Origin of the sequence: Nocardia sp. GP40 (assembly GCF_050434125.1) — a bacterium.
GTDB lineage: Bacteria > Actinomycetota > Actinomycetes > Mycobacteriales > Mycobacteriaceae > Nocardia > Nocardia albiluteola.
The window spans coordinates 1-115,343 of the sequence record NZ_JBNPVW010000008.1 but is presented as its reverse complement, the minus strand read 5'-3'; the positions used below and the strand labels follow the sequence as shown (position 1 = coordinate 115,343).

The 115,343-nt window shown below is 67.8% G+C and carries 98 protein-coding genes, 1 tRNA gene and 9 pseudogenes (1 of these 108 running past the window's edge); 51 read left to right on the top strand and 57 right to left on the bottom strand.

The features are described 5' to 3' along the window. The 7 genes from gcl to ABH933_RS24420 all read right to left on the bottom strand — a co-directional run. Nucleotides 1-943 carry the 5' portion of a glyoxylate carboligase gene (gene gcl, locus ABH933_RS24450; protein WP_429421208.1) on the bottom strand. Its footprint begins 848 nt before the window's first position, so the window shows 943 of its 1,791 coding nt (coding positions 1-943); its start codon is at nt 941-943; the stop codon falls past the left edge of the window. 144 nt (nt 944-1,087) lie between these two features. Beyond that, complete coding sequence (locus tag ABH933_RS24445) at nt 1,088-1,474, bottom strand: allophanate hydrolase-related protein (RefSeq protein WP_429421210.1); 387 nt, start codon at nt 1,472-1,474, stop codon at nt 1,088-1,090. Nucleotides 1,475-1,505: 31 nt separating this feature from the next. Beyond that, a complete protein-coding gene (gene alc, locus ABH933_RS24440) occupies nt 1,506-2,513 on the bottom strand; it encodes an allantoicase (RefSeq protein ID WP_429421212.1) in 1,008 nt (335 codons plus the stop codon). 68 nt (nt 2,514-2,581) lie between these two features. Continuing rightward, nucleotides 2,582-3,916: an allantoinase AllB gene (gene allB, locus ABH933_RS24435; RefSeq protein WP_429421214.1), complete on the bottom strand. Its 1,335-nt coding sequence runs from the start codon at nt 3,914-3,916 to the stop codon at nt 2,582-2,584. A 301-nt stretch (nt 3,917-4,217) separates the two neighbouring features. Further along, on the bottom strand, nt 4,218-5,369 hold the full coding sequence (locus ABH933_RS24430; RefSeq protein ID WP_429421216.1) for a glycerate kinase: 1,152 nt from the start codon (nt 5,367-5,369) through the stop codon (nt 4,218-4,220). A gap of 4 nt (nt 5,370-5,373) precedes the next feature. Beyond that, nucleotides 5,374-6,282, bottom strand: coding sequence for an NAD(P)-dependent oxidoreductase (locus ABH933_RS24425; RefSeq protein ID WP_429421395.1), 909 nt, complete (start codon nt 6,280-6,282; stop codon nt 5,374-5,376). 11 nt (nt 6,283-6,293) lie between these two features. Next, nucleotides 6,294-7,106 (bottom strand): hydroxypyruvate isomerase family protein, encoded by an 813-nt coding sequence (locus ABH933_RS24420; RefSeq protein WP_429421218.1) that lies wholly within the window; start codon nt 7,104-7,106, stop codon nt 6,294-6,296. A gap of 321 nt (nt 7,107-7,427) precedes the next feature. On the opposite strand from ABH933_RS24420, the gene uraD reads away from it, so the two are divergent. From uraD to ABH933_RS24400, 4 genes are all read left to right on the top strand, one after another. Next, entirely contained in the window at nt 7,428-7,925 is a 498-nt protein-coding gene (gene uraD / locus ABH933_RS24415) for a 2-oxo-4-hydroxy-4-carboxy-5-ureidoimidazoline decarboxylase (RefSeq protein ID WP_429421220.1), read from the top strand. Continuing rightward, nucleotides 7,922-8,257, top strand: coding sequence for a hydroxyisourate hydrolase (gene uraH, locus ABH933_RS24410; RefSeq protein WP_429421222.1), 336 nt, complete (start codon nt 7,922-7,924; stop codon nt 8,255-8,257). Before uraD ends, uraH begins: the two co-directional genes overlap by 4 nt. A gap of 6 nt (nt 8,258-8,263) precedes the next feature. Beyond that, complete coding sequence (gene pucL, locus ABH933_RS24405) at nt 8,264-9,187, top strand: factor-independent urate hydroxylase (protein WP_215917550.1); 924 nt, start codon at nt 8,264-8,266, stop codon at nt 9,185-9,187. 100 nt (nt 9,188-9,287) lie between these two features. Next, nucleotides 9,288-10,055: an IclR family transcriptional regulator gene (locus tag ABH933_RS24400; RefSeq protein WP_215917551.1), complete on the top strand. Its 768-nt coding sequence runs from the start codon at nt 9,288-9,290 to the stop codon at nt 10,053-10,055. 3 nt (nt 10,056-10,058) lie between these two features. Here ABH933_RS24400 and ABH933_RS24395 read toward each other — a convergent pair whose 3' ends face one another. Beyond that, nucleotides 10,059-10,721 carry a Uma2 family endonuclease gene (locus ABH933_RS24395; protein ID WP_429421225.1) on the bottom strand — a complete coding sequence of 221 codons (663 nt, stop codon included), beginning with the start codon at nt 10,719-10,721 and terminating at the stop codon, nt 10,059-10,061. A gap of 57 nt (nt 10,722-10,778) precedes the next feature. Further along, the gene (locus tag ABH933_RS24390) at nt 10,779-11,858 is read right to left on the bottom strand and encodes a LacI family DNA-binding transcriptional regulator (RefSeq protein WP_429421227.1); all 1,080 of its coding nucleotides are present in this window, start codon (nt 11,856-11,858) and stop codon (nt 10,779-10,781) included. A 164-nt stretch (nt 11,859-12,022) separates the two neighbouring features. Between ABH933_RS24390 and ABH933_RS24385 the strand changes: the two genes are divergently transcribed. From ABH933_RS24385 to ABH933_RS24370, 4 genes are read left to right on the top strand one after another with little or no spacing between them, the layout of a single operon-like run. Next, the gene (locus ABH933_RS24385) at nt 12,023-13,042 is read left to right on the top strand and encodes a sugar ABC transporter substrate-binding protein (protein ID WP_429421229.1); all 1,020 of its coding nucleotides are present in this window, start codon (nt 12,023-12,025) and stop codon (nt 13,040-13,042) included. A 39-nt stretch (nt 13,043-13,081) separates the two neighbouring features. Beyond that, complete coding sequence (locus ABH933_RS24380; protein ID WP_429421231.1) at nt 13,082-14,083, top strand: ABC transporter permease; 1,002 nt, start codon at nt 13,082-13,084, stop codon at nt 14,081-14,083. Next, on the top strand, nt 14,080-14,883 hold the full coding sequence (locus ABH933_RS24375) for an ATP-binding cassette domain-containing protein (protein WP_429421233.1): 804 nt from the start codon (nt 14,080-14,082) through the stop codon (nt 14,881-14,883). Before ABH933_RS24380 ends, ABH933_RS24375 begins: the two co-directional genes overlap by 4 nt. After that, nucleotides 14,870-15,841, top strand: coding sequence for a carbohydrate kinase family protein (locus ABH933_RS24370; protein WP_429421235.1), 972 nt, complete (start codon nt 14,870-14,872; stop codon nt 15,839-15,841). The genes ABH933_RS24375 and ABH933_RS24370 overlap by 14 nt, the downstream gene beginning before the upstream one ends. A gap of 143 nt (nt 15,842-15,984) precedes the next feature. Here ABH933_RS24370 and ABH933_RS24365 read toward each other — a convergent pair whose 3' ends face one another. Then, entirely contained in the window at nt 15,985-16,590 is a 606-nt protein-coding gene (locus tag ABH933_RS24365; protein WP_429421237.1) for a TetR/AcrR family transcriptional regulator, read from the bottom strand. Nucleotides 16,591-16,638: 48 nt separating this feature from the next. Here ABH933_RS24365 and ABH933_RS24360 point away from each other — a divergent pair, with 48 nt between their 5' ends. Next, nucleotides 16,639-17,595, top strand: coding sequence for an NADP-dependent oxidoreductase (locus tag ABH933_RS24360; RefSeq protein ID WP_429421239.1), 957 nt, complete (start codon nt 16,639-16,641; stop codon nt 17,593-17,595). A gap of 396 nt (nt 17,596-17,991) precedes the next feature. Here ABH933_RS24360 and ABH933_RS24355 read toward each other — a convergent pair whose 3' ends face one another. Continuing rightward, nucleotides 17,992-18,696, bottom strand: a complete 705-nt coding sequence (locus ABH933_RS24355) for a hypothetical protein (protein WP_429421241.1) — start codon at nt 18,694-18,696, stop codon at nt 17,992-17,994. A 252-nt stretch (nt 18,697-18,948) separates the two neighbouring features. On the opposite strand from ABH933_RS24355, the gene ABH933_RS24350 reads away from it, so the two are divergent. After that, a complete protein-coding gene (locus ABH933_RS24350) occupies nt 18,949-19,653 on the top strand; it encodes a response regulator transcription factor (RefSeq protein WP_215917887.1) in 705 nt (234 codons plus the stop codon). Nucleotides 19,654-19,852: 199 nt separating this feature from the next. Continuing rightward, complete coding sequence (locus ABH933_RS24345; RefSeq protein WP_429421397.1) at nt 19,853-21,322, top strand: sensor histidine kinase; 1,470 nt, start codon at nt 19,853-19,855, stop codon at nt 21,320-21,322. Between the two features lie 287 nt (nt 21,323-21,609). Here ABH933_RS24345 and ABH933_RS24340 read toward each other — a convergent pair whose 3' ends face one another. Continuing rightward, nucleotides 21,610-21,879 carry a DUF1778 domain-containing protein gene (locus tag ABH933_RS24340; RefSeq protein ID WP_429421243.1) on the bottom strand — a complete coding sequence of 90 codons (270 nt, stop codon included), beginning with the start codon at nt 21,877-21,879 and terminating at the stop codon, nt 21,610-21,612. A gap of 217 nt (nt 21,880-22,096) precedes the next feature. Further along, nucleotides 22,097-24,127, bottom strand: a complete 2,031-nt coding sequence (locus tag ABH933_RS24335) for an ArnT family glycosyltransferase (RefSeq protein WP_429421245.1) — start codon at nt 24,125-24,127, stop codon at nt 22,097-22,099. Nucleotides 24,128-24,346: 219 nt separating this feature from the next. Between ABH933_RS24335 and ABH933_RS24330 the strand changes: the two genes are divergently transcribed. Then, nucleotides 24,347-24,419: transfer RNA gene (locus ABH933_RS24330), tRNA-Gly, on the top strand. A gap of 54 nt (nt 24,420-24,473) precedes the next feature. Here ABH933_RS24330 and ABH933_RS24325 read toward each other — a convergent pair. The 4 genes from ABH933_RS24325 to ABH933_RS24310 all read right to left on the bottom strand — a co-directional run bounded on the left by ABH933_RS24325 (nt 24,474) and on the right by ABH933_RS24310 (nt 29,823). Then, entirely contained in the window at nt 24,474-26,372 is a 1,899-nt protein-coding gene (locus ABH933_RS24325; RefSeq protein WP_429421247.1) for a glycosyltransferase family 39 protein, read from the bottom strand. A gap of 204 nt (nt 26,373-26,576) precedes the next feature. Further along, a complete protein-coding gene (locus tag ABH933_RS24320; RefSeq protein ID WP_429421249.1) occupies nt 26,577-27,791 on the bottom strand; it encodes a DUF445 domain-containing protein in 1,215 nt (404 codons plus the stop codon). Nucleotides 27,792-27,889: 98 nt separating this feature from the next. Further along, the gene (locus ABH933_RS24315; RefSeq protein WP_429421251.1) at nt 27,890-28,324 is read right to left on the bottom strand and encodes a nuclear transport factor 2 family protein; all 435 of its coding nucleotides are present in this window, start codon (nt 28,322-28,324) and stop codon (nt 27,890-27,892) included. Nucleotides 28,325-28,425: 101 nt separating this feature from the next. Next, nucleotides 28,426-29,823: an amidase gene (locus ABH933_RS24310; protein ID WP_429421253.1), complete on the bottom strand. Its 1,398-nt coding sequence runs from the start codon at nt 29,821-29,823 to the stop codon at nt 28,426-28,428. A gap of 81 nt (nt 29,824-29,904) precedes the next feature. Here ABH933_RS24310 and ABH933_RS24305 point away from each other — a divergent pair, with 81 nt between their 5' ends. Next, nucleotides 29,905-30,528: a TetR/AcrR family transcriptional regulator gene (locus ABH933_RS24305; RefSeq protein WP_429421255.1), complete on the top strand. Its 624-nt coding sequence runs from the start codon at nt 29,905-29,907 to the stop codon at nt 30,526-30,528. A 42-nt stretch (nt 30,529-30,570) separates the two neighbouring features. Here the strand turns inward: ABH933_RS24305 and ABH933_RS24300 are convergent, their stop codons facing one another. From ABH933_RS24300 to ABH933_RS24270, 7 genes are all read right to left on the bottom strand, one after another. Continuing rightward, nucleotides 30,571-32,040 (bottom strand): NAD-dependent succinate-semialdehyde dehydrogenase, encoded by a 1,470-nt coding sequence (locus ABH933_RS24300; protein ID WP_429421257.1) that lies wholly within the window; start codon nt 32,038-32,040, stop codon nt 30,571-30,573. A 332-nt stretch (nt 32,041-32,372) separates the two neighbouring features. Beyond that, nucleotides 32,373-33,560, bottom strand: coding sequence for an iron-containing alcohol dehydrogenase family protein (locus ABH933_RS24295; protein WP_429421258.1), 1,188 nt, complete (start codon nt 33,558-33,560; stop codon nt 32,373-32,375). Beyond that, nucleotides 33,557-34,480, bottom strand: coding sequence for an NAD(P)-dependent oxidoreductase (locus tag ABH933_RS24290; RefSeq protein ID WP_429421260.1), 924 nt, complete (start codon nt 34,478-34,480; stop codon nt 33,557-33,559). Before ABH933_RS24290 ends, ABH933_RS24295 begins: the two co-directional genes overlap by 4 nt. Nucleotides 34,481-34,485: 5 nt before the next feature. Further along, nucleotides 34,486-35,973, bottom strand: coding sequence for an aldehyde dehydrogenase (locus ABH933_RS24285; protein WP_429421262.1), 1,488 nt, complete (start codon nt 35,971-35,973; stop codon nt 34,486-34,488). Next, the gene (locus ABH933_RS24280; RefSeq protein ID WP_429421263.1) at nt 35,961-37,067 is read right to left on the bottom strand and encodes a mandelate racemase/muconate lactonizing enzyme family protein; all 1,107 of its coding nucleotides are present in this window, start codon (nt 37,065-37,067) and stop codon (nt 35,961-35,963) included. The genes ABH933_RS24285 and ABH933_RS24280 overlap by 13 nt, the downstream gene beginning before the upstream one ends. Next, nucleotides 37,064-37,621, bottom strand: coding sequence for a formaldehyde-activating enzyme (fae, locus tag ABH933_RS24275; protein ID WP_429421265.1), 558 nt, complete (start codon nt 37,619-37,621; stop codon nt 37,064-37,066). The genes ABH933_RS24280 and fae overlap by 4 nt, the downstream gene beginning before the upstream one ends. Nucleotides 37,622-37,675: 54 nt before the next feature. Then, nucleotides 37,676-39,082: an MFS transporter gene (locus ABH933_RS24270; protein ID WP_429421267.1), complete on the bottom strand. Its 1,407-nt coding sequence runs from the start codon at nt 39,080-39,082 to the stop codon at nt 37,676-37,678. A gap of 235 nt (nt 39,083-39,317) precedes the next feature. Between ABH933_RS24270 and ABH933_RS24265 the strand changes: the two genes are divergently transcribed. Then, nucleotides 39,318-40,151 carry an IclR family transcriptional regulator gene (locus tag ABH933_RS24265; protein ID WP_429421269.1) on the top strand — a complete coding sequence of 278 codons (834 nt, stop codon included), beginning with the start codon at nt 39,318-39,320 and terminating at the stop codon, nt 40,149-40,151. Between the two features lie 27 nt (nt 40,152-40,178). Here ABH933_RS24265 and ABH933_RS24260 read toward each other — a convergent pair whose 3' ends face one another. The 4 genes from ABH933_RS24260 to ABH933_RS24245 form a co-directional block, all read right to left on the bottom strand. Further along, on the bottom strand, nt 40,179-40,613 hold the full coding sequence (locus ABH933_RS24260; protein ID WP_429421271.1) for a DUF6924 domain-containing protein: 435 nt from the start codon (nt 40,611-40,613) through the stop codon (nt 40,179-40,181). A gap of 581 nt (nt 40,614-41,194) precedes the next feature. Further along, nucleotides 41,195-41,584 carry an antibiotic biosynthesis monooxygenase family protein gene (locus tag ABH933_RS24255; RefSeq protein WP_429421273.1) on the bottom strand — a complete coding sequence of 130 codons (390 nt, stop codon included), beginning with the start codon at nt 41,582-41,584 and terminating at the stop codon, nt 41,195-41,197. Nucleotides 41,585-41,651: 67 nt separating this feature from the next. Then, nucleotides 41,652-42,044 carry a pyridoxamine 5'-phosphate oxidase family protein gene (locus ABH933_RS24250; protein WP_429421275.1) on the bottom strand — a complete coding sequence of 131 codons (393 nt, stop codon included), beginning with the start codon at nt 42,042-42,044 and terminating at the stop codon, nt 41,652-41,654. Nucleotides 42,045-42,118: 74 nt separating this feature from the next. Then, the gene (locus ABH933_RS24245; protein ID WP_429421277.1) at nt 42,119-42,811 is read right to left on the bottom strand and encodes an NAD(P)-dependent oxidoreductase; all 693 of its coding nucleotides are present in this window, start codon (nt 42,809-42,811) and stop codon (nt 42,119-42,121) included. Nucleotides 42,812-42,882: 71 nt separating this feature from the next. Between ABH933_RS24245 and ABH933_RS24240 the strand changes: the two genes are divergently transcribed. After that, nucleotides 42,883-43,488 (top strand): TetR/AcrR family transcriptional regulator, encoded by a 606-nt coding sequence (locus tag ABH933_RS24240; protein ID WP_215917580.1) that lies wholly within the window; start codon nt 42,883-42,885, stop codon nt 43,486-43,488. A 199-nt stretch (nt 43,489-43,687) separates the two neighbouring features. Here the strand turns inward: ABH933_RS24240 and ABH933_RS24235 are convergent, their stop codons facing one another. Continuing rightward, nucleotides 43,688-44,932, bottom strand: coding sequence for a hypothetical protein (locus tag ABH933_RS24235; RefSeq protein WP_429421279.1), 1,245 nt, complete (start codon nt 44,930-44,932; stop codon nt 43,688-43,690). 481 nt (nt 44,933-45,413) lie between these two features. On the opposite strand from ABH933_RS24235, the gene ABH933_RS24230 reads away from it, so the two are divergent. From ABH933_RS24230 to ABH933_RS24215, 4 genes are all read left to right on the top strand, one after another. Then, nucleotides 45,414-46,247: a MerR family transcriptional regulator gene (locus tag ABH933_RS24230; protein ID WP_429421281.1), complete on the top strand. Its 834-nt coding sequence runs from the start codon at nt 45,414-45,416 to the stop codon at nt 46,245-46,247. Between the two features lie 269 nt (nt 46,248-46,516). Beyond that, complete coding sequence (locus ABH933_RS24225; RefSeq protein WP_429421283.1) at nt 46,517-47,140, top strand: GyrI-like domain-containing protein; 624 nt, start codon at nt 46,517-46,519, stop codon at nt 47,138-47,140. Nucleotides 47,141-47,361: 221 nt separating this feature from the next. Then, on the top strand, nt 47,362-48,141 hold the full coding sequence (locus ABH933_RS24220) for a DNA alkylation repair protein (RefSeq protein ID WP_429421285.1): 780 nt from the start codon (nt 47,362-47,364) through the stop codon (nt 48,139-48,141). 11 nt (nt 48,142-48,152) lie between these two features. Further along, nucleotides 48,153-48,866 (top strand): hypothetical protein, encoded by a 714-nt coding sequence (locus ABH933_RS24215; protein ID WP_429421287.1) that lies wholly within the window; start codon nt 48,153-48,155, stop codon nt 48,864-48,866. Between the two features lie 166 nt (nt 48,867-49,032). Here the strand turns inward: ABH933_RS24215 and ABH933_RS24210 are convergent, their stop codons facing one another. Then, entirely contained in the window at nt 49,033-49,692 is a 660-nt protein-coding gene (locus ABH933_RS24210) for a TetR/AcrR family transcriptional regulator (RefSeq protein WP_429421289.1), read from the bottom strand. Nucleotides 49,693-49,784: 92 nt separating this feature from the next. On the opposite strand from ABH933_RS24210, the gene ABH933_RS24205 reads away from it, so the two are divergent. Further along, nucleotides 49,785-51,242 (top strand): DHA2 family efflux MFS transporter permease subunit, encoded by a 1,458-nt coding sequence (locus ABH933_RS24205; protein WP_429421291.1) that lies wholly within the window; start codon nt 49,785-49,787, stop codon nt 51,240-51,242. Between the two features lie 223 nt (nt 51,243-51,465). Beyond that, nucleotides 51,466-51,810, top strand: a pseudogene (locus tag ABH933_RS24200) (alpha/beta fold hydrolase); the annotation flags it as partial. 223 nt (nt 51,811-52,033) lie between these two features. Here ABH933_RS24200 and ABH933_RS24195 read toward each other — a convergent pair. Further along, nucleotides 52,034-53,194, bottom strand: a complete 1,161-nt coding sequence (locus tag ABH933_RS24195; protein WP_429421293.1) for a serine hydrolase domain-containing protein — start codon at nt 53,192-53,194, stop codon at nt 52,034-52,036. A 90-nt stretch (nt 53,195-53,284) separates the two neighbouring features. Continuing rightward, nucleotides 53,285-53,392 (bottom strand): annotated as a pseudogene (locus ABH933_RS24190) (MerR family DNA-binding transcriptional regulator); the annotation flags it as partial. Nucleotides 53,393-53,818: 426 nt separating this feature from the next. Between ABH933_RS24190 and ABH933_RS24185 the strand changes: the two are divergent. Together ABH933_RS24185 and ABH933_RS24180 are read left to right on the top strand one after the other, a co-directional pair. After that, nucleotides 53,819-55,984, top strand: a pseudogene (locus tag ABH933_RS24185) (acyltransferase family protein). 247 nt (nt 55,985-56,231) lie between these two features. Beyond that, complete coding sequence (locus tag ABH933_RS24180; RefSeq protein ID WP_429421295.1) at nt 56,232-57,590, top strand: 2OG-Fe(II) oxygenase; 1,359 nt, start codon at nt 56,232-56,234, stop codon at nt 57,588-57,590. 63 nt (nt 57,591-57,653) lie between these two features. Here ABH933_RS24180 and ABH933_RS24175 read toward each other — a convergent pair whose 3' ends face one another. From ABH933_RS24175 to ABH933_RS24150, 6 genes are all read right to left on the bottom strand, one after another. After that, entirely contained in the window at nt 57,654-60,104 is a 2,451-nt protein-coding gene (locus ABH933_RS24175; RefSeq protein WP_429421297.1) for an MFS transporter, read from the bottom strand. Nucleotides 60,105-60,254: 150 nt separating this feature from the next. Further along, nucleotides 60,255-60,644, bottom strand: a complete 390-nt coding sequence (gene rbsD / locus ABH933_RS24170) for a D-ribose pyranase (protein WP_215917584.1) — start codon at nt 60,642-60,644, stop codon at nt 60,255-60,257. A gap of 75 nt (nt 60,645-60,719) precedes the next feature. Beyond that, nucleotides 60,720-61,667, bottom strand: coding sequence for a ribokinase (locus tag ABH933_RS24165; protein ID WP_429421299.1), 948 nt, complete (start codon nt 61,665-61,667; stop codon nt 60,720-60,722). A gap of 106 nt (nt 61,668-61,773) precedes the next feature. Next, nucleotides 61,774-62,538 (bottom strand): ATP-binding cassette domain-containing protein, encoded by a 765-nt coding sequence (locus ABH933_RS24160; protein ID WP_429421301.1) that lies wholly within the window; start codon nt 62,536-62,538, stop codon nt 61,774-61,776. Between the two features lie 9 nt (nt 62,539-62,547). Further along, nucleotides 62,548-63,552 (bottom strand): ABC transporter permease, encoded by a 1,005-nt coding sequence (locus tag ABH933_RS24155; RefSeq protein WP_429421303.1) that lies wholly within the window; start codon nt 63,550-63,552, stop codon nt 62,548-62,550. Next, nucleotides 63,549-64,541 carry a sugar ABC transporter substrate-binding protein gene (locus ABH933_RS24150; RefSeq protein ID WP_429421305.1) on the bottom strand — a complete coding sequence of 331 codons (993 nt, stop codon included), beginning with the start codon at nt 64,539-64,541 and terminating at the stop codon, nt 63,549-63,551. Before ABH933_RS24150 ends, ABH933_RS24155 begins: the two co-directional genes overlap by 4 nt. A 171-nt stretch (nt 64,542-64,712) precedes the next feature. Here ABH933_RS24150 and ABH933_RS24145 point away from each other — a divergent pair, with 171 nt between their 5' ends. Beyond that, nucleotides 64,713-65,717, top strand: a complete 1,005-nt coding sequence (locus tag ABH933_RS24145; protein WP_429421307.1) for a LacI family DNA-binding transcriptional regulator — start codon at nt 64,713-64,715, stop codon at nt 65,715-65,717. A gap of 9 nt (nt 65,718-65,726) precedes the next feature. On the opposite strand, the gene ABH933_RS24140 is transcribed toward ABH933_RS24145, so the two are convergent. Next, complete coding sequence (locus ABH933_RS24140) at nt 65,727-66,566, bottom strand: alpha/beta fold hydrolase (protein WP_215917589.1); 840 nt, start codon at nt 66,564-66,566, stop codon at nt 65,727-65,729. A gap of 58 nt (nt 66,567-66,624) precedes the next feature. Between ABH933_RS24140 and ABH933_RS24135 the strand changes: the two genes are divergently transcribed. After that, nucleotides 66,625-67,173, top strand: a complete 549-nt coding sequence (locus ABH933_RS24135; RefSeq protein ID WP_429421309.1) for a helix-turn-helix domain-containing protein — start codon at nt 66,625-66,627, stop codon at nt 67,171-67,173. A gap of 9 nt (nt 67,174-67,182) precedes the next feature. Here ABH933_RS24135 and ABH933_RS24130 read toward each other — a convergent pair whose 3' ends face one another. Then, a complete protein-coding gene (locus ABH933_RS24130) occupies nt 67,183-68,049 on the bottom strand; it encodes an alpha/beta fold hydrolase (protein WP_429421399.1) in 867 nt (288 codons plus the stop codon). A gap of 52 nt (nt 68,050-68,101) precedes the next feature. Between ABH933_RS24130 and ABH933_RS24125 the strand changes: the two genes are divergently transcribed. The 3 genes from ABH933_RS24125 to ABH933_RS24115 all read left to right on the top strand — a co-directional run bounded on the left by ABH933_RS24125 (nt 68,102) and on the right by ABH933_RS24115 (nt 69,431). After that, nucleotides 68,102-68,701, top strand: coding sequence for a TetR/AcrR family transcriptional regulator (locus ABH933_RS24125; RefSeq protein WP_429421311.1), 600 nt, complete (start codon nt 68,102-68,104; stop codon nt 68,699-68,701). A gap of 141 nt (nt 68,702-68,842) precedes the next feature. Next, nucleotides 68,843-69,205: a hypothetical protein gene (locus ABH933_RS24120; RefSeq protein ID WP_429421313.1), complete on the top strand. Its 363-nt coding sequence runs from the start codon at nt 68,843-68,845 to the stop codon at nt 69,203-69,205. Nucleotides 69,206-69,272: 67 nt separating this feature from the next. Then, the gene (locus ABH933_RS24115; protein WP_429421314.1) at nt 69,273-69,431 is read left to right on the top strand and encodes a hypothetical protein; all 159 of its coding nucleotides are present in this window, start codon (nt 69,273-69,275) and stop codon (nt 69,429-69,431) included. A 53-nt stretch (nt 69,432-69,484) separates the two neighbouring features. Here the strand turns inward: ABH933_RS24115 and ABH933_RS24110 are convergent, their stop codons facing one another. After that, nucleotides 69,485-70,162: a class I SAM-dependent methyltransferase gene (locus tag ABH933_RS24110; RefSeq protein WP_429421316.1), complete on the bottom strand. Its 678-nt coding sequence runs from the start codon at nt 70,160-70,162 to the stop codon at nt 69,485-69,487. A gap of 74 nt (nt 70,163-70,236) precedes the next feature. Here ABH933_RS24110 and ABH933_RS24105 point away from each other — a divergent pair, with 74 nt between their 5' ends. Next, complete coding sequence (locus ABH933_RS24105) at nt 70,237-71,091, top strand: helix-turn-helix transcriptional regulator (RefSeq protein ID WP_429421318.1); 855 nt, start codon at nt 70,237-70,239, stop codon at nt 71,089-71,091. A gap of 27 nt (nt 71,092-71,118) precedes the next feature. Here the strand turns inward: ABH933_RS24105 and ABH933_RS24100 are convergent, their stop codons facing one another. After that, nucleotides 71,119-72,351, bottom strand: coding sequence for an FAD-dependent oxidoreductase (locus ABH933_RS24100; protein ID WP_429421320.1), 1,233 nt, complete (start codon nt 72,349-72,351; stop codon nt 71,119-71,121). Between the two features lie 162 nt (nt 72,352-72,513). Between ABH933_RS24100 and ABH933_RS24095 the strand changes: the two genes are divergently transcribed. The 4 genes from ABH933_RS24095 (at nt 72,514) to ABH933_RS24080 (ending at nt 77,023) form a co-directional block, all read left to right on the top strand. Next, nucleotides 72,514-73,248 carry a response regulator transcription factor gene (locus tag ABH933_RS24095; RefSeq protein WP_429421322.1) on the top strand — a complete coding sequence of 245 codons (735 nt, stop codon included), beginning with the start codon at nt 72,514-72,516 and terminating at the stop codon, nt 73,246-73,248. Then, a complete protein-coding gene (locus ABH933_RS24090; protein ID WP_429421324.1) occupies nt 73,249-74,649 on the top strand; it encodes a sensor histidine kinase in 1,401 nt (466 codons plus the stop codon). Nucleotides 74,650-74,926: 277 nt separating this feature from the next. Next, nucleotides 74,927-75,793 carry a DUF3159 domain-containing protein gene (locus tag ABH933_RS24085; protein WP_429421326.1) on the top strand — a complete coding sequence of 289 codons (867 nt, stop codon included), beginning with the start codon at nt 74,927-74,929 and terminating at the stop codon, nt 75,791-75,793. A gap of 27 nt (nt 75,794-75,820) precedes the next feature. Beyond that, nucleotides 75,821-77,023, top strand: a complete 1,203-nt coding sequence (locus ABH933_RS24080) for a cytochrome P450 (RefSeq protein WP_429421328.1) — start codon at nt 75,821-75,823, stop codon at nt 77,021-77,023. Between the two features lie 176 nt (nt 77,024-77,199). Here the strand turns inward: ABH933_RS24080 and ABH933_RS24075 are convergent, their stop codons facing one another. Then, nucleotides 77,200-77,886 carry a TetR/AcrR family transcriptional regulator gene (locus tag ABH933_RS24075; protein WP_429421401.1) on the bottom strand — a complete coding sequence of 229 codons (687 nt, stop codon included), beginning with the start codon at nt 77,884-77,886 and terminating at the stop codon, nt 77,200-77,202. 160 nt (nt 77,887-78,046) lie between these two features. Between ABH933_RS24075 and ABH933_RS24070 the strand changes: the two genes are divergently transcribed. Continuing rightward, complete coding sequence (locus tag ABH933_RS24070) at nt 78,047-78,991, top strand: oxygenase MpaB family protein (RefSeq protein WP_429421330.1); 945 nt, start codon at nt 78,047-78,049, stop codon at nt 78,989-78,991. 192 nt (nt 78,992-79,183) lie between these two features. Continuing rightward, a pseudogene (locus ABH933_RS24065) lies at nt 79,184-79,333 on the top strand (Gfo/Idh/MocA family protein); the annotation flags it as partial. An 11-nt stretch (nt 79,334-79,344) separates the two neighbouring features. Here the strand turns inward: ABH933_RS24065 and ABH933_RS24060 are convergent. Next, nucleotides 79,345-79,476: pseudogene (locus ABH933_RS24060) on the bottom strand (Gfo/Idh/MocA family protein); the annotation flags it as partial. 100 nt (nt 79,477-79,576) lie between these two features. On the opposite strand from ABH933_RS24060, the gene ABH933_RS24055 reads away from it, so the two are divergent. Next, nucleotides 79,577-80,551, top strand: a complete 975-nt coding sequence (locus ABH933_RS24055; RefSeq protein WP_429421332.1) for a pirin family protein — start codon at nt 79,577-79,579, stop codon at nt 80,549-80,551. Between the two features lie 166 nt (nt 80,552-80,717). Here ABH933_RS24055 and ABH933_RS24050 read toward each other — a convergent pair. Further along, a pseudogene (locus tag ABH933_RS24050) lies at nt 80,718-81,629 on the bottom strand (NAD(P)-dependent oxidoreductase); the annotation flags it as partial. A 121-nt stretch (nt 81,630-81,750) separates the two neighbouring features. Between ABH933_RS24050 and ABH933_RS24045 the strand changes: the two are divergent. Continuing rightward, a complete protein-coding gene (locus ABH933_RS24045; protein WP_429421334.1) occupies nt 81,751-82,128 on the top strand; it encodes a winged helix-turn-helix transcriptional regulator in 378 nt (125 codons plus the stop codon). Between the two features lie 16 nt (nt 82,129-82,144). On the opposite strand, the gene ABH933_RS24040 is transcribed toward ABH933_RS24045, so the two are convergent. Both ABH933_RS24040 and ABH933_RS24035 read right to left on the bottom strand, forming a co-directional pair. After that, the gene (locus ABH933_RS24040; protein WP_429421336.1) at nt 82,145-82,993 is read right to left on the bottom strand and encodes a hypothetical protein; all 849 of its coding nucleotides are present in this window, start codon (nt 82,991-82,993) and stop codon (nt 82,145-82,147) included. A 2-nt stretch (nt 82,994-82,995) separates the two neighbouring features. Further along, nucleotides 82,996-83,634, bottom strand: a complete 639-nt coding sequence (locus ABH933_RS24035) for a lipoprotein LpqH (RefSeq protein WP_429421338.1) — start codon at nt 83,632-83,634, stop codon at nt 82,996-82,998. 159 nt (nt 83,635-83,793) lie between these two features. On the opposite strand from ABH933_RS24035, the gene ABH933_RS24030 reads away from it, so the two are divergent. From ABH933_RS24030 to ABH933_RS24015, 4 genes are all read left to right on the top strand, one after another. Continuing rightward, complete coding sequence (locus ABH933_RS24030) at nt 83,794-85,104, top strand: hypothetical protein (RefSeq protein WP_429421403.1); 1,311 nt, start codon at nt 83,794-83,796, stop codon at nt 85,102-85,104. Then, nucleotides 85,101-86,312, top strand: coding sequence for a hypothetical protein (locus ABH933_RS24025; protein ID WP_429421340.1), 1,212 nt, complete (start codon nt 85,101-85,103; stop codon nt 86,310-86,312). Before ABH933_RS24030 ends, ABH933_RS24025 begins: the two co-directional genes overlap by 4 nt. A gap of 125 nt (nt 86,313-86,437) precedes the next feature. After that, complete coding sequence (locus ABH933_RS24020) at nt 86,438-88,102, top strand: tetratricopeptide repeat protein (protein ID WP_429421342.1); 1,665 nt, start codon at nt 86,438-86,440, stop codon at nt 88,100-88,102. Nucleotides 88,103-88,564: 462 nt separating this feature from the next. Next, nucleotides 88,565-89,791: a CHAT domain-containing protein gene (locus ABH933_RS24015; RefSeq protein WP_429421405.1), complete on the top strand. Its 1,227-nt coding sequence runs from the start codon at nt 88,565-88,567 to the stop codon at nt 89,789-89,791. 225 nt (nt 89,792-90,016) lie between these two features. On the opposite strand, the gene ABH933_RS24010 is transcribed toward ABH933_RS24015, so the two are convergent. After that, nucleotides 90,017-91,399, bottom strand: a complete 1,383-nt coding sequence (locus ABH933_RS24010) for a hypothetical protein (protein WP_429421344.1) — start codon at nt 91,397-91,399, stop codon at nt 90,017-90,019. A 325-nt stretch (nt 91,400-91,724) separates the two neighbouring features. Here ABH933_RS24010 and ABH933_RS24005 point away from each other — a divergent pair, with 325 nt between their 5' ends. After that, on the top strand, nt 91,725-93,692 hold the full coding sequence (locus ABH933_RS24005) for a carbamoyltransferase C-terminal domain-containing protein (RefSeq protein ID WP_429421346.1): 1,968 nt from the start codon (nt 91,725-91,727) through the stop codon (nt 93,690-93,692). A gap of 219 nt (nt 93,693-93,911) precedes the next feature. Then, on the top strand, nt 93,912-95,210 hold the full coding sequence (locus tag ABH933_RS24000) for an MFS transporter (RefSeq protein ID WP_429421348.1): 1,299 nt from the start codon (nt 93,912-93,914) through the stop codon (nt 95,208-95,210). Nucleotides 95,211-95,221: 11 nt separating this feature from the next. Here the strand turns inward: ABH933_RS24000 and ABH933_RS23995 are convergent, their stop codons facing one another. The 3 genes and pseudogenes from ABH933_RS23995 to ABH933_RS23985 all read right to left on the bottom strand — a co-directional run bounded on the left by ABH933_RS23995 (nt 95,222) and on the right by ABH933_RS23985 (nt 97,331). Further along, nucleotides 95,222-95,764, bottom strand: a complete 543-nt coding sequence (locus tag ABH933_RS23995) for a maleate cis-trans isomerase family protein (RefSeq protein WP_429421350.1) — start codon at nt 95,762-95,764, stop codon at nt 95,222-95,224. A 21-nt stretch (nt 95,765-95,785) separates the two neighbouring features. Then, a pseudogene (locus ABH933_RS23990) lies at nt 95,786-96,781 on the bottom strand (IS1634 family transposase); the annotation flags it as partial. Between the two features lie 103 nt (nt 96,782-96,884). Continuing rightward, nucleotides 96,885-97,331 (bottom strand): GNAT family N-acetyltransferase, encoded by a 447-nt coding sequence (locus tag ABH933_RS23985; protein WP_429421352.1) that lies wholly within the window; start codon nt 97,329-97,331, stop codon nt 96,885-96,887. Between the two features lie 651 nt (nt 97,332-97,982). On the opposite strand from ABH933_RS23985, the gene ABH933_RS23980 reads away from it, so the two are divergent. From ABH933_RS23980 to ABH933_RS23970, 3 genes are all read left to right on the top strand, one after another. Next, complete coding sequence (locus ABH933_RS23980) at nt 97,983-98,132, top strand: hypothetical protein (RefSeq protein ID WP_429421354.1); 150 nt, start codon at nt 97,983-97,985, stop codon at nt 98,130-98,132. Nucleotides 98,133-98,268: 136 nt separating this feature from the next. Beyond that, on the top strand, nt 98,269-99,477 hold the full coding sequence (locus tag ABH933_RS23975; protein WP_429421356.1) for an FxsB family cyclophane-forming radical SAM/SPASM peptide maturase: 1,209 nt from the start codon (nt 98,269-98,271) through the stop codon (nt 99,475-99,477). A 41-nt stretch (nt 99,478-99,518) separates the two neighbouring features. Next, nucleotides 99,519-101,300 (top strand): HEXXH motif domain-containing protein, encoded by a 1,782-nt coding sequence (locus tag ABH933_RS23970; RefSeq protein ID WP_429421358.1) that lies wholly within the window; start codon nt 99,519-99,521, stop codon nt 101,298-101,300. A gap of 68 nt (nt 101,301-101,368) precedes the next feature. Here the strand turns inward: ABH933_RS23970 and ABH933_RS23965 are convergent, their stop codons facing one another. Genes ABH933_RS23965 through ABH933_RS23945 form a run of 5 tightly spaced genes read right to left on the bottom strand, consistent with a single transcriptional unit; the run spans nt 101,369 to nt 106,343 of the window. Then, nucleotides 101,369-102,091, bottom strand: coding sequence for a maleate cis-trans isomerase family protein (locus tag ABH933_RS23965; protein ID WP_429421360.1), 723 nt, complete (start codon nt 102,089-102,091; stop codon nt 101,369-101,371). 5 nt (nt 102,092-102,096) lie between these two features. Beyond that, entirely contained in the window at nt 102,097-103,515 is a 1,419-nt protein-coding gene (locus ABH933_RS23960) for an amidohydrolase family protein (protein WP_429421362.1), read from the bottom strand. Continuing rightward, the gene (locus ABH933_RS23955; RefSeq protein ID WP_429421364.1) at nt 103,512-104,273 is read right to left on the bottom strand and encodes an aspartate/glutamate racemase family protein; all 762 of its coding nucleotides are present in this window, start codon (nt 104,271-104,273) and stop codon (nt 103,512-103,514) included. The genes ABH933_RS23960 and ABH933_RS23955 overlap by 4 nt, the downstream gene beginning before the upstream one ends. Before the next feature lie 11 nt (nt 104,274-104,284). Next, nucleotides 104,285-104,932, bottom strand: a complete 648-nt coding sequence (locus ABH933_RS23950) for a GntR family transcriptional regulator (RefSeq protein WP_429421366.1) — start codon at nt 104,930-104,932, stop codon at nt 104,285-104,287. 55 nt (nt 104,933-104,987) lie between these two features. Continuing rightward, the gene (locus ABH933_RS23945) at nt 104,988-106,343 is read right to left on the bottom strand and encodes an MFS transporter (protein WP_429421368.1); all 1,356 of its coding nucleotides are present in this window, start codon (nt 106,341-106,343) and stop codon (nt 104,988-104,990) included. A gap of 349 nt (nt 106,344-106,692) precedes the next feature. Between ABH933_RS23945 and ABH933_RS23940 the strand changes: the two are divergent. The 4 genes and pseudogenes from ABH933_RS23940 to ABH933_RS23925 all read left to right on the top strand — a co-directional run. Then, nucleotides 106,693-106,938: pseudogene (locus ABH933_RS23940) on the top strand (phosphate transport system regulatory protein PhoU); the annotation flags it as partial. 30 nt (nt 106,939-106,968) lie between these two features. Further along, nucleotides 106,969-109,326: a protein kinase domain-containing protein gene (locus tag ABH933_RS23935; protein ID WP_429421406.1), complete on the top strand. Its 2,358-nt coding sequence runs from the start codon at nt 106,969-106,971 to the stop codon at nt 109,324-109,326. A 340-nt stretch (nt 109,327-109,666) separates the two neighbouring features. Next, nucleotides 109,667-112,138 carry an FHA domain-containing protein gene (locus tag ABH933_RS23930; protein WP_429421370.1) on the top strand — a complete coding sequence of 824 codons (2,472 nt, stop codon included), beginning with the start codon at nt 109,667-109,669 and terminating at the stop codon, nt 112,136-112,138. A gap of 437 nt (nt 112,139-112,575) precedes the next feature. Continuing rightward, entirely contained in the window at nt 112,576-112,767 is a 192-nt protein-coding gene (locus ABH933_RS23925) for a DUF5994 family protein (RefSeq protein WP_429421372.1), read from the top strand. A gap of 30 nt (nt 112,768-112,797) precedes the next feature. Here the strand turns inward: ABH933_RS23925 and ABH933_RS23920 are convergent, their stop codons facing one another. Next, the gene (locus ABH933_RS23920) at nt 112,798-113,949 is read right to left on the bottom strand and encodes a N(5)-(carboxyethyl)ornithine synthase (RefSeq protein WP_429421374.1); all 1,152 of its coding nucleotides are present in this window, start codon (nt 113,947-113,949) and stop codon (nt 112,798-112,800) included. A 219-nt stretch (nt 113,950-114,168) separates the two neighbouring features. On the opposite strand from ABH933_RS23920, the pseudogene ABH933_RS23915 reads away from it, so the two are divergent. Continuing rightward, nucleotides 114,169-115,257, top strand: a pseudogene (locus ABH933_RS23915) (IS1380 family transposase); the annotation flags it as partial. Nucleotides 115,258-115,343: the final 86 nt, after the last annotated feature.

Sequence of the window (115,343 nt, the reverse complement as noted above, 5' to 3'; positions counted from 1 at the left end):
CGGGCGCGAACACCCGGCCGATCTGCGTGGGCTCGATGTCCACGTGCACGAAAGTGCGTCCCCGGGTGTAGGTTTCCAGGTTTCCGGTGTGGCGGTTGGCCCACCGGTTGCCGATGCCCATGACGAAATCCGAGGCCAGCAGCGTGGCGTTGCCGTAGCGGGTGGAGGTCTGCAGGCCGACCATGCCCGCGGACAGCTCGTGGTCGTCGGGCAGGATGCCCCAGCCCATCAGGGTCGGGACTACCGGCACGTTCAGCAGCTCGGCCAGCTCGACCATCAGGTCCTCGGCGCCGGCATTGATGATGCCGCCGCCCGCGATGAACAGCGGCCGCTGCGAGGCGATCAGCATGTCCAGGGCCTTCGCGGCCTGCGCGCGCGTCGCGGCGGGCTTGTAGACCGGCAGCGGCGCATAGGTTTCCGGATCGAACTCGATCTCGGCGACCTGCACGTCGACCGGTAGGTCGATCAGCACAGGGCCCGGCCGGCCCGAGCGCATCAGGTGGAACGCCTGCTGGAACACCCCGGGCACCTGGGCCGGTTCCAGCACGGTCACAGCCATTTTCGTGACGGGCGCGGCGATGGCGGCGATGTCGACCGCCTGGAAGTCCTCCTTGTGCAGGCGGGCGCGCGGCGCCTGCCCGGTGATGCACAGGATCGGAATCGAGTCCGCGATGGCCGAATACAGGCCGGTGATCATGTCGGTGCCGGCCGGGCCGGAGGTGCCGATGCACACGCCGATGTTGCCGTGTGCGGCCCGGGTGTAGCCCTCGGCCATGTGTGAGGCGCCCTCCATGTGGCGGGCCAGCACGTGCTTGATGCCACCGTGCGCGCGCAGCGCCGAGTAGAAGGGGTTGATCGCGGCACCGGGCAGGCCGAAAGCCTGTGTGGCGCCTTCCAGTTCCAGGATTTTGACGGCCGCGTCGACGGCCCGCATGCGTGGCATGTCGTGTACTCCCATGTGTGCGTTTGGCGTCTCGTTCCGTTGATCGGGCCGCGCGGGGAGCCGTCATCCCCGCGTGGCCCGGTCCGCGGTGCGAGACCGGATGTATTTACTTGTGCCCTCGGCTATTCGGCCGGGGCGGCGCGATCAGTCGGCGACCGGGATGCCGCGGTAGGCGCGCCAGTCGCCGATATCGGAGATATCGGTCAGCTCGGGCGAATCGGCCAGGTTCGGCCGCAGCACGGTGGCAAGGCAGGCCGTGCCGTCCTCGAGTTCGATCAGGCCGAGCTCGAGCTCGGGCGGTTCGTTCGGGATCAGGTTGTCCCGCAACACTTCCATCGGTACGTCGTATACCTCGCCGAGGACCGAGCGACCCTCGTCGGGCGTGGCGAGCATCGCCGGGAAGCGGTCTCCGACCGAGTAGTAGCGGTACTTCGCGGCGCTGCGCGCGGCGCGCAGCAGCGGGGCGCCATCGAGCTGGCCGTTGAGGCGCCCGCCGCGCATGCCGTCGCCGTTGAGGAACATCAGAACCATCGGGTCTCCTTCGTGATCAATGGCCGTGGGGTCAGTGGTCCGGGGTGGTGGCGGTGAAGCGGCTCTCGAGCTGCTCACGCCCCGCGGGGGTGATGCGGCCGAACAGGCGCAGCCGGGCGACGCCACCGTCGGGAAGGACGTTGAGGCGCACGTGATTCACCGGCCGATCGCCAGTGAGGCGGAAGCGGTGGGTGGCATCGGGCTGCAGCGCCGTCGGCTCGAGTAGAGAGACCAGCTCGCCGTCCGCGGTGTACCCGTCCAGGGAGATGCGCGCGGGGGAGTTGCCCTTGTAGTGCGTGGTGTCGAGCTCGAGCACCGCGGGCACGGCCTCGGCGGCCAGGGCCACGGTGGCCCAGTCGTTGCCGTCGTCGCGCCGGCGCCGGGTCTCCCAGCCGTCGGCCATGAACCGCGAAATACCGGGCTGCAGCATGTTGTTCGGCGGGGAGAAGAAGCCGTCGCTGCAGGCCACCGCGCGGCCGCCGTTGCGCAGCGCCGCGAGGTCGAAGGGGATGTCGTCGATCCACTGCGGATCCGGGACCGCGGTACCGTGCACCCGGACCCGAGCGATGCCGCCGTCGGGATGCATGTTCACCCGCACGTGGGTGATGCGCCGATCGTTGCTGACCTCGAACAGGTTCCGGCTGTCGCCCTCGACCGGGGAGACCGGCACGAGGGTATGCCAGTCGGCGGCCAGCAGTTCGTCCACCGAGGGATGCCCGGGCACCGAGGCGCCTTCGATGGAGACGTGCGGCGGGAAGTTGCCGATGAAAAACGCGGTGTCCACGACGATTTCGGACACCACCCCCGCCACGCCGAGCCGGATCAGCGCCCAGTCGGGTCCCGGGCTGCCGTCGCGGCGGCGCCGGGTCTCCCAGCCGTCGTACACCTGGCCCTTGTTGTTGAAGGTATGGGTCTGGTAGACCGGCGCCGCATCCTTGATGAGATTCTCACGCTCGGCGAAGAATTCGTCGTTTGCCGCGACCACGCTGCCGCCGACCTGGCGTGAGGCCAGGTCCGGAAGTTGGAACAAATCGCTCATGCCTCCGCTTCGCTCCGGCATGAGCGAAGCACGCTGTGTCGATGATTCGCTCGCAAGCTCGCTCATGACTACCCTTCTTTCCGCAGCAGGCGCCCACGGGGCTGGTCGCCGGTGATCAGATCGCCGCGCAGCCAGGTGGATCGCACCACGCCGTGCAGCGTGCGGCCGTCGTAGGCGGAGATCGGGTTGCGGTGCTGCAACGCGGTCGCGTCGACGACGAACTCCTCGTGCGGGGCGAACACGCAGAAATCCGCGTCCGCGCCGATTGCTATGCGGCCCTTGTGTTCCAGGCCGACCAGATCCGCGGGCCCGGTGGCCATCCAGCGCACCAGATCGGGCAGCCCGACCCAGTCCGGGGAGGCGGTCCAGATCGCCGACAGCCCCACCTGCAATCCCGCGATGCCGCCCCATGCCTTGCCGAAATCGCCGCCGCCCGCGCGCTTTAGCTCCACCGTGCTGGGCGAGTGGTCGCTGACGATGCAGTCGATGACGCTGTCGCGCAGTCCGTTCCACAGCCCAAGCTGGTTGACCCGGTTGCGGATCGGCGGGCAGCACTTGAATTCGGTGGCGCCGTCCGGGATCTCCTCGGCGCTGATGGTCAGGTAGTGCGGACAGGTCTCCGCCGTGATTCGCACACCACGGGTGCGCGCGGCCGCGATCATCGGCACCGCGCAGGCGGCGGCCAGGTGCAGCACGTGCACGCGTGCGCCGTACCGCTCGGCGAGGTCGATCAGTGCGGCGATGGCGCGGGTCTCGGCCTCGACCGGGCGCGAGGCGAGGAAATCGGCGTAGATGGGTCCGTGCGGGGCCGGTGCGGCGTCGATGACGGCGGGGTCCTCCGCATGCACGATCAGCAGCGAATCCAGCTCGGCCACCGCGCGCACCGCGGCCTCGAGCTGGGCGGCGTCCAGGTGACAGAACTCCTCGACGCCCGAGGGCAGCAGGAATGCCTTGAAGCCGAACACCCCCGCGCGCGCCAGCTCGGCCATGTCGCCGAGGTTGTCGCCGACCGCGCCGCCCCAGAAGCCGACGTCGATGCTGCACTGCCCGGCCGCCACGTCTTGCTTCTCGCGCAGCGCGGCGATATCGACCGTCGCCGGAATGCTGTTGAGCGGCATATCGATGAGCGTGGTGATGCCGCCGGCCGCCGCGGCGCGGGTCGCGGTCGCGAAGCCCTCCCACTCGGTGCGGCCGGGCTCGTTGACGTGGACGTGGCTGTCCACCAGGCCCGGCAGCAGCGCTGAATCGTCCGGCACGTCGATGATCTCGCCCGCTGCGTGCGGCGCGTCGTAGGGGGTGATCTCGGCGATTCGCCCGTCGCGGACGACCACCGATGCCGCGACCTCGCCGGTGGGCGTGATCACCCGGCGGGCGCGGAATACCTTGTCGCTGTTGGTATTCACGAAAACTCCTGTACTGCGTGGATAGTGCCGCATCGTTCCTGCGGAAGCCGGGACCCGTAGACGGCGGGATAGGGTTCCGACCTCCGCGGGAACGACGCGACCGGCGTGGGTGCGCCGTAGTGCGGGCGGAAGTCGGAAGCCCTTTGACGGCTAGGTATTTCCGGCTTCCGCGCGCACGGCGGAGCGTGTCCGGCGCCTGGGTGGAGGTCGGAATCCGCGACCGCGAAGCGGGATTCCGGCCTCCACCCAGGCGACGGGTGGTCCGTCGTCCCGGCACGAGCGGCCGGGACGACGGCAGGGTCTAGGACGTGCGGCCGGCAGCCGGTTCGGTCAGCTGCTCCCGCGCGATCAGTTCCCCTTGGCGCTGCAGCAGTTCCGCGGCCTCGTCCTGGCACCGCTGCAGGTCCGGCTCGAGCGCGGTGAGCGGATAGGACGCGGCGAAACCCGCGCCCCGCAGCTGTGCCTCGTCGAGCAGCTGCCGTCCGGCGACGGCAATGGTGCGCACCCCGGCCTTGGCGGCGCGGGCCGCGACGCCCGCGGGCGCCTTGCCGTGCAGGGTCTGCTCGTCGAGCGAACCCTCCCCGGTCACCACCAGATCCGCGTCCCTGACCACCCGATCGAATCCGACCAGGTCGAGCAGCACGTCGATGCCGCCCGAGCGCCGGGCGCCGAGCACCGCGAGGGCGGCGAAACCGATGCCGCCCGCCGCACCGGCGCCCGGCCGGTCGGCCACGTCGAATCCGGTGCGCTGGGCCACGAGCCGGGACCAGTGCGTCAGCCCCGCCTCCAGCACGGCCAGCTCACCGGCGCCCGCGCCCTTCTGCGGCCCGAAAATCGCGGCCGCGCCGTGCGTTCCGAGCAGGGGGTTGTCGACATCGCTGGCCAGCACCAGATCCACCTCGTGGATGCGGGGATCGAGCTGGTGCAGGTCGAGATACGCGATATCGGCCAGACCGCCGCCGCCCGGGCCCACCGGACGGGCATCCGCATCGAGCAACGATGCGCCCAGCCCGGCGAGCATGCCGGCGCCGCCGTCGGTGCAGGCACTGCCGCCCACACCGAGAACCACCGTGCGGCAGCCGGTGTCGAGCGCGGCGAGCAGCAGCTCGCCGACGCCGCGGCTGGTCGCGGTCAGCGGGGCGAGCACGCCGTGTGGTAGCCGAGACAGCCCGCAGGCCGCCGCGGCCTCGACGACGGCGGTCGTGCCGTTGTGCGCGAACGCCGCTCGCACCGGCTCCCCGGTCGGGCCGCCGACTTCGACCGTGGTGCAGTCGAATCCGGCGGCGGCCGCCGCGTCCACCGTCCCCTCCCCGCCGTCGGCCACCGGGACCCAGCGGATGTCGGCGTCGGGGCGAACCCGCCGGATACCGGCGGCCACCGCCTCGGCGACCTCCCCGGCGGTGAGCGAGCCCTTGAACTTGTCCGGGGCCAGTACGATTCGCGGCGAGTTCATCAGGCTACTTCTCGCCGCGCCCGTTGAGGTTCTCGATGACCTTCAGCAGCGCCGAGTGATCCAGCGAGCCATAGCCCTGGGCGCGGCCCGCGGCGATCAGCGATGCGGTCAGCGCGGCGGTCGGCAGCGACACGTCGGCCTGCTTGGCGGCGTCGGTGATGATGCCCATGTCCTTGTGGTGCAGGTCGATCCGGAAGCCGGGGGCGAACTCGCGGGCCACCATCGACGTGCGCTTGCGCTCGAGGATGGTGCTGCCCGCCAGACCGCCGGCCAGCACGTCCAGGCCCTTGCCCGCGTCCACACCCAGCGCCTCCATCAGCACGATGGCCTCGGCGACCAGGGCGTAGGTGCCGCCGACCACGAGCTGGTTGGCCGCCTTGACGATCTGTCCGGCGCCGTGCGCGCCGACGTGGATGTAGGTCTTGCCGACCGCCTCGAAAACCGTTGTCGCGGCGGCGAAGTCGTCCGCGTCGCCGCCGACCATGATGGACAGCACGCCCTCCTCGGCGCCGCCCTGGCCACCGGATACCGGCGCGTCGAGCACCCGGAATCCGGCCTTGGCGCCGGCCTCGGCCACCGCGATCGAGCTCTCGGGCCGGATCGTCGAGAAGTCGATCAGCAGCGCACCCTTGGGCGCGTGGGCGAACACGCCGCCCTCACCGAGCACCACGTCCTCGACCTGAGGATGGTTGGGCAGCATGGTGATAACGATCTCGGCGTCCTTGACCGCGGCCTCGATGCTGTCCACCGCGCGGCCGCCGTCGCCCTCGAGCCGCGCGTACGCGTCGGTGTTGAGGGTGTAGCCGACCACCTCGTGCCCGGCCTTGGCCAGGTTGGAGGCCATGGGCGAGCCCATGATGCCGAGGCCGATGAATCCGATTCTGGTCATGTTGTTTCTCCGTATGTCTTTCAGCGATGTATTTTTCAGCGGGCTGCGGGCAGCCAGGCGAAGCTGTCGGCGGTGGCGCCGCTGGGGGCGTACTCCGCGGCGACGTAGCCGCGGTAGCCGGCGGCGCCGATCTTGTTGATGTAGCCGAATATGTCGAGCTCACCGGTGCCGGGCTCGTGCCGCCCGGGCGCATCGGCGAACTGGACGTGGGCGATCCGGTCGGCGTGCGCCTCGATGACCTTGTCCAGATCGTCGCCGTTCACGGTGAGGTGGTAGATGTCGGCCAGCAGGCCGATGTTCGTCGCGCCCTGCGCCTCGCGAACCCGATCCAGCACGCCGACAACGTCTTCGGCGGTCTTGAGCGGATAGGTGGCGATGCCGCTGACGGGCTCGAGCAGCACGGTGCCGCCGATCTCGCCGATCGAGCGCGCGGCCAGCGCCAGGTTGCGGATGGCCACCTCGTCCTGCGCGCCGGGCTCCTGGCCCTCGAGGCGGAGGCCGTAGAGGGCGTTGAAGGCCTTGCAGCCCAGGCGACGCCCGATCGCCACGGCCACCGCGACGCTGTCGGCGAACTCCTGCTCGCGTCCCGGCCACGACACCAGCCCGCGCTCTCCGGCGGGCATGTCACCGGCGAAGAGGTTCAGGCCGATCAGCTGCACGTCGGCCTGCTCGATGGCGGTGACGAAGGCCTCGACCTCGTCGTCGGCGGGGGTGGCGTTGGCGCCGAAGGGCCACCAGAACTCCACCGCGTCGAATCCGGCGGCCTTGGCCGCGGCGGGGCGCTCCAGCAGGGGCAGCTCGGTGAACAGGATGGACAGGTTCACCGCATACGGGAGGGGTTGTGTCATGCCGTCTCTTCTTCTCTCTCGGGATGCAGCGTCCGTGCAGACTTCACTTCCGGGAAGGTGGATCGCCTCGTTGCGATCTTGATTCCACAATATGGAATGTTTCTTCCGTTATACGACGGTAGCTCCCCTGGGGCGTGGCGGTCAACACCTTTCGCGGATCCGGGCGAACCTTTGCGAATCTGTTGACAGCGCGTTGCGGCCCCTCCTACATTCGTTTCAGCGGAATTTAATTTCCGCATCGTAGAAGTTGATGCGGTAGTCTCGAACTACAAGATTTCCGGCCGCAGGACCGGCGGATCGATCGGAATGCGGAGGTACCCGGTGACTCAAAATCTTACGATCGCGCAGCTCAACGCGCTGCCCGGCGAGGATTGGCGTGTCAGCCTGACCGGCGTGGTAGGCGTCGAGGAGTGGGTCCGCGCGGTCGACTCGGCCCGGCCGTACGCCGATCGCGACACACTGCTGGAGCTGGCGGAGGGACAGGTGCTCGCGCTGTCGCCCGAGCAGGTGCGCGCCGCACTGGCCGACCATCCGCGCATCGGCGCCTCCACCGCGCCCGGCTCTCAGGCCGCGCGCGAACAGTCCGGAGTCGATCCGGCCGATGCCGAGCTCGCCACCGCGCTGCGCGCGGGGAACCTCGCCTACGAGGACAAGTTCGGCCTCATCTACCTGGTGTGCGCCTCGGGCCGCACCGGTCACGAGATGCTCGCCGACCTCACGGCGCGACTGGACAACGATCCGGCCGCCGAAATCCTGGTCACCCGAGGAGAACTCGCTGCGATCGCGCGAAAGCGGCTGGAACGGATGGTTACTCAATGACCCGTAGTGCAATCACTACCCACGTGCTCGACACCGCCGGAGGCCATCCCGCACAGGGGGTTCCGGTGCGGCTCGAGGCCCGCACTCAGGACGGCTGGCGGGAGCTGGCCTCCGGCCGCACCGACGACGACGGTCGCTGCACCGATCTGGGCCCCGAGCGGGTCGAGGCCGGCGTCTACCGGCTGACCTTCGACACCGCCGCCTACTACGGCGACCGTCCCACGTTCTTCCCCGAGGTGACCGTGACCTTCACGGTCTCCGATCCGCAGCAGCACCATCACGTGCCGCTGCTGTTGTCCCCGTTCGCCCTATCTACCTATCGAGGGAGCTGACCAGCCATGGCCATCCAGCTCGGACCCAACCAGTACGGCAAGGCCGAAAACCGTCTCGTGCGCGTCTACCGCGATACGGACCGCCACCAGATCCGCGACCTGAACGTCTCCTCCGCGCTGCGCGGGCGCTTCGCCGAGGCGCACATCGCGGGTGACCAGGGCGATGTGCTGCCGACCGACACCCAGAAGAACACCGTCTTCGCCTTCGCCAAGGAGAAGGGCGTCGAGGCGATCGAGGACTTCGCGCTCACCCTCGGCGACCACTTCATCGCCCGCTGCCCCGGCGCGGACGGCGCCCGCATCGAGATCGACGAGTACTCCTGGGACCGCATCGCCGTCGATGGTCTGCCGCACGATCATTCGTTCGTGCGCAGCGGCGGCGGCGTACGCACCACGGTGGTCAATATCGACGGCGTCGGCCCGGACCGGCGCGCGCACGTGGTGTCCGGCATCAAGGATCTGGTGCTGCTCAAGACGACCGGCTCGGAATTCCACGGCTTCTTCAAGGACAAGTACACCACCCTGGAGCCGACCAACGACCGGATCATGGCGACCTCGCTGGTGGCCCGCTGGCGCTACAACCCCACGGGCGCGGCCGGGGAGGGAACGGTCAACTGGGACAAGACCTTCGACTCGATTCGCTCGATCCTGTTGCGGCAGTTCGCCGTCGTGCATTCCTACGCCCTGCAGCAGACTCTCTACAGCATGGGCCGCGCGGTACTCGAGCAGCACCGCGACGTCGCCGAGATCCGCTTCTCCGCGCCGAACAAGCACCACTTCCTCTACGACCTGGACCGCTTCGGCCTGGACAACCCGGGCGAGGTGTTCATCGCAGCCGATCGCCCGTACGGCCTGATCGAGGCGGCCGTCGAGCGCGACGACGCCCCCGAGGCCGGCCGCGCATGGCACGGTATCCCTGGATTCTGTTGATTCGAGCGGGGGTGCGCAGCGAATTCCGGCATCCGGACTTCCGTATGCTGGAATTCGCTGCAAAGATGGTGGAAACACCGATCCAGGAGGGAACAACGCCGTGACCGACACTCAGACGCGGGCCAGTGGCGGGGTGCAGTCCGTCGACCGGGCCTTCGAACTGCTGGAGCTGGTGGCCGACGCGGGCGGGGAGGCGACGCTCTCGCAGCTCGCCGAGGCGTCCGGGCTGCCGCAGCCGACCATTCACCGCCTGCTGCGCACGCTCATCGCGGGCGGCTATATCCGGCAGCAGCCCTCGCGGCGATACTCCCTGGGGCCCAGGCTGATTCGGCTCGGCGAGACGGCCGGGAAGGTGCTGGGCTCCTCGGCGCGCCCGCATCTTACCCGGCTGCGCGACCTCACGGGGGAAACCTCGAATATGGCCGTGCTGGACGGGGATCAGGTCGTCTACGTCGCGCAGGTGCCCTCCCCGCATGCCATGCGGATGTTCACGGAGGTCGGTCAGCGGGTGGACCTGCACTGCACCGCCGTCGGCAAGGCGGTGCTGGCGACGCTGCCGCCCGCGGAGACCGACCGGATTCTGTCGCGAATCACGATGAGCCCCCGCACCATTCACACCATCACCGATCCCGCGGTGATCCGCGAGGAGATCGATCGGGTCCGCCTGCAGGGCTTCGCCGTCGACGACGGCGAGCAGGAGATCGGTGTGCGCTGCTTCGCGGTCGGCATCCCCGACGCTCCCACCCGCGCGGCCCTGTCCATTTCCGGGCCGCAGGCCCGGGTGGCGGGTCTGGACATGGACAACATCATCCCGCTGCTGCAGGAGGCCGCCGCCAGCCTCGGCCGGGAGCTGTCCGCCGCGAGCTGAGCGTCAGTACTCGAGTTCGGACCAGGGAATTCGAATGGGGAACGGAAAGTTGGTGGTAATGCCGTCGGTGTCCTCGGACTTCCATTCACCAGCCATGACGTAATAGGTGGGGTGCAGCGGAGATACACCGGGTGGCAACTGTCCGTGGTGTGTTTCGAGCGCGTAGGCGCGAACAACGACGATCCGGCGGGGGTTTCGACCGAGCAATACCTCCCAGTACCAGGGAATTCCGGCCGCAGCGTACCGCGCCTTCTTCGCCTCGATGTCCCGCTCGGTGTTGGATGCCGACAACACCTCACCCGCTAGATACAGGTCCGAAGCGCGGATATCCGCAAACTCGTCCTCATAGCAACGGGATATCAGGAAATCCGGGGTCGAGAAGTCCGACTTTCCGTTCGTACCGAAGAAGACATTCGTCTCGGTGAGTACCCGCCAGCGCTGCTCCGGCCGCACCGACATGTCTTCACGCGCACATCTACGGAGCGTGTTCCGAAACTCGATCGAATATTCCTGATGTGGGGCTGGTGGGCGTCGCATCCACACGACACGCCCCTTCCATAGCTCGATCTCCCCGGCGATCTCGTCGGGTAGTTGCTCGAGTTCTTCCCAGGTCATGTGCTCCGGCAGGTCCGGGGACGCGATGTACGGGATGCCCACGTTGACCATACTATCCGCAGGTCGGGCCGCCGCGGCCGATCGTTCCGGGTTCGATCGAGCGCCGTTCTAGGCTTCCGGCTGTGCGCCGGACGGGGGGATTTCTCCCGATCCGCGGACCAGCAGTCGAGTTGGTACCACGCGGCGGCGAGGTAGGGATTGGTCGCCGTCCAGGCGGGCGAACAGCAGCTCGGCGGCGGTGCGCCCGATGACGGCCGGGTCCTGGGTGACGGCCGTGAGGGCCGGGGTCAGCAGTTCGGCCAGGGGCAGGTCGTCGAAGCCGACCAGCGCGATATCCCGGTGCAGGCCACGCTTCTGGAGTGCGCGCAGTACACCGACGGTGACCAGGTTCTGGGCGCTGAAGAGCGCGGTGGGACGGTCGGGACGGGACAGCAGCGCGTCGACGGCGGCCTCGGCCGCGTCGGGATTGTGCAGATCGGCACAGATCAGGGTGGGGTCCAAGGCGGTTCCCGTGCAGGCCAGTCCCTCGACGTAACCCGCGTAGCGTTGCGCGGCGGTCCAAATCGTATGCAGGTCACCGAGATAGGCGATGCGGCGGTGGCCCTGGGCGGCCAGATGCTCGATCGCGCGGCGGGCTCCGGCTCGGTTGTCGACCGTGACGCTGTCGATTTCGGCGGCCGCGGGCAGGCGGTCGACGAAAACGACAGGGGTGCCGCGCCTTTGCTCGTGGATCAGCATCCCGTGGTCGGTGCCGACCGGCATCACGATCAGCCCATCGACGCGGCGGGACAGCAGCGCGTCCAGGACCTCGCGCTGGCGGCCCGGATTCTCGTCGCTCGAGACCGCGAACACCAAAGTCCCACGGCCGTGGGCGAAGTCCTCGACCGCGCGGTGCAGCGCGGAGGCGAACGGGTTCGCGACATCCATGAGCACCAGGCCGATCGCGGCGGTCTTCTGGCCGTGCCCGCGCAGCGTGCTCGCCGCGAGATTGTGCCGGTAGTCGAGCATGGCCGCGGCATCGGTCACGCGCGCGGCCAGTTCGGGGGATACGCCGGGCTCGCCGCGCACCACCCGCGACACCGTCTTGATGCTCACGCCCGCCAGCGCGGCGACCTCGCGCATGGTTGCGCCCCGGCGGGGGGTGCTGCGCCGGGGCGCCTCCGAGGCGGGGGTCCGAGGGTCTGACAACGCTGACATCTCCTTCTTTCTAGCACTGTGACACGTCCTGCGCGTCGTGCCGTCCCCCGACGTACTGCCGAGAAATTTGTGAGTACTTGGCTCTGGACGTGAGCCGCGTCACGATCTATGGTCACTGACAACGTTGTCTTTCGCAGTACACATGGAGCACATAGATGTCCTCTCGTGCCATTCGTATCGCCGCCGCCTGCTTCGCCCTCACCACCGTCGCCCTCACCGCCACCGCGTGCGGCAAGGGTTCCGGCAGCGGGCAGATCGAGGTCGGGTTGATCACCAAGACCGACACCAACCCGTACTTCGTCAAGATGAAGGAGGGCGCGCAGAAGGCCGCCGACGCCGCCGGGGTCAAGCTGGTCACCGCCGCGGGCAAATTCGACGGCGACAATGCCAGCCAGGTGACCGCGATCGAGAACATGGTGGCCGAGGGCGTCAAGGGCATCATGATCACCGCCAGCGATACCAAGGCGATCGTTCCGGCCATCGCCAAGGCCCGCGCCAAGGGCGTGGAGGTGTTCGCGCTGGACACGCCCACCGAGCCGCAGTCCGCGGTCGATGCGCTGTTCGCGACCAACAACTTCACCGCCGGCCAGCTGATCGGCAAGTACGCCAAGGCCGTCGAGGGTGACAAGCCGGTGAAGATCGCGATGATCGACCTGAATCCGGGCGTCAGCGTCGGCACGTTGCGGCACAACGGATTCCTGTCCGGCTACGGTGCCGCGCAGGCCACCCAGGACATGACCCAGGACGTCACCGCCCCGAATGTGGTGTGCGCGCAGCCCGCCCAGGGCGATCAGGCCAAGGCGCAGTCGGCGATGGAGACCTGCCTGCAGAAGGATCCGGGCATCAACGTGGTCTACACCATCAACGAGCCCTCCGCGCTGGGCGCGTACACCGCGCTGAAGACCGCCGGCAAGGAGAACGACGCGCTGATCGTGTCCGTCGACGGCGGCTGCACCGGCGTACAGGGCGTGAAGGACGGCAAGATCGCCGCCACCTCGCAGCAGTACCCGCTGAAGATGGCGCAGGAGGGCGTGCAGGCCATCGTCGACTACGCCAAGAACGGGAAGAAGACCACCGGCTTCACCGACACCGGCGTCAACCTGATCACCGCGAAACCTCAAGCGGGCGTTGACTCCAAGGACGTGCAGTACGGCCTGGACAACTGCTGGGGCTGATCCCGGCCGCCCCGATCGCTCACCGAACCAAGGACTCGCATGACAGCAAGCACCACCTCGCAGGCGCCGCCCAGATCGCTCTCCGCACTCGTGAGCCGGGTGCTGAACATCCCGAACTTCGGCCCGGTCGCGGCGATCCTCGTCGCGGTGATCGTCTTCGCCTCCGAGTCGGACCGGTTCCTCACCGGCGGCAATTTCTCGCTGATCGTGCAGCAGGTGATGGAGGTCGGCACGCTGGCGATCGGCCAGACACTGGTCATCCTCACCGCCGGCATCGATCTGTCCAACGGCGCGGTGATGGCGCTGGGCAATATCGCGATCACGAAACTCGCTGTGGACTCGGGACTTCCGCCGCTGCTGGCGATCGTGCTGGGCCTGGCGCTGACCGCGGCGTTCGGGCTGGTGAACGGGTCGCTGGTGAGCATGGTCAAACTGCCGCCGTTCATCGTCACGCTCGGCACCTACGGCGTGGCCTTCGCGCTGACCCATATCTATTCGGGGGAGCAGACGATCTCGGGCCTGCCCTCGATGCTCACCTTCTTCGACAAGACCTTTCCGCTGGGCAGCACCGACATCACCTACGGATCGGTGGCGATGCTGGTGCTGTTCGCGGCGGCCTGGTACGTGCTGCGGCAGACCTCGGCGGGACGGCACATCTACGCGGTGGGCAACAATCCCGAGGCCGCCCGGTTGAGCGGAATCGACACGCGCCGAGTACTTCTCGGCGTCTACACCGCCGCCGGGCTGATCTACGGGCTGGCCGCGCTGCTGTTGATCGCACGCACCGGGGTCGGCGATCCGAACGCGGGGCAGACCGACAACCTCGACTCGATCACCGCGGTGGTCCTGGGCGGCACCAGCCTGTTCGGCGGCCGCGGCAGCGTGATCGGGACCCTGCTGGGCGCGCTGATCGTCGGTATCATCCGAAACGGCCTGCAGCTCATGGGTGTTTCCTCGATCTACCAGACCCTGATCACCGGCATCCTGGTGATCGCCGCGGTGACGGTGGATCAGTTCAACCGCAGGAGGCAGCAGCGGTGAGCGAGCAGACGGACTCGAAACAGCCTGTACTGCAGGCGAAGGGCCTGGTCAAACGCTACGGTCACGTCACCGCGCTGGACGGCGCCGACTTCGACCTGTATCCGAACGAGATCCTTGCGGTGATCGGCGACAACGGCGCCGGGAAATCCAGTCTCATCAAGGCGCTCTCGGGGGCGGTGGTGCCGGACGAGGGCGAGATCCTGATCGATGGGAAGCCGGTTCGGTTTCGCAGCCCGATCGACGCGCGCCGCGCGGGCATCGAGACGGTGTACCAGGATCTGGCCGTCGCCCCCGCGCTCGATATCGCCGACAATCTGTTCCTGGGCAGGGAATTACGCCGTCGCGGGGTGCTGGGATCGGTGTTCCGGATGCTCGACAAGGAGCGGATGGTCCGGGAATCCCAGGAGCACATGGCGAATCTGAAGATCGGCATCCGCTCGATGAAGCAGCCGGTGGAGACGCTCTCGGGCGGGCAGCGCCAGGGTGTGGCGGTGGCGCGCAGCGCGGCCTTCGCCCAGCACGTGGTGATCATGGACGAACCGACCGCGGCGCTGGGGGTCAAGGAGACCGGCATGGTGCTGGATCTGATCCGCCAGGTCCGCGATCGCGGGTTGGCGGTCATCGTGATCAGCCACAACATGCCCAATGTCTTCGAGATCGCCGACCGCGTGCACATCCAGCGGCTCGGACGGCGGGTGGCGGTGATCGAACCGCACGAGTTCTCCATGTCCGATGCGGTCGCGATCATGACCGGGGCCATGGCGGGCGAGGAGGTGGACAACCATCGTGTCCGGGACTGAGCGGGGCACGGGGGTGATCGCCGTCGCGGGTGAGGCTTTGGTGGACATGGTGCCCACCGGTGCGCCGGGGGAGTTCGCGGCGATGCCGGGCGGCAGCCCCACCAATGTGGCCGTCGGCCTGGTCCGGCTCGACGTTCCGGTCCGGATGCTCGCCCGGATCGGCACCGGCACGCTCGGGGACAGGGTCCGGAACTTCCTGCGCGACAACGCCATCGGCCTCGATCATACGATCCAGGGCAGCGAGCCGACCTCGCTGGCACTGCTGGATCTGGACGCCGACGGCGTGGCCCGCTACGACTTCCGCATCGACGGCACCGCGGACTGGCAGTGGACCGACGCCGAACTCGGGCCCGCCCTGGACGGTGACGTGGCGGCCCTGCACACCGGCTCGCTGGCGATGACGCAGCGGCCCGGCGCGGATGCGCTGCTGCGCCTGGTCGAGCGCGCGCGGGCGACGGCGACCATCTCCTATGACCCGAATATGCGCCCGCAGTTGATGATTCACGATGACGCCCGGGCGCGCGTGGAGACGATGCTGGGCCTGGCCGACGTCCTGAAGGTCAGCGCTGAGGATCTGGCCTGGCTGTATCCGGACCGAGCGCCCGAAGACGTGCTGACCGACTGGGCCTGCCGGGGCCCAGCGCTGGTCGTGGTCACGCTTGGCGGCGAGGGCGCCTTGGCCGCCACCGCCGAGGATCCCAGGCCGATCCGTCGTCTGGGCGTACCGATCGAGCTGGTGGACACCGTCGGCGCGGGCGACGCCTTCGCTGGCGGCCTGCTCGCGGGTCTGCACCGCCGGGACCTGCTCGGCGCGCATCGGCGAAAGGCGTTGCGCGCGTTGGAGAGCGCGGAGCTGATTGCGATCGTGGATAAGGCGATGCTGGTGGCTGCGCTGACCTGCGGGCGGCGCGGAGCCGATCCGCCGACCACGCGGGAAGTGCGCGCCGCACAGTTGTGAGCGAGCCCAGGGGGCGCCGACCCCGGCTCGGTCCTGATCATGAGGGGCTGTGCGGCTTCCGTGACCCGCGCGGCTCCAGCACGCCGCGGCACGGCGATTCGCCGGGGCGGCCGCCGCGATTCGCGCCGGTCCGGAACGGCCGATTACGTACCGGGACCTGGTGATTCGCCGGAGGCGATCGCACTCGGTGCGCCGTCGGCCGCGACGGCGACGAGATCCGCGGCGCTGGCCCAGAGCACCTCGGCGTAGTCGGCATTCTCGGCGGCCATGCACCTTTCGGCGGTCAGCCGCATCACGGCCATCCCGAGATCGGTGGCCAGCCGCGCGGTCTCGCGGTCGTGCCCGTGGCGGAGCAGTGCGGCCGTGAGGGCCTCGGACAGCGAGACGAGCTTGATCAACTCTCGTTCTCGCAGTGGCGGATTCGCCGCGATGATCGCCGCGCGACGCTCCAGGTGCTCGCGCGGACGGAACACCGCCGTCGCGGTGGTGCACGCGGTCAGCAGCGTGCGCAGCGCACCCGTGCCCGCGGGGACGGCCTCGATGGCGGCGACGAGGTGCTCCTCCAGTTCCCGGCCGCCGCCGAACAGCACCTCTCGCTTGTCGGAGAACCATCGGTAGAACGACCGCTCGGTGAGGTTCGCGCGCCGCGCGATCTGCGCGACCGTCGTGCGGTCGTAGCCCTGCTCCTCGAACAGGTCCAGGGCCGCCTCCGCGAGCCGATCAGGGGTATTGCCTTCCCACCGTGCCATGCCGCGATTCTAGCGACAGCAGATGCTGTCGTCACTCTGGTAGCGTTGGTGACGACAGATGTTGTCGTCACTCAGGAGACGCTGATGCACACCCTTCGCTTTCACACCTACGGAGACGCGGCCGACGTGCTGCGGATCGACGACGCCCCGGCCCCGCACCCCGCCCCGGGCCAGATCCGCATCGCGGTGCAGGCCTGTGGGCTGAACCCGGCCGACTGGGCGCTGTGCGGTGGGCTGTACCCCGGCGACCTGCCGCGCGGGATCGGGCTGGAGGTGTCCGGGACCGTCGACGCCATCGGTGACGACGTGACCGGCGTCGACATCGGCGATCCGGTGTTCGGTCTCGCCCCCTTCACCGGTCCGACCGCGGGCGCGTCCGAGCACGCACTGCTCGACCTGTGGTTTACGCGCCCGTCCGGGCTCGAGGCGGTGGCCGCCGCCGCGCTGCCGATGGCCGTCGGAACGGCGTACGTGGCCGTGGATGTGCTCGGCGTCGGTTCCGGCACCATCGTGCTCGTGCACGGCGCGGGCACCACCACCGGGTACGCCGCGGTGCAGATCGCCCTCGGGCGCGGTGCCCACGTGATCGCCACGGCGGGCGAGACGTACGCCGATGCCCTGCGCGCCGCCGGCGCCGAGGTCACGAGCTACGGGGAGGGCATGGCGGAACGGGTGACGGCGCTGGCGGGTGGGCCGGTCGAACTCGCCCTCGACACCGCGCCGTTCAGCAACGCGCTGACCGAACTCGTGCGCACGGTCAAGGAACCCGAACACGTGCTGACGCTCGGAATCGACCCGGTGGCAAAGGAACTCGGCGTGCGCTCCGCGTTGGACACCGGCGCGATGCCGCGTTATGACGTGCTGGGCGAATTCGCACAGCTCGCCGCCGAAGGTCGGCTCTCCGTTCCGGTGGCCCGCACATTTCCGCTGGAGGACTGGCGTACCGCCCTCGAGCTCAGCAGGTCGCAGCGGGCGCACGGCAAGCTGGTGCTCCAGATCGGGTAGTGCCGCAACGGTATTCGGCTAGCCCGGTCACTCCTGCGTGCCTTCGGCCCGGATGGGCGGTGCGAACCTGCCCGCGTCCCGGCTCGACCCGGTCGGGATACCCGGTGTAGCGGCGATGATCGGGTCCGGTCAGGCCGGGATGCTTGGTGTAGCGGTGACGGTCGGCTCGGCCCGGTCGGGATGTATACCCAGCGCGGTCGGGATGCATAGCGAGGCAGCGACGATCGGGACCGGCTCAGGGGTGCGAGGTGCTTCGGTAGCCATCGGGACAGATCCGGTCAGGATGCGCTGTGTGACAGCAACTATCAGCCCGCCCCAACCGACAGCGCTACGGTGGCCACAGTGCGTTCCGGTGCGGACGCTCGGGATGACGGAGGCGCCGACCGGCCGGGCGTCTCAGTTGGGCGCGCCGACGGAGTCGGCGGCCGGGTTGCCCGCGCCCGGACCGAATTGGCCGGGGCCGCTGGACATCTGGTTCGGGGCTGCTGCGCCGTTCAGCGCTCCCGGGCCGTTCGTCCCGTCCATCCGGTTCCACCGCCCGCCGCCGGGCCGGGCCGTGGTCCCCTCGGTCACGACGGTGGCGGTGGACGTCCCGTTCGCGTCGGTGGCCCGGATACTCACCGTGTCACCGACTTTCACGCCCGAGGTCTCGCGGGTGTTCGATCCGATGGTGTACGTGTGGGTGTAGTTGTCGGCGCTCTTGGCGGTGATCGAATCGGCCGAGACGGCGGAGACGGTGCCGGTTTGGGTCAGCTCGGTCGTGTAGCCGCCGTTGCCGTCGGAGACGACGAACTGGCCGTGCAGCGCCCCGCTCATCGGGCCGGAGAAGCTGCCCCCGGCGTTGTTCGAGCCGCCGGGTCCGTTCATGCCAGGTCCGTTCATGCTCATGCCCGGGCCGCCAGGGCCGCGATGGTCGCCGGTGGAACTGCCGGAGGCGGCATAGATCACGCCGCCGCCCACCGCGGCGATCGCCGCGGCAACGCCCACGCTCGCGAGGGTCTTGCGCGTCGTCCACCGAGATGGCGTGGTCTGCGGTGCGCCCCAGGCGGGCCGGCTCGCCGCGGGCTCGTCGGGGCGGGCGGGCTCGAGGGGATTGGTCATGGTCGAAAGCTCCTGTGCGGTGCGGACCCGGCGGACCGGGTGGTTTCCGCTCCACCGTGGGTGGCGAATGTAGGTGCGCGCTGTGTGCGGGCCCAGCGCGCGATATGTGCGCCGTTCACGGTCGGTGTCCGGCGGCCGGTGAGGTTCACAGTTCGCGCACAGCCAAGGCAAAGCTCGCTCCGAGCGCGACCGCCGATCATGGTTGATGTGACAGCGACGACCAGTGCCAATGCCCCGATCGATCGACCCGTGATGCGCCGCGCCGACGGCACCCCGGTCACGGTGCTGGTCGTGGACGACGAGCCGATGCTCGCCGAGATGCTCTCGATGGCCTTGCGCTTCGAGGGCTGGGAGGTGCTCACGGCTGGTGACGGCCGCACCGCGATGGCCCGCGCCCGCGAGACCCGCCCCGATGTGGTGGTGCTCGATGTGATGCTGCCGGATATGACCGGGCTGCAGGTCCTGGGCCGGCTGCGCGAACAGATCCCGCACCTGCCGGTGCTGCTGCTGACCGCCAAGGATTCGGTCGAGGACCGCATCGCGGGGCTGACCGCGGGCGGCGACGATTATGTCACCAAGCCGTTCAGCATCGAGGAGGTCGTGCTGCGGCTGCGGGCGCTGTTGCGGCGCACCGGAATCACCATGCGCGACAGCGGGGCCCAGATAGTCGTGGGAGATCTCGTGCTGGACGAGGACAGCCACGAGGTCACCCGGGCCGGCGAGCCGATCACGTTGACCTCCACCGAATTCGAGCTGCTGCGGTTCTTCATGCGCAACCCGAAGCGGGTGCTGAGCAAGGCACAGATCCTCGATCGCGTCTGGAGTTACGACTTCGGCGGCACCTCCAACATCGTCGAACTGTATGTCTCCTATCTGCGCAAGAAGATCGACAGCGGGCGCGATCCGATGATTCACACGCTTCGGGGGGCCGGGTATGTCCTCAAACCTGCTACCTGAACCGCCGGTGCCGGGGTCCGCGGCGTATCCGCTGCGGCCCGTGCGCGTGCCCGGATCGCCGACCGAAAGGGCGGAATCCGTTGTGCGCCAGGGGGAAACTGCTCGTGCCCGGAGGATGTCCCGTCGCGCGGGCGCGCGAGGCGAGGAATCCACCGCTCACCGCTCCCGGCGGTGGTCTCCGCGGCGCTGGTCGCTGCGGATGCGGCTGCTGGTGGGCCAGGTGCTGCTGCTGGTGACGGTGGTGGTCGGCATCGGCGCCGCGACCGAGCTTGCGCTGCACCAGTTTCTGGTACATCAGCTCGATACCCAGCTCGTCGACATGGAGAAGCGAGCGGTCATCGAATCCGGCGGCGGACCGATCGTCGGGCCCGTGCCCACCGGCCGCATCGGCCATCCGCCGCCTCCGCCCGATTCCGACGGGTCCGAACCGGGCCCGAACTTCCTCGATCATCCCGGCAATCAGCCCAATGCCGTCGGCGCCCTGCTCGAGCACGGAAGTGTCACGGCCGCAGGGAGAATCGGCACCGACGGTGGCGTGGTCGCGCTGTCGGGCACGGCTCGCACGCAGGTGGCCGCCGTCGCGGCCGACGCGAAGCCCGTCACGATCGATCTTGACGGCGCGGGCAGCTATCGCGTCATGGCGGCGACGACCTGGAAGGGCGGCACGGTGGTCGCGGGCCTGCCGCTGGCATCGGTGAACGCGACGATCGTGTGGGCGCTGGTGGTGTCGATCGTCGTCACGCTCGTCGCGCTGGTCGTCGCCGTCACCGTGGGGGTCTGGGTGATCCGCCGTGCCCTGGCGCCGTTGGACCGCGTCGCCGCGACCGCGGCCCGGGTCGCCGATCTGCCGCTGGACCGCGGGGAAGTCGAACTGCCCGTGCGGGTTCCGGCCGACGACGCCGATCCGGGGACCGAGGTCGGCAAGCTCGGCGCGGCGGTCAACCGAATGCTCGACCACATCGCCGGCGCGCTCTCGGCCCGGCACGCCAGTGAGGTTCGCGTGCGCCAGTTCGTCGCCGACGCGAGCCACGAGCTGCGCACGCCCCTGGCCGCGATCCGCGGCTATACCGAACTGGCCCAGCGCAATCGGGACGAGGTGTCCCCGTCCGTGGCCGACGCGATGAGCCGGGTGGATGCCGCGGCACATCGCATGTCCGGGCTCGTGGAGGATCTGCTGCTGCTGGCCCGGCTGGACTCGGGCCGCCCGCTCGAGCGTCGGCCCGTCGACCTGACCCCGCTCACCGTGGACGCCGTGAGCGACGCCCACATCGCGGGCTCGGATCATCGCTGGGACCTGAAACTGCCCGACCGGCCGGTGGTGATCGACGGTGATGCCGCGCGCCTGCACCAGGTGCTGGCGAATCTGCTGACCAATGCCCGCGTGCACACCCCGCCCGGCACCACCGTCACCGCCGCGCTCGGCGTCGACGCCTCGGGCTCAGCGGTGTGGACGGTCCGCGACGACGGCCCCGGCATCCTCGCCGACCTGCAGCCGGAGATCTTCCAGCGCTTCGCCCGCGGCGACTCCTCCCGCTCGCGCCACGCGGGCAGCACCGGCCTGGGCCTGGCCATCGTCGCGGCAGTCGTCAAGGCCCACGGCGGCGATATCGCCGTGGACAGCGTCCCCGGCCGCACGGAGTTCACCGTCCGCCTTCCGATCGCCGACTGAAGTCCGCCCGACCGCCGTCTACATGGTGATTTCCGCGCCAAATGATTTCCGCGCCAAATGAAGCGACGAGGGTCAGCCCGTCGCTTCACCGGTCAGCCGATGCCGAACGCTGCAAGAGCGGTCGACATCTTCATGACAAGGCGACCTGGCGTGTTGCCGACAGGGGTGAAGTTGTATCCCTTTGTCTGCAGCGAGGGCTTTGGTCTGCAGCTACTTGTTCAGAACTTCCTCGCCGCAGTCGAACTGGGACACATCGTGTTCGTCTGTGAGGCCGACCGAGATCGGAGTCACTTGCGTACGAACCTCCGGCCTCGAGCCACGGCCTTGGCGAGCTCGGGGGCGTCGTCGGCAATGTCCAGAGATCGGATCATGGCGTCGAACTGCTCGGCCGGCATCAGTGCGCGACTGGATAGGGCCAGCGCCTGATCAGCACGCTGTATAGCTGCGTTGCGAACGAACTCCGTCAGCGTTTCGCCGACGGCTCCCGCCGCTGCTGCAATCTGTTTGCGACCCTCTTCTGTCAATCGCATTTCGAATCGTTCTGTCTTGCTGCTCATCGCAGTGACCTCGCATAGGTTCTGACGACCGCCCAGTGAGCTGGGGTGAAGCTGACGAGTCTCGGCGTCGTGTGTGGTGTGATCCACACCGTAACCCAGGTATCTGGTAGCGGTTCCCCGTCTTCGCGCAGCGGACTCTGCCGGACTGAACTACGTTGCACGCAACGACGGTTCTGTGTCCGGATGGGGGACACAGAACCGTCGTCGCGTGGTGCGATCAGGAAATCGGCTTGGTCAGGTCGTAGACCGTGGTGCCGCCGGCGGTGGTCGCGGTGTAGTGCTGTTCCACCCAGGTGGTGATCTGCGATCCCACGCCCGAATCGCCGCCGCCCGGGCCGTGACCGCCACCGGCGATGAAGTAGTGGATATCGCCGTCGGCCACGTACTGCTCGAACTGGGCGAGGGTCGGGGACGGGTCGCTGCCGGTGAAACCGCCGATCGCCATGACCGATGCGCCGGTGGACAATTCGAGGCTGCCCGCCGATTGGGAACCGATCGCCGCCGCGGCCCAGCGGTAGTGGGAGCTGGACTTCACGAGTTGCTGCAGGGCGGTGTTGTTGTCCGAGCCGCCGCCGAAGCCGCCCTGCTCACCGGGTGCCGCGCCGTTACCCGACGTGCCCGCGGTCGTCGTGCCCGAGGCCGCAGGCCCGGAGGCCGTCGAACCGCTTGTGCCGGAACCGTTGTGCCGAGCCCAGGTACCGCTGCCGAATCCTCCGGGCCCGCCGAATCCGTGTCCGGAGTTCGGGCCCGAGGTCGGGATCGATCCAGTGTGCACGGTGGCCACGGTGTCGATGGTGTACGCGGTGGAGCCCGCCAGTCCGAACAGCAGGCCCGCCGCGGCGACGATCACCGTGAGCCGGCCCAGCTGATGCGCGCCGACGATGAGGACGGCCGCGACCACGATCGAGCCGATGAGCGCGATCCAGCGCAGCGCCGGATACCACTCGGGCGTGCGATCCAGCAGCACGAAGTTCCAGACTCCAGTGGCGGCCAGCATCGCGCCGAGCACGCCGCGCGCCGCGAGATGGCTCCTGCCACGCCACAATTCGGTGACCGCGATGCCCACGAGCGCCGCGACGGCCGGCGCCAGCGCGATCATGTAGTACGGGTGGATGGTGCCCTGCATGAAGCTGAACACGATGCCGGTGACCAGAAGCCAACCGCCCCACAGGATCAGCCCCGCCCGGGTGTGTCCCGTGCGCGGCGTGCGGCGCGTGAACCACAGGCCCGCAAGTAATCCGATCAGCGCCGCGGGCAGTAGCCAGGAGATCTCGGTGCCGAACGACGCGCCGAACAGGCGGGTGATGCCGGTGCTGCCGCCGAATGCGGTGTTGCCGCCGCCCATTCCGCCGCCACCGCCGTTGCCTTCGCCGCCGAACACCCGGCCCAGGCCGTTGTATCCCAGGGCCAGCTCCAGCAGGCTGTTGTTCGTCGAGCCGCCGATGTAGGGCCGGGATGCGCTGGGCCACAGGGCAACCAGGGCCACGAACCAGCCGCCGGACACCACCATCGCGACGCACGCGCCCAGCAGTTTCACGATCCGGTGCCGTAGCGCGATCGGCGCGGCGATCAGGAAGACCACCCCGAGCGCCGGCAGCACCAGGAAGGCCTGCAGCAGCTTGGCCAGGAACCCGAAGCCCACCGCGACGCCGGTCAGGGCCAGCCAGCGCCCGCTGCCGTTCTCGGTCGCGCGCACCGTGCAGTAGGCGGCCACCACCAGCAGCAGCACCAACAACGCGTCCGGGTTGTTGAACCGGAACATCAGCGCGGCAACCGGGGTGAGCGCCAGCGCCGCACCGGCCAGCAGACCGGCGGCCGGACCGCTCCAGCGCCGCACCGCCGCGTACACCAGCGCCACCGAGGCCACGCCCATCAGGGCCTCGGGCAGCAGCATCGAGAACGAACCGAAGCCCAGCAACCGGCCCGACAGCGCCATCACCCACATCGCCGCGGGCGGCTTGTCGACGGTGATCGAATTGCCCGGGTCGAGCGAGCCGAACAGCAGCGCCTTCCAGCTCTTCGTCCCGGACTGCACCGCCGCGGCGTAGAAGTCGTTGGCCCACCCGTTGCGGGTCAGACCCCACAGGTAGAGGAAAGCGGCGGTGACCAGCAGCGCCCACAGGGCCGGGCGGGCCCAGCGCGGCTGGTCGGGCGGTCCGCACACCCAGCGGCGCCACGACGGGCGCCGCGGCGGGTCGATGTGCTCGACGGGTACGCCCCTGCGTACGGGCGCGTCGGTGATCGTCATGGTGGTCCTCTCGTTGTCATGACGAGCATTGGCCGCCACCATGGGCTGAGCATTGGTCCATCCTGTGCGGCCCCTGTGAGGACGGAGATCACATTTTCCCGTGTGGAAGGACGGTGTGCGTGGAGCGGCGGCCGGGCGCGCCATCCCCCGTCAACCTGGCGATTCGATATTTTCCCGTCCGGTGGGCTATCGTTTCTTCTCGTCGCGGGAACGCGATGTGCGGATGTAGCGCAGCTGGTAGCGCATCACCTTGCCAAGGTGAGGGTCGCGGGTTCGAATCCCGTCATCCGCTCACTCACACGAAACCCCCGCCCAGATTTTGGGCGGGGGTTTCGTCGTTTCAGGATCAGGCGGCAGGGGCGGTCAGATCGTAGACCGTGGTGCCGTCGATCGTCTCCGGGGTGAAATGCGCCTTGACCCAGGCGGTGATCTCATCGGACGCCTGACTGCCGCCGGCCGCGGCGCCGCCGCGCATGCCGCCCATCACCGTGGCCTCGATGTAGTAGTGGATCTTGTGTTGCGCCACAGAGGTTTCGAACTGCTGCAGCGTGGGAGCCGGGTCGGTGCCGTTGTAGCCGCCGATGGCCATGACCGGATCGCCGGTGGCCAACTGGTATCCGGCCGCATTGTCGGAGCCTGTGGTGGCGGCCACCCAGGTGTAGTCGCTCGCGTTCTTCTGCAGCGCCGCAACGACGTTCGTGCCGGGGGTGGAGCTGCCGAACATGCCTCCCGGGCCGCCGTGCCCGCCGGGCCGGCCCGCACCGTCCGGACCTGCCGACGGCATCGCGCCGCTGTGCGTGGTCCCCACGGTCGCAATCGAATACGCGGCGGGCGCGGCCAATCCGGTGGCAACCGCCAGCAGCAGCGCGACTGTCGCCATCGCCTTCGGCAGCCGATCGGCCACGAGCAACAGGACGCATCCGAGCACGGCGGACACGGCGATTACCGGCGCCAGCCACGGCAGCCAGTCGGAGGTGCGGCGCAGCAGTACCCAGGCCAGCCCAACGGTCACGGCCAGCGACCCCGCCAACACGATCCGGGAGCGAATATCGCTGCGGGACCGCCACATCAGCGCACCTCCGATCCCCGTCGAGCCGGCGATCGCGGGCGCCAGCGCCACCGTGTAGTAGGGATGCAGAATTCCGTTCGCGAAGCTGAACACGGCGCCGGTGACCAGCAGCCAGCCCAGCCACACCAGCAGCGCGGCCCGGGTCCGGTCCGTGCGCGGTGCCCGCCTGGTCACCCATAGCCCGGCCGCGCCCAGGAGCAGTGCCGCCGGTAGCAGCCACGCGATCTGGCCGCCCATCTGATCGCTGAACAGCCGGTTCCAGCCGACATCGAAGTTCGTATTGCCCAGGCCGCCGGTCTCATTGCCGGTCAGCCGGCCGACGCCGTTGTAGCCCAGCGCCAGTTCGAGCACGCTGTTGTGCTGCGAGCCGCCGATATAGGGCCGCGAACCCGCGGGCCACAGCGCGACCAGCGCCAGATACCAGCCCGCCGACACCGCCATCGCCACCGCCGCGGCCATCGTCTGCAGCAGCCGCTGCCGCCAGGGCCGCTGTGCCGCAACCAGATACACCACGACCAGGGCGGGCAGCACGAGGAACGCCTGCATCATCTTGGCCAGGAACCCCAGCCCGACGAAGGCGCCTGCGAGCGGCAACCACCATGCGGCAGAACTCTTTTCGACCGCGCGCAGCATGCAATACGCCGCGACGGTGAGCAGCAGCACCAGCAGCGCATCCGGATTGTCGTAGCGGAACATCAACGCCCCCACCGGAGTCAGCGCCAGCGCCGCCCCGGCCGCAATCCCCGCCCAGTGCCCGGCTGTGCTCATTATCCGCTCGCTGCGCTCGCTCACCCGCCGCACCGAGGCATACAGCACCGCGACCGCCGCCACCCCCTCCAGCGCCTGCGGAACGAGCAGACTCCATGCATTGAACCCGAACAGCCGCGCCGAGATGTCCATCACCCACAGCGCCCCCGGAGTTTTGTCCACGGTGATCGCGTTGGCCGCATCACTGGATCCGAACAGCATCGCCTTCCAGCTCGCCGACCCGGCCTGCACGGCTGCGGCATAGAACTGATTGGCCCACCCGCCGGCCCCTGGATCCCAGAGATACAACACCGCCGTCGCCGCCAACAGCGCCGCCAGCGTCGCCCGCCGCACCCACCGCGGATGCCCCGCCGAGGGCTCCGCAGGCTCCCGCACGTCCACCACAGGTTCCAGCAATGTCGAGGTCACACCCCCAGCCTGCGGACCTTCCGTGGTTCCCAGCTATGCCTCCCCTGTGCACTGCCTGTGAGCCCCAGCGTAAGTCTGTCGCCATCTCCGGTGGTTCGATGCGATCAAAGGTTCGGAACACTCGAGAGGGGAACGCGTGTCGGAGCTGGCAGTGCCAGCCGACTATTGGTGGCATTCCGTCGTGACCGGATGCTCCCGCGCTGGTCAGCTCAGCAGCAGGTGGACCTGTAGTTCGCCGACCAGGAAGCCCAGGATGCCGCCGATGGCCACCAGCTTCCACTCGTCCTGTTTGAAGGCCGGGCGCAGCAGGCCCTCGTACTCGTTGTCGGTCATCAGGCGGGTCTTCTCCACGACCAGGTTGCGCAGATCGAGGGTGCGCTTGGCGTGCTCCTCGAATCCGGCTGCGGCGCTGCGGATGTAGGCGATCATCTCCGGCGCCATGTCGCGTTTGAGGGCGGTGATGCTATCGCCGGCGACCAGGGTCACCAGCGGTCGCGCGGGTGCGGACTGGGCATCGATGAATTCGCCGATCCTCCGGGAGAGGATGGAGGTGAGGCGGTCCGCGCGATGGCCGTTCAGGACGGCCTCGAGCATCTTTGCCGGGGTGAGGATTTCGGTGGCGATCAGGTCGGCGTAGTCGTTGCAGACCTGTTCGCGGCGCCGGTGGAACAGGCCCTGCCACGGCACGATGCCCAGCAGTCGGCGCCGGTCGACCGGACGGAAGATCATCTGCAGCGCCAGCCAGTCCGTGGACAGGCCGGTGAGGCCGCCGAACAGCGGCATCAGCATGGGGGAGTGGGTGAATGCCCAGGTGAACATCTGCACGAAGCCCAGCACCGTGCCGAACAGCAGCCCCGAGCGCACGATGAAGCGCAGCTCGTGATGCCCCACGTGGCGCACCATCTTCACCAGCAGCGCCTTGTCGTTGACCAGGGTGCCGATGGCGATGGACCGCAGATCCATCACCTGGTCGAGGTTCAGGCGCAGGTCGGTGACGATGTCCTCGATCAGCTCGGGCACGTCCCGCTGCACGCGGGCGATCATGGCCGTGCGCGCGACCTGCGGCATGGTCACCCAGATCCGCGGTTCGTAGCGCATCATCAGCTGATCCACCATGCGCGCGATGGCGTCGTCCAGCGGTTCGCGCAGGGTGGTGGTGAGTTCGGCGACGTCGACGCGGCCTAGCACTTCCTTCGGGTCGATCAGCCGGGAGAACATCAGGTCGACCGCGATCGTCGCCATCCGGGGCGCCGCCTTCGGGATCACTCCCTGCCAGCCGAACCAGGGCCGGATGCCCACGAACTCGAGCGGGCGGCACAGCATCTCGACCGCAACCAGCTTGGTGGTCCAGCCGATGAGCGCCGCCACGACCGGTATGGAGCAGTAGAGCATCCAGTGCTGGAGGAAATCGGCGATCACGTGGCCGATCCGAGCCGGAAGAAGCTAGCGAAACCCACCGCGGAACTGTAACGGGTCGTGGATCTGGTCCGGCGCTGGGCCAGCGGTATCCGCGCCGCTCAGGCGGACGGTGCCACGAACATGTACCCCTTCTCCTCGACCCGCCGATGGATTCGCCACTGCCCCTCGACGCGCACGAACGTGTCCAGGTACCACAGCCCGCACAGCATCAGGCTCTGCTTGCCCTGCGCGTCCGCGACGAGCATCGGGTTGTGGCACATGGTGCGCGCGGTGGCGGTGTCGCCGTCGACGGCGATCGAGGAATTGCTGATCAGGTGTTGGAACGCCAGGAAATTCGGCAGCATGTCTGCCAGGAACTTCTTGGTGGTCGGCAGATCGCCCGCGGACCCGCCCATCGCGGTGTAGTCGATGTACGCATCGGCGGTGAACACCTCGTCCAGTAGATCCCACTGCCGGGTGTCCACCGCATGCGAATATCGCACCATCAGATCCTGGATCTCCATCCGGTCCGATATCTCCTGTAGCGACAACATGCTGACCTCCGGTGATGCGATGCGATGCGGAGTCCATGCCACCAGGAATCTCGTCCGCGCGGCAGCGGATTGGGCGAAATCGCGCGCCCGGGTACGCCGCGTCAGTCCTGGATTCGGGGGAACGGATGTTCCGCCTCGAGCAGGTATGCCAGCTCGATCAGGGTGCGTTCGTCGCCGTGCGCCGCGGACATGTGCACGCCGATCGGCAGACCCGCCTCGGTCCGGCCCATCGGCAGCGAGATCGCCGGGGTGCCCGCGATGTTGTTCAGGGGCGTGTAGCCGACGTAGTGCGTGAGGCGCTCGATCAATTCGGGGAACGGGACCGTCGGCGCGAGATGGCCCAGCGGCGGAGTCGTATGCGAAAGTACCGGCGAGACAACGACTTCGTGCCGCGCGAACATCCGCGCGTACGCGGCCGGAACTCGGCGCAGGCGCAGCAGCGCCCCCGGGGTGCGGTGCGGCGCCTGCCGGTGATGGGCCCGCAGGCCGCGCGACAGGCCGTCGGCGCGGGCGGCCTCGAACGACCGATCCAGGATCAGCTTCCCGGTGCTGATCGCGAGATCGGCCAGCAGCGCCCAGTATTGGACGAAGTCGGCCGCGAACTGCTCGGTGACCGGCAGCGCGATCGGCTCGACGATGTGACCGGCCTTTTCCAGCAGGGCCGCGGTGTGTTCGACGGCCGCCCGCGTCGGCGCGTCCACCTCGCCGCCGGTCACGCTGCGCAGCACGAGCCCCACGCGCAGCCGCCGCCGCGCCGGGCCGTGTACCTGTCCGATCGGTGGCAGCGCGGGGTTGCGCCAGTGATCCTCGGCCGCGGCGACGAATGCCGCGGTATCGCGGACGGTGCGGGTGAGCACGCCCTCCGAAATCATGTGCAGCGGAAGGTGTTTGACCTGCTCCCCGTCGATGTGGCGGCCGCGGCTGGGCTTGAGCCCGACGAGTCCGCCGCACGCCGCGGGGATGCGGATGGAACCGCCGCCGTCGTTCGCGTGCGCGATCGGCACCACACCCGAGGCGACGAGCGCGGCCGATCCGCCCGACGACGCGCCGATCGAATGATCGAGATTCCACGGGTTGCGGGCCGGCGATGCGGTCATGTACTCGGTGCTGGCGTTGAACCCGAATTCCGGCAGCCGCGACTTGCCGATCAGCGTCAGGCCGGTGCCGCGCAGGTGTTCGGTGTACGCGCCGTCCTTCGCGGCCGGGCGGGCGCGGAACGCCTCGCTGCCGTGGCCGGTCGGCAGGCCCGCGACGTCGGTGTTGTCCTTGACGAACGTCGGCACGCCGTCGAGAGCGGCGCCGGGGTGGGTGCTGTACCGGGGAGCGTCATAGATCGGGCTGATGACCGCGTTGAGCTGGGGATCGACCAGGCGGGCCCGCTCGATGGCCGCGGCGGCGAGCTCCTGGCGGCTCACCTTTCCGGCGCGGATCAATTCGGCGAGGGCTACCGCGTCGTGTTCGCCGAGGGCGTCGTCGCGAAAGGCGTGGATGGACGTCATAACGGCCAACCCTAGAAGAACTTACAGACTTTGCCCAGGGGAAAACTGTAAGAAATTACAGAGATGTTCTAGGGTGGGGATGTGACTGTGCGCCGCCATCGTCCCAGCGCCCAGGCGCGGCGTGAGGCGTTGCTCGAGGCCGTCGTCGAGGTGGTCGCGGCCGCCGGTGTGGCCGGGGTGACCCACCGCGCGGTGACCGAACGGGCCGGGCTGCCGCTGACCACCGTCGGGTACTTCTTCGACTCGATCAATGCGCTGATCGAGGAGGCGCTGCGCGTCTACACCGACGCCGACGCGCAGGCTCAGGTGCGGCTTGCCGAATCGCTCGCCGAGGTACACAGCACGCCCGACGAGGTCCTCGAGGCGCTGGCCTTCACCGCCGCGCCGCGCGATCCGGAAACGCTCGCGCTGTTCGAGGCGTATCTGCACGCCGCGCGGCATCCGGAATACCGAGATTCCGTCTCGCACGCGCTGACCGCCGCCCGGACGGTGGCCGTGGCCGGCGTGCGGGCAGCCGGCGGGCCGGATCCGGAGGGCGCCGCCGCGGCGTTCACCGCCCTGGCACACGGGATGGCATTGCACGAACTGGCCGTGCCGGGCGCGATTCCACCCGAGACGGCGCAGGCGGCGTTCCGGGCGCTGTTCCTCGGCTTCCTCGTCGATAACGGCCACGGCGAGCTGGCCATGGAACTGCGGCGGCGGTAGCGGCCCACACGCCCTCACCCGCGTGGGCCGCACGCTCCCGGCCTACAACTGGACGGCGAGATACTTCGTCTCGAGGTATTCCTCGATGCCGGTGGCACCGCCCTCACGCCCCAGGCCCGAGGCCTTGACCCCGCCGAACGGGCCGCCCGGATCCGACACCAGGCCGCGGTTCACTCCGACCATGCCGGACTCCAGGCCTTCGGCGAACCGCAGCGCGCGCGAGATGTCCCGCGTGTACACGTATCCGGCGAGGCCGTACTCGGTGGCGTTGGCGCGCTCGAGCGCCTGCGCCTCGGTGTCGAAGGTGGTGATCGCCGCGACCGGGCCGAAAATCTCCTCGCGCCCGATTCGCGCCGTCTCCGGCACATCGGTCAGCACGGTCGGCGCATAGAAGTAGCCCGCGCCGCTGGATGCCTTGCCGCCAACGCGAATTCGCGCGCCGTGGGCGACGGCATCGTCCACCAGTTCGGTCACCTTGTCCAGCTGCCTGGCATCGATGAGCGGCCCGACGGTGCTGGCCGGGTCGAAGGCGTCGCCGATGACCAGCTTCTCGAAACGCCGCACCAGCCGCTGCGTGAACTCCTCCGCGACGGCGCTGTGAACGAGGAATCGGTTTGCCGCGACACAGGATTCGCCCGCATTGCGCATCTTCGCCAGCATCGCGCCCTCGACCGCGGCATCCAGGTCCGCGTCGTCGAACACAATGAACGGCCCGTTACCGCCCAGCTCCATCGAGGTGCGCAGCACCCGATCCGCGGCCTGGTGCAACAGGATCGAGCCGACCCCGGTGGATCCGGTGAACGACACCTTGCGCAGCCGCGGATCGTCCATCAGCGCCTTGGACTGCGCCGCGGCGTCCAGCGTCGGCAGGTAATTCACCACGCCCGCGGGCATATTCAGCTCATCGAAGATCCGCATCAGCAGCGCCAGCGTCAGCGGCGTCTGCGGGGCGGGCTTGATCAGGCAGGTGCAGCCCGCCGCGAGCGCCGCGCCGATCTTGCGGGTCGCCATGGCCAGCGGGAAATTCCACGGGGTGATCAGCAGCGAGGGCCCGACCGGCTGCTTGGCCGTGACGATGCGATAGCCGCCGTTCGGCGCCGGGGCATACGACCCGGTCAGATGAGCGGCCTGCTCGGAGAACCAGCGCAGGAACTCCGCGCCGTAGGCCACCTCGCCGCGCGCCTCGGCCAGCGGCTTGCCCATCTCGAGGCTGATCAGCGCCGCGAAATCCTCGGTGCGCTCGATGATCCGATCGAACACCCTGCGCAGCAGCTCGGCGCGATACCGCGGTGTTGTTGCACCCCAGTCCTTCTGGGCGGCTTCGGCGGCGGTCAGCGCGTCCTGCGCATCGGCCACGCTCGCGTCGGCGACCTCGGTCAGCACCGTGCCGTCGGCGGGATTGTGCACGGGATAGTGTGCGCCCGTTGCAGATTCGCGCCAGCGGCCATTGATGTAGAGCCCGCGCGGCAGCTCCGCGACCAGGGCCAGGGCGGACTCACGGTCGTGAGCCATCACAGTTCTCCTTCTTTCGTCGGCTATCCAGCCGGGCGTTCGCACCCGGTGATCCGACACGGCCCGCGGGCGGTGTCGTCGTCGAGCGGTCCGGATCGTCGGTCCGCACATGCTGCTCGACTCTCAGCTTTCGTTGGCGCGCGGAACGATCGGATGACATGGTCCGGATCACGGCGTGAGATGTGGAACTCGTGGGTGATATCGCGGCCCGGGTTGGATGCGCTTTTGGCTCATGGGCTTTCGCCGGTCGCGGGAGCACATCGGATCGGACATCGGCCACACGGATGCCCTGATGGCAACAACATCGAGGCTTCCCGCGGTGCGGCTGTCGGTCATTGGTCCTTACCGGGGCTCCGGATGCTGGCCCGCAACAGCGCCGCCAATTGCTCGGCGCTGGGCCGCAGCGGGGTGTTGTTGGTGACCGCGTCCGCGAGGGTCTTGGTGACCAGGGTGTCGACGAGCTCCTCGCCCACGCCCAGCTCACCCAGGTTTGTGGGCAGGCCGACCGTGGCCGCGATCTCCTCGATCCGCTGCGCCGCGCGCGCACCGTCGCCGTCCAGATCCAGCACCCGGACCAGATCGGCGTACTTCGCCTGTGCCGCACCGGCTCCGAAGGCCAGCGCCGGGCCCGCGATCGAGGCCAGCGCGACGCCGTGCGGGGTGCCGGTGGTGGCGGTGATCGAATGCCCGATGCCGTGGACCAGGCCCAGTCCGCTCAGCGACAGCGCGCGCCCGGCCAGGTGCGAGCCGATCAGCATGCGGCTGCGGGCCTCGATATCGGAGCCGTCGGCCACCGCGTCGGCCAGGGCCGCGACGGTCAGCCGCAGCGATTCGGTGGCGTAGGCGCGTGAGAGCGAGGTAGCGCCCTGGGAAAGCAGCGATTCCGCGCCGTGGATGATCGCGTCGAAACCCGCCGCCGCGGTGACCTTCGCGGGCAGCCCGACCGTCAGCTCGGCGTCCAGGATCACCAGTTCGGGGGTCGTCGCGGCGGTGCCGATGTACACCTTGCGATGGTCGGCGCTCTCTATGACGCCGAAACCGTTGGTCTCCGCGCCGGTTCCGGCCGTGGTCGGGATGGCCGCCAGCGGTACCGTCGGGGCGTCGAATTCCTCGGAGCCGTCCAGCGATTCGGCCGACAGCGATGTGTGGGTCAGCAGCGCAACGGCTTTCGCCGCGTCCAGCGCCGAGCCGCCGCCGATCGCGACGACGAAATCGGCGCGGGCATCCCGCGCGACCGCGGTGGCCACGTCCAGCGAGGCGGTCGACGGGTTCGCGGGGATCTCGCTGTGGATCGTCACCGCCGGCCCCGCGGCGGTGATCGTCGCGGCGACGTCGTCCACCATGCCGGTCTTGCGCAGGCCCGGATCGGTGACGATCAGCACCCGCCGCGCGCCCCGCTCGTGCAGTAGCCCGCCCAGCCGCGCGACCGACCCGGCCCCGGCGATCACCTGGGTTCGGGTGGTGATGTCCCAGTTCTCGGCGTGCACCGAATGTGCGTAGCCGCAATGATGTTCGGTCATGCCGCCGCCTCCTGCGCCTCGGCCGGACGTAGCAGCAGCCCGGCGTAGTCCTCGGCCAGCCGCACCGGGATCATCTCTCCGGAGTCGGGGCCGTATTTCGCCAGCGCGGTGCGATATATCTGCTCGACGTGCGCCGATATCGGCGTCGGCACACCGACATCGCGGCCGAGGTCGATGGACAGGCCGAGATCCTTGCACGCCAGCTTCATCGCGAAGGACTCGTCGTAGTCGTCCGCGAAGATCGAGGGCAGATCGTTGGCCAGGAACGAACTCGCGGCAGGGCTGGCCAGCAGCGAGCGGTGCAGCACCTCGAGGTCGACCCCGGCCTTCACCCCGACGGTCAGCACCTCGGCCGCGGCGACCAGATGCGAGAACCACAGCTGGTTGATCATCAGCTTGACGGTGTATCCCGCGCCGAGCCCGCCGACGTGCAGCACCCGCTCGGGATCGCCCATCACCTCGAACAGCGGCCGCACCCGCTCGAGCACCGCGGTCTCGCCACCGACGAAGATCTGCAACATGCCCGAGGCGGCGCCCTTGGCCATCCCCGACACCGGCGCGTCGAGCCGGGACACCCCGCGCTCGGCCAGCAGGTCGTCCACTACGCGGGCGGCGGCCGGCGTGGAGGTGGACATGTCCACCCACACCGAGCCGGGGCGCAGCAGCGGACCCATTTCCCGGATCACGGCCTCGACCTGCGGCGGTCCGGGCAGCATGGTGATCACGACATCGCAGGCGGCGGCCAGCTCGGCGATCGAGTCGGCGCGCTCGGCACCGAGATCGACCAGGCGCTGCACGGCTTCGGGGTTGAGGTCGTGCACGAGCAGGCGATGCCCGGCGCGCACGAGGTTCGCGGACATGTGCCCGCCCATGTGGCCGAGGCCGATGAACCCGATGAGCGGGGTCGAATTCAGTGTCATCTCAGTTATTCCCAATTGATCCAGGTAGTCTTCAGTGCGGTGTAGGCGTCGAGGGCGTGCAGGGATTTGTCCCGCCCGAGTCCGGTCTCCTTGAAGCCGCCGAACGGGGTGATCACGCTCGATTCGTCGAAGGTGTTGACCCACACCGTCCCCGCGCGCAGCTGGCGCGAAACCCGGTGGGCGGCAGACAGATCGGTGGTCCATACCGAGGCGGCCAAGCCGTAGCGGGTGTCGTTGGCCAACGCCACGCCCTGCTCCTCGGTGGTGAAGGTGGTCACGGTCAGCACGGGCCCGAAGATCTCCTCCTGTGCGAGCACGGAATCGTTGTCCACCTCGGCGAAGATCGTCGGTTGCACGTAGTAGCCGCCGGATTCGGTGCGCACGCGGTTGCCACCGGTCACCAGGCGGGCGGTGCGGCGGCCCTGTTCCAGATAGCCGGTCACGCTGGCGAGCTGCTGCTCGTCGGCGATCGCACCGAACTGGGTGTTCTCGTCGAGCGGATCTCCCGGGACGAACGTCCTGGCCGCGAATTCGGTGATGCGCGTGACCAATTCGTCCGCGAGGGATTCGTGCACGATCAGGCGGGAACCGGCGTTGCAGGTCTGCCCGACGTTGTAATAGATGCCCCAGGCCACGGTTTCGGCGATGCGCTGAAGATCTCCGGCGCTGTCCAGCACCAGCTGCGGCGACTTGCCGCCCGCCTCGATGGCCACCTGCTTGCCGTTGGATTCCGCCGCGTACTGCTGGAAAAGCCGCCCCACCCGGGTGGACCCGGTGAAGGCGATCTTGTCCACGTCCAGGTGACGGCCCAGGGCCTGCCCGGCGGTCTCACCGAATCCGGTGACCACGTTCAGCACGCCGTCGGGGAGCCCGGCGCGCTGCGCGGCCTCGGCCAGTACCAGCGCCGAATGCGGGGACTGCTCGGCCGGTTTGAGCACGAAGGTGTTGCCCGCCGCCAGTGCGGGACCGATCTTCCAGGACGCGATCATCGACGGGTAGTTCCACGGCACGACCGCGCCGACCACGCCGAGCGGCTCGCGGGTGATGAGCGCCAGGCGCTTGGCGGGGGCCGGGGCGATCTCGTCGTAGGTCTTGTCGATGGCCTCGGCATACCAGCGGATCGTGTTCGCGGTGCCGGGTGCGTCGACGGCGAGGGTGTTGGCGATCGGCTTGCCGACATCCAGGGTCTCGGCCAGGGCGAGGCGCTCGGCGGCGCGCTCGATCTCCTCGGCGAACCGCAGCAGGTGCGCCTTGCGCACGGCCGGATCCAGCCCGGACCAGCGGCCGTCCTCGAACGCCTGGCGCGCGGCGAGCACCGCGGCGTCGATATCGGCGGCCTGCCCGGAGGCGACCACGCCCTGCAGGCGCCCGTCGATAGGGGAGTACTTCTCGAAGGTGCCGCCGTCGGCGGCATCGACGAACTTCCCGTCGATGAAGAGTTGATTCGGCAGGTCGGCGCGCTCGGCCCGCTCGTGCCAGTTCACAGTGCCCATCGGCGGCACGCCTCCTCGTCGAGTTCGAATCCGATCCCGGGTGCGTCGGGAACATGCAGGTAGCCCTCAGTATCGACCTCTACCGGGCGGGTCAGCATGAAGTCCCGGCGCTCGGGCGTCCAGCCCGGTGGATCGTAGGGGAATTCGAAGTACGGCCCCCCGCCGATTCCGGCGCTGACGTGCAGATTGGCCAGCACGCCGATGCCGTTGGTCCAGGAGTGCGGTGTGAAGCGGCGGTTCTTGGCGATGGCCAGCTCGCCCAGGGTCCGCGCGCGATGCATGCCGACCGCGAGCACCACGTCCATCTGGTAGATGTCCAGCACGTCGTGTTCGAGGTAGTCGATCACCTCGGGCAGCGAGGAGATCATCTCCCCGCCGGAGATCCGCATCCCGGTCTCGGCGCGCAGCCGCCGCAGGCCGTCGCGATCGACGTAGGGCAGCGGCTCCTCGACCCAGTACACGTCCAGGTCGCGGAACTGCTCGATGAGCCGGCGGGCGGTCACGTAGTCCGCGGGAACCTGGGTGTCCCCGGCCATCCGCCAGGACTGGTTGAGATCGACCATGATCTCCATCGTGTCGCCGACGGCCTCGCGCGCCGCGCGCACCGCGGCCAGGCCGGTACGCGAATCATGGGGATTCACACGGATTTTCATGGCCCGGAACCCGGCTTCGCGGATGGCCAGGGCGGATTCGGCGCGCTGCTCGGGCGTGCGCAGCTCACCGGTCGAGGCATACGCCAGGATCTTGCGTTCCGCGCCGCCGAACAGCTGTGCCACCGGCATGTTCGCGGCCTTGCCGATGATGTCCCACAGCGCGACCTCGAGCGGCCAGAAGCGCCCGGCGTGGAAGTTGATCGTCTCGATCCGCCGGACCTGCTCGATGATGTTCAGCGGATCGGTGCCGATGAACAGCTCCTCGTAGGCGGCGAAACCGTCCATGGTGTCGCCCGATCCGATGCCGACGATGCCCTCGTCGGTGTGCACCTCGACCAGGGTGGCATCGAAATGCCTGCGCGGCACGGGATCCCAGGCCGCGAAGAAGGGCGGATCGAGTTCCTGGCGTAGCTTTCGGGTACGAATCGCGGTGATTTTCATTTCGGGTCCTCCGGGGTGGTTTCGGTGCCGGGGGCGCCGCCGTCGGCCGGGGTGAAGAACGGATTGCCGATCTGCCCACGGGTTTTCAGCACGGTGTCGACGTCGGGGTACCGGGCCGCACCGTTGGCCAGCGCCGTCGCGGTCGCGAGGCGGTTGTTGCGGTAGACCGCCTCGGCGTCGTCGGCCTTGGGGTTGACCCAGACCGCGACGATCAGGCGCAGATCGGTGACCTCGTCGGGGGCGACGGTGCCCGCGGCGACCGCATCGGCCACGCCCGCGGCCACCCCGGCCTGCGCAGGGCCCCAGATCATTTCGCCGTGCCGGTCGTCGACCGGCGCGGCCTTGGAGACGAAGACGGTGAACGGCTGAACCGGCACACCGGGCCGCATGATCACCACGAAGCGTTCGTAACCCGCCGACGGGGTGGCCAGGCTGGTGGTCCACGCCGTTTCGGCGGCGCTGCCGCGCGGGCCGAGGACGGTATTGATGTGCGCCGCGTTGACGCCGGGATCGATGAACGATTCGCCGAGTTCGACACCGGTGTGCCGGGTCATGGCTGTCACCTCCGAAGGTGTTGCAGGGGTTGGTGGTTCGGTCGAGCCGTCGGGTCAGGCGACCTTGGGCTCGGTGGCCGGGCTCGCAGCGGTCCGGCGCTCCGAGGTCGTGCGGATGACACCGCGGGCGGCCTTGGAGCTGACCTCGGCCAGGGAACGGCCGGTCGTCTCCGGCGCCAGGTACTGCGAGCCGATCGCGCCCGCGATGCACACTGCGCCCATCACCGCCATGGTGCCGCCGACGCTCCAGTGGTTCAGCGCGATCGGCAACAGGAATGTGCCGATGGCCGCGCCGATCCGGCTGACCGAGCTGGAGAATCCGACGCCGCTGGTGCGCACCGCGGTCGGGAACAGCTCCATCGGGTATACGCCGCACAGGATGGAGGCCACGCCGTAGGCGAAGAGGTAGACGAAGAACGCGGCAGCCACGATCAGCCGCGGCAGCGAGGCGTCGAACGAGACGATCAGCAGCGCGATGCCGGTGATCCACAGCGGCACGATCAGCAGCCGGCGCCGCCCGACCCGCTCGATCAGGTACCAGCCCAGCACCGCGCCGGCCAGCGCGACGATCGTGCCGACCAGCGCGGAGACGATCGGGTTGGTCATGTGCAGCGCCTTCAGCACGTCGGCCTGGAAGAAGATGATCGCGAAGTACGGCAGTACCAGGCACGTCCAGAACATCGAGACGAAGAAGGTGCGGCCGATGTAGTCGCGGGAGAAGATCGTGGAGAACTTCGCCTCCTCGGGCTGCTCGGCCTGGAAGTCGCCGGATTCCAGCGACCAATTCAGCTGCGCGAGAACGGCTTCGGCCTCATCACGGCGACCCTGGGACAGCAGCCAGCGCGGCGATTCGGGGAGTCCGTGCCGGGCGATCAGACACAGCGCCGCCGGAATGAAGGCCGAGACCAGGACCAGCCGCCACTCGTGCGGGTAGGCGCGGGTGATCAGGTAGCCGATCAGGAAGGCCACGACATAGCCGACGTTCCAGGCGATCTGGAGGAACGAGGTGAGCCGGGCGCGCAGCGAGGTCGGGGAGAACTCGGTGATCAGTGGCGAACCGATCGCGTAGTCCGCGCCGACCGCCAGGCCCATGATCAGGCCCAGCGCGAACATCTGCCACGAGGACTGCACGAAGAACATCAGCACCGAGGCGATCGCGAACCCGGCCAGGTCGCCCAGGAACATCGCCTTGCGGCCGACCCTGTCGGTGAGCCAGCCGAAAGTGGTTGCGCCGATGAAGATTCCGATCAGCGTGGCGGAGGAGATCAGGCCCGCCCAGGTGGAGGTGACGTGCAGATCGTCCTTGAACGTCTGCAGCGCCATCGTCACGCCGATGACCGCGAATATGTAGCCGTCGATGAACATTCCGCCCGCGGTCACGGCCGTGAGCCGTTTCAGGAACCGCCAGGCCTTGGGGCCTACGACGGGTTCGGCGGGATCGTGGATTTCGGCACTCGTCATTGCAATGCACTCTCTTCCTGCAGCATGCCGTGGCACATCGATGGGGGCGATGTGAGCCACGGCACTTCAATGAGCCGAAGGTATCGCGAGTATTGACATTCAAGCAACCACTGTTGCACGATTATCAACATAATGACGCGGGCGGCGGCCGAACCGTGGGGTTACGGCGTGAGATGGACCGGCCGACCGCGAGGCGGGGTCCTCGGCCCCGCCGCGAGCTCCGATAGGGGGAGTAATGGCTGATCAGCGGACCTACAGCTCCGGTTTGATCCGCGATGTCGAGCTGCTGGAGGTGCTGGCGCGGCCCGATGCCGCGGCCGGGCTGGGCGTCTCCCGGATCGCCGAGCTGGCCGGGCGCGACAAGGCGCAGGTCTCCCGCGCGCTGGCCACGCTCGCCGAGGCCGGTCTGGTGGCCCGCGACGAGGACACCAAGGCCTACCGCCCCGGCTGGCGGCTGTTCGCCCTGGCCACGCACGCTACCGAAACCCAGCTGGCGCATTTGTCCGCGCCGTACCTGCGCAAGGTGGTGGGCGGGCTGAACGAGACCACCCACCTGTGCGTCCTGCGCGGCAACCGGGTGCTGACCCTGCACAGCGAGCTGGCGACGCACGCCTTCCGCGGCATCGGCTGGGAGGGCACCTCGGTCGACCCCTACACCACCTCCGCGGGCCGCACCCTGATGAGCGAATGGGACGACGAGACCATCACCCGCTGGTGGCACCTGTTTCCCCCGGACCGTCCCGCGCCGCCGGTCGCCACCGCGATACCCGTTGGTGCACAGGCGGATACGGACTGGCTGACGCTGGAGTTCCTGCTGGGCAAGGTCGCCGACATCCGGCAGCGCGGATATGCCTCGGTGGACGAGGAATTCGAGCCGGGGCTGGTCGGTGTGTCCGCGCCGGTCTACGGTTTCCGTGGCGACGTCGTCGCCGCCATCAACGTCTCCGCCCCGAAACAGCGCCTGGGCAACCATTTACGCGAGGCGGGAGAGTTCACGCGCACGGTGGCCGATCAGTTGTCGGCGACTCTCGGCGCGCCGGCGCGGCGGAAGCGCCCGAAATCCGGGTGACGCCGCGGACTTCGGGCGCGAAACGGATCAGGGGAAGTTACGGAATACGCCGTCTTCGCCCGCGGCGTCCGCGTAGTCCCGGACATCCATGTTGGCGTTGTCGAGATTGCCGACCACTTCCCACAACTCGGACGAGGCGACGCGCGCGGTCGTCCCGCGCCCCGCGTCGAACAGGTCGAGTACGAGTACCGGATGATCCGCGTTCGTCATGGTCTGCTGGTCCGCCAGCATGACGTACGTGTCGTTTTCGTCCTCGTCTCCCTCGGGGAGCTCGTCGAGGAACTGCTGCACCGTGATGTCGCGGTACTCCGGACTGTCCACGAACTCGACGAAGTTGTCGGGGTGCCCGATCGCCTCGACCGCGGACTTCTCGATCGCTGAACGGCAAGCCTCCCAAGCCTGTTGATCGGAGAAGTCCGTGCGCACGACGAGCGACATCTGGGTCTCTCGCTGGATGATCACGAGTGTGGAGTCCCTTCCCGGGAGTGGATCTGGATTCCTCGATCACATCACATTCCCCGCCCACGCGCTCCGTGGCCCCTCCGCCGTGTCCCGATCCTGATGCGAAACCGCAACAGGCCGAGCGCGCGGCTCAACTCAGGCCGAGGGAGGCCACCAGGTCCAGCATTTCCGCGTGGTACAGGGCCACGGGCCGGCTGGTCTGCGGCGTGTGTCCACCCAACTACTCGAAGCCCGCGGCCTCGTGCACGTCCGGGCGCCTGGATCGATAGCGGCACGGCAGCTCGACACGCGGATGCGGGAACTTCAGCTGATTTGACCAACCAAGTTGTGCCAGTAGGCCATTGCGTTCGGGGCCAGCGGGCAAACACGTGCGGGTGAAAGTGCGCGACGTTGCGCACCTCGCTTCCTGCGCCGGCCCGATACGCGACGCGAAGGCTCGGCGATATCCGTTCGATTCACCGCAGCAGGAAGGCGATGAGCGGCAGGACAACTGCGGTGTAGGTGCCGAATATCGTGGTGGCGATCTGGCCGCGGGGTATTCGAGACGATTTCGCGCATCGAAACATACTGTTATGAAGAACCTACCGGTCCCCATTTTCCGGGAGCGCGGAGCCGTCGAATTCCGGCGGCTCCGAGTCGTTTCTAAGAAGTTCGACCACGACCTCATAAGCTGCCGGGTTGGCTGAAACCGACAACTGGGCGTTCTCCGCCATAGCTCGAAACGCGGGGTCGGCTTGGGCCGCTTCCAGATCGGCCCGGCTGTCCCAATGCGCAACGTTGACAAGTTGGAACTGCGCCGTCGAAGAGATCGCCCGATGCAGTCGTGAGTCTCGGAATCCGGGAGCACTCGCCATGAGCTGTGCGCGGATACGCCATTGGGTGATGGCCTCGTCGACCTGGTCGGCTGGAACCTCGAATACGTTGATCAAGGTGACCGGCCGGTCGTCGTCGTTGCTATCGAGTTGCGTCATGATGCTCCCTTGTGTTGGTGATGATTGGGGATTGGTACCCCGGATGCTCTAGGCCGCGATACCCGGATCAGTTGTCCGGGCTTATGACCCGGTCCACCGCGACCTCGATCACCACCAGCCCTGGCGGGCTGGGCGGCGGGGACGAGTAGCGGCTGGTATACCGGCGCACGCCCTCGGCTATGCGCTGCGGATCGTCGGATACCACGGCCGGACCTTCGAGCGTCAGCCACCGAAAACCTGCCGTCTGGCAGATCGCGACGCGGCCGCCGGGGCCGGCCAGGATATTCCTGGCCTTGCGTCGCGACTTGATCGTCATGACGCGCGCCAACCCGGACGTGCGATCCCAGGTAAATCGCACGGGCACCACGTGGGGCGACCCGTCGGGTCGCACGGTGGTCAGCGTGCAGGCGTGGTTCTCGGCCAAGAATGCCTCGGCCGAGGCCGACAACGACACAGACATTGTGCTCAATCCTTTTATCGTGGAAGGAATTTCGGCGTTCACCGCCGTGGCCGACGGCGGCCACGGTAGATCTACTACCGTTTCCGGGTGGCCTCGGTCCAGATCAGTTTGGCGATATTGGGCCTGACCTGGGTTGAAACGACACCCATCGCCTTGCGGGTGAAGCGACCGTCCGTGAGCTGCCCGAGCATGGCTGCGGCGAGGTCGGATCGGGCAGTGAACACGCCGTCGGCGCTGTTCTCGTCGGTCACGTAGTCGGTCACGTCCGGGTGATCGAAAAGACCGGAAGGCCGGACAATCGTCCAGTCCAGCTCGCTGGCGCTTACTGTGGCCTCCATCCGCCGCATGTCCTCGTGGGCGGTGCGGGCGAGGACCCTGTTCACATACGGGTCGAACACGTTGTTGAAAAAGTAGGCGCTGCTCGGCCTCCAACTGGGATCAAGGACGCTCGAGCTGATCACGACCAGCCGCTTCACATCCTGCCGCCGCATCGCCTCCACAATGTGCCCGGTGCCGGCGGAGTATATGTCGACAGGTCCCCGGGTCGGTGGTGCGCCGAGAGCCGACAGCACAGCGTCGCTGCCGGCGACTACAGCCTCGACGGACTCGGGATCGGCGACGTCCGCCCGGGCCACGGTCAGGCCTGGGCGAGGCGAGAGTTTCTCCGGTCGTCGGGCTACGGCGGTGACGTGGTGGCCTGCGGCCAGTGCCTGGTCGGTCAGTTGGCGGCCGGTCGGGCCGGTGGCTCCGAACACGGTGATGCGCATGTGCGCGACTCCTTCGATCTTCGGGATGGGGCGTCCTTGACACTGGCACCCACGAGTCGTGGAATTCAACGATGCTGAATAAATCGCGTGGTCGCCCGAGGGGCCGTCCGCCTACGCGGGAACACATCGCGGAGGCGGCGCAGGAGCTGTTCCTGCGTCACGGTTTCCGGCGTACAACGGTGCGCGCGGTGGCCGCGCGGGCCGGGGTCGACTCGGCGGCGGTCATCTATCACTTCGGTACCAAACAGGGCCTTTTCGTCGAGGTCATGCGCGTGGCCTGCAGTCGCACGCTCAACCTGGCCGCGGTCGTGGACGGTCCGGCGGAGGGCTTGGCCGACCGGCTGCTGTGCTCGGTCGTCGACGGCTGGGAGGCCACCGATCCCGCCGAGAACCGGCTGGCAGCCCGAGACGAAGACGTCATGCGCGTCCTGCGCGACTACCTGGAGAACGAGGTAATCAGCGGACTTGCTGAATATTTGGGCGGCCCCGACGCCACCGAACGCGCCACCGCCGCCGTCGCTCTGATCGGTGGAGTGATCTTTACCAGGTACCTCAACCCCCTCGCCCCCGTCACTGCCATGACACCGCACGCGCTGCGCCGCGTCCTGGGCCCTCCGCTACACAGCGCCCTGTACCCCCGCCGCACCCCAACCCATAGCCGCATCGCAACCCGATAGACCCATCGAATCGATAGCCCCTGAGCGGGAGGTGTGAATTATGCGGTGTCGCCGACTGGTTCGAGGGCGACGCGGTAGCCGAGCTTCGAGTATCGGCGGACGATCGTTACCCAGAGCTTTCAGAGCTGTGTCGTCGATGTCGAGCACGAGGCTTTCGCATTCCCGGGAACTGCGTCGTGGAGGTGGCTACCCGTTCGATTCACCGCAGCAGAAAGGCGATGAGCGGCAGGACAACTGCGGTGTAGGTGCCGAATATCGTGGTCGCGATCTGGCCGCGGGGTATTCGTGGCAATCGGGTTCCGATGCCCGCGTAAGTGCCCAGGGCTACGAACAGCATTCCCCATGCAGTCAGTGCGCGGCTGCCGATATGGCCGAGGTGGCCGGAGAAGACGATTGCCATGGCTGCGATGGTCAGTCCGGCGGCGACTCCGCAGATCCACAGGGCGGTGCCGGCGTGGGCGTTCATGACCACCGGGCGGCCGCCCGCGATGGCCAGCCTGTGTGGTTCGGCCAGGTGGGCCGTTCGGGAGCGTTCTTGGATTCTCGGATTCCTTGCCGGGGACGGGATTTCGTCCGATCCCTGCTTGGCGAGTGTCATTGCCGTCAGGCCCTGTGCCGTGGCCGAGGTGGTCACATATCCGTCCGGTGAGGTGCGGAATCCGCCGTACTGGGCGTGCATGCGATCGGTTTCCTGTAGTTCGAGCAGGGGCGTCAGCGCCTGTGATACCGCCGGATCGGCGATCGACCGGGGCTCGGCGGCCAGGACCGCGCCGAGCGCGGCGTGCAGCGTCAGATGCCGCCAGCTCTCGGCGACGCCGTCCCGGACGAACGTCTCCTCCGCGACGCCGGCATCACCGCGCCGCAACGCTGCGAGTAGGCGGCAGACGGCCAGCTCGCGGGCGTGGGCGAAGCGTTCCCCGCCGATCGCGGCGATCTCGGGCCGGACCAGCGCGGCCACCACATAGGCCGACTCATAGAGCGGCCGAGGGCGTGGATCGTGGTCCAGTATCGCGGCCACCAGGCAGCCCGCGCCCCACAGAATCGCCTGTGCCACATCCTCATCGGATGATGCGGCCGCATCGAGCGCGGCAATCGCGTTGGCGGTGGACATGACCGACACGGGCCCCGACCGGCTCGACATCGGCCATCCGCCGGTGTCGGCGTCCTGCGCCGCGAGTAGCGACTCGCGCAGCTCCACCTCGTCGGCGTCGTCTGCCTGGGCCCCCAGTTCGCGCAATGCCCGCAATCGCCAGGACGTATCGATCGGCGCCATGCGCTCGCCCCCGTCCAGCGACGGCTGGCGCAACAGTTCGGAAACCTCCTGCGCCCAGGGGATTTCCCGCCCGCAGACCCGTAGCGCGCACACGACCTCCGCCGTGCTCATCGCATTCGGTGGCACGCCCGCAAGCCAGCCCCAGCCCGTGCCCCCGGGCTCGTCGGACATTTGATTCCGGTACAGCCACTCCGCCGCCGCACCGATTCTCGTCTCCAGATCCATTCGCACCGCAACCGCCTTTGTTGCCGTTCGATCCGTCTACCTCCATCGATACCCTTCGGTTTGTGTTCGCGTACCGGGCGGCGTCGGATAGTTATGCGAATTGAACCGAGGAGAAATATGACTTGCGTGCTGCGCTTGTCGTCGGCACTGTCACCCGGTTCGAGCCAGTGGCATTTGGGGAAGCAGCCCAGATCCGCACGCAATTCTTCACCGAGACAGTGTGACCGGGCACGGCGGTACCGAGCCGGTCACGCCGTCGGGCGCCGGTGTATCGGCTCAGACGACCTCGACCCCATTCCCAGCTGACGTCCGGACGCGACGAGCGAGCCCGAACCATGCGTTGGCCGCACGGACTTTGGTGGGTGGGTTTGCCCGAACGCGTGTGTCGCTTGACTCTGACACCGTGTGAGACCGCAGACTCACTGGCGTGACCGACCCCTCGAACCTGATGTCCATCGGGCGCTTCTCCTCGCTGAGCAGGATCAGCGTGCGCATGCTGCGGCACTATGACGCCGGCGGGGTGCTGATTCCCGCGATCGTCGACAACAGCACCGGATATCGCTGGTACTCGCCGCGGCAGCTGCGCGAGGCCGGCCGCATCCGGCAACTGCGTGACGTCGGGTTCGGCGTGTCCGCCATCGGAGCCCTGCTCGCCGTCTACGGCACTCCCGCCTACACCGAGGCGCTGCGCTTGCAGCGCCTGGCGCTGGTGGACGAGTCCGCCGCGGCGCGGCACCGGCTGACCCTCATCGAGCGCCTGCTCGACCGAAACACTCTGGAGCACACCATGACCGACGTGAAACTGATCGATATCCCCGCCCAGACGCTGGTGACCCTGCGCGGCACGGTCGCCAACTACGCGGCGGAGGGGGAGCTCTGGGCACGTCTGATGCCCGAACTACAACGCCAGCACATCTCGGTGACGGGCCCCGGTGGCTGCATCGAGCACGACGCGGAATTCCGCGAATCCGACGTCGACGAGTCGGTTTTCGTGGAAGCCACCCCCGGCACCGAGGTCCAGGCCCCACTGATCGCGCTGCATCTGCCTGCCCGTCGCGCGGTGTCGGCCACCGTGAAAGGCCCCTTCGCCCAGGCGATCCCACAGGCCCACGACCAGATCGCCGCGTTCATCGACGACAACGGCCTGCGTATCTCCCGCAGCGACGACCCCTCGACCCACCACTTCAACATCTACCTCAACGACCCCAGTCAGGTCCCCGAAGCCGAGGCCGAAACCTCGGTAATCGTCCCGGTGATCTGACCCGGCCTCAGGTAGGTCGTTATCGAATCCCAGTGAGCGGCAAGGCCATCGGCCCCGAACGCCTGCTCGCTGCCCTCGACCAGCGCTCCCGTGCGCTCGCGGAGCGCACGGGAGCGCATGTCCCCAGGCCGCGTCCAGGGAGCAGGACGCTCCCGGACTCGTGCACACGATCTTCGACTACACCCTCAGCCAGCTGTCAGCCGAGCAAGTCTGGCTCGCCCGTTACCGAGCATCGCTGGGCTATGCGCCACCCAGGAAGAGAGACACCAGTGGCACCGTATGACGTCAAGCGGGAGCAGAAAGAGCTCTACGCACCCAACAACACCGCGTGGGCCGTCGTGGACGTTCCCGAACAGCAGTTCATTGCCATCGACGGCACCGGAAACCCCAACACGGCGCCCGCCTACACCAGCGCGGTCGAGGCCCTCTATGCGGTCGCCTACACCCTCGAGTTCACCAGCAAGCGGACAGCGGGCGGCGACTTCGTCGTCGCTCCGCTGGAAGGACTGTGGTACGCCGACACGGCCGAGGCGTTCGTCGCCCGCGCCAAGGACACCTGGAACTGGACCATGCTCATCAGCGTGCCCCCCTGGATCACCAAGGAGATGATCGAGAACGCCCAGCAGACCGCGCTGGCCAAGAAGAAGCTCCCCACGATCTCCCAGCTGCGGCACCTGACCCTCCACGAAGGCCCCAGCGCTCAGGTGCTCCACCTCGGCTCCTACGACGACGAGGCACCCGTGTTGCACGAACTCCACTACACCTTCCTCGATGCCAACGGCCTGCGGGAATCGGGCTTGCACCACGAGATCTACCTCAGCGACCCACGCAAGACTGCCCCTGAGAAGATGAAGACCATCCTGCGCCAGCCGGTCGAACACGTCGACCATTGATCGCCGGCCGGATCGGGCCCCCGACAAGCAGCTGAGTCAACTGCGGCGGGGCATCCGCCTCGCGGCCGCACTCGTGCCCGCGAAAGGCCCCGACCTTCTTCAAAGGCCCGGACATCCAGCACCGGGGGCGATCCGGCAGGACGTGTACCGCTGCACCGGGGGCCGCAGCGGACGCCAGGCAGTCCGCATGTCCGGCCCTGTACGACCGAGAAGATGCCTTGATGACCCGCACACCCCCCTCGGCCACCCCGCCCGCCCCGGTTCTCGCCGACCAACTCAGGGCCGCGCTGGAGGACAGTGCCGTACGCGGACGGGCCGAGGGCGAGAAGGCCTACCTGAAGAGCCCACTGGAGCACATCGGCGTACCGCTGCCCGCCATGCGAACCGTGGTACGCAACTTCCTGCGCCGACACCCCCGGCTCGACCACGACACCCTCCTGGAGCTCACCGAGGAGCTGTGGGCCCCACCGGTTCACGAGTTCCGCTCCTGCGTCGCTCTGCTCCTGCAGGGCAGCGCCGACCTGCTCGAACACCAGGACACCGCCTATCTGGAGCAGCTGCTGCGCAAGTGCCAGACCTGGGCGCACGTCGACCTGATCGCCCCCAAGGTGGCCGGCGCCCTGCTGCTGCGGCTACCGGAGACCGCCGAGGACGTGCTGCGCTGGAGCCGTGACGACCATCAGTGGGTGCGCCGCGGTGGCATCCTCTCGTACTTGCCGGCGCTGCGCGACCGGGGCGAATTCCCGGACTACTTCCCAGGATTCTCCGAGCTCGCCGACCCACTGCTGATCGACTCCCGGTTCTTCGTGCGCAAGGCACTGGGCTGGTCGCTGCGCGAGGGCGCCAAGCATCACCCACAGGAGATCGCCGACTGGCTGCGTGAGCGGCTGCCCCGGGTCTCCGGCCTCACCCTGCGCGAGGCAATCCGGCCAATCGACGACCGCATCTGCCACGACCTGCTACGCGCCCACGCCGAACTCAACCCGCGCCGCGGCTCCTGACCACTCCCCGTGTGCTGCTTTTGCGAGCCGCGCGCAGCGAGGCCGCCGCGCTCGGACAGCAGTTGAGCGGCAAGGTTTATGCCACGGGCTTCTCACAGGGGGGACCGGCGGCGATGGGGCTGGCGCGAGTGCTGCAGAACGGTGCCGACAGTTCCTGGCGAGCCGCCGCGGTCGCGGCGATCGGTGGGCCGTTCGCCCTGGGGGGCGTGCAAATGCCCGCCGCGTTGGACCACACCACCCTGGACCCGGCGTCCGCTGGCTTCTATGCGGCCTATTTCTTGGTGTCCTGGAACCACTTACATCATCTGTACGGCTCGCCGAGCGAAGTATTTCAGCCGCCCTACGACGCCACGATGGATCAGCTGCTGGACGGCTCACATTCCGGCAATGAACTGCACCAAGGCTTCCCGGAAAGCATCGATCAGCTACTGACTCCACATGCTGTGGATATGTTGCGCAATCCGACCGGCGCACTGGCCGACGCCTTGCGTGTTTCTGACAGCACCTGCACCGACTGGACCCCGCGGTTGCCCATCCGACTTTACGTTGGAGAAAAAGACACCGACGTCGCCGCGGACAACAGCGCACAGTGCCGTGCCGCGTTGCAGCGGCGAGGTGTCGACGCCCCGATCGTCGACGTCGGTCCGGTCGACCACAACGGGTCCGGAATCGGTGGAACAGCTCAGGTCGTGCGCTGGTTCGCACAACGCGAGGCCGGGCAGTAACACCAGCCAAATTCGAGCTCTCGCCAAGTACGGAAGATCGCGTCCAATCGTCCGAAGGGCCGTGTTCGGCCCTTCGGCTTCACCGTCCACCGATGCGCGTTGCAGACCCCCGAGTGTGGCAAGGCACGTCGACACCGCCGACGAAGAGCCCTCACCTAACTCGGCGTCACCGTCCTAGAAGGCGGAGCAGCCTGCGCAACTGCCCGCTGTAATATTCCTCGAATTCCGGTGAGCCAGGCAGTTTTCCAGTCGCCTGTAGAGCGGTCTCGGGCAGCATGACCGGGGCCAGGATCATGCCCATGACCGCCATGCGCACGAAGGCCGGATCCAAGTCCCGGTCGATCTCTCCGCGTTCCTGAGCTCGGGCCAGATTGGCCAGATCGGCCTCGACCGTGTCGGCCCCGTCGAGATAGTCGGTGGCCGTACCGCTTCCGGTGAGCCCACGCCACACCAACAGCCGCGCAGGCCTTGGATCTTCCAGCACTGCGGAGAGGTAGCGCGCGGCCACCTCCTCGAGGGGGAGTTCCGGATCGGCGCGCTCGGCCTCGGCCGCAGGCCAGCCGCGCTGGATCTCTCGATAGAGGCCCTCTTTGCCGCCGAAGTAGTAGGCGATCAGCTGCTTGTTGACCCCGGCCCGGTCGGCGATCTCCTGCACCCGAGCGCCATCGAAACCCTTGGCTGCGAACTCGTCCAGCGCGGCGTCGAGCAGGGCCTGGCGCGAGCGTTCGGCATCGCGACGGCGATCTGCAGCGCTGGGCGCGCGGCGGGGGCGACGGCCCGCGACGGAAGGGGTGGGGTCTGTGGCGGCGTCGGGCTCGGTTGCCATTCGAGCATTGTACCGCTCTGGGTGATTGAGTCACCCGAAAGGATGTCATCCAATTGGTTGACTTACTTATCCCAATGGATGACACTTCGGGGGTGAGCATCTCGAATCCATCCGAAGCGACCGTCGACCGGCCGGCACTCAGCCCGTCAGCGCGACGGGCCATCGTGGTTGTACTGTTCGGCGCGATCCTGGCGTTCCTGGACGCGACCGTCGTCAATGTCGCCTTGAAATCGCTCGCTGCCGACCTCGGCGGCACCCTCGACACGATCCAGTGGGTCGTCACCGCGTACCTGCTGGTACAGGCGGCGGTGCTGCCGGTGACCGGTTGGGCGGCACGCCGAGTGGGGGTCAAACGGCTGTATATCGGTGCGCTGCTGGCGTTCACCCTCGCCTCGGTCGCATGCGCGGCCGCGAACAGCGTCGGCCTATTGGTCGTCGCCCGAGTCGCGCAGGGCCTCGGAGCCGGGGTCATGATCCCCGTCGGGCAGATGATCTTGGTGACCGCCGCCGGGCGACAGGGAATGGCCAGAGCCATGGTGGCCGCGGGCATACCCATGGTGCTGACGCCGATCATTGGACCGACCATCGGCGGGCTGCTGCTCGACTACGCGGGGTGGCAGTGGATCTTCCTGATCAACGCGCCCATCGGCGTCATCGGGCTGGTACTCGCCGCACGGTTGTTGCCCGCGGACGAGCCGGGCGAACCGGCCGGCGTCCTGGACACGGTGGGACTGATCCTGGTCTCGGCCGGGATGGTGGGCATCACCTACGGGCTCTCCGAGGCAGCGTCACACGGGCTTACTGCTACGCGGGTGCTCCTCACGCTCTGCGGCGGAACGGTGTGCACCGTGCTGTTTGTGATGCGCTCGCTGCGGATCCCCAACCCCGTTTTGGACCTGCGGCTGTGGCGGGATCGTTTCTTTGCGGCCGGCACAGTCTCGACATTCGTGATCGGAGCGGTGACCTTCGGCGCGATGGTGTTGCTGCCCTTGTACTTTCAGCTGGTTCGCCATCAGGATGCCGCGCACACCGGACTGCTCATGGCGCCGCAGGGCATCGGTGCGGCCGTCGCCATGGGGATGTCCGCCCGGCTCTACGAACGGGTCGGTGCTTTCACCTGCTTGCTCGGTGCGCTAGTCGGCTGCGTGGCGACCATACCGTTCATGCTGATTGCCGACGACACCCCGTACTGGCTGCTCGGCTGCGCCATGGTCGTGCGCGGCCTCGGAATCGGCTTGGCGGCCATGCCCGCCATGACCGCCGCCCTGCGTAATCTCACTCCGTCCCAGATCATCGACGCCACACCGCAACTCACCGTCATGCAGCGCGTCGGCGGCTCCATCGGAACGGCCGCCTTTGTGGTCGTCCTGCAACAACACCTGCACGACAAGGGCGTCGAGCACCCCGATCCGGCGTCAGCATTTGCGGTGACGTTCGCCTGGGTGCTGGCCGCGTCGGTGCTGGCAGTCGTGCCGACCGCGCTCATGGCCGTCCTGGAATTGCGGACTCGCCGCGAAAATGCCCAGGGCCCAGGGCCGAACCGAACATGAGGGCAGCGACAACGGTTGCTCGCCTGTCATAGGCGAGCACCCTTGGCGCATCTATGGACGACCAGGTCGACGAGGGGGTCATCCGCATCCGTGTGACTTTCACCGCAGGCGAATCCAGTTCAGCGAGAACGTGATCCACGACCCGGCCGCATGGTGGTACTCGGATCTCGCGAACTAGCTTCGCCGACACGGGCACACCGCCTATCCGGTAACTCTCACAGGAGTGGGCGATCGTAGCCATTTACTCTCGCCCACAACGAATCTGGACACCCATATCCACGATGTCGTGTCGGTCGTGGAATTCGAGCGACTCGACGACGTCATCCTGGTGGGACACAGCTATGGCGGCATGGTCATCACCGGTGTCGCCGACCGCATTCCCGAACGGGTGAGCGCCCTGGTGTACTCCGACGTCTACGTCCTCGCCGACGGCCAGTCGTGCTTCGAACTCACCTCCCCGCTGTTCCAGCGGATATTCCTCGACGGTGCGGCTGGCGACGGGATCACCCCGCATCGCCACATGCCGCCCCTGCCCACGAACGAGCCGACGTACTCAGCTGGCACCACGGGCATCATGGATGCCACATCCATTGTCCGGCGCGGGATTCCTTACTCGCACAGAACCCGGATGCGTGGTGGTCGCCGTCCGATGGGTTGCACGTTGCGCACGTCCAGGCCCAGATTCGGTGCCTCGGCCGCGGCGACCAGGCGCCTCCTATGGGGCTGGCTCACGCCGACCTCAGCGGGAAGTCCGCTCGTCGTCGGCTGGCCCGGTTCCGGTTCTCCAGCGCTCAGCATAGGGCGTGGTCGATCAGGGTACTGGCCGAGTTTTCCTGGGCGAGCATGTGTTCGGGGGTGTCGCCGCGGGCCTCGGACATGGAGACGACGGCGCTGCGGGCGCCGTCGTCGGTGACGCCGTTCAGAGTGATGTAGCCGCCGTCTCCACCCTCGTGGCTCCAGTAGGTGCCACCACAGGACAGTGGGCGTTGGACCAGGCCGAGGCCGTAATGCCCGTTGGGCCATAGCCGTTGGACCTCCGCGCTCACGGGGACGGTCTGCTTCATTTCGGCCAGTTGGCGGGCGGGGAGAACACGGCCCCCCAGTAGCGCACGGAAGAAAGTGTTCTCGTCTCGCGTGGTCGTGACCCAGGACAGGATTTCGGGGTCGACTGCTGTCTGGCCGGTGACATCCACCCGGGAATCGGCGCTGAAGAGTTGGTAGGCGGTGGCGTGCGGATCCGGGAGCGTGGGTGTGGTGCCGAGCCAACGGGTTTCGTCGAGGCCGAGCGGGCGCAGGATGCGGGCCTCGATCTCCTGGTGGGCAGGGTGACCGGTGGCCTTCTGGATGACCATGCCGAGCAGGCTGTAGCCGGTGTTGGAGTACGCCCAGCCCTGACCGGGCGCGAAGTCCGGTGTATGAACCATGGCGCGGGCGACCAGCTGCTCGGAGCTGTACACGTCGTGACGCTGCCGGTAGTACTCCGCCGCCGTGGTGTATCCGGGCAGGTCGTCGTGGATGCCGCTGGTGTGCTGAAGCAACTGGCGGAGCGTGATTCGGCCGCCGTCATTGCCATGACCCTGCACCACGGCGGGCAGCCAGCGCTCGACCGTGTCGTCCACACCCAGTATGCCTTCGGCCTCGAGCTGCAGGACGACGGCGGCAATCAGCGTCTTGGAGGTACTGGCCATGCGGAAATAGCCGTCCGCAGACACCTGGTTGCCGGTGTTCAGGTCGGCGGTGCCGCTGATGGCGACCGACTGCCCACCATCGGGCGCGATCGCGCGGGCCTGCACCCCGCTGATACCCAGCGCGTGGATCGCCTCGGTGTCCTGGCGCAGCCGCCCCGCGGACGAGGAAACAGCGGGCTCGCAGGCGGTAGTGGCCAGGACTGCGCAGAGCAGCGCAGCAATGCTCGCTGCGATGGCGCGACGCTTTCGCGGAGTCGAAGTCATTGACGCAACACTAGTTTCACCCGCCATCGCGGTAGATCCGGCAAATCCCCTGAATCGGAATGGGGGATATCCCCCAGACGGTGTGGTCTATCCGGTGCTGTTGTCGACGATCGCGGGAATCAGCACCCCGCCGGCGTCGTAGTGCCGCAGCATGCGCACGCTGATCCTGCTCAGCGAGGAGAAGCGCCCGATGGACATCAGGTTCGAGGGGTCGGTCACGCCAGTGAGTCTGCGGTCTCACACGGTGTCAGAGTCAAGCGACACACGCTGCCCAGCGGGATACTTCCCGGGGTTTCGATTCGTCGCTGCGCCCGGTCCCGCCCATGATCAATTGGTCCGATGCGTGGGTCACACTGTGAAGCAACATGATCAGGTGTTCACTGGCGACCGACAACACCCCCTGACCCGAATACCGTCCCGGCTGCATGCGGATCGAAATGGTGACCGATTCCTTGAAGATGGCAAGACATTTCGGGGATATCGTAGAAATCTGTCGGACGCACCGTGCAAACCTCCCGATTCGACCGTAATCACGCCGCGACGCACTACGAATTGAGAAGGGAATACCTGGTGTGCGGAGAGCCTTCGCGACCCGGCCGACAATATCGATGAGAATGCAGCCCCATGACGGAGACGGCGCGAAGCGGGTTGATAAATCGGCAGGCAGACCGGGTTCACGATGCATCGTTGCCTCCGGAGAGATTTCGGCCCGATATCGAGGGATTGCGAGCAGTCGCCGTACTGGCCGTCGTATTTTTCCATGCGAGTACGCCGGGGTTCGGTGGTGGATTCGTCGGCGTGGACGTCTTTTTCGTGATATCAGGCTTCCTGATCACCGGAATCCTCTGCCGCGAGGCAACGGCCACCGGGACTATCAAATTGTCCCGGTTCTATGGCGCGCGGGCGCGTCGGCTGCTGCCCGTGGCGGGCATCGTGATGGTCACCACCGCGGTCGTCGCGACGGTGCTGCTGCCGCCGCTGCAGGCCCGCCAGGTTCTCGGCGACGGGATCGCCAGCGCGTTGTACGCCGGAAACTATCGACTCGCCCTGCACGGCACCGACTACCTCGCCGCCGACGCGCCGCCGTCACCGTTTCAGCAGTTCTGGTCGCTCGGTGTGGAGGAGCAGTTCTATGTGCTGTGGCCGGTGCTGATCGTTGCGACGGTCTGGTTCGTGCGGCGGCGCCGCCCCGATCGGCCACGACGCTCCCGTGCCTGATCGTTCTCGCGGTTGTCGCTGCTGCCTCGTTCACGATCTCGCTGATCTGGGCCGGTACCCAGCCGCCGTGGGCGTTTTTCTCGTTGCCCTCCCGGGCCTGGGAGCTGGCCGCCGGTGGCATGGTGGCGCTCTCGGCACTCGTCTGGTCCCGGTTGCCGAAATCGGTGGCCGTGCTCGCCGGATGGATCGGTCTGGTCCTGATCGTCGCGGCCTGCGTCCATCTGAACGGCAGAACGCAGTATCCCGGTACCGCGGCACTGCTGCCTGTCGCGGGTGCGGCTCTGGTGATCGTATCCGGCTGTGCCGAAACACGATTCGGTGTCGGCCGGGTCTTGGCTCCAGCGCAGGTGCGGGCGATCGGCGGCCTGTCCTACACCTGGTATCTGTGGCACTGGCCCGTGCTGCTGCTGGCACCGTACGCACTCGGCCGCCCGCTCGACCGCGTCGGCGCACTCGGTGCTGTCGTATTGGCCGGCGGGCTTGCCATGCTGACCCGGTGGTGGGTGGAGAATCCGATCCGCTTCGCGGCCCCATTGCGACGTTCGGCCACGCTCAGCCTCGCCTGCGGGGGCGCATGTACCGCAGTTGCTCTCTGCGTGGCGCTGGCACTGCTCATGCTCGTGCCTGCCCCGGTCGGCCACGGCAGCGCGGCGCGGTCCCTCACGCTCATGAGATCGCCCGCACCGGTCGCTCCCGTCGTCGACCCGAGCGACGAGGCGGTCAGTCAGCTGATGACGCAGACGCAGTCCGCAGTCGCCGCCTCGGCCGAGATCCGAGCTGTTCCATCGAATCTCACGCCCTCACTCGATATCGCGTCCGGCGACAAGGCCGACGTGTTCACCAATGGCTGCGTGCGCTCCTGGCGGGAAGTAGGCCAGGCCGAGTGCGCCTCGGGTGATCTGCACTCCGCCACCAGACTGGCCCTGGTCGGTGATTCGCATGCGGGGATGTGGAATCCGGCCTTCGAGTCGATCGCCGCGGCACGGGGATGGCGGCTGGAGACCATGGCCAAGGTCACCTGCCCGCTGCTCGACCTGCCTATCACCAGCCCCTATTTGGGCCGGGAGTACACCGAATGCGAACAATGGCGCGGTCAGGTGCTGTCCCGGTTACGGGCTGAACGGCCGCGGCTGATCGTGGTGGACATGTCCCGGCGTTATGGCGGCGACTTCGGCTTCGTCTCCTACGACGCCTGGATCGACGCCCTGACCCGCCTGGTTGCCCAGCTGCGCGTGATCGGCTCGGCGGTCCTCGTGCTGGGGTCCGTTCCGGATCCGCACACCACCGTGCCGACATGCCTGTCCGAACATATCGACGATGCTTCGGCGTGTTCTCCGACGCGACAGGTCGCAGTGAACGACGCGGGTATCGCCGCCGAGCAGGCGGCAACCATGGCCGGCGGCGGGCAGTTCGACGACCTCACCTCGCTGTTCTGCACCGCAGTCCGCTGCCCCGTCATCGTTGGCAACACCCTGGTGTTCCGCGACGACAATCACCTCACGGTCAGCCTATGTCCAGACGCTCGAACCGGTCATCGGCGCACTCATCGCCCGCGAGCTCGCCCATAGTTGAGCTGTGCTGTCACCATTGCGGCTCGAAGTCGACAGCAGTGCAAGGACATTGGCGCGCATCGAAGCCGTTCCGATCGGGCGCGCCGGGAACTCGGCTGGACACCACGGAAGGCTGGCATCGCCGACATCGTCACCGACGCTTGGCGTTTCCGTCAGCAGCACGCACACTCTTCGATACGCCTCAGGGCTGGGTTGTCGGTGGGCTCTGCGAGGATGCCCGCAAATGTTGTCGAACACGAGAGAAGTGCATGACGGACAAGACTTTACGGGTGATCAGCGAGCTCATGGGTTCGGTGCCGGCGGCGGGGTCATTTGCTACGCGCCGGACGAGCTCGGCGGAGAACCTGGTGATCGAGGTGGTTGGGGTGGGGCCGATCCGGTTGCCGGTGACGCCGGTTCAGGCGCGACGATTGTGCGAGGTCGCGCGGCCGGCGCGGTACGGTCGGCGGGAGCAAACCCTCCTGGACGCGAATGTTCGTGACACCTGGGAGGTTCCGCGCGACCGGGTGACGGTCGACGAGCGGCGGTGGCTCGAGACGTTGCTACCCATGCTGGACACACTTCGGGCTGAGCTGGGTCTGGCGCCGGACTGCGAGTTGTCGGCGGAGCTGCATTCGATGCTGGTGTATGAGCCAGGACAATTCTTTCGGCGCCATCAGGATTCGGAGAAGGCCGACAGCATGATCGGCACATTGGTGGTGACTCTGCCTTCGGCGTTCACCGGCGGTGAGTTGGTGATCGAGCAGCAGGGCACGAAGGTCACCGACCAGGGTTCGCCGGAGGAGCTGTCCTTCGTCGCGTTCTATGGCGACTGCGAGCATGAGGTGCTGCCCGTCACCGACGGTTTCCGGATCACGTTGACCTACAACCTCGTGGCGAAGGGGCGTACCCGCCCGGACACCGCCGCGTTCGCCACACATCCGTCGGCCGCGTTACTGGCCGGGCAGCTACGCGCGCATTTCACAACGCCGATGGAATTGTCGACGTGGTCCGTCGATCGCCAGCGGGAGATAGGCCCACCCCATCAACTCGTTTACCTGCTGGATCATCAGTATTCCCAGCACGGATTCGGGTGGGATCAGCTCAAGGGCGGCGATGCTGCCCGTACCGGGCTGATGCTCGCAGCGGCCGACATCGCGGGATACGACACGTCGCTGGCGCTCGCGGAGGTCGAGGACTCCTACGAGGAGGACGAGTACACCTCGACGATGATGATTTATCGTCAGCGCTGGGAGCGCGTCGAGGGCGGGTGGAAGTGCGTCGAAAGCGCTGACATGGAGTTCGATGAAGACGGGGAAATGGTGGAGCCGGTTTTCGATGACCCCGCGAGCCTTCCGGTGAGCATCGACCTTCCTGTGGACCCGGGATCGGAAGATCTCGGCGAGCTGCACTGGTCGGACATCACATTGACGTGGCTGATCGATCGGTCCGGGGCGGCCGGTGAGCCTGCGGTGCGTGAGGTCTGGGATGAGGAATTGTGCACGGGCGCATCGAGGTCGATGCTCGAGCCGTTCGCGTCGGAAATCGAGGGCTACACGGGCAATCAAGGAAATACCGCGAATTTCTGGTATAGGCGCGCGGCGATCGTCGTCCGGCCCCGTCGGTAGGACTGCCCGGCAAGCAATTTCCGGCGTCAGCCTTCGATGCGACCCACTGTCGTGGATCCGGGCTCACGCGTCGGTCCAGTAGCCGACGCGGACGTGGTGGGTGGCCTCGCCGCCCGCGACGGTGATGCTGCTGGTGACCGGGGGATAGCCGCGGGCGACGACGGTGTACTGGCCGTCGGCGAGGTCGGGGATCAGATAGTGGCCGGTGTCGTCGGTGCGGACGGTGGCGGTGAGGTCGCCGGTGGCGTCGAGGATCGCGATCTGGGCGTCGTGGACGGGGCGATTATCGTCCGCGAGAACCGATCCCGCGAGGACCGCGCGGGGAGCCAGGACGATGTCGTGGTGCAGGATGCGGCTGCCGGGGACGGTCAGGGTGGCGGCGCCGGGACGCATGTGTTTCGCGAGGGCGACCAGGGTGTACGTGCCCGGGACGATGCCGTGGCAGAGGTAGGCGCCGTCTACGGAGCTGACCGCCGTGCCCACCACCTCGCCCTGTTCGTCGGTGAGGGTGACGATGGTGTCTGGGACCGGCGCGCCGGTCGTGGCCGAGCGGATCACGCCCGAGAGCTCTCCGGCGCCGTGCAGCAGCACATCCAATTGCCTTGGCGTCCAGCCGATCGCTACTCCGGTGGCGTTCGGCTGATGGCCCTGCGCGGAGACGATCAGCACGTAGCTTCCCGGTTCCGGTGCGGCGATGAGGAAGTCGCCGTCCGGGTCGCCGGTCGTGCGCGATACCTGCTGCCCGCGTGTGTCTATCAGGGTGAGTGCGGCGTGAGGGACGGGCTGGCCGTCGTCGCGGCGGACCCGGCCCAGGACACAGTGCTCGGTTCCGGCGTCCACCCGGGCGAGCAGCGCGTCGAAGCGGTCGGACGCCGACTCCGGATCGTCCAGCAGTTCCGCGGCGTCATCCGGAACGGCCACGGACATGATCGGCTCGGCGAGCGGATCATCCTGCAGCGGAATCTCTTTCATGAACAGCAGCACGATCCCGGCCAGCACCGCGACGGCGGCGGCGATGAGGAATACCTCCCGCATCGCATCGGTGTATCCGGTCAGGATCGGAATCCGGAGCTGTTTCGGCAAGGCCACGATGCCGCTGGTGTCGCGCTGCAGTCCGGCGAGGCGACCGCCGAGCGCGGCCGGCGGATGTCCGCCGAAGGCCGCGACGATTCGTCCGGGGACGAGATTGAACAGGATGGTCAGGAAGACCGCCACCCCGAGCGTGCCGCCCATCTGACGCACGAATGTGGCCGTAGCCGTGGAGGTTCCGCGATCCTCGGGGCGGCAGGCGTTCTGTGCGGCGATGATCAGGGTCTGCATGCAGCCACCGAGACCGAATCCGATGATCCCGCAATACAACAGCGGCTGCCAGAGCGGACTGTCGTATTCGACGCGGCCGAACAGCCCCGCGCCGGCGGCGAAGGCGAAACTGCCGAGCACCGGCAGGATCTTGTACCGCCCGGTGAGCTTGGTGACCACCCCGGACAGCTGCGCGCCGACCATGATCCCCACGACCAGCGGCAGCATCAGCAGTCCCGCGCGAGTCGGCGAATAGCCGCGCACCACTTGGAAATACAGCGGCACCAGGACGATGACCCCGAACATCGCGACGCCCACGATCATGCCGCCGAGGATGGCGACGCTGAACGTCGAGCTGCGGAACATGCGCAGTGGAATCAGCGCCGCATCCTTCATGAGCAACTCGGCGATCAGATACAGCACGAATCCCGCGGCCCCGATCCCGTAGCAGATCAGCGCGCGGTGCGAGCCCCAGCCCCACTCCCGGCCCTGCTCGGCCACGATGAGCAGCGGCACCACGCAGGCGGTGAGCGTTAGGGTGCCGAACCAGTCGATCCGATGGTCCTGGCGCGCGTGCGGCACGTCGAGTACCCTCGCGACCACCGCGAACGCGACCACCCCGATCGGCACGTTCACCAGGAATACCCACCGCCAGCCGTCCACGAGAAGCAACCTGTCGTAGTTGGACAGGAAGCCGCCCAGGACCGGTCCGAGCACCGTCGCGACGCCGAACACCACCATGAATCCGCCCTGGTACCGCACGATCTCGCGCGGCGGGACGATATCGGACAGGATCGTGAACGCCAGCGCCATCAGCCCACCCGCGCCCAAACCCTGGAACGCCCGGAACCCGGCCAGCTCGTACATCGAGGTGGCGAACGCGCAGGCCGCGGACCCGATCAGGAACAGCGCGATCGACGTCAGATACAGCGGCTTACGCCCGTAGATATCGGCCAGCTTGCCGTACAGCGGGGTGGTGATCGTCGCGGTGATCAGGTACGCCGTCGTCGCCCAGGCCTGCTGATCGAATCCGTGCAGGCTGTTGGCGATTCGCACGATCGCCACGCTCACAATGTTCTGATCGAGCGCGGCCAGGAAGATGCCGAGCATCAGCCCGGTCAGCACGGTGCGGATTCGGCGTGGCGACAGCACCGCGCGATCGGCCGTCGCCGGGATTGCGGGCGCCTGCTTCTCCTGGATCATGCTGTTGGTCACTGTCGTGGGTCCCTGCCGTCGGGTCGTGAAGGTGATGACGCACAAACAGTGGTTATTCGTCAGCAAAACGAATTTGGATCGGGGATCACGCGCGGGTTGTCCGATCCGCCCGGGTATATCCGGCCGCTGGCGGAGGGGGCACGCAGTGACCTACAACCAGGGCACTCCCGCGCGAAGCAGCACATTCGCGTAGGGGCGGGCCTCGCCGGTCCGCACGACGAAGCGGCAATCGGCGATGCGGTGCTTGAAATCCTCGTGGTCGATCAGCTCGGCGTGTACTCGTTCGTCGAGAAGGGTTGCGGTGTCCGGGTTTTCGGTGGAAACCTCGCGGCTGGCCCAGGCGGCTTCGATGGTGACCTCGTGCAGGATCAGGTCCAGGACCGGTTCGAAGTGGGGGAATCCGTAGCTGATGCCCAGATCGATGACCGGCACCCCGGTCGGTACCGGCAGTCCGGAGTCGCTGATCGCGAACAGGTCGGTGTGGCGCAGGCCCGTGAGGGCCGAGGCTAGTTCGGCGTGAATGATGCCGGTGGTGCGCATGGTGGGACTCCTGTCGAAAAGCATTGCAAGGGGGTGCTCGGCTCTCATCTCGTGCCCAGCCCGGGACGCGAATCTCTAACTGAGGGGCTGAGACTCGGGCACTGTCGGTATTGTCGCCGCGATCTGCTCGCGGGTGGGGTAGGAGCTGTGGGTGCCGGGCGCCTGCACGGCCAGGGCGCCGGCCGCGGTGGCGGTCCGGACCGCCTCGCCGAGGTCCGTGCCTTCGGCCAGCGCCGTGGCCAGGGCCCCGACGAAGGCATCGCCCGCGCCGGTCGAATCCACCGATTCCACCCGGGGCGCCGGCTGATACGCGCCCGCTACCGCGTTGTATCCCGACTCGCGCCGCGCCCACACCGAGCCCGCGGAGCCGAGCGTCGCCACTACCGACGGCACCCCGCTCAGGCACAGTGCGCGTGCCTGTTCGAAGGCCTTCTCGGGCGAGTGCGGGACCACGCCGCCGAAGGCGGCGAGCTCCGATTCGTTGACGATCAGCGGATCGCAGCGGCGCAGCAGGTCGTCCGGCAGCTGTGTGGCCGGGGCGGCATTGAGAATGAATCGCCGGGCCCGCGCCGCGGCCCAATGCACCACGCGCAGAGGCACTTCCAGCTGCGCGACCACGACCTGCGCCGTGCCGATCAGGTCGGTCTCGGCGACCAGTGCGTCGAGTTGGTGATCGGTCTCCCAGCGGAAGTTCGCGCCCGGATCCACGACGATCTGATTCTCGCCGCCCGCCACCGTGATGTACGCGGTCCCGGTCCGGGTGTCGGGGACCTCGCGCACGGCCGCGAGTCCGATGCCGTACTCCAGCAACGACTTCCACAGTCCGGGATCGGCATCGGCGCCCACGCGGGCGATGAACTCGACTCGACCCCCGGCACGGACGGCCGCGACGGCCTGATTGGATCCCTTGCCGCCCAGATTGGTTCGCGAGCCCAATGCCAGCACCGTCTCGCCCGGCGCGGGCAGCCGCGCCACCTCGCTCACCACGTCCCGGTTCACCGAGCCGATCACGACAACGCTCACGACTCCACCTCGCTGGCGCTCGGCTCCGTCGTGCGCGTGGCGCGCTGGCTCGTTGGTTCGCTCCGCCGGCGCCCCGCGATGCCCGCAGCGCCGAAGGCCCGCCCGCTCACGACGCCGCCTCCGCGGCTTCCAGGTTCCCGGGGGTCGCCCCGGTGATCAGCCCGACCAACTTGTCTCCATCGACCTCGGATATCGGATGCGCTGCTACCGATCTACCGCGCCGCAGCACCCGGACGTTATCGCAGATCCGCATCACCTGCGCCATATCGTGGCTGATGATCAGCACGGTGACCCCGCGCTCGCGCAGTTTGCGCACCAGCTTCTCCACCGCAGCGGTCTCCCGGACGCCCAGCGCCGCGGTCGGCTCGTCCATGATCACCATCGCCTCGCCCCACGCCACCGCGCGGGCGATCGCGATGGACTGGCGCTGGCCGCCGCTCATCCGTCGCACGGTCGTGCGCACCGTGGGCACGTCCACGTCCAGTTCGCGCATGATCTCCGCGCTGCGGCTGATCATCCTGCGCCGGTTGACGATTCCCAGCGGATAGACCAGCTCCCGGTTGAGGAACAGGTTCTGCCACACCGCCAGATCGTCGATCAGTGCCAGATCCTGGTAGACGGTCTCGATGCCCATTTTGCGGGCGTCCTCGGGGGAGCGCAGCCGGACGGGTTCGCCGCGGAACAGGATCTGCCCGGTGTCGGGCGACTGCACGCCGGTCAGACAGCGCACCAGCGTGGACTTTCCGGCGCCGTTGTCGCCGACCAGCGCGGTGACCTCGCCCGCGGGAATGGTCAGCGAGACGCCGCCGAGGGCGCGCACCGAATCGAAGGATTTGGTCAGGTCCCGTGCCTCGAGCAGGGGAATGGTCATGTTTCGCACCTACTTTCGGAAGCGGGAGATGCCGGCGGCCAGCAGCAGCACCGCGCCGACCGCGACCGGCTGGTAGTACTGCGAGATGCCCAGGATGGTGAACCCGTTGATCAGCGAGGTGAACAGCACCGCCCCGGCGACGGTGCCCAGCACCGAGGCTTTGCCACCGTTCAGCGACGACCCGCCCAGCACCACCGCCGCAATCGAACTCAGCAGGTAAGTGGTCTGCAGTGAGGGATCCGCGCCGCCGTTGCGCGCCACGAGCATCACCCCCGCGATGCCGCACAGCAGCCCCGACATGGCATAGGCGAACAGCCGGATCTTATTCACCGAGATGCCGGTGTCGCGCGCGGCCTCCAGGCGCCCGCCGGTGGCGAGCAGATGCGTGCCGATGCGGGTGCGGAAGATGATGCCCGCCACCACGAGCGCCGCGATCAGCGCCATCAGCCAGAACCAGCGCACCGGGCCGATGCCGTCCAGGGCGAACTTGGACAGGAACGGCGAGCTCACCGCGGTCGTATTGCCGTGCGTCAGTAGCAGTGTCAGACCGCTGATCACACTCAGCATGCCGAGGGTGACCACGAAGTCGGTCATCTGCAGCTTGCCGACCAGATAGCCGTTGAGCACGCCGACCACCAGCCCGCCCAGGATCGCCACCGCGATACTCACCGCGAGCGGATAGCCGCGGCTGTTCATGAAGCCGAGAAGTGCTGCGGCCCAGGGCAGATTCGCGCCCACCGACAAATCGATGCCGCCAACGGTGACCGCGAACTGCTGACCCAGGGCCAGCACGGTCAGGATGGTGGCCGAGACCAGCAGGTCGCCGATGTTGGACAGGGTCAGGAAGTCCGGAGTGGCGATGAAGAACGCCGCCCAGAGCAGCACCAGCGCGATCGGCGCCGCGTATTCGGCTGTCTTGGCAAGGATTTCCGTGCGCCCCTCACGCGCACCGTCGCCCTTCGTGTCTTTGGCGTCCCGGCCGGGATCAGCGGGCGCGATATCTGCCGCGGTCACTTGTTCAGCAGCCCTTCCACCGGGTTGTCGAAGGTGACGATCGGCTTCGGGAACGCGGAGATCTGCGCAGCGACGTTGTCCGAGTTGATGAATGCGATCGGGGAGACCACGCGGGCGGGCAGCTTCTTGCCCTGGTGCAGGGCCAGGCAGGACTGCACGGCGATCTGCCCCTCGGCATACGGGTACTGGGTGACGGTGCCGGTCAGGCTTCCCGACTTGGTCGCGTCGAGCGCGGCCTGGATGCCGTCGGTGGAGATGACCTTGATCTGCCCGCTCTTGCCCGCGTTCTTGATCGCCTGCGCGGCGCCCAGGCCCATGGTGTCGTTGGCGGCGTAGATGCCGGTGATATCCGGGTGCGCCTTCAGGATCGCCTCGGTGACCTGCAGGCCCTTGTCCTGCTCGTAGTCGGCGGGCGCCTCCTGGACGACCTGCAGCTTGCCGGCGACCGCATCATTGAAGCCCTTGTCGCGGTTGATGCCGTTCTGCTCACCCGCGATGCCCTGCAGCACCGCGACCTTGCCGGTGCCGCCCAGGGCCTTCAGCATCTCCTGGCCCGCGGTCTTGCCGGCCTCGACGTTGTCCGAGCCGATGAAGCTGGCGTAGCTCACCCCGGCCGCCTTGGAGGCGTCCGGGTCGATCTGGGTGTCCAGATCCAGGATCGGGATGTTCTTGCGGGCGACGGCGGTGAGCGGGGTGATGACGTTGGTGCCGTTGACCGGAACCACGCCGAAGCAGTCGAAGCCCTGCGCGGCCATGGTGGAGATCTGCGCGTTCTCCCCGTCGGCGTCCGTCTCCGACTGCCCGGCCTGCACGGTCACCTTCACACCCAGCTTGGCTGCCTCGGCCATCGCGCCGTCGCGCAGCGCGGCCCAGTAGGGGTTGGTGAAATTGCGGGTCACGATGGCGATCTTGAAGTCGCCGGAGCTGCTGTGATCACCGCGCCCACACGCGGCCGCGGCGAGCGCACCGACGAGGACAAGCGGCGCCATTGCACGCCTGAATCGAGCATTCATGGGGGTACGACCTATCCCTGTTCCGATCATCAACTCGTGTTGATCAACACGAATTGATGAGTAGTCTGTGACCTGACCCACCCGCTGTCAAGAGGTTGGGTGCAATAGCGTGGCAACGACGCACGAGGCGAACACAGGAGAGCTGGAATGGCAGTGACACGGGCCGACGTGGCGCGCCTGGCGGGTACCTCCCCGGCTCTGGTGAGCTACGTGCTCAACGGCGGGCCGCGGCAGGTGGCCCCGGCGACCAGGGCCCGTATCGAGGCCGCCATCGCCGAACTCGGCTACCGCCCCAACATGTCCGCGCGCAGCCTGCGGATGAATCGCGGGCACGCGCTGGGCATGGTGATTCCCGACGGCGCCAATCCGTTCTTCGCCGAGCTGTCCGCGGTGATCGAGGCGGCGGCGTTCGCCCGGGGATACCCGCTGTTCGTCGGCAACGCCGCGGGGGATTCCGAGCGCGAGCAGGCCTACGTGCGTACCTTCATCGATCGCAGAGTCGAAGGGATGCTTGCCATTTCGTCGTCCTGGGAGACCGGCATCGGCGATGCCTGCGCGGCGGCGGACATGGTGCTGGTAGCCCTGGACCGCATCATCGATCCGGTCCGGTTCGCCCACGTGATGTGCGATTCGGTCGGCGGCGCGGAGCAGGCTGTCGCCCACCTCGTCGGCCACGGCCACCGCGAGATCGCCTGTCTGGCAGGGCCGCGCGTCTCCACGGCCGACGATCGGGTACAGGGCTACCGGAATGCGCTGGCCGCCGGGGGATTGCCCGAGGGGCCGATCGTCCGGACCGATTTCGGCGGCGCGGCCGGCTACCGCGCCCTGTCGGAGATCATCGCCGGACCGCGCAGGCCCACGGCGGTTTTCGTCACCAGCGACCTGCAGGCCATGGGCATGCTCCGCGCTGCCTACGACGCGGGCCTGCGCGTGCCCGACGATCTCGCGGTGGTTGCGTTCGACGGGATCGAATACGCCCGCTACACCCGGCCGGGGCTCACCACCATGGTGCAGCCGACCCGTCGGATGGGAGAACTGGCTGTCGATCTGCTCCTGGAGCAGATCGACAGCCGCACAATGGATCCCGGCGTCCATCACCTCGATGCGACGCTGCGGACCCGCGGCTCCTGCGGCTGTCCCGACGACTTCTGAGCCGGACGTCTACGCGCTCACCAGGCGGCGAATCGCGGCGGCCACCTGTTCGGGTTTCTCCGCGGGCACCACGTGTTCGCAGTCCGCATCCTCGAACCGCGCACCGACCTGTTCGGCGTACCGGCGCTGGTACTCGCGGATGGTGCCGTGGTTGCGGGCATGCATCCGGTCGGCCCGGGATGCCGAGATGAGCACGATGTCGCAGTGCGGCGGTTTCGGTGGGCGGCTTCGGAATTCGCCGATCCCGCTCGCGACCGCCGCGATCTCGCGTCGGTTCTGGGCGATGCCCGCGGGAGAGAAGTCGTCGGTCAGCATCGCCTCGTAGGTGTCGGCGGGGAACATGCGGCCGTAGGGCCGGGTCAGCACGCGCATGAGCGTGCGCGAGCGCGCGAGTGCCTGCTGCACGGCCAGAATTCGGTCGGTCTGCCGCGCCGTGGCCGACCAGTCGTCGTAGATCGGGGCCGCCTCGGGGGTGGTGTCGACCAGCACGAGCCCGTCGGGGTGGGGCGAGAGCCGTTCGATGGTCCGGCGGACGACCAGCCCGCCCATGCTGTGCGCCACCAGGATCAGCCGGGTCGGTGCGAGCGCTTCGACCATGGCGACGAGTGTGTCGGCCATGTCGTCGAGGCTCTGGGGTGATTTCGCCGGGCCGCTGCGCCCGCGCCCGGCGCGGTCGTAGGCGACGGTGCGCGCGATATCGCCGACCAGTGGCACGACCGGATCCCACAGCATTCGCCCGGCCCCGGCTCCGGATTCGAACACCACGCAGGTGTCGCCGGAACCGGCTTCTTCGAGGTAGATCTCGGTGCCGCGCACCGTGAGTCGGCGTCCGGATGCATTTCTTGTCATGCCCGCTCCCCATTAGTTCCAATTTTGGAAATGGTACCAAAAATGGGATAGTAGAGCTATGGACCCCGCCGAGTTGCTACTGCACCCCGTGCGACTGCGCATCGTGCGGGCGCTGTCCGGCAGGCCTGCGCGCAGCGCGAGCGAGCTGTGCGAGCGCCTGCCCGACGTGCCGCGCACGAGCATCTATCGGCAGCTCGGCCTGCTGGTCGACGGCGGAATGCTGGAGATCGGCGACGAGCGGCGGGTGCGCGGCGCGGTGGAGCGCTTCTACCGGCTGCGCGGCGACCGCCCGACGATCGCCCCGGAGGCGGGGGACACGATGACCGCGGACGATCACCGGCGCGGGTTCGCCGCGTCGATGGCCGTGCTGATCGCCGAGTTCAACGCGTATCTCGACCGGCCCGGAGCCGCCCCGTTCGCGGACTCGGTGAGCTACCGGCAGGGCACCCTGTGGCTCAGTGCCGAGGAGCTCGACGCGATGCTCGCGGGCTTCCAGGGGATCGTCGCGCCGCTCGCGGCGAACCAGCCGGGCCCCGGGCGGAGGCCGTATGTGGTGAGCCCGATCCTCTTTCCCGGCGAAGAACCCGCGCCGGGCGATGGCGAGTGATCGTGACGGTCACGAAAGTGGCAGCGGCCCTTTCGATTCGGCGGCGGTGTCGGTCAGGAAGGCGGACATCGCCGCGGCCACGGCCTCGGGCCGGTCGAGCATGGACAGGACGTAGGCGTCGTCGATCTCGACCAGCCGGGCGTGGGGGATCAGCTCGGCCAGGCGGCGGCCGTGTTCGCGGGGCATGACTTTGCCCGCCGAGGACCACAGAATGAGGGCATGGCCCGGGAAGTTATGCAGTGCTTCGGTATTCGCGATCAGCTCAGCCTTAGGGAAGCTGGATCTGGTGTAGGCCAGCAGGTCTCGCCGAATGTCCCGGTTGTGCAGACCGGCTTCGGTCCAGCCGCGTACCAATTCGTCCGGCAGTGGGCGGCGTGCCATCCAGCCGAACAGCAGTGGCGATCGGCGCAACCACCCGATCCGCAGCTGCCGCAACGCCAGCGTGACGCCGCCGGGTAGCGCGCCGGCGACCATGGCCATCCTGCCGGGCAGGCCGGGCGGAAAATTGCCGAATGCCTCGCAGGGCAACACGATCAGCCGTCCGACGCGTTCGTCCAGGCCGTACGCGGTGAGGAACAGGCCGCCGCCCCAATCGCTGTGAACCAGTGTGACATCGCGCAGTTCGAGCGCCGCCAGGAAATCGGCGAGGAGGCGATTCATGCCGCGCAGGCTCAGGTCTGTGCCCGGGCGCAGCGGTTCGGGATGCGCGCCGAGCGGCAGGTCCGGCAGCACGTACCGGAAACCCGCCGGGAGTCGTCCGATGACCGAGTCCCACTGCGTGTGATTCATCAGCAATCCGTGCAGCAGCACCACCGGTGGCCCGTCGCCGTGCTCCGTGTAGTGGATCCGACCTGCGGGTATCTCGACGACCGGCATCTCGACCTCCATTCGAGCGAACGCTCTAGAGCTTTTGCTCTAGTCTGGGTGGATGGCCGAGAAGATGTCAACCCGAGACCGGTTGATCACCGCGGTCGGCGAGCTGATGCGCGGCCGCGGCTACAGCGCCGTCACCGTCAAACAGATCACCGCCGCCTCGCGTGCCCCCATGGGCTCGCTCTATCACCACTTCCCCGGCGGCAAGCCGCAGATCGCCGCCGCGGCCTTGCGCACCTCGGGCGCGGCATACATCCAGCTGCTGCCGCTGCTCATGGACCCGTATGAGGACCTGCGCGAGGCCGTCCCCGCCGCCTTCGCCGCGGCCGCGGAGACCATCGAGCAGAACGGCTGGATCAACATGTGCCCGGTCGCCACCGTCGCGGGCGAGATCGCCGACAGCGAGCCGGATCTGCGCGAGATAGCCGCCGAGGTCATGACCTCCTGGATCGCCGAGGGCACAACGTATTTCGTCCGCCGCGGACTGGCCGAACCCGACGCCCGCGAGCTGACCCTGGCCGTCCTGTCGGCGCTCGAGGGCGCCTTCATCCTCAGCCGCACGCTCCGCTCCACCGAGCCACTCCTCGCCGCCGGCCGCGCGATGGGAGACCGCGTGGTATCGGTGCTGGCGCGAGAACCGGTGGCGGATCGGTAATATCCGGCCCGGACAACCGCTTCGTGACCGGGCAGGTGATCTTCGCCGACGGTGGTGCGGAGGCCGCGGCGGTCGGTGATCACCACTGGCGGTGACGGCCCCGGAGGTACCATTCGGTATCGGTTCTCGAGGGAGATTGTCATGAAGAAACGGACGACTCTCGTGCTGGTCATCTCGGCTCTTGCCACCGTGTTGACCGGCGTTATGGCAGGTCAGGCACAGGCCGGGTCGGCGTTGGGTTCGGACTGCGCGGTGCTGGGGCCCATCGGCTCGAACGCGGTTCCCACCCTGGCGCCGCTGCAGAACATGCCGCAGAGTCAGGCGGCTCCGAAGCTCAACGCATACCTGGGGCAGCTGCGTGGGCAGGAGGGCAGGCTGACCACCGCCCAGGGCAAGGCCGATCTGCAGGCATACATCGACGCCCTGCAGAACGCGACCTCGCCCTCGGCCGCGCCGCAGATCATGGCCGCCATCAACAAACTGCAAACCGACTGTCCGACATAGCCGATCACCGGGAGGGGCGGCGTGCCCATGGAGTGGCGATTCCGAGCTGCGCGACGGCAAGGCGATCGTGCGGACGAACTACTTCGATCCGCTGCCGGTCTTCGGCTGGGTGGCCAGGCATCCGTCGCTGTGGTGGCGCTGGTGGACCTCGGGCGTGGCGCGGCCCTGGCGGACCGGGCACACCATGGCCGACTACACCGCTCTTCCCCTTCCGAGCGGGGTCTAACCAGGTAGGCCGCGCCATCGCGGGGAGTCGGGGCCATTGTGCGACGGGTAGGTCTACGCCGGGCGAGTGGCTCGGTAGCAGACGACGCGGCCCATGTGGCGGTGCGGCGTGGAGCTGATCAGGGTGTAGTCGAATCCGGCGGACTTCAGGAGTTGCGGGATGCTGTCGCCCAGGTTGCCCGCGACGGCGTGGCTGCGCTGTATCTGCCGCGCGAGGAAGCCATCGGCCGGGGTACTGTCGCCGCCGAAGTCCAGCAGGTGCAGACGGCCGCCGGGGCGCAGCACCCGGAACGCCTCGGCGATGGCGGCGGCCTTGATCTCGGTGGGGATGTGGTGGAGCATGAGCGCCGAGAGGACCCGGTCGAATTCCTGGTCCGGGTAAGGCAATTCCTGGGCGTAGCCGCGCTCGAATCGTATTCCACTCAGGCCGTGGGCCTTTCGCTCCGCGCGAGCCAGCGCCTTCGGGTCCGGATCGGAGCCGGTCACCTCGGCGTCGGGCTGGGCACGCTTGGCCTTGAGGACGAGATTGCCGGTGCCGCAGCCGATTTCCAGTACCCGGTGTCCTGGCTCGAGCTCGGCCTGCTCGATGAGCCGATCGTGCAGCGCGGGCGTGCCGAACAGCCGAGAGATCAGATCGAAGGCGGGCAACATCAGATCGGACCCGGCCGCGGGCAGGTAGTCGTGCCGGGCGCTTCCGGCGGGGAGGAGGGAATGTGGATTATGTTTGCTCATGAACTCCATCGTGAGCCGCGGGGAAGTGCGGAAGTGGGGTGATAATCGGCAAGAATTGGACTATCTTCGGTTGCATGTTCGAGGCGGCCCGATTGATTCGTCAGCAGCGCGGCGTGCCGGTCTACGACTACCGGGGCGATCCGGACACGCCCCCGGTGTCCACCATGCGCTATCCGTTCTCGCTGCCCGAGAAGCATCGGCACATTCACGATTTCCCCGCGTTGTGGTACGTCGGCGCGACCGGCGAGCTCTATGTCGTCGCGGCCGGCAAGGTGGTCGACGGCTCCGAGGCGTACAAGCTCGGACCGGGCGTCGCGGTGTTCTTCGATCCCGCCGCACTGGGTGACAATGCGCGGGCGCCGTGGCCCGCGTGGCGCTCACATCCGCTGCTGTATCCGTTCCTGCACGAGGAGCGCGACGGGCTGTTGCGCCTCACCGTGCCGCCAGAACGGCGCCCGTTGTGGGACAACACGATCGAGGCCATCGAGGCCGAGCTGGAGCAACGGCGCGACGGCTACCGGCAGGCGGCGTGCGCCCACCTGACCCTGCTCCTGATCGACCTGGCGCGGCTGGCCGCCGACGTCGCGGGCGACCTGCGCCGCAGCGGCGAGCCGCTCCTGGCCGAGGTGTTCGACGTGATCGACAAGCGCCACGCCGAGACCCTGTCGCTGCGCGACGTGGCACAAACGGTCGGCATGACCCCCGGCTACCTGACCACCCTGGTCCGCCGCCGCACCGGCCGCACGGTCCAGGAATGGATCCTGCACCGCCGCATGACCGAGGCCCGCCGCCTACTCTCCGAGACCGACCTCCCGATTGCCGAGATAGCCCGCCGCATAGGCCTTTCCGACCCCGGCTACTTCAGCCGCCAGTTTCGCAAGACCTTCGGTGTGCCGCCGCGCAGTTGGCGGGCGGGCCCGGCCGGGTGACCCCGAGAGAATCGATCTGCCACTCGATTACCCAGGGCGGCGGGCGAATTCGGGGGCGTGCTCGGGTAGGACGCCGCGTGCTACCAGGTAGGGCAGTGCGTCTCGCAGCATGGGGATGCGGCGTAGCAGGCGTAGCGGTAGTGGGGCTCGGGTGGCGTCGGAGATGTTCAGGTCGCCTTGGAGGGCGGGGGCGATGGCGTGGGCGTGCAGCAGGCGTTGCAAACCCTGCGTGATGACCGTGGGGAGTAGGCGGCGGCGCTGCACGCGGGCGAGGTCTGCGGTTGTCACCGAGTGTGAAAGTAGGGCCGGGGCAAGGATTCTTGCTGCGGCGACCGCGTCTTGGACCGCCAGGTTGATGCCGACGCCGCCGACGGGGGACATGGCGTGGGCGGCGTCGCCGAGGCACAGGAGGCCGTCGGCATACCAGCGGTCGAGGCGGTCGAGCTGTACGTCGAGTAGCTTCACCTCGTTCCAGCTCGACAGGGCGTGCAATCGGTCCGAGAGCCAGGGCACGATCTCGGTGATCGGGCGCATGATGCCGGTGATCGGGCCCTCTCGCAGTGCAGGATCGCTGCCCTTGACGATCAGGGTCGCGCACTGCCAGTAGTCGCCACGGTCGAACATCAGGGCCACTCGGTGCGGAGTGAGGAATCCGAGCGCTCCGGCCGGATCGCTGTCGTGGCGCGGGATCCGGAACCACCACACGTCGAAAGGCGTTGCCCAGCGTCGTGATCCGAGCCCGGCCGCCGCCCGCAGGGCCGAGGTTCGCCCGTCGCACGCCACCGTCAGATCCGCGCGGATCTCTCCGGTTTCCCCGTCGCGGGTGCGGTAGCGCACGCCGACAACGCGCCCGCCCTCCCGGATCACATCGACCGCTTCGGTATTCATGCGCAGCTGGAATGTGGGCTCCGAATCCGCCTCGCGGGCCAGCAGATTCAGCAGATCCCACTGCGGCACCATCGCAATGTACCGATGCGGACCCGGCAGCCGGTCGAACGTGGCTGCGGTGAACATGCCTCCGCGGATGGGCAACTGCACCGAGGTCAACCGCCGGTGCGGTATCTTCGCGAATCGCTCACCCAGCCCCAGCTCATCGAGCAGGTCCAGGGTCGTCGGATGCACCGTGTCGCCGCGGAAATCACGCAGGAAGTCACCATGCTTCTCGAGCACGGTGACCTCGACACCGGCACGAGCGAGCAACAGCCCCAGGACGATTCCGGCGGGACCCCCACCGGCGACGAGACAGGTCGTTCGATCCATCGGTCCCTCCAGCTGCACGGCGCATCCGTGTCTTTTCGATGCTATTGCGCCGCTCTCCGGTTTGCACCGACATCCGGCTCGTTCATGAGATGAGGGGACCCTAAGATAAGCGGGCCGACCCGACCTCAGGATGCTCTCACGATCGAGGGGCATGATGCGGGGGTGGCGCAGGACCTCGCACCTACCGATATGACGCTGATCCGCGGGAGCGGGCAGCGGCTGCTTGTTGTGGATGATGATCCGGGGATGGCGGATCTGCTGGTCACGACGTTGCGGTTGGCCGGGTACGACGCCGCGGTGACGGGTAGAGGGGCTGAGGCGCTGCGGGTGTGCCTGGAGGATCCGCCGGATCTGCTGGTGCTGGATCTGACGCTGCCGGACCGGGACGGGCTGAGTATCTGCCGGGCGCTGACCGAGCGCGGGCAGTCGGTGCCGATTCTGGTCGTGACCGCGCGCGATGCGGTCGAGGACAAGATCGCGGGGCTGGCGCAGGGGGCGGACGACTATCTGGTCAAGCCGTTCAGCGTGCCCGAGGTGCTGGCCCGGGTGCATGCGCTGCTGCGGCGGGCCAGCGTGCGGGGCACCGCCGAGCCGCCCGCGGCGCTGCGGTACGGCGAGCTGTCCCTGGATGAGGGGCAGCGCCAGGCCCGGCGCGGGGAGCGGCGAATTCCCTTGACGCCCACCGAGTATCGACTGCTCGAGTTGTTCCTGGCCAACCCGGAGCGGGTGCTGTCCAAGGATCAGATCATGGATCACGTGTGGGAGTACCGATTTCGGGAGCAGGTCGTGGAGAAGTTGATCTCGCGGCTGCGCGGCAAGATCGACGCCGAGTCGCCCGCGCTGATCCACACCGTGCGCGGCTTCGGCTACCGCCTCGGCAGCGGAAAGGCCCGCTGAATGGCCGCGAGCCGGTTGGGGCCGCTCCGTTCACGGCTCACGGTCGGGATCGTGCTGCTGGCGGGCATCGGGCTGCTGATCGCGGACACCGCGCCCGTGGTGACCCTGTGGTTCTATTTCCGGCACAATGCCGATTCCGGGCTGTACCAGGCTGAACGCATTGTCCGCGCCGCGCCCGGACCGTACGTGCTGAGTTCGGTGCAGCAGCTCGAGCCCGAGGCGTTCTATGTCGCCTTCCTCGGCGAGGACGGACAGGTCATAGCGGAATCCGGTGGTGCGCAAGCAAATGCGACGGACCGGCCCGCATTGCCCGCCGTGATCGGACCGGGCTACGCGGCGCGACCCGTGGCCGCCGCCGCGGTGGGCAACCGGACCCACCGGTACCGCGTGCTGGCCTTCGCGGCGCCGCCCGGCCGGGCGGTGGAGGCGGTCAAGGGTGCACCCCCGATCCCGGTAGCCCGGATCGTGGTCGCGCGCAGCCTGCGATTCGACGACGGTGTGCTGAGCTGGCTGCTGGGTGTCGAGGTCGTCGCGACGCTGGTCGTGCTGATCGGCATCGCGGTGCTGAGCCGGACCGTGCTGCGCGTGGGCCTGCGGCCGCTGCGCGACATGACCGCCACCGCCTCGGCCATCGAGGCGGGTGAGCTCGGTCGCCGGGTGCCGGTCGCCGAGCGCCGCGACGAGGCGCGCGAGGTCGGGCTGGCGCTGAATCGTGCGTTCGATGCCCGCGAGCGCGCCGACGCGCGGCTGCGGCAGTTCATCTCCGACGCCTCGCACGAGCTGCGCACCCCGCTGGCCACCATCCGGGGCTGGGCGCAGAACTACGAGCACGGCCTGGCCCAGGACCGCGAGTCCGTGGATCACGCGATCGCGCGGATCGATGCCGAGGCCGCGCGCATGCACAGGCTGGTCGCGGCGATGCTGCAGCTGGCCCGCCTGGATCAGGTGAGCGCCGCGAGCGAGGAGCCCGTGAATCTGGGCGCACTGGCGCGCGAGGCCGCCGGCGACGTGCGAGCGGTCGATCCCGGCCGGGTGGTGGAGGTTTCCGCGGCCGAACATGTCTACGTCTCCGGCGATATCGATCAACTGCGCCAGGTGCTGCAGAATCTGCTGTCCAACGCGCTGCGGCACACCCCTTCGGAGGCGACGATTTCGGTGACCGTCGCGGTCTCCGAGACGGGCGAGGTCGAGTTGACAGTGGCCGATTCCGGTCCGGGACTGGATGATTCGTCGATCGAGCGGGTCTTCGAGCGGTTCTATCGGGGCGGGGGCTCCGGAGGGGACGGCACCGGGCTCGGGCTGAGCATCGTCAAGGAGATCGTCGAGCGGCACGGCGGTACGATCACCGTCCGCTCCGAGGGTGGAGCGATCTTCACCGCGACCTTTCCGCGTTGCCGCTGACTCGCAGCCGATCCCGCAGCGCGGATCCAGCGTCGACCCGCGCCGTTGACTCGTCGGGTAGCGCGACGGCCGGCTCCATCGCCTCGCGAGCCGCCGGTGCCGTCGGACCATCCCGCCCACACTTGCTCCGCATGCTTCGGCCCGATCACGCCAGCCGTCCGCCGCTCGCTCGCACGCGGAAACCGTCAGCTTTCGGTCAGCTTTCCGGCGCAGCCGCGTCAGCCCCGCCTGATGTCCTGGATTCACAACCGATCCGCGACCAGGAAGGTACACGCCGTTGGCTGCCAGGACAACCACATCGGATCCCGCCCCGGCGCTCGCGCCGACTCCCGAGCTGCGCGAACGCCTGCTGGTCGGGGCGGTGTCGGGCGCGCCGATCGGAACCTTCACCATTGCGATCTCCGCGACGGGGTCGCTGGTGGTCGCCGCCGGCGCCGCGCTCGCCGCGGCGTTCGTGGTGAGCTGCTGGCGCATCGCGACCCGGCGGCCCGGGCGCACCACCGCCGCCGTGGTGGCCGTGGTCGTGCTGCAGGTGACGCTGGCGGCCGTGACAGGCAATGCCGCGAACTTCTTCCTACCTCGCATCCTGTGGGCAGTGGTGTGGTCACCGGTGCATCTCGTGCTGATCCTGGCCGGACGCCCGCCGCTGGGCTGGGCCGTCGGCCGGCTGAGCGGTGATCCGGGGCAGTGGCGGCGCTGCGCCGTGCAGCGCCGGGCCTACACTCTCGCCTCACTCCTGCCCTGGAGCCTGGCCACCGTGGAAATGGTTGTCGCGCTGTGGTTGTACACGCACGGCCAGGTCGCATTGCTCGGCAGCACCGAAATGCTCACCAACGGAATACATCTGCTGTCGTTCCTGGCCGCTTGGCGCATTGCGGTGCGGCTCATAGGAACACATCGCTGTCAGGACGATCCCCGAACGTGCTCGTCCGAGGAAAGGAAATCGTTGATGCGCCTCGACATAGACCCCTCCCGCTGCATCGGCTCGGGGGTGTGCGCCCTGACCGCCCCGGAGGTCTTCGATCAGAACGACTCCGACGGCACCGCGCTGCTACGGCATTCGGAACCCCCCTCGGCCGAATGGGATTCGGCGCGCCTGGCCGCGCGATCCTGCCCGGCCGCGGCGATATCGATCTCGGAATAGCTCGACCGGACACCTCGAGGAGTATCCATGAATACGCCTGTCACCGAACCGATCCCGCTCGACTTCGACCGCGACGATCCCTTACGGCCGGTCCCGGCGGTGCTGGAGCGCCTGGCCGGGACCCCGATTCGGCGCGTCCGGTACCCCAACGGCGGGGTAGCCTGGCTGGTGACCGGGCACGATCTCGCGCGCCAGGTGCTCGGCGACGGTGCGCGATTCACCACCGTGAAGGACGGCAGCCAACCCGGCCGGCAGGCCGAACCGCTACCGTCGCTGCCCTCCCCGGCGTTCCTGCTCGGCGTCGACGGCGAGCTGCATCGGCGGTATCGCGCGATGGTCAACGGCGAGTTCATGGTGAAGCGGATGACCGCGCTGCGCCCGCGCGTGCAGGAGATCGTCGACCGTTGCCTGGACGAGGTCGCGGCGGCGCCGGAGCCGGTGGACCTGGTGTCCACCTTCTGCCTGCTGGTGCCCTCGCTGGTCATCGCCGATCTGGTCGGTGTCGCCCCCGAACACCGAGCCGCCTTCCAGGCCGCGGCGATGGGGATGCTCGGCTTGAAATCGACTGTGCAGACCCGTGATACGGCGATCGCGAACCTCGGGACGATCCTGGACGACGTTATCGACGCGCGCTCGCGGGAGCCGCGGGACGACGTCGTGTCCCGGCTGCTGGCCGAGCAGCCCGGACTGGCCCGGCAGGAGGTACGGAACTTCTGCGTGCTGTTCCTGGTCGCCGGGCACGAGACCACGGCCAATGCCGCCGGTGTCGCCATCGGCCTGCTGCTGGAGAATCCGGACCAGCTCGCCACACTCCGTGAAAACTCGGGCAACGCACGGCAATTCGTGCACGAGATCGTCCGCTACCTGGGCGCGCTCGGCGACGGCGGCGGACTGCTGCGTCGCGCGCTGGTCGATGTCGAGCTCGGCGGCCGGCGGATCGCCGCGGGGGAGTGGGTGGCGGTCAGCCTGCCCGGCGCCAACCTCGACCCGGGCGTCTGCCCGCACGCCGCCCGGCTCGACCTGGACCGTGCCCCGGCCCCACACCTGACCTTCGGCTTCGGCGAACACGTCTGCCTGGGCCAGAACCTGGCCAAGCTCGAGCTCGAGGTCATGCTCGGCACCCTCTTCGCCCGGTTCCCGGGTCTGCGCCTCGCGGTCCCGGCCGGCGAATTACCCTGGCGCACAGAGTCGATTGTGCGCGGGTATCGCGCGCTGCCCGTGCACAGGTGAACCGATACGGTCCGGCGAAACCGATACGGTTCGGCGAGCCGGCAGGGTCCGGTGAGCCGCGGCGCATTCGGTGTGATCGCGGGCGCCGGGGCCGCTGGCGAACCGGACCGTCGGTAGCCCGTGCTGCCGTGTCGGCCAGGCTGGCGTCGTGTTCCTGGACAGCCAGTGGGAGAACGCTATTCGGGGGGTGCGCCGTCCAGCAGTCGGACTACCGAGCGCACGTAGTCCTCGAGCCGTTCGCGCGGGTACTCCTCCGGATCGCTGACCGCCAGGCGGCCCAGCATCTCCGCGACGGTGAGCACGGACCGGGCCAGCAGCCCGGAATCCATTGCCGCCCACCGCCGGTCCAGCGTCGCGCCGACCCGGACCAGCGCCTCGGCGCGCTCGATGATGTCGGCACGCGAATCCCGTAGCGCCGCACGGTATTCGTCGGGGGCGCTGGCCGGGGTGGCCAGGATCAGCCGCCAGCGGGTCGGATTCGCCAGCGCCACATCGACGAAAGCCGCTACCGTCGCGGAGGCCGCCGTCACGGGATCGGCGCCGAGCAGATCGGCGGGCAGGGTGCCGGCGACCTGCTCCAGGCCGCGCTCGCGCTCGCGTTCGAGCAGCGCGGCGACCAGCTCCGCGCGCGTGGCGAACACCGTGTAGAGCACGGGCTTGCCCACGCCCGCCTCCTGGGCCACGGCCTCCATGCTCAGCTCGTGCAGCTCGACGCGGCCCAGCACCGTGAACGCGGCATCGAGCAGTTGCGCGCGCCGCTGCTCGGGGGGTAGGCGCTTGGCATAGCGGCGACGCGGGCGATCCGTCGCGGAGTGCTCGGCGGGCCCGGGCTGTCCCCCCTGGGGCGGCCGCGTCGAACGCATTGTTCGCGCCGCCGAACGCTCGACCGTCACCGCCTGCTCACCTCCGTCGGATCCATACTGTCATGACAAATCCTACGGTGCCGTTGTATTCAAACACCGCAATTGCTACGGTGGTGTTGTATTCGCCATCCGGGCGGGTAGCGCGCACAAGGAGTAGCCGATGGGCTTCGATCCGACCACCCTCCGCCGCGACGACTACGGATTCTTCGGGCCCGGCTCGCCCAGCTGGAAGGTCTGGACGTCCCCCACCGCCGTCATCGGCTTCCAGCGCGCGGTCGTGCTGGAACATTTCGACCCGTTCCTGACCGCGGCCGTGGCCGATTCGCGCGGCATCTACACCGAACCGCGCAGCCGCCTCGACAACACCTTCGCCTACTTCCTGATCGTTGCCGTCGGCGATGGCCGCACCGCCATACAGGCGTCGGAGCACCTGATGACGGTGCACGCGAAGATGACCGGCATCGAGCCGATCAGCGGCAAGCGCTACGCGGCCAACAGCCCCGAAACGCAGCTGTGGATCCATATCACCGGATGGCATTCGGTGCTCGCGGCGTACGAGGCGTTCGGTCCCGGCCCGCTGAGTGCGGAGCAGGAGCGGCGCTACTGGGCCGAATGCGCCGTCGCAGCGGAACTGCAAACGTGTAAGCCCGAAGATGTGCCGCGGTCCCGCGAGGAGGTGCGGGCCTACTTCGAGCGGGTGCGCCCGCGCCTGTGCAGCTCCGAACGCGCGGAGGAGGGCATGCACCACCTGCTGTGGACCTCACCGCGCAACGGCGCCGGCTGGTCCTACGCGCTGGGCAGCAGGCTGCTCTCGCTCGCCTCGGTGGCGACGCTGCCGAAATGGATGCGCACGCTCGGACACTTCGATCGCCCCGGTGTCGTGGACCTGGCGGTCCGGCTGCCCACGAAGGTAATCGTCTGGGCGACTTCGCGATTCAACTCGTTCGGCCTTATCAAGGCCGCCCCGCACATCGCCCCGATGGCCGGGCAGATCCTGGCCCGGCACCTCGCCGCGCCCGAACCGATCACGCCGGAGACGATCACACCGGCGCGTGCTCGTGAGCTGTACGGCTCGCGCGGGTCGACGATCTCCGCGGTGGGCTGATCGCGGGCCGACCTCAACTGCTGCTTCTGCGGGCGGACAATCGAACGCTCGGTCGAACCTTCCGCCACTGCGGGCCTTCCGCGGAGTCCGAGACCGAATCGGTTGGCGTACAGCTCGACTCGCCCGGGCGTGGCCGCCGACCACGGAATGAGGCACGGTCCGACGGAGCGGCGGCGCGACGCGGGGTGCACCGCCGGATTCGCGCAGCAGCTGGACGCCTTCGCGGCTGCGGTGCTGCGGGGCGAGCCGGTGCCGACCTCGCCGCAGGACTCGATCGAGAACATGACCGTGATCGACGCGATCTACCGAGCCGCCGGAATGCCTCTGCGCCAACCGAGTTGAGTGGTCCGGTCGGCCCGCGCGTGGTCGCGCGACGCCACCGCGGCAACGATCACCTCGGGGTTACGCGCGGCGGGGCGGATCAGGGCCGTCGGTGCGATGCGCGCGGCACCCAGGATGCCGATGCGCAGCGGGGCGTTGGTCACGGGAGAACCTTAACTTGCGGGCCTGGAATCCGTGGTCGTGATCGGCGCGCCCCGCCGCATGCCTATTCTGGGCATATGCCCCGCGACGGAAGGTGTGTAGATGAGCGACCTGGACTGTAGGCCAGATGTGGCGGCTCTGCCCTGTGCGGCAGGGCGACCGGGCCCGCGCGCCGACTTCTTCCCGTCTCGCGAGGTCCCCCTCGGCGGAGTGCGCGGCGTGACCGTGCACCGGTCCCTGCCGCAGCGCGGCCTACCCACGGTCGGTGCGTGGTGCTTCCTGGATCACTTCGGATCCGGCGGTCCGAAGACGCCCGCCGGTCACGACATAGATCCGCACCCGCACATCGGGCTGCAGACGGTGACGTGGCCCCTGGACGGTCGCATTCGCCACCGCGACAGCATCGGATCCGACGTCGAGATCCTGCCGGGCCAGCTGAACCTGATGACCTCCGGCCACGGCATAGCGCACTCGGAATATCGTGTGCCGGGCCATGCTTCGGGCGCGGGCCTGCAGCTGTGGATCGCGCTGCCCGACGAGGCCCGTGACACCGCACCGCATTTCGAGCAGCATCGCGACCTGCCCGCCGTCGAGCTGCCGGGGCTGCACGCGACGGTGCTCATCGGCACCCTCGCGGGAGCCACCTCACCTGCCAAGGCCTACACCCCGATCGTCGGCGCGGACCTGCGCCTGGACGCCGGAGCGGACGTAGAACTGCCCGTCACAACGGAATTCGAATACGCGATCCTCGTCGTCGAGGGCTCGCTCACCGTCGCGGACAACACCGCCGAGCCCGGCGAGCTGCTCTACCTCGGCAGCGATCGGCCCACCCTCATGCTCACCAGTTCCGCTGGTGCGCACGCCATCCTGCTCGGCGGTGAGCCGTTCGGGGAGTCGCTGGTGATGTGGTGGAACTTCGTGGCGCGCAGCCACGAGGAGATCGAGGCTGCCCGAAATGATTGGGAGGCACACGATCTTCTCCGCTTCCCCGATATCGCCGGGCACACGCCCGAGCAGCGCATCCCGGCGCCGCCGCTGCCCCCGATCCACTTGGCACCCAGGACACGGCGAATCTGACTGCCCGCCAGGGTGATACGAGTGAGCCCGTGGTGCTCGGCGCGTTGTGGTCGTCGGGGCGTAGTGCTGGGACGATCACGGCCGCAGAATGATTCGGTCGGCCGGAATCCGCCCGGCGTCCGCGGCGATCGCTGCGATCGCCGGACTCGCTGTGGTCCGGCAGGCGCTACTCCCCGCTCGTGCCGGGTGCGCGCATGAGCTCGTAGGTGGACACCGGGCGGCCCTGTCGCGCACTGGCGTCGATGGCGTTGTGCCAGAAGGCCTCTGCGGTACGGGAGAGGGCGGCATCGACGCCGACCTCCGCGCTGGCGTCGACGATGTGCCGGGCACCCGCATGCATCATCCGCAGTCCGGCCAGTTCGGCGTGCCCTCCGGTTCGGTTGCGCGCCGCGATCGCCTCCATGAAATAGGGAAAGGCGGCGTTGGAGCGCAGCGCGTACGGCAGGAATTGTGCGATGTCGTGCCCGGACTGGGCGATCATGGCCGTGGCCTGGTCGAAGGCCAGCAGCCAGGGGTGGAAGACGGTGAGCAGGCCCTGATAGAAGACCTGCGCCAGCCCGTCGTCGACGCCGAGATACTCCTGCGGGCCCAGCGGACGCAGCAGCCCGGCGTGGGCATCGAACACCTCGCGCGGTCCGCTGTAGAACAGATAGGAGGCCGGGTGGTCGAGGTTGTCGCCCGCCGACATCACACCGCCGGACAGGAATTCGGCGCCGTGCGAGCGGACCCATGCCGCGCCCGCGCGCGCCCGCTCGGGCGAATCCGACGAAAGATTCACGATCACCTTGCGGCCCAGGTGATTTGCTGCCTGGTTCAGCACGTCGTACATGGCGGCGTAGTCGGTGAGGCTCAGGACCGCCACCTCGTTGGCATCCAGCGCCTCGGCGACGGTGGCCGCCGCTGTGGCCCCGAACTCCGCCATGGCCTCGGCCTTGTCGGGGCTGCGGTTCCAGACCGCGACCTCGATGCCGCGGTTCCGGAACGCGGTGACCATCGCCCGGCCCATCGGTCCGAGCCCGAGGACGGTGATCGATCCTGTCGACGTGTGTTGCGCGGTCATGCGTTTCTCCTTCGATCTGCGTGGCGAACCGGTATCGGCGCCGGACTCCGATCGTGGTCGCGATCGATGTGCCCGGGAAGAACGCACGTTCGAGTGGGGTTGCTTACCGGCAGGTTCGGAATCTGGTCAGGAGGCCGCGATGGGAGTCGATGGTGAGGCGGATCACGATGTCTGCGGCATGTCGGTGGCCATCGACGCCGTGGGCGGCAAGTGGAAGCTGCACCTGATGTGGGTGCTCGGGGCGGGCCCGCGGCGGTTCGGGCAGATCCGGCGCGTCCTGGACGGGGTCAGCGAGAAGGTGCTGGCCGAGAACCTCCGCCAGATGGAGGCCCGGGGCATCGTGCATCGCGAGATCTATCCGGAAGTTCCACCGCGGGTGGAGTATTCGCTGACCGCGGTCGGCGAGGAGCTCAATACCGCGCTGCGCGCCCTGGGCGAGTGGGGCGACAGGCACCGCGACCGCCTCACTACGGACCAGCGCGACGAAATTACCGCGGCCCCGGGCGGTCCGCGGTAATTTCCCTTGTGCCGGTTCAGGTTTGGACCGGCAGCGCGAGGGCGACGCGGTCCTCGACACCGGGCAGGTAGTGCACCTGCACGACCCGGCCGATCTGGACGAGCTCGACACTGCCGGACGGGACGAACTTTTCGGTGTGAGTGGTGTAGGTGCTGCCGTCGGGCCGGGTCACCGCCAGATCGAGTACCACCTTGACGTAGCCGTCCCGGATTTCGCCCGGCACCGAGAGCGACTGGACGACGGCCTGGGCGGCGATGCCCCGGGCGGCGACGTCGAGCATGTCGCGGCTGGTCAGGCCACGCCGAATCATGTTCTCGTTCCACGCGTTCTGCATTGCCTCGCGGTCGCCGGACCGATCGATCTCGACACGGGGGACGGTAAGTCGGCGGAGCTTGCGGAGCCGGCGGGGTGGGTAGGAACTGTCGGTGCGGCCCGGGAGGTAGCGGACCGGGAGCACGACCCCGGGCCGCAGCAGCGCGAGTTCGGTCAGCGGGACGATGATCTTCGCCCGGGAGTCGAAGGTCTCGCCCTCGGTGCCCTGCACGCTCAGGTCCAGGCGGACCTGTGGCTGGTCGTTCACGCTCACCCCGGTCTGCCGGACCGAGGTCACAGTCCCGATGCCGACCAGGCCCGCCCGAAACGCCGCGCTGTTGCGTCCGGTGAAGGCCTGGCCGATGCCCTCGCCGCTGAAGGCGAACACGATCGGAACGACGGTGACGGCGGCGATCGGCAGCGCGATCTGCCAGCCGAACCATCCGAGGTCGCCCTCGAGGCCGGTGGACGGGTAGGTCAGTCCGTGCCAGAGGTAGTACCCGATGGCCACGACGGCGGCGACGAGCATCAGTGCCCGAATCCTGGGGGCCATGATCAGCCTCCGATCACGGTCGGGCAGGCGAAGGTGATGTCGAACTTCGAGGTCTTCGCCCCCGCGAGGGGATTGCTCGGGTCCGGGGTGCCGACGGCCTCACCGGTGACCCGGAAGGTGTTGCCGCTCTTGACGACAGACGCGGATCCACCCGGCGCGCCCTTGCCGAACCCGATGGCATACGGCAGCCCGGACGTGCCGTCCCTGCTTCCGGTGATGCCCACGGCCTGTACGGAGTTGCCGCCGGTGAGGGTGGCGCTCACCGCAAGATCGCCATAGGCCGAGTTGCCGGTATCGGTCAGGGCGAGGGCAAGCAGGCCACCCTGGCTCGCGCAGGTCGTCGTGAAATGTCCGGCGACCGCCTTGCCGGCCACCGACAGCGCCGAGGTGCCCGTGTCGGGCGCCGACGTGTCGGGCGGCGACGTTTCGGGCGTCGACGTGTCGGGCTGCGGCGGCGGTGGCGGCGGCGGGTGCGGTGGCCCGGGCAGCGCCAACACCGTCGACGACCCGGGCGCCGACGACGGGGGGACGGCCGGCGCGGGCGAGGAGGTCTTCGATGAACTGCTGCAGCCGGTCAGGGCCAGGGCGAGGGTCGCGGAGGCGACGACGGCGGCGCACCCGCGAATGGGAGTGGTGATCATGGGATTTCCTTCGGTTGGGATGCGGCTCGCCGGGGGTCGAGCCGATGGGGCAAACATAGAAAAGGCCGACCCCCTACCGATCCCAGGTTTCCACCGCGCCGACGGGTGGAGTAGGGCAGAAATACCATCTAACCTGAGCAAATGCGACGCCCTCGCGACATGGTGCTCCACGAGGCCTGGAGCACGCTCGACGGTGTCGAGGCGCTCAGCGGAGCCCAGGGCGGCCCGCTGCGCCGCACCGTCAAACTGATCCTCGACCCACTGGTGATCCGCCCCGTGCAGAATCCGCGGTGCGCCGGGCCGATCGTGACGGCCGAGGGCGCGGCTGAGGTGATCACCCTGGTACAGGCCGCCGCGCCGGTGCTCCGGGCCACCGCCGAATGGTTCACCCTGCTCAAGCAGGTCCGGCGGGGGCTGCGGATCACCGACGGAAACCCGCAGGACCTGTACTTTCAGCGCTGCTTCGAGCTGGCCACGGCCGCCGGTGCGCCGGACCGATCGCGGGACGGCGAGATCGTCGAGACGACGCTGCTCGAACTGCACGGGTTTGCCGCGGGCCGCACCACCCGGGCGCTGCGGGAGTATCTGACCGAGCCGGATCGGGCCCGCGAGCTGACCGGACTGATCCAGGTGGCATGGGCGCGCAGGCCGTTGCGTGACGTCGCGGGCGCGGATCGCACCGCCGAGCTCACCGCCCTGCTCGAGGTCTGCGTCGCCGCCCGGAGCCTGCGCGACGGCGGGCGGGCCGCGCTCGCCGAGTTCCTGGCCGGGCATGCCGGAACCCATTCCGGGATCCGATTGTGGTCCGCCGCAACCGATCCGAGCGCGCGGCAGCTCGGCCTGACCGAGCATCCGGCGCCCGCACCGCCGCCCCTGGGCTCGACCGCGTCCACGGCCACCTTGGCGCGGCCGTTCGATCGGTCGATCTATGAGCGAGTCTTCACCGTCCTGCAGGCGGCCCTGGACCGCGCGGACCTGCCGACCGTTCCCGATCTGGTCGGCGCGGAGATCGCACGCAGCTGTGCGCCCTGGGCGTTACTGGACGAGTCGCTGCGGCTGGCCGCCGCGGCCGGGGCGGTCCTGGCCCTGGGGCTGCGGCCCCTGGACGACGAGCCGGTGACCGGAACGGCCGCGCACCGAGTGATCAACGGGCGCTGGCGGCGCGAGGCCTACGTGCTGCAGGCCCGTCGCCTCGCGCTGCGGACGCCGGACGAATCCGGTGGCCCGCTGGACGCCGTCGCCGCCGACCTGCGCAGCCCCTGGCGGCCCTATCTGCGTCGGCTGTGGGTTCGGTTGCACGGGCGCGATGTCCGGGAGCTGCCGTTGCCGGACGGCGGCGAACTCTGGGATGTCCTGGATGGGGTCGCCAGGTCTGTGATGCTCGATCACCGGATGCGGGTCAAACAGGCACTTAGTACGAGTTCCCTAGCTGCCGAGGTGGATTCGGCGGAATCGAGGGCAATCCTGTGACGGATCGGATCATCGTGCGGGGCGGCCCGTCGGGCACGCTGTACCTCGGCCCCGAGACCGCGCCCGTGCTGGGTGAGGGCACCGCACCACTGGATACCGCGGTGCTGGAGGTACACGGCGGATATCTGGTGTGGAGTGTGCTTGCCGGGCAGCACTTTCCGGCGGCGGTCATCGACGATCTGGATGCCGCACAGGAATGGATCTGGGCGATATACGGCCCGCAGATCGCGCTTGCCGCAGCCGATTTCGACAGCACACCAGCGGAATTCGCGCCCGAACCCGGTCTGCCTATGCTGGTGGAACGGGCCCGCAAACTCGGCTATGCGCACTGGGCCGCGCGATGGTGGCCCGCCTCCACCCTCGACGACATCCCTCCGCTCGACGAACGGCTCGTCGATATCGACATCGCAACGCTCACAACCGAATGCGACCTCCTGGTCGATGGGGCCGATGCCCTGGACGGGCACACCGACGATGATCTCGCGACTGTCCCTGGACTCGACCGCGACGAGACTTCGGCGCTGGGTGGGGACCGCGACGAGAATTCTGTACTGGGTGTGGACGGTGACGAGAGTTCCGCGCCGGGTGTGGACCGTGATGGGAGCTCCGTACTGGGTGTGGACCGTGACGGGAGCTCCGCGCCGGGCACGCACCGCGACGGGAGGCCCGCGCCCGGCGTGGACCGCGCCGAGGATTACGCGCTCGCGGCCGGTCCGGCGGCCGACTTCGCGGTCAAAGCCCTGGTCCTTGCCCGCGGCTCCGGCGGCTGGGACTGGCGTCGCTGCCCGCCCGGCATCGTCGACGCCTCCGAACGAGCGCTGTCCTGGGAGGTCCGACGGCGCCCGGGCGTGACGACGATCCGGATATCCGCCGTAGCCGCGCCCCACATGCCCGCCGCCGTGCCGCCCCACCTGCGGCCTCGGGCGCTGGTCCGCACCGCCGCCGGGATCGCCGCCACCGAGTTGACTCTGGCCGGTGACGCCTGGACGGGATCGGTTCTCGCTCCCGACGAGTGGGAATTCACTCTGGCAGTGGAGATCCACGTACCCGGGGTCGGTCCCTCCGATACCGCCACTCCCGACGATGTGCGAATTCGCCCGCGGCTGAGGGAATTCGCCAGGAACCGCCTCCGCGACGCGGGCTCGGCGCCCGACGACACCATGCTGCTGGCCGAGATCGCGGCCGCCACCACGGATACGGACTTCTGACATGCGATGCGGGACAACAAAATCGCGGCGTGCGACCCCTCAGCCGACGCCATGGGATCGCACACACGAACCAACGCGTGATCCTGTCCGCGACGTGGCGACCGCCGAACCTCGGGAGCAGTGAGATGGACGAAGTCACCGAGACGGATGGATCCGATCAGCCACAGGCCGCGCCCCCCGAATCGGACGGGCGCGAGCAGTTGCGAGCCGGGGTTTCCGAATCGGGCGGTCGCGAGAGGCTACAGGCCGAGTCCTCCGAATCGGATGCGCGTGAGCAGTTGTCTGGTGGGCCCCCCGAATCGGACGGGCGCGAATTACTGCAAGCCGAGGCTACCGCCTATGGCAACGGTGACGCGACAGGCGCCTTGCGCATCTTCGAGGATGCGGCGCGAACCACCTCGGGACGAATCCGGTTGGCGGCCATGGTGAATGCGGCGAGCATGGCCGACGGGCTCGGCGAGCACCGGCGGGCGGTGAGCTGGTTTCGGACGGCGCTGGCCGAGATGCCCGGCGACGCCGGTGCGATGCGGCCCACCGCCCTGCTCAACATGTCGCAGGCGCTGCAGCATCTCGGCGATCTCGACGGGGCGCAGGAGGCGCTGAACCGGGCGCGATCGCTGCTGACGGACGATCCCGAGCAGGGTACGCTGCGGGTAGCCTGCCTGCTGTCATGCACGGCGGTGGCGATCCATCGCCAGCGCTGGGTGGACGCGATCGATCTGGCAACCGAATCACTTGATGCCGCACGGCATTTCGCGCCTCATCTGGCGGGGCATCCGCTGATGAATCTGGCCGCCGCCTACTTCGAGACCGGGCGCGGCGAGCTGGCCCTGGACTTCGCGCGCCAGGCGCTCGATGCTTTCGGCGCGGCCCAGGACGCCAACGGTGTCGCGGAGACCCAGCAGAATCTCGCGCTCATGCATATCAGGTCGGGACGCCCGCAGGAGGCGGAGCCGCTGCTGACGGCGAGCCAGGCGTATTTCGAGGGCGCCGGGTTGGGCCCGCGCGCTGGGATCGGTCTGAAGGCACAGGGATTTGCCGCCGAGATGCGTGGCGCGCATGCGCGAGCGTACGAGCTGTACCGGCGCAGCCTCGATCAGTTCACCGACTCGGGTGCCGTCCTCGAAGCCGCCGAAGCACGAATCCGCGTTGCGACAGCGGCCTTTTCGCTCGGCCGACACGACGAGGCGGGACGACTGTTCGGGGAATCGTTCCGGGTGTTCGCCGACCACGGCCTCGGATTGCATTGCGCGCAGGTCGATTTCTGGCACGCGCGACTGCTCGAATCGACGCTCGACGATTCCCGGCCCGACCCGCTGCGGCTCGTGGAGGCCCTGCGGCTCGCCGTGCCGTCGGCCTTGGCCATCGACGCCGTGCGCCACACCTTCCCCGGCGGGGAGCAACGTCACCGCTGGCACCGCGAACTCGCCGAACCTGCCATGCGGTCCGCCTTCCGGCTCGCCTACCGCAGCGGTGACGCCCGCCTCGTCTCCGATCTCATCGAGACCCAATGTGCTGGGGCGACAGTGAAATTCACCGGCCAGGCACCCGTCGGCCCCGCCGATCGGTGGACCGCGTTGGAACCACAGGAGCCGCCCGAGGCGCTCACCGGAAGCCTGACCATGGCCGCCGCCTTGGCCGAGGTCGCCGCGGGGGAGGGCGTCGCCATCGCGCCGCCGCCGCGCCTGCGGTACCACCCGGGCGGCCGAATAGTGTTGGAGGAATACATCGCCGAGGCTGAGCGCCGATACGGCCGTCGTATTCGCGACGACCGGATGCTGCCCGTATGAGCGAGCGCGACGAGGGAACCACGGGTACCGGCACCAGAAACGATGAAACCACGGGTACCAGCACCAGCGACGAGGGAGCCATGGGCCCAGCACCAGCGACAAGGGAGCCATGGGGTCCGGCATGGGTGACGAGGGGGCGTCGGTTCCGGCACGGGCGACGCGGGTGCCGTGGGTTCCGGAATGAGTGATGCGGGGGCGGTGGGTTCCGGCACGGGTGATGCGGGGGCGGTGGGTTCCGGCACGGGTGATGCGGGGGCGGTGGGTTCCGGCATGGGTGACGTGGGAGCGGTGGGGTCCGGCACGAGCGACGAGGTAGCCATGGGTTCCGGCACGAGCGATGCGGGAGCCACGAGCTCCGGCACCAGCAACGAGCGAGGCACGAGCATCGGCGTCAGCAACGACGCCGAGCACCCGCGAGAGACGGCCGTGACCGACTCGCAGCGGCCGACAGTACTGGTTCGCATGGCCGACGCGGGCGATCTCTACGTATCGTGGCGCTGGCGCGACGACATCACCGGCGGTGGAGTGGCGGCGATTCCCGAGGCGCAGGTGGCCGAGCTGGTGGCCCGCGTGAGCACCGCCCTGCCCGCCCCCTCCGCGGACCGGATCGAATCTGCTCTGACTGCAGGGGCATTCGCCGACTATGACTCCGAACACGAACTCGCTCAGGCGCTTTCGCGAACACTGCTGCCTCACGGTCTCGCCGCGCAGCTGCACGACTTGTACCTCCGCGGTGTGCGGCCGCACATCAGGCTGCAACCCTCGCCCCGGACGGCCCAGCTCCCCTGGGAGCTGCTGGCGCCCGATCCGGGTCTGCGCCTGCTCGACATCGCCGATATCAGCCAGCTCGCACCGGCAGGCCTGATCAACGCGCCCGGACGCGTACCCCGGTCGTGGGTGCAGACCCGGGACCTGCCGGTAGTGGCCGTACTCGACCCACGAGTACCGGGGTTCCGAGCCGATTCGGCCCTCGGCTCGGTGCTGGGACGGATGTTCGCGCACGCGCCGCTCACCGAGCGGATCGCCGGATACCTCGCCGACGATCGCCTGCGGCCCGCGGTGCCGGATCCCGTCGAGGCCTTTCGCCGCACCGATCAGGATCGGGCGTGGCTGAGCGCGGCGCTGCGGGCCGGTGCCTCCAGGCTGCTCTATGTCGGCCATGTCACCGCGGCCGCGCCGGAATCGGGGCGCAGCGAGGAGGCCCGCCTCCACCTCGCGTGCGCCGACGACGTCCCCGGCTTCGCCGCGCCGGAGCGCACCCACCGGCCGCTGTCGGCCCGCGACCTCATCCTCGGCACCCAGACCCTCGACGGCGCGGCCCGCACCGGTCCCGAGCTGTGGCCGATTCCGAGCCGCGTCGCACTGATCGCCTGCGAGAGCGGCGGCGACCTGCGCTTCGGTGAGACGCTCGGCCTCCTGGCCGCCATGATCAACGGCGGCGCCGAACTCGTCACCGCGGGCCGCTGGGCGTTGCCCACCGATCTGGCCTTCCAGCGCTTCGCGCACGTGGACGCCGCCCGCCGCCCACTGCAGGAGACCGTCTGCGCGATAGATGCCGCACACGAGCAGCCCGATCCCATTGCCGCGCTTATGCAATGGCAGCGCGAGCGCCTCGCGGCCTGGCGCGAGGAGCGCTCGGTGCCGGACTCGCCGATGCTGTGGGCGGCGTTCGCCACGGTGTCCGCGTGAGCTCGGGAAACTACGCCCGTGCTCGCTACGTCGGCTGCAGCTGCCGAAAAGCGCGCGGGCTCATGCCCTTCCAGCGGCGGAAGGCCTGCGAGAAGCTCGACACCTCGACAGACCCGAGGCGGTCCGATCTCGGCGACCGGCAGGCCCTGGGTGAGCACGTTCTCGTCCGCGTCGATGTTGCGCCAGCAGAGCGCCGAGAATCAGGCTCATCGACCAGCCGAGGTACTAACCACGTTGACGCAACTCGCAGTCCTGCCTGAACGATTCCTCTGCCGCCGCGGTCAGTAGTTGCGGCAGATCTTCGAGGATGTGCCCGGGTCCCGGTGGTGAAATCTTCCCGGCCGAAAGCAACCTGCTGCTGAGAGCGGCGATCAGCACCGCGAACGTGTTAGCGGAAGTGGGGTGATCCAAATGGCTCGGGTAGCGGGTGCCCAGTAGACCACCCAGTTGCCGCGATATACGTCGGCAAAGCTCCTGCTCCTCGGCCGTCGGCTGCAGTGCTTCATTGGCTGGGCATCGGCCGCGCCCGTACATGATCTCACTGGATTCTGGCACGATCCGGCCAAGCATCGTATGAGTGCACGCCGCAATTTTCTCGCTGTGCGAAAGGAATGACGGCCGTCCGCAGGCTGCTAAACGAAGCCCATCGGCCGTGGTGCTCACCCGAAATGGGTTCGGCTCCCGGTCGGCAAAGTAGACGGAATTGCCTACGGCGTCGGTTACCGCCGCGGTAACGGACAGTTCCGCATTGGCTGCGAGCAGCATGGTCGGCCATTGTTCCGGTGGAATCCCGGCGTCGGCCAAAGCTGCCATGGCCGCTTCCGTCGACACCGCCCCCAGCGCGCTCATTGAGATGTAGTTGGCCGGAAACTGCTTGAACATATCTGTCTGCAGACCGTTGTTCGCACGTTCCGGCTCCTTGTCGACATTGCTCCAAAAAGCGGCTGTCCGTACTCGGAAAGGAACTTGCATTTCTTCACTATAAGGTTCCCGAACCAGCGTGGTCGCAGAGCGGTTGACGCCCTCCAGGGCGGCCCGCTCCTCGCTGAGGAGTTGGTCGCCGAGGGCGCCGAGCTCCGCGGTGATCGACTTGTTGCACTGGTACAACGCCGCCAGGTGCTCCGGTGGCATCGAGTGCATGGCCACGTCGAAACACTCGGCCAACACGACCTCGAGAGAGGCGGCGACGCGAGCCTGATCGCCACTCAGCCAATAGTGGCGCGCGCCTTCCCAACTGCTGATGTTATCGATCGTGCGCCCGAGGTTCTGGTCGAGGAGCCGCTCGTCGATAGCCGAGATCGCATCATGGTCCGGATCCAGGAAGTCCAGGGCCGCGTTCAGCATGGCATAGCACACCTTGTCCGAAAAGACCCGCTGGATGCTACGACGCGCGTCGTGGACCACCCGGTGCGCGATGTGCAGCGGCTCCAACTGTTTTGCGCCGAAAATATGGTTGTCGCTATGGAATTCGACCAGAAACACACGTAGCCGATCGAGGTGCTCCTGCGCCCCGAGTGGATCCGACTTGATCAGGTTCGAGACAGCCAAGTCTTCTCGGTCTCGAGTCACGTAGCGGGAGTGCCTGGCTGATCCAGTGTCGATCGTCACGGCTACCAGCCTAGATTTTTGCCCGGAGGTTCGCCGGTAGTGGGAATACGAAAGTGCTTGCCCTGCAAGGCATACTGTTACTTCTCCGTAGTACCGAGATGTTGACTGGAAGGCCCTGCACTGGTGAAGATGTCGCAACGCTGGGTCGCTACGCGAGCCGGCGGATCTGACCACACCGCCGGCCTGGGTCACCGGCGTGCTGGCCGGCGCGTACCGGGAGGCGCTGCTGGTCGACCTGTTTCATGTGGCGGTCCGGCGTGGCACCACCACCCCACCCTGAATGGACACAAGATGGCGTGTTGCTTGGATGTAGCGATGGAACGGCATGAAATCGATGCGTGAACCAAACAAGGTGGAGTACGTTCTCTCAACTTACTTGAGCCCGCCGGGCCCCACGGCATTTACAACTATTAGGCATGACCAAAGCGTTGCCCTGTGGGCGATCCAGGGTGACGAGATATCGCTGGTTCGATACTGGGAACTGGAACGGATTTCGGGTATGAAACATCATCATATGCCGATTTACGACTCCACGCGCTCACCGATCGATCTGCTGAACGGCCTGCTTGCGCAAGAGAATTTAACGTTGGCCGATATTGCGGAGGTGTGGGGCACGCCAGGGCTGGCCTCTATGTCGGCGCTGCCGGATTATGCAACCCAGGGGTTGCCAATCCACAGCGTATCGCACCTGTTCTCCGGGCTCTGCTTGGATACCGATCGGTTTCGCGACTCGACAATTGTTGCGTTGGCGATGGACGGCGGGCCGGACTTCACCCTCGAGCAGGATCTACTCGGCGAACACTGGTACGCCGGAGCCGTTTCCCACGGTGGTGATTTGTCCTTGTTTCCGGTGGAATCCCCCGGCCTGTTGTGGCATGCCTCGAAGCGCCGCTTCAATCAGGAGCCGGGGACATTGATGGCCCTGGCGCACGCGTCACCCGTCAGTATCGAGTTCGATCAATCGAGCCTGCTGACCCAGGGATACTGGGGAGGCTTCTCGCTGTTCGATCGATGCGATGAGCTTGTTGCGTCAGTCGCCGATGCAGCCGACAACGCGATCCGATCCGGCATCGACGGCGATAATCCGTTCAGTCGTGACGAATTGGTCGCAAGCGCGACGATGAAGGTTATCGAATCCGTATCGAAATCGATCGTGGAGCGGTCGATCGACAGGCTGCTTTCGGCGAAAAGCGTCGATCCCGGCGACGCATTTCTTTCGATGTCGGGCGGCTTCGCGCTGAACTGTCCGACAAACTCACATCTGTTGGCCAAGTATGGATTCCGCGGGCTGCTCGTACCGCCCTGTGCGAATGATTCGGGGCAGGCGCTCGGGATCGGCCTGCTCGGCTTCTATGCCAGGGGCGACCTCGATACCAAGAACGTAAGAACTGGGCTGCCTTATCGGGGTGACGACGGACTGGACATCGCCTCGGCCCTGGCGGTATTCGGTCGGCACATTCTCGACGTGCGCGATTTCGACGCGACGACCTTCGTCGATGATCTGGAGAACTATCCGGTGGCGTGGGTCGACGGCGCCGCGGAAGTCGGACCGCGTGCGCTGGGCCATCGAAGCCTGTTAGGCGATCCGCGCCGAATCGAAACCAAAGACATCCTCAACCGAATAAAGCAGCGCCAGTGGTGGCGGCCGGTGGCACCGATCGTGTTGGAGGATCATGTGGCGCGATGGTTTACCGATGGACGCCCTTCGCCGTTCATGCTGGAGACTTTCCCGATCGATCCCGAATTCCGATCACTCGTGCCCGCAGTCGCACATATCGACGGGAGCGCAAGGATCCAGACTCTGTCGACCTCCGATGAACCTTTTCTCGCTGCCGCGATCGACGCGTTCTATCGGAGAACCGGCGTGCCTATTATATGCAACACATCGCTGAACGACGCCGGCGAGCCAATTATCAACAACGCGGAGCAAGCGCTCAATTTCTGCCTCCGCAAGGGTATTGCCGTCGCTTACATCGGCAAACGCCGGTATCAGCTCGACGTATCACATGCGAGCGAGTCCAGCGAGCCCCAGCCGCGGCCGTGGGCCGATTTCTACCGGACACAGAACGCTCGTCCAGCGGCTGTATACAATGAGGATGTCGATCCTGAAATTCAGCTACTTCTCCTCATGTGGCCCTGGCTACGCCGGCTCGCGGACGAAGGGCAGACAAGTCAGTTGAAGTCGATCGCGCGACTGATAGCCAGCCGCGACGAGACATTCGACAGGCGTGTTCCTCAGTTTCACCTGTACTGGCGAAACATGTTGGAGCAAAATGTTTCCGGAGCCTCATAGCCCCCGTGGTTTCTCGACCCGCTGGTGTCGGTGGGCAACCACTTCTCGATTCGGCCCGCTGTGGACTTCCTCTCGCTGGGAAGTGGCAAGCAAAGAAGGCGCGCGACACTTGTACATGCCCTCACAGTCGCCCCAATACTCATCCCGCTCCTGGCGCCCTGGATCATTCGTGCAGCATGAAGACCCGGCCCGCGTGGGCCACAGCAGTCTGAGGTAACCATGCCGAGCATTCTCAAAAACCGGGACTTCATGCGGCTGTGGTTCGGCAATACCGTCGCGTATGTCGGGCTCAGAGGGGCGAGTTTCGCCTATCCGATTCTGGCGCTGGTCATGACCGGTTCGCCGATCTCCGTGAGTTGGGTGTCATTCGCGCTGTTACTGCCCAGTATGATCTTCGAGGTTCCCTCGGGCATCGTGGCGGACCACTGGGACCAGCGGCGGACCCTGGTGAGATGCCAGTGCATGGGCCTTGCCGCTACGCTGCTGGCGGCGATAGTGACCGTCGCGCATCCGTTCGGGCTGACACTCCTGCTGTGCATAGCGAGCTTCATCGAGGGAACCGCCTACGTCTTCTTCAGCACGAGCGAGTTGGTTGTGGTCCGTGACATCGTCACGGAAAGCGAACGGCCCGAGGCATTCTCGTTTCTCGAGGCCGAGCAACCCTTCGCCAACATGGTGGGCCGGATGCTTGGTTCGGCGACCTTCGGCATCGCCCGCAGCCTGCCCTTCCTCGCCAATGCGGCCGCGTATCTCTACTGTCTGTGGACCCTGGCCAAGCTACGCACCCGGATCCCCGCGAAATCGGAACCGAATGGCCGCAAGCTTGTCCAGATCTGGAGCTGGGGCGAGACCACGGCCGGTATACGGGAGTTGTGGGGCGATCCGTTCGTGCGCGGCGCCACGGTCGTTCTTGCGGTGACCAACGCCATCTTTCAGGTCGTCGTTTTGATCCTTACGTTGAAGGTCAAGGATGGCGGCCATTCCGTGTGGATGATTGGTGTGGTACTGGGGTCTACCGGCCTGGGCGGCATGCTCGGTGCAGCCGTCGCGCCCCGGATCGCCGACCGGCACAGCCCGAGGATCGTGCTCATTTGTGTGGGGTGGGCGTGGGTCGCGTGCGGTGTGGCCGTTGCCGCTAGTTCCAACGTGGTGGTGCTCTGGTTCGGTTTCGCGGGCGTCGGCTACGCCGCCGCGATCCTGGGCGTTTCCCTCACGCTGCATCGAATGCGTGCCTTCCATGAGGACCACGTCGGTAGGATCTGGGGCGCAACCAAGTTCATCGCCCACGGCTGTTCGGCAATTGGTGCGCTCGTCGCCGGGACGCTGGTGGAATGGCTCGGTATCCGGGCAACCGGGTGGGTACTGGTGGTCGGACTGGTTCTGGTGGTGCGGTATGCCCGTGGCCTACCGGAACCGTGGAGGCCGGAGCCGGCCCCGGCACCCGTCCTTTCGGAAGGGGCCACCAATTGGATCGCACAACTGTCCCGCAAGGGACCGGTTGATCCGGACGGCCGGTGATCCAACCGGGCTCAGGCCAGCAGCTTGCCCCAACGAGGGGCAAGCAGGGGAGCGCCCGCGAGCTGCAGGCAGCGCCATAGCGTCACCGCGACCGAGTCGAGTACCGCGACGCCGGTGCGTGATTCCAGGTCGGCGACGATCGGTGCGCCGTACAGGTTGGTGCACAGGAAGATCAGTGCGTCGGGGTGACCCTGGGTCAGTTCGAGCGAGCCCGGGAGGAGTTCGTCCGGCCGGACGCGGGCGAAGGACTCGTTGTCGCTCAGGCCGAGTGAACGGTGGCCGGTGACCCGGACGCCCTCCTCGGTGTAGCGATCGATGATGCGGTCGTTGACATCCGGGGTGTACGGGGTCATGAGGCCGATCGTGCGGGTGCCGAACTCGGTGAAGGCGTCGAGATAGGCGAGGGTCGAGGTGGTCGCGGGAATGCCTGTGGCGGAGGTGATCTCGGCGGCGATCTGCCGGTCGTGTTCCGGTCCCAGCCAGGAGCCCGAGGTGCCGTTCCATGTGATGACGTCGACGTCGGCGGTGGCGAGCAGTTCGGCGGCCCGCCGCATGCCCTCGACATCGAACCTGAGTTAGGACATTTGGCTTAGTGTGTCGGTCCCGCCGTCGATGGCGGCGAGTATTTCGGCTCGAGCTGCGGGAATGTCGGGTGGGAACGTTTGGCTGGTGCCGTTGATCGTGATCGTCGCCGACCGCAACGGCCGCAGTTGCTTGACCACGTTCGCGATGGACAGGCCCGTGAGGGCCTGGACCCGGCGGGCGACCGCGAGCGCGGTGAACACGATGGTCAGGTTGGCCTCGATCGCATCCCGGGTCCGGTGGAACATCGGCCGCGCCTGCAGATCAGTCTTCGACATGCGAAAAGACTGCTCCACATGCCAAAGCTCGTGATATTTCGCCATCACCTCCGCGGCCGGCATCACCTCGACCGCGACGTTGGTGACGTAGCCTTTCAACCCGACCAGCGACCGCGCCCGCTGCAACGCCTTGTCGTCCAGAGCCCGGTCCTTGCCTGCGATTTTCACGAATCGCGTTGCCTTCACAGCCTTGTCGCCGGCGACCACGGCCCGGGCTTTGGCTTCCTGGGCGTTGAGCGTGATCGTGTCGCGTTTCGCCCGGGCCGCCGAGTAGTGCCAGATAGCCCGCCAAGCCCGCGTGTTGTCGGGGGACCAGACCGGTTCGGCACGTTTCTTGCGGTCGTTGACGTGGGTGTTGGAATGGCGCGGGGTGACAGTGTCGATGATCTGCCCGTCGTGGAAAAGGTCTCCGTGCCAATGGAAATGCGACGCCAGATCACCGGGCGCCTTCACGGTGCGTGAGCCGACGATGAACGACATCCCGGCCGTGTCGAGCTCGGTCAGGTTGCCCACCGACAGCATCCCGGCGTCGGCGGCGATCACCATCGGGGTATCGGCGAGGCCGTGGCGGGTGCGGAATGCCTCGACCACCGGCAAGATCGTGGTCGTTTCGGCTCGGTTCCCCTCGAAACAAGCGATCTCGAGGGGAAACCCGAACCTGTCCACCAGCAACCCGACCACGATCTGCGGATCAACCCGCCGCTCCTTCGACCGGAGCCCTGGAGGCGTGCGCAGGTCTCGAAGCCCGTTGTCGCACCGCGTTCCGCCAACTGGATCGAACAACTCGCCCGGAAGTCGCCGGAGTGAACCGAATTCAGGGCTTCAGATAGTACATGATCAGAGGAATCTGTCTTCCGACGCGGATCGGGCCGCTTTCGTCACGGGCAAGGTTACCGGCGCCGTCGGTATAGAATTCGGGGCAGCCGAACTCGAGCCACCGCGCCGGGGGCTCTCGACGCGGGTCGTCCAGCGCGATGCTGGTGTCCTCGACGAATCCAGCTTTCTTGTACGCGGCCATCGCTCGGGTTCTCTCGGTGGTGCTCGTGATCACATCTCGACGACCTCTACACGCGCGAACCGCATCCATTAGTTTGCCGGCCAATCCGGTGCCGTGATATTGTTTTCGCAGGTACCACCCTGAGACCTGTCCGGTCCGGTCGTCGAGGTTCGCATAAGTCAGATAACCAACGACGGTGTCGTCGTCGGCCGCGGCGACGAATACTCTGGTGTCACTGTTCCGTGATCGGCTGTTGTAAATCACCCTCGTGAAGATCGCTTGATATCTGGACGCTGTATCAACGGCAAGTCGCGGTGCCCATTGCTCACCGCCCGGCAATGGCGAGAAGGCTTCCCTGGTTCCCTCCGCCAGCGTCTCACACATGCCACGGACGTCTTCCGTGATTGCCTCACGGATCTGCAGCCGTCGAGTACCGACCTGCAAGTCTCGTGCGACAGTCGTCCGACCCACGCATGCCGGATTTTCGAACATTTGTAACCGCCCTTCGTTAGCCTGGCGCCGGGATGCGAAGCGTCCTGATGACCGCAGGCGTGAGAGCGCACCGAGTTGGACAGCGTGTCTGCATTCTTGGGGGTGCGCAGAATAGCAGTCGTGGGCCGCCGAGGACAGGGTATCAGGTCCTCTGTGAATTATTGATCTCCACGGGACTTCCGCCCAGCTTTATGGGCGACCGAAAAACATCAGTAGTCGGGCTGCAGTGGCGGCCTCGCGATCCCCATTCTTGGGAATTGCTCGGTGCGCACGGCGTGATTCATATCCTATATTTAACCCGCCGGGATGTTGTTGCCCGGCTGAATTCCGCCCTTCCTGCAGGCGCGATCGCCGGCAAGGCTGTCGACACCATGCTGGGGATTGCGGCATGTGGGCGAAGTCGAACACGAGAGGAAGTTCGTCATGGGAAAACTGAGTGAGCTGGCCGGGAAGAACCTGGACCAGTTGCTGCAGGATGCGAGCCCCGCGTTGCGGGCCGCAGTGGAACGGCACCAGGAACCGGCCCGGCGTCCCCTCCACAATTCCTTCGTCGGTCCGGTGCGCGCCGGTTAGGCACTGCGGGGCGGCCGATGAGTAGCCGCCCCGCCCAGTAACGGGCCGACGAGCTGGTCATCGTGGTCAATCAATCCGTGGGCGGACGTGCTGCCGGCCACGGTACCGGCCCGCATCGGGCCCGAGGAGGATTTCGGTGTCGACCGGAAAATACTGGCCCGCAGAAGGTTTGGATGTTTCCGGACTTCGGGCCGGCGGATGGGCCCCGCTGCCGTTCACGGAGTACGTGATCAAGATCCACAGCCGGTGCAACCTCGCGTGCGACTACTGTTATATGTACGAGATGGTCGACCAGAGCTGGCGAGATCAGCCAAAGGTCATGGATCGCAAGGTATTCGAGAACGCCTGTCGGATGATCGCCGAGCATGCAGCGCGATTCGGTGTGCGCGAGGTTCAGCTCGTCTTCCATGGCGGTGAGCCGCTGCTGGCCGGGTACGAGAATCTGGACCGGTACGCCCGAATCGCGCGTGAAATCCTGGAACCTGTCACCGCGGTGGAGTTCGGCCTGCAGACCAACGGCGTGCTGCTGGATCGGAAGTTTCTCGAGATCTGCGATCGATGGTCTATCCGGATAGGTGTGAGCGTGGACGGCGACGAGCGCGGGCACGACCGGCATCGGCGTGATCGCCGCGGACGAGGTAGTTATGTGCAGGTAGTGGCCGGACTGGAGCAGTTGCTCGACGACCGCTACCGCCATCTTTTCTCGGGAATATTGTGCACCGTCGATGTGGCGAACGATCCGATGGCGACCTATGAGGCGTTGGTCGGGTTCGAGCCTCCTGCGATAGATTTCCTACTGCCACACGGCAATTGGCAGTCCCCGCCGCCGCAGCGAACATCCGACCCGGCCACGACGCCATACGCAGACTGGTTAATCCCGATATTCGACCGCTGGTACGGCGCACCGCGGCTGGAGACCCAGGTGCGGCTGTTCGACATCATCATCCAACTGCTGCTGGGTGGCCGGGACGGTTCGGAGTCGCTCGGGCTGGCGCCGATACAGCTGGCGGTCATCGAGACCGACGGCAGCCTGGAGCAGGTTGACGAACTGAAGTCGGCGTTTGCCGGCGCCACCCGGCTTCCGATTGGTGGACAGGGCAATCCCCTGGATCTGGCGCTGACTGACCCACATATCGTCGCGCGTCAGATCGGCGCCGCCGCGCTGAGCGAGGACTGCCTGGCTTGCCCGGTACACACCGTCTGTGGGGGCGGGCACTATGTGCACCGGTACCGCCCAGACACCGGTTTCCGCAACCCGTCGGTTTACTGCGCGGATCTGAAGAAACTCATCGAGCACATCGAATCCCGCGTGCGCGCCGACATCGTCGCGGCGCTGGTGCGTTAATTTGGACACCGCGCGCAGGCGCTGAAAACCGGAACGAGAAAATGGCCGACAACACCGACGTTTTGGCAGACATGAGCACCGGACACGGCAGTCCCGCCGCGATCCAGGCGCTCACAGAGAGTCTGCTCGTGACCCGAACAATTCTGTTGCGCAAGCTGATCGATGAGATTACGGCAGAGCTGCCGGAACAGGCCGCAGCCTCCGGGCTGCCCGATGCCTTTGCGGCGCTGAACGATCTGATGCGTGAGGCGCCGGACACCGCCGTGTGGGTGCTCACACATCCGCATCTCGGCAACTGGATCAGCCTGATGCTGCTCCGGATTGGCGCCGGTGCCACCGACTCGGCAGCGCCGCTGTGGGCCGATTCCGGCTATCTGGGTTGGCTGCTCGCCGCGGCGGCGATCAACGACCGGTTCGCGGACACGGTGCACGTCGTCATCCGCAACGGCGAGGTCGTGTTGCCGTCCGTCGGGCTGCTGCGGCCGGCTGCGCCGGACTACTGCGGGAGCGGCCGTGTGCACTACCGGCCCGACGGTGTGGTCCGGCTCGACTGGGACGGCGGATCGATCGATATCGCCAGTACCGCAACGGAATCCGATATGTGGCTACCGATGCGCAACGCGGGTGGTAGCGAGTCGATTCCTGCTGTGGCGATCGATGACGTGGATCCGTTCCGCGACTCGACAGTGTCCGGGGCGTCGAACCCGCCGCGACTCACACCGGACCAGGCAGCGCGCTGGCGGCGCGATTTCGCGGCGGCCTGGCGTCTGCTCGATGCGGAGCTGCCCGCATACTCGTCGGTAATGCGGGAATGCCTGACCGTGATTGTCCCGCTGAGCGACCGGCCGCGGGTGCCCAGCGCGAGCCATACCACGAGCACCGGTCCCGGCTGCGTGTACACCACCACACCGGTCGATTCCTGTCAGCTCGCGCTGACGCTCGTGCACGAGATCCAGCACTCGAAGTTCAATCTGCTGCTGGACCACACGGTGTTGTTCGATGCGGTTCCGGTGTGCCGGTTCTACGCACCCTGGCGCGACGATCCGCGGCCGATTTACGGTCTCATGCACGGCATTTACGCCTTCTTCGGGGTGACTGACTTCTGGCGGGTGCACCGTCATTCGGCGTGCCACGGATCGCTGCCGTCGCACGTGGAGTTCGAGCTGTGGCGTGGGCACGTGCAGGGGGCCATCGAACAGGCCCTGGCCTCCGATCTGCTGACCCCGGACGGCATCGACCTGCTGAATGCGTTGGCCGACCGCATGCGTCCATGGGGCGATGTGGAGGTGCCGCTGCAGGTGCGGCACGCGGTCGGCGAGAAAGCTTCGGCGCACCGGACCTATTGGCAGGTGCGCAATTTCGACCTCGATCCGGCCGACGTGGAGGGGCTTGCCGCCAGGTGGCGCGCGGGAGAAGGGGTGCCCGCCCAGCTGCCTTCCTCTCGATCGGTCGAGCAGGACGATATTCCGGAGCAGCATCGGACACTGCCGCTCGCCGCTCAGCTGTGTACGCTCGATCCCGTTGCCGCGCAGGAATTGTCCGATTCGGATCAGCCCGACGGCGACCGTGCCTACCTCGCGGGCGATCTCGACGAGGCCTTCGCGCGGTACCAGCGCGAACTACACGAGGACCCCATCCGGCCGCAAGCATGGGCGGGGTTGGCGTTGGTCCTGCCGAAGCTGTTCTCCGAGGGGGACTTCGGCATTCTGCGGACTCGTGCGGAGGTGGCAGCGCGGCTGTGGCAGGCCGTGCGAGTGGACTCGGACATCGTCGAGCTGGTGCGTTGGCTGTCGCCGACGTCCGATCAGACTCCGCTGCCCTGAGAATCGTTTTCAGAACTCTGCATCCTGCGGTCCGGCGAAGGCCAACGCCGTGTCAATCCAGCCTCAGCTCAGGTCAGCAGCTTTCCCCAGCGCGGGTCGAGCAGCGGAGCATCGGCTAGCTGCAGGCAGCGCCATAGTGTCACCGCGACCGAGTCGAGTACCGCGACGCCGGTGCGTGATTCCAGGTCGGCGACGATCGGTGCGCCGTACAGGTTGGTGCACAGGAAGATCAGTGCGTCGGGGTGACCCTGGGTCAGTTCGAGCGAGCCCGGGAGGAGTTCGTCCGGCCGGACGCGGGCGAAGGACTCGTTGTCGCTCAGGCCGAGTGAACGGTGGCCGGTGACCCGGACGCCCTCCTCGGTGTAGCGATCGATGATGCGGTCGTTGACATCCGGGGTGTACGGGGTCATGAGGCCGATCGTGCGGGTGCCGAACTCGGTGAAGGCGTCGAGATAGGCGAGGGTCGAGGTGGTCGCGGGAATGCCTGTGGCGGAGGTGATCTCGGCGGCGATCTGCCGGTCGTGTTCCGGTCCCAGCCAGGAGCCCGAGGTGCCGTTCCATGTGATGACGTCGACGTCGGCGGTGGCGAGCAGTTCGGCGGCCCGCCGCATGCCCTCGACGTCGAACTGGCGGTCCGAGCCCGCATCCAGGGCGATGCGGGTGACGGGGATGCGCGTGGAATGGATCGTGACATCCGCACGGTCGCCGATGATTCGGTAGCTCATCGGCTCGAGACACGTGTTGGACGACGGCACGATCATGCCGATCCTGGTGGTGCGCTGGGTATCCATCGGGCTCACCGTGCCGCCGCCGTGAGAAGCTCGCCACGCGTGGCGAACTCGTGGTATCCGGGGCGCGCGAGGAAGCGGCCGACCGGTCCGGGGTCGTGGAAACCGTTCTCGTCCAGGACCACTCGGCCGCCCGCGACCACGAGCTGTGGCCAGCCGCGTAGTTGCCGTCCCTCGAACGGCGAGAAGTCGGTTCCCATGTGCAGTGCCGCGCTGTCGACGGCACGCACTTCGGCGGGGTCGAAGACGACGAGGTCGGCGTCGTAGCCGGGCGCGATCACGCCCTTGCCGGGCAGCGAGTTGATGCGGGCCGGTCCGGCGGAGAACAGTTCCACGAACCGTTCGAGCAGCTGCGGCGTCGGGGATCCGAGCGCGGTGAATGCGACCGGCATGCGTGTCTCGACGCCGGGCAGCCCGTGCGGCATCTGCCGGATGTCGTCGCTGCGCTCGCGCTTCTGCGTGAGGTCGTAGCAGGAGTGGTCGCTGGCGACCGTGTGGATCGACCCGTCCGCGAACCGCTTCAGCAGCGCCGCAACGGTTTCCGGCGAGCGCATGGGCGGGCAGCACGCGTACCATTCCGGAAAGCGCGAGGAATACACGCCGTCGTCGAGAACCAGGTAGTGCGGGCAGGTCTCGGAGTGGATGTCGAGGCCGCGGGCGCGGGCCTCGGTGACCAGATCGACGGCGCCGGGCGTGGACTGGTGGACGAAATACACCGGGGCGCCGGTGTATTCGGCCATCGCCAAGACCTCCCGGACCGAGGTCTCCTCGGCGAGTTCGGGCCGGGTCCGGTGCAGGTGCTCGATCGCGGTCCGGCCGTCGGCGGCGTGGCGGTCCGTGCAATCGGTGACCAGCGCGTCGTGTTCGGCGTGAACGTAGGTGAGGCCGTCCAGGCGCACCATCTCCCGCATGACGCGCAGCATGGTGTCGTTGTCTGCCATGGTGGTGCCGCGGTTGGTCATGTACATCTTGACCGAGCGAATGCCCAGCGCCGCAAGCTCTTCGAGCTGGGTCGGAACCGTCTCGTCCCAGCTGACGACCGACGCGTGCAGCGCGACGTCGCAGCGGGCAGCGCGGGCGAGCTCCAGTTTGTTCTTCGCTGCCGCCAGCGGAGATTCGCCTGCGTCGCGGGGGATGCCGAAGTCCAGAATTGTCGTCGTGCCGCCCCAGAGTGCGGCCGTCGAGGTCACCGCGTAGTCGTCGAGCGTGCGATAGCGGCCGGTTACCTGGGCGACATGGCAGTGCCCGTCGACCCCGCCGGGAATCACCGCGCGCCCGGCCGCGTCCACGGTCCGCATCGCCTCGGGCACGGTCTCGGACGCGTCGAGTACGGCGCTCACCCGTCCGTCCGCGACGATGACGTGCCCGGCCCGGGTGCCGGAGGAGTTGACGACGAGACCGTCGGCGATCACGAGATCGGCCTTCATCGGGTGCTCCCTGCGGTCTGGGCCGCGTCGAGCGCGGACTCGAGAGCGGGACTGAGCCCGCCGCGGCGTTTGGGCGGCGGGGCCGCGAACGAACCGGCCCGGTGCGGCCCGGACGCGAGACCGACCACGGCCTCGGCGAAGCGGATCCCCGCGCCGATGCCGTCGACGACGGGAACCGGGATCTCGGCCATGACGTCGCGGGCCAGCCCGGCCAGCGGTGCGCCCGCGAGGATCACGACATCCGCGCCGTCCTCGGCGACCGCGCGTCGCGCGAGCTCGACCAGCGGTGCGCGGAAATCCTCCTGGACCGAACCGATTCCGCGCAGGGCCTCCTTGATCGACCGGATCGAGGCGAGACGATTCCCGAAACCGAAATGCTCGACGCTTTCGCGGTACCAGGCGGTGATGCGGTCCGAGATCGCGATGATCGAAAAGCGTTGTCCCTGTAGCGCCGCCGCGCACAGCGCCGCCTCGGTGATCCCGATGACGGGCACACTCACGAGCTCCTTGAGCGCGGGCATGCCCGGATCGCCGAACGCGGCAACCACCACACCGTCCACGTCGCGATGCTCCGCGATCACCTCCGCAACGGCCTCCGCGGCGAGCAACGCCTCGAACCTGGTCTCGATGTACTCGACGCCGCGGGCGGCGGTGCGCACGAGCAGTTCCGTGGTGGGCGCGACCGAGCGCATCGCCTCCGCGCGGATCAGCTCGGTGACGTCGTCGCTGATATTGGGGTTGACGACGAGAAGTCTCATGGATCCCTCTCTCAGATGGTTTCCGGGTACTGCGCCCGGTACTTGCCGATGTGCTTCGCGGACTGCTCCGCCGTGCGCTGCTGGTCGCCGCTGGTGATGGCGGCCAGGAGGTCGCGGTGCTCCTGCACGAGTTCGGGCAGATCCGTGACGTGGCGGAACAGCCAGTGCATGCGGCCCTGCAGCGGTTCGAGTGCGGCACGCAGGAAACGGTTGTCGGCGATGCGGGTGATCTCGTCGTGGAATTCGCTGTTGGCCCGGTGCGCCTCGTTGATGCTGCCGCGGGACAACGCGTCCTGCGCCCGGTCGAGGATGTCCCCGAGCCGCGCGAGATCCTCGGCGGTGGCGCGCTCGGCGACGAGGCTGCACGCGAGCACTTCCAGCGACAGCCGCACATCGAACAGGTCCGCGACGTCCTTGTCGCTCAGCTCCGCCACCACCGAGCCGCGGCCGCGCTCGGTGACCAGGCCCTCCTGCACGAGCATGCGCAGCGCCTCGCGCACCGGGAGGCGCGAGACGTTGAACTCGGCGGCGAGGTCGCGCTCGACCAGGCGCGTGCCCGGGGCGTAGTGCGCCTCGAAGATGCGCGTCCGAAGGCTGTCGCGAATCACCTCGCGCAGCGGGCGGTCCCGGTGCGGCTCCTCGACGGGCGGTGTCACCACGTCTTCTCCTCGGGGTCGGACTGATGTCGGTCGATTTTTATTCGAGCACACCGGCTTACACCGGGAGTCGCTTGCTGTAGTCGAGGGTCAGGACGCTGGCGCCCATGAGGACCGCGGCGCCCACGAAGTACAGCAGCGCACCGGTGTAACCGCCCGTTGCGCCGACGATGAACCCGACCGCGATCGGCGTCACGAACCCCGCGATGTTGCCGCCCAGATTCATTGCGGCGCCGAGGATTCCGGCGTTGGTGCGGCCACCGAGGGTCGCCGGCACGGACCAGAACAGTCCCACCCAGCGCAGGAAGAACAGCACCACCGACAGCAGTACCACCGCGGTGATCGGCGTGCTCACAGTCGTCACGCCCACCAGGCCCGCCACGACGACGAGGCTCGCGATGCCCAGCATCGAACGCATGACGACGTTGGTGCGATACCCCCGGGCGCGGAGCCGGTCGGCGAGCAGGCCGCCGAGGATCTCCCCGACGAAGCCCGCACCGAAGATCACGAACGTCGACCATCCGATCGAGGCGAGCTTGAAACCCTTGGCCTCCGACAGGTACAGCGGACCCCAGGTGAGCAGGCCGTAGAAGACACCGTTGAAGCCGAGCCAGCCGAGGCACATTGCCCAGAACGAGCGGAACCTCAGGTAGGGCAGCAGGCCGCGGCGGGTCGTGCTGCCGCCGGCGCGCGCCTGCTCGTCCTCGGCCCAGTGCGACGCCTCGATGTACTCGACCTCGGCCTCGTTGACACCGCGGTGCCGGCGCGGGCTGTCGCGCACGTACCACCAGACGGCCGCGCCGAGCAGGGCGGTGGCGAGACCCGCGACGATGAACGCCATCCGCCAGCCGCCGAACGCCGCGATCAGTCCCGTCACCAGGATGCCGCCCACGCCCGCGCCCAGCGGCGCGCCGGCATCGAGAATCGTTGCCCCCCGGCCGCGTTCGCGGGAATGCATCCAGATCGCGTTGAGCTTGCCGCCCGCGGGCATCACGCCCGCCTCGGTGACGCCGATGCCCAGCCGGGCGATGAACATGCTGGTGAATCCGCCGGTCAATCCCGAGGCCGCGGTCGCGGCGCCCCAGCCGACACGCGAGGCCGTGACGACCCTGCGCGGGCCGAAGCGGTCGATCAGCCAGCCGACCGGCACCTGCATCGCGGCATAGGACCAGAAGAACGCCGACAGCAGCAGGCCCACCATCGAGTGGGAGAGCTTGAAGTCCTTCTGGATGAGGGGGAGCGCGACGGAGATCGAGCCCCGGTCGACGTAGTTGATGGTCACGAGGACCAGGAGCAGCACGAACAGCTTCCACCGGACGTTCGTGCGCCCGACCGGAACGGCGCCGTCCGATGCCGGTGCGGCGTATGGTGCGCCGACGGCGCCTCGGCCCGAGGTTTCCTCTTGCAGGGACACGGGTTCCTCCTTCGCGAGTGTGGGATTGATCGGGCCTGCTCGCGCGGCCGTCCCACGGGAGGTAGGTGACGGATAGCTTGGGATCCCATATTGGGATCCCAAAGTTCGTCGTTCGGTGGTCGCCGATCCGGCCGTCGCGAGGGTTACTCGCCGGGCCGTCCGATTCGGCGACTGCGTGTCCTTCGAATGGCCCGACGGCACCACCCGGAGCCGGGCGCGTAGACCCGTACCGGACCTGGACACCCGAGTGCCGAGAACGGCGCGATTGGGCGCACGTTCGGGGTGTTGCTCGCCGGGCCAGGTAGGTGGCCGGACTGGCGCCGGTGCCGGCAAAAGCTGATGATTAGCTATGCGGACTAGCTTCCAGGAGGACCTAGAGCAGCTTGCCGGGCGGTTGCGAGTGATGTGTCTGCGTGACTGCGTGGCTGTCGCCGCTGCCACGGATTCCTTGCTGAACGCCGATCTCGAGTTGGCCGAGCAGGCGATCGACATCTGCCACGAGATCGACCTCACGCGTGATCACTGTGAGCACGAGGCAGTGCGGCTGCTCGCTGTGCAAGCGCCCGTCGTCGGCGACTTGCGGCAGGTGGTCACGGCCATTCGGCTCGTCGGCGACCTTGCCGGGATGGCCGACCTGTCCGAACATATCGCGGACGTCAGCCGCCGCCGTCACCCGGCGCCTGCGGTTCCGGAATCGGTGAAGCCGGTCGTGGCCCGCATGGGCGCGGCCGCCACCGCAATGGCGACCAGCGCCGCCGCGGTGCTCGAGTCCGGTGATCCGGGCGATGTCGCCGCACAACTCGCGGGTCAAGACGACACCATGGATCGGTTGCATCACGACCTGCTGGCCGCCGTGCGGGCCGACGACTGGACCGGCGGGACTACCGCCGCGGTCGATCTGACCTCGCTCGGCCGGTATTACAAGCAATTCGCCGATTATTCCGTCCAGGTCGGGCGCGGGACGGTGATCATGGCGAGCGGTGGAGACGAGGATCAGGGCACGCAGTGGGTGAGTCCGGAATCGACGGTCGAGGTCTCTGCCGTTTCGGCGACTTGGTCGGGGGATGCCAGGCACACCACCGGCGACCTTTCCAGCGTGGTGGACAGCAGCGCCATCGGTGTCGACGGACTGGACCGGATCGAGGTCGGTGACCGCATCGGTGATTTCGACTTGCTTACCGGCCTGGGCAGCGGCGCCTTCGCGCGGGTGTTCCTGGCTCGGCAGCGGTCGATGCAGCGGCTGGTGGCGGTGAAGATCTCCGCCGATAGCGGCACCGAACCACAGACTCTGGCGCAGCTCGATCACGACTACATCGTGCGGGTCTTCGATCAGCAGTTGCTCGACGAGCCGGGCCCCGACGGGCCCCATACACGGCGGCTGCGGCTGCTGTACATGCAGTTCCTGCCCGGCGGCACGCTGCTGGGCGTGCTGCGCCGGGTGCGGGCCACCCCGCCCCAGCAGCGCAGCGGGCGGCTGCTGCTGGCCGCGGTCGACGCGGCGATGGAGGAGAAGGGCGAGATCCGGCCCACCGATTCGAGTGTGCGCGCGGAGATCGCGGCGCTGTCGTGGCCGGAGACGGTCGCCTGGCTGGGCCGCCGACTGGCGGAGGCGCTGGCCTACGCCGACGCGCACGGGGTGCTGCATCGCGACGTCAAACCGGCCAATGTGCTGCTCACCGCGGAGGCGGTGCCGAAACTGGCCGATTTCAACATCAGTTTCAGCCGGGATCTGGCGGGCGCGAACCCCGTCGCGTATTTCGGCGGTTCACTGTCGTACATGTCGCCGGAGCATCTGGAGGCCTGTCTTCCGGGGGGCGAACGCAGCGCCGACGATCTCGACACCCGCGCGGACATCTACTCCCTGGGGGTGGTGCTGTGGGAGCTGCTTACCGGAGCCAAGCCGTTCGACGACAGCACCGCAGCCGCCGGGAACGACACCGCCGCGCTGACAGCCATGCTGCAGCGCCGCCGCATCGGGGTTGATTCGGCGGCGCTGCAGCACATCCCGCCCGACTGTCCGGCGGCCTTGCGGCGGGTCCTGCTGACCTGTCTGGCGCCCGAACGCGACCAGCGCTGGGCCGATGGGGCGGCACTGGCTCAGCAGTTGGAGCTGTGCCTGGACGAGCGGGCCCGCGATTTGGTCGACCCGCCGCCGGACAGCTGGCGGCTGCGGCTGCGGCCGTGGCTGGTGCCGTTGGTAGTGCTGGCCATGGGCGGACCGAGCCTGCTCGCGGCGTTGGCCAACATCAATTACAACAAGTCGCTGATCGTCGACCGGCTGAGCCCGCCGGCCCAGCACACCTTCTGGCTTATCATCGCCCCATTCAACGCGGTGCTCTTCCCGCTGGGCATCGCGACGGTGCTGTATCTGTCGCGGAGTCTGCTCACGGTCCTGCCCGGGCTGCGCCGGGGACGTCGGTACGACCCGCGGGTGCTGGCTCGAGCTCGATCGGATGCGCTGCTGTTCGGCGACCGCGCTGTGCTGGTGGCGTTCTCGATGTGGAGCCTGGCGGCGATCATGTTTCCGATCGTGATGCACTTCGCGATCGGAGAGCTCACCGGACAAGCGGTGCTGCATTTGCTGGTGGATGTGCTGGTCTTCGGCGGGATGGCGGTAGCCTATCCGTTCTTCCTGGTGACGTTCTACATGGTGCGCTGCATCTACCCTGCGTTCCTGCGGCACGGTGACATCGGCGCGGGCGACGTGGTGCACCTACACCGACTCGATCGCCACTGCATCCTGCTTCTGGCCATGGCGGCGTCGGTGCCGCTGCTGGCGGTGGCGGGGGTAACGGTCCTGCCCCCGGACGATATTCCGCTGGTGATTCCCACGGTACGGGTAGTGTGCTTGGGCGCGATCGCCGCGTTCATCGCCGCCTACATGCTGTTCCGGTCGATCGAGGCCGATCTGCGGGCACTGGAACGTGTGGTGGATCCTGCCGGCGCACTGCGGAAGCCGGATGCCACCGCCGGTCCACTATGAGTGCACAACACATGCAACTGTTCCGGCGGTGCACGCGCTACACCAGTATTCGCGAACGCTCCGCCGGACCTCCAGGTCCAGATCAATGACGAAGTCGCGGCCCGTCTTGCTGCGGACCTCGCCGCAGATGTAACGGAATTCGGTACATGAAACAAATTGAGAAATATTCGGCTTCGATCTTGCATCAGGTTTTATCGGATCAGTATTTCGAATCCCATCGGAATTTCTTCGTCCCGCCTCGGTCGTATGGCCGTTGAGCGGCCTCGCTGCGGATTCCGCGAGCCCGGACGGGATTGCGGTTTGTCGCCGCGACAGTTCGGCACGGTCGTATACTTCCGTTATGGCGGATGAGCGGTCCTCCACGGAATTATCCGAGTCGCCGGTTCTCGTGGTGCAGACGCGAGAACACGTCTATCGGCTACGCCCCGAGGGTGCATACAACATCGGCCGCGATCCGGCCGCCGACATTGTCGTCACCGATCCGCGTGTTTCGGCCTTGCATGCCGTGCTGGAGCGGGGATCCCGCGGTTGGGAAATCGAGGACGCGCACAGCCTGAACGGCACCTTTTTCGACGGTCACCGCGTCGAGCGGATGGTGATCGACCACGACGAGACCTTCCAGCTCGGGCATGCCAAATACGGTGCGCAGTTGTCCTGCTCGCTGGAAACCTCACCCAACTCCGGCCCCGCGCCCGAGCTCGATGATGACATCGGGGGCGGGGACACGATGATCGTCCCGAATCCTGGCTATGACCTCGACGATGAAGCCACGGTCACCAAGTTCGAGCCGGGCCTGCCCCGCCGAGTGTCGCGGTCGTCGCCTCAGGCCGCCCACCCCAGCGCGCTGGTACGGATCATCTCGGGCACACTCCGGATCGGACGCGCCGCCGACAACGACATCGTCGTGCCCGACCTCATGGTCTCTCGCCATCACGCCGAACTACAGGTGATCGCCGAAGGCAAATATCGAGTCGTCGACCTCGACAGCCACAACGGCACCTACGTCAACGGCCACCGGATCGAGACCGCGGACCTGTCCGAATCCGACCTGATCGGCATGGGACACACCACCTACCGGCTCGTCGGCAACGAACTGCGCGAGTCCGTCGACACCGGTGACATCTCGGTCTGTGTCCAGAACCTGATCGTGCGGACACCGGAAGGCAAAGTGCTGCTCGACGACGTGACCTTCCCCATCGCGCAGCGCTCACTCGTCGGCGTCATCGGACCCAGCGGAGCGGGCAAGTCGACGCTGTTGGGCGCGATCACCGGGCTGCAGCCCGCGACCGAGGGGACCGTCCGCTACGACGGACGCGACCTGTACACCGATTACGACGAGCTGAGACACCGGATCGGGTTGGTTCCGCAGGAGGACATCCTGCACAACCAGCTCCAGACGCGACGCGCCCTGCTCTACGCGGCCGAGCTGCGCTTCCCCGGTGACACAGCCCGCGAGGAGCGCGAACAGCGAGTCGACGAAGTCCTCGACGAACTCGGCTTGTCGCGGCATGCCGACACCCGCATCGCTCGGCTCTCCGGCGGGCAACGCAAACGGGTGAGCGTCGCATTGGAACTGCTGACCAAACCGTCCCTGTTGTTCCTCGACGAACCGACCTCCGGCCTGGACCCCGGCCTCGACAAGACGGTCATGGAAATGCTGTCCGAACTCGCCCACGACGGGCGGACCGTCATCGTCGTCACCCACAGCGTGGCGAATCTCGATTCCTGTGACCGCCTCCTGGTGCTGGTGCCCGGCGGCAAGCTGGCCTATTACGGACCGCCCGCCGAGGGTTTGGAGGAGTTCGGGCAGCGCACCTGGGCCGAGGTGTTCCAGGCATTCGACCACGAGGAGGACCGCGACTGGGCCGGAGAGTTCCGGAACTCCCCGCGCTTCGAGAACTACGTCGATGTCGGGCCGATCGACGACATCGGACCGGCGGAAGTACACACACCGGCTTCGCCGCCGCCCGCGCCGCAGTCCAAGCTCAGCCAGCTCAGCACACTGTGCCGGCGCTATCTGGCGGTGATCGCCTCGGACCGCAGTTATCTGGCGTTGCTCGGCGCGATGCCGCTGCTGCTGGGCGGTCTGATCGCCGCGGTGCCGTCGGGCGCCGGTTTCACCGGGGCGCCCGGAACCAACACCGATGCCTCGACCAAGCTCATGATCTTGATATTCGGTGCCTGCTTCATCGGCACCGGCAACGCGATTCGCGAGATCGTCAAGGAACAGACGATCTATCGCAGAGAACGCGCGGCAGGACTGTCGGCCGGGGTCTATTTGATGTCGAAACTGCTGGTCTTGGGCGTGATCACCGTCCTTCAGACGGCGGTGCTGTTCTTGATCGGCACCATCGGTGAGACTTTCCCGCCGACAGGGATATTCACGTCGGTCCAGCTGGAGTTGATCTTGGCGATGGCGATGCTGGGCATCGCGTCGCTGGCGTTGGGCTTGCTGGTGTCCGCCTCGGTGGACACCTCGGAAAAGACACTGCCGCTGCTGATCGTGCTGTCGATGGCGCAACTGGTGCTCACCGGCGGGCTGGTGCGGCTTCCCGGCACGCCCGTTCTGCAACAGCTGTCCTACCTGTCACCGTCCCGCTGGGGCTACGGCGCTGCAGCGGCCAGCATCGACCTCGACACCCTCTCGCCGCACAATGGCGGGCCCGACCCGCTGTGGAAGCACACCATCGGCACGTGGCTGCTAGATATGGGAGTCGTCGCCGGCCTGGCGGCGATCTTCCTCGCACTGGCCTGGTATCGCCTGTACCAGATGCGGCCACGGCGGCGCGGCGCCCGCCTCGCCCAGATGTGAGCCTGCTCGAGGAATCGGACTCTGGTGCGTACCCGTTGCCTTGAATCGAGCCGTGACGAGCCCGGGCGGTATCCGTTCGTCGACTCGCACGACGTCGATCTCCCCTTATCGGAGCTGAGCCCGTCAGGGCTGAGCTCCGACGGCGGACAGGAGTATGTCTACCTGCGCTTCTTGTCCCTGTTCTCCAAGGCTTCAACACCGGATTGAGCGGCGGCCGACTTGGCCTTCTTCTCCGCTCGTCTCTCCTTGAGCGATTTCCCCTGCTTTTTGGACATCGTGCTACGCGGAGATTTGTCGGACAACTGGGCATCCTTTGATTGCAAGACCTAGGCGATCTCGTTCCCTCGACAGTACGTCTCCGGGGAGATTCCGGCCCGGATCAGAACGAGGCGCGCTGACATTCGAGCGCAACACGTCCCATCACCAACCACGCCGCCATGGGCGAAACAGCGTCCGGCCGCGGTAATCGGCAGCCGTTCCCGTCCCCGACGCGCACACCGGGCGTCCTGCTACGCCGCCTCGATGCCGGATCCGGACTGGTCGATGGAGCCTGGTGGCCCCGGACCGCGAATCTCACCAGTGAGCTGCACGACCTGATCATCCTCGCGGTCTGCGCGACGGGCGTTTGAAGAGCTCGGCGCTGCCGCGGTCGCCGGTGTTCAGCGGCGGTGGTGCGGGTATTCCGGTAGGCGCTGCTGGAAGGACAGGATCGCCGGATTCTGGATCGTGCCGTTCCGGATCTCGATCGCGCGTCGGAGGGTTTCGTGATCGTCCCGGGTGGAGTGTCCGGAAAGGACCGACCGTAGGTGCGGCAGCAGCGCTTCGCTGATCTCCCAGGTCGCCGAGTTCCACAGGTAGGACGGGCTGTGATCGACGGCGTAGTAGGTGACGCCGTCGCCAACCGGGAAGGTCGGCCGGGTGAACGTCGTGGGCCGTGCCCAGCTGAAGCCCATGCCTTCGTCGCAGGAGACGTCGACGATGAGGCTACCCGGAGTGAAAGCGGCGAGGTCGTCTTCGATGAGGAACGTCAGCGGTGCGTCGGTGTCCTGCAGCACGCAATTGACGACGACGTCGTGCTCGGCGAGGAACCCGGCCAAGGGAACCCGGCCGTGCCCGGTGTGCGCGTAGCTGCGACGCGGGTCGCCCGGGTTGTTCGCATCGTGGTCGAGATGCACCATCGTGGCGGAATGGATCGGCGAGCCGACCGTGCTGAGGCCACGGGCGGTGAGAACTTCGACGTCGTGGATCCCGTGGGCGTTCAGCGCGGTCACCGCGCCGCGCGCCGTCGCGCCGAAGCCGATCACCACCGCTCGCAGCCGGCGGCCGTAGTCCCCGGTCGACCCGATCAACTGCAAGGCGTGCAGCACCGAGCAGTAGCCGGCCAGCTCGTTGTTCTTGTGGAAGACGTGCAGGCCGAACGAGCCGTCGCGCCGCCAGTGGTTCATCGCCTCGAAGGCGATCACGGTCAGCCGCCGGTCGATGGCCAGTTGGGTCAGCTCGGCGTCCTGCACACAGTGTGGCCAGCCCCACAGCACCTGGCCGACCCGCAGTTCGGCGACGTCCTCCCGTAGCGGCTTGGCCAGCAGGATGACGTCGCACTCGGCGATGAGCTGCTCGCGCGTGCGCATCCCCCCGACCGTGCCCGCCAGTCGCTCGTCGGGCACGCCGAAGGGTTCACCGTAGCCGTGTTCGAGGTAGATGGTTTCCCGGAGATCGGCGTCGATCCGGTCGAGGTGGCGCGGGTGGATCGGCAACCGCCGTTCGTTCTCTTTTCGTGAACGCGCGACTACGCCGAGACTGAGCTGGTGCACCGGAGGCCCTTCGGTAGAAGCCAGTCTTAACACACCCAGCGCAATTGTCGTGTACTTGGGTGGTGTCCAGTCCCGACCTCCCGCAGCACACCTTTCGGAGTTAGCCTCGCGCATTCATGCTGGCTGGGCTGATGTGGGTCCGGAATGGCGAAAGGTGCCTGCGACCTGCGATAATTCGACTTGCTGAAGGTTGAATGATCGCGTTCGGAAGGCACCTTTCTGGTGAAAGATTCTACGTGGTATCCGCGGCTGGCCGCCGACGGGGACGGTGCGGGGCTGGTGTCGCAGGCGGGGACGGTGCTGCTGGTGCGCGCGGCGGAGCGGATCGGGCTGGTGAAGGGCCTGTCCGAGGCGCTGGCGCCATGGCGGAAACCGCTTGCGACACATGATCCGGGCAAGACCGTGCTGGATCTGGCGATTGCTGTGGCTGCGGGCGCGGACTGCGTGTCAGATGTGGTGGTGCTGCGGGACCAGCCGGGGGTGTTCGGCCCGGTCGCGTCGGATCCCACGATCTCACGGCTGATCACCACCCTCGCCGCCGATGCACCGAAAGTGTTGTCCGCGTTGACTTCTGCCAGCGCGGCAGCGCGGGCGGCCGCGTGGAGCGCCGCCGGTGACCGGGCTCCCGATCATGGCATCGATGCCGAGCATCCGCTGATCATCGACCTGGACGCCACCCTCCTGGATGCGCACAGCGAAAAAGAAAGAGCAGCACCGACATTCAAACGAGGATTCGGGTTCCATCCGCTGCTGGCGTTCATCGACCACGGCAGCGACGGAACCGGCGAACCCGCCGCGGCGCTGCTGCGGGCGGGCAACGCAGGCGCGAACACCGCCGCCGATCACAAGAAAGTCCTGCACGACGCGATCGCGCAACTGCCGTGGCAGCCGGGCTACCGGGTCGGAAAGAAGATACTGGTCCGTGCTGATGCCGGCGGCGGCACGCACGAGTTCCTCGGCTACTGCCACGCCCGCCGGGTCCAATACTCGGTCGGGTTCGGACTCAACGAAACCATCGTCGCCGCACTGGATCTCCTACCGGACACAGTATGGACCCCGGCCTACGACGGCGACGGCGAACCCCGCGACGGCGCTGCAGTCGCCGAGATCACCGGCCTGATCGACCTGACCGGCTGGCCGCCGGGCATACGAGTGATCATCCGCCGGGAACGCCCCCACCCCGGCGCCCAACTCAGGTTCACCGACCACAACGGCAACCGGTTGACCGCGTTCGCCACCAACACCCGCAAAGGACAGCTCGCTGACCTGGAACTACGCCACCGTCGCCGCGCCCGCTGCGAATCTCAATGAAGATGTCAAGCAGGGATGGCCTCTCGCACGGCAACTGGCGGTGTGGCGGTGAAGTGTCGTCCGTCGCGGAGCAGGGCCCAGAG

Bases quoted from the DNA above. Each gene is read 5' to 3' on its own strand.
- ABH933_RS24180 (WP_429421295.1), top strand. From the start codon at position 56,232: ATGACGGACAAGACTTTACGGGTGATCAGCGAGCTCATGGGTTCGGTG.
- ABH933_RS24045 (WP_429421334.1), top strand. From the start codon at position 81,751: ATGGGAGTCGATGGTGAGGCGGATCACGATGTCTGCGGCATGTCGGTG.
- ABH933_RS24245 (WP_429421277.1), bottom strand. From the start codon at position 42,811: ATGCGCATCACCGTGTTCGGAGCCACCGGCCCGACCGGCCGCCAACTG.
- ABH933_RS24055 (WP_429421332.1), top strand. From the start codon at position 79,577: ATGAGCGACCTGGACTGTAGGCCAGATGTGGCGGCTCTGCCCTGTGCG.
- ABH933_RS24270 (WP_429421267.1), bottom strand. From the start codon at position 39,082: ATGACGAGTGCCGAAATCCACGATCCCGCCGAACCCGTCGTAGGCCCC.
- ABH933_RS24135 (WP_429421309.1), top strand. From the start codon at position 66,625: ATGGACCCCGCCGAGTTGCTACTGCACCCCGTGCGACTGCGCATCGTG.
- ABH933_RS24335 (WP_429421245.1), bottom strand. From the start codon at position 24,127: ATGACGATCACCGACGCGCCCGTACGCAGGGGCGTACCCGTCGAGCAC.
- ABH933_RS24195 (WP_429421293.1), bottom strand. From the start codon at position 53,194: ATGACTTCGACTCCGCGAAAGCGTCGCGCCATCGCAGCGAGCATTGCT.
- ABH933_RS23925 (WP_429421372.1), top strand. From the start codon at position 112,576: ATGGGCGAAACAGCGTCCGGCCGCGGTAATCGGCAGCCGTTCCCGTCC.
- ABH933_RS24150 (WP_429421305.1), bottom strand. From the start codon at position 64,541: ATGGCGCCGCTTGTCCTCGTCGGTGCGCTCGCCGCGGCCGCGTGTGGG.
- ABH933_RS24280 (WP_429421263.1), bottom strand. From the start codon at position 37,067: ATGAAAATCACCGCGATTCGTACCCGAAAGCTACGCCAGGAACTCGAT.
- ABH933_RS24005 (WP_429421346.1), top strand. From the start codon at position 91,725: ATGAAATCGATGCGTGAACCAAACAAGGTGGAGTACGTTCTCTCAACT.
- ABH933_RS24290 (WP_429421260.1), bottom strand. From the start codon at position 34,480: ATGACACTGAATTCGACCCCGCTCATCGGGTTCATCGGCCTCGGCCAC.
- ABH933_RS24445 (WP_429421210.1), bottom strand. From the start codon at position 1,474: ATGGTTCTGATGTTCCTCAACGGCGACGGCATGCGCGGCGGGCGCCTC.
- ABH933_RS24380 (WP_429421231.1), top strand. From the start codon at position 13,082: ATGACAGCAAGCACCACCTCGCAGGCGCCGCCCAGATCGCTCTCCGCA.
- ABH933_RS24125 (WP_429421311.1), top strand. From the start codon at position 68,102: ATGGCCGAGAAGATGTCAACCCGAGACCGGTTGATCACCGCGGTCGGC.
- ABH933_RS23980 (WP_429421354.1), top strand. From the start codon at position 97,983: ATGGGAAAACTGAGTGAGCTGGCCGGGAAGAACCTGGACCAGTTGCTG.
- ABH933_RS24350 (WP_215917887.1), top strand. From the start codon at position 18,949: ATGCGCCGCGCCGACGGCACCCCGGTCACGGTGCTGGTCGTGGACGAC.
- ABH933_RS24040 (WP_429421336.1), bottom strand. From the start codon at position 82,993: ATGGCCCCCAGGATTCGGGCACTGATGCTCGTCGCCGCCGTCGTGGCC.
- ABH933_RS23960 (WP_429421362.1), bottom strand. From the start codon at position 103,515: ATGAAGGCCGATCTCGTGATCGCCGACGGTCTCGTCGTCAACTCCTCC.
- ABH933_RS24105 (WP_429421318.1), top strand. From the start codon at position 70,237: ATGTTCGAGGCGGCCCGATTGATTCGTCAGCAGCGCGGCGTGCCGGTC.
- ABH933_RS24340 (WP_429421243.1), bottom strand. From the start codon at position 21,879: ATGAGCAGCAAGACAGAACGATTCGAAATGCGATTGACAGAAGAGGGT.
- ABH933_RS24000 (WP_429421348.1), top strand. From the start codon at position 93,912: ATGCCGAGCATTCTCAAAAACCGGGACTTCATGCGGCTGTGGTTCGGC.
- ABH933_RS24355 (WP_429421241.1), bottom strand. From the start codon at position 18,696: ATGACCAATCCCCTCGAGCCCGCCCGCCCCGACGAGCCCGCGGCGAGC.
- ABH933_RS23955 (WP_429421364.1), bottom strand. From the start codon at position 104,273: ATGAGACTTCTCGTCGTCAACCCCAATATCAGCGACGACGTCACCGAG.
- ABH933_RS24250 (WP_429421275.1), bottom strand. From the start codon at position 42,044: ATGTCTGTGTCGTTGTCGGCCTCGGCCGAGGCATTCTTGGCCGAGAAC.
- ABH933_RS23935 (WP_429421406.1), top strand. From the start codon at position 106,969: ATGGCCGACCTGTCCGAACATATCGCGGACGTCAGCCGCCGCCGTCAC.
- ABH933_RS24300 (WP_429421257.1), bottom strand. From the start codon at position 32,040: ATGGCTCACGACCGTGAGTCCGCCCTGGCCCTGGTCGCGGAGCTGCCG.
- ABH933_RS24265 (WP_429421269.1), top strand. From the start codon at position 39,318: ATGGCTGATCAGCGGACCTACAGCTCCGGTTTGATCCGCGATGTCGAG.
- ABH933_RS24420 (WP_429421218.1), bottom strand. From the start codon at position 7,106: ATGACACAACCCCTCCCGTATGCGGTGAACCTGTCCATCCTGTTCACC.
- ABH933_RS24395 (WP_429421225.1), bottom strand. From the start codon at position 10,721: ATGGTCAACGTGGGCATCCCGTACATCGCGTCCCCGGACCTGCCGGAG.
- ABH933_RS24075 (WP_429421401.1), bottom strand. From the start codon at position 77,886: ATGCGTTCGACGCGGCCGCCCCAGGGGGGACAGCCCGGGCCCGCCGAG.
- ABH933_RS24310 (WP_429421253.1), bottom strand. From the start codon at position 29,823: ATGACGTCCATCCACGCCTTTCGCGACGACGCCCTCGGCGAACACGAC.
- rbsD (WP_215917584.1), bottom strand. From the start codon at position 60,644: ATGCGCACCACCGGCATCATTCACGCCGAACTAGCCTCGGCCCTCACG.
- ABH933_RS24365 (WP_429421237.1), bottom strand. From the start codon at position 16,590: ATGGCACGGTGGGAAGGCAATACCCCTGATCGGCTCGCGGAGGCGGCC.
- ABH933_RS24160 (WP_429421301.1), bottom strand. From the start codon at position 62,538: ATGACCATTCCCCTGCTCGAGGCACGGGACCTGACCAAATCCTTCGAT.
- ABH933_RS24030 (WP_429421403.1), top strand. From the start codon at position 83,794: ATGGTGCTCCACGAGGCCTGGAGCACGCTCGACGGTGTCGAGGCGCTC.
- ABH933_RS24080 (WP_429421328.1), top strand. From the start codon at position 75,821: ATGAATACGCCTGTCACCGAACCGATCCCGCTCGACTTCGACCGCGAC.
- ABH933_RS24240 (WP_215917580.1), top strand. From the start codon at position 42,883: ATGCTGAATAAATCGCGTGGTCGCCCGAGGGGCCGTCCGCCTACGCGG.
- uraH (WP_429421222.1), top strand. From the start codon at position 7,922: ATGACCCGTAGTGCAATCACTACCCACGTGCTCGACACCGCCGGAGGC.
- ABH933_RS24285 (WP_429421262.1), bottom strand. From the start codon at position 35,973: ATGGGCACTGTGAACTGGCACGAGCGGGCCGAGCGCGCCGACCTGCCG.
- ABH933_RS24140 (WP_215917589.1), bottom strand. From the start codon at position 66,566: ATGACAAGAAATGCATCCGGACGCCGACTCACGGTGCGCGGCACCGAG.
- ABH933_RS23930 (WP_429421370.1), top strand. From the start codon at position 109,667: ATGGCGGATGAGCGGTCCTCCACGGAATTATCCGAGTCGCCGGTTCTC.
- ABH933_RS24255 (WP_429421273.1), bottom strand. From the start codon at position 41,584: ATGACGCAACTCGATAGCAACGACGACGACCGGCCGGTCACCTTGATC.
- alc (WP_429421212.1), bottom strand. From the start codon at position 2,513: ATGAGCGATTTGTTCCAACTTCCGGACCTGGCCTCACGCCAGGTCGGC.
- ABH933_RS24020 (WP_429421342.1), top strand. From the start codon at position 86,438: ATGGACGAAGTCACCGAGACGGATGGATCCGATCAGCCACAGGCCGCG.
- ABH933_RS24210 (WP_429421289.1), bottom strand. From the start codon at position 49,692: ATGGCAACCGAGCCCGACGCCGCCACAGACCCCACCCCTTCCGTCGCG.
- ABH933_RS24385 (WP_429421229.1), top strand. From the start codon at position 12,023: ATGTCCTCTCGTGCCATTCGTATCGCCGCCGCCTGCTTCGCCCTCACC.
- ABH933_RS23995 (WP_429421350.1), bottom strand. From the start codon at position 95,764: ATGCGGCGGGCCGCCGAACTGCTCGCCACCGCCGACGTCGACGTCATC.
- ABH933_RS24315 (WP_429421251.1), bottom strand. From the start codon at position 28,324: ATGTTGTCGCTACAGGAGATATCGGACCGGATGGAGATCCAGGATCTG.
- ABH933_RS23965 (WP_429421360.1), bottom strand. From the start codon at position 102,091: ATGGATACCCAGCGCACCACCAGGATCGGCATGATCGTGCCGTCGTCC.
- ABH933_RS24430 (WP_429421216.1), bottom strand. From the start codon at position 5,369: ATGAACTCGCCGCGAATCGTACTGGCCCCGGACAAGTTCAAGGGCTCG.
- ABH933_RS24345 (WP_429421397.1), top strand. From the start codon at position 19,853: ATGCGGCTGCTGGTGGGCCAGGTGCTGCTGCTGGTGACGGTGGTGGTC.
- ABH933_RS24130 (WP_429421399.1), bottom strand. From the start codon at position 68,049: ATGCCGGTCGTCGAGATACCCGCAGGTCGGATCCACTACACGGAGCAC.
- ABH933_RS24295 (WP_429421258.1), bottom strand. From the start codon at position 33,560: ATGACCGAACATCATTGCGGCTACGCACATTCGGTGCACGCCGAGAAC.
- ABH933_RS24110 (WP_429421316.1), bottom strand. From the start codon at position 70,162: ATGAGCAAACATAATCCACATTCCCTCCTCCCCGCCGGAAGCGCCCGG.
- ABH933_RS24100 (WP_429421320.1), bottom strand. From the start codon at position 72,351: ATGGATCGAACGACCTGTCTCGTCGCCGGTGGGGGTCCCGCCGGAATC.
- ABH933_RS24235 (WP_429421279.1), bottom strand. From the start codon at position 44,932: ATGTCCGACGAGCCCGGGGGCACGGGCTGGGGCTGGCTTGCGGGCGTG.
- ABH933_RS24145 (WP_429421307.1), top strand. From the start codon at position 64,713: ATGGCAGTGACACGGGCCGACGTGGCGCGCCTGGCGGGTACCTCCCCG.
- ABH933_RS24120 (WP_429421313.1), top strand. From the start codon at position 68,843: ATGAAGAAACGGACGACTCTCGTGCTGGTCATCTCGGCTCTTGCCACC.
- ABH933_RS24070 (WP_429421330.1), top strand. From the start codon at position 78,047: ATGGGCTTCGATCCGACCACCCTCCGCCGCGACGACTACGGATTCTTC.
- pucL (WP_215917550.1), top strand. From the start codon at position 8,264: ATGGCCATCCAGCTCGGACCCAACCAGTACGGCAAGGCCGAAAACCGT.
- ABH933_RS24090 (WP_429421324.1), top strand. From the start codon at position 73,249: ATGGCCGCGAGCCGGTTGGGGCCGCTCCGTTCACGGCTCACGGTCGGG.
- ABH933_RS24220 (WP_429421285.1), top strand. From the start codon at position 47,362: ATGACCCGCACACCCCCCTCGGCCACCCCGCCCGCCCCGGTTCTCGCC.
- ABH933_RS24035 (WP_429421338.1), bottom strand. From the start codon at position 83,634: ATGATCACCACTCCCATTCGCGGGTGCGCCGCCGTCGTCGCCTCCGCG.
- ABH933_RS24015 (WP_429421405.1), top strand. From the start codon at position 88,565: ATGGCCGACGCGGGCGATCTCTACGTATCGTGGCGCTGGCGCGACGAC.
- fae (WP_429421265.1), bottom strand. From the start codon at position 37,621: ATGACCCGGCACACCGGTGTCGAACTCGGCGAATCGTTCATCGATCCC.
- ABH933_RS23970 (WP_429421358.1), top strand. From the start codon at position 99,519: ATGGCCGACAACACCGACGTTTTGGCAGACATGAGCACCGGACACGGC.